General features: G+C 60.7%; 104 protein-coding genes (2 of these 104 running past the window's edge). 46 read left to right on the top strand and 58 right to left on the bottom strand.

What is annotated here, in order from left to right; translation table 11 throughout:
• Positions 1-1,208: the 5' portion of a benzoate/H(+) symporter BenE family transporter gene (locus ACFFP0_RS01445; protein WP_377255021.1), read on the bottom strand. It extends 19 nt beyond the left edge of the window; 1,208 of the gene's 1,227 nt are visible here — the first part of the coding sequence; its start codon is at positions 1,206-1,208; its stop codon lies off the left edge, out of view.
• Between the two features lie 110 nt (positions 1,209-1,318).
• Between ACFFP0_RS01445 and pdxR the strand changes: the two genes are divergently transcribed.
• Both pdxR and ACFFP0_RS01455 read left to right on the top strand, forming a co-directional pair.
• Complete coding sequence (gene pdxR / locus ACFFP0_RS01450; RefSeq protein WP_377255024.1) at positions 1,319-2,809, top strand: MocR-like pyridoxine biosynthesis transcription factor PdxR; 1,491 nt, start codon at positions 1,319-1,321, stop codon at positions 2,807-2,809.
• Positions 2,810-2,937: 128 nt separating this feature from the next.
• Entirely contained in the window at positions 2,938-3,123 is a 186-nt protein-coding gene (locus ACFFP0_RS01455) for a diguanylate cyclase domain-containing protein (RefSeq protein ID WP_377255432.1), read from the top strand.
• Between the two features lie 143 nt (positions 3,124-3,266).
• On the opposite strand, the gene ACFFP0_RS01460 is transcribed toward ACFFP0_RS01455, so the two are convergent.
• The 9 genes from ACFFP0_RS01460 to ACFFP0_RS01500 form a co-directional block, all read right to left on the bottom strand.
• Positions 3,267-4,730 (bottom strand): methyl-accepting chemotaxis protein, encoded by a 1,464-nt coding sequence (locus ACFFP0_RS01460; protein ID WP_377255027.1) that lies wholly within the window; start codon positions 4,728-4,730, stop codon positions 3,267-3,269.
• A gap of 385 nt (positions 4,731-5,115) precedes the next feature.
• A complete protein-coding gene (locus ACFFP0_RS01465) occupies positions 5,116-6,579 on the bottom strand; it encodes an amidohydrolase (protein ID WP_377255029.1) in 1,464 nt (487 codons plus the stop codon).
• A gap of 21 nt (positions 6,580-6,600) precedes the next feature.
• Complete coding sequence (locus ACFFP0_RS01470; protein ID WP_377255032.1) at positions 6,601-7,842, bottom strand: M20/M25/M40 family metallo-hydrolase; 1,242 nt, start codon at positions 7,840-7,842, stop codon at positions 6,601-6,603.
• Positions 7,843-7,844: 2 nt separating this feature from the next.
• Positions 7,845-8,861, bottom strand: a complete 1,017-nt coding sequence (locus ACFFP0_RS01475) for an ABC transporter ATP-binding protein (RefSeq protein ID WP_377255035.1) — start codon at positions 8,859-8,861, stop codon at positions 7,845-7,847.
• An 8-nt stretch (positions 8,862-8,869) separates the two neighbouring features.
• Positions 8,870-9,874 (bottom strand): ABC transporter ATP-binding protein, encoded by a 1,005-nt coding sequence (locus ACFFP0_RS01480; protein WP_377255040.1) that lies wholly within the window; start codon positions 9,872-9,874, stop codon positions 8,870-8,872.
• Positions 9,871-10,773 carry an ABC transporter permease gene (locus ACFFP0_RS01485; protein ID WP_377255043.1) on the bottom strand — a complete coding sequence of 301 codons (903 nt, stop codon included), beginning with the start codon at positions 10,771-10,773 and terminating at the stop codon, positions 9,871-9,873. Before ACFFP0_RS01485 ends, ACFFP0_RS01480 begins: the two co-directional genes overlap by 4 nt.
• A gap of 11 nt (positions 10,774-10,784) precedes the next feature.
• On the bottom strand, positions 10,785-11,759 hold the full coding sequence (locus ACFFP0_RS01490; RefSeq protein ID WP_377255046.1) for an ABC transporter permease: 975 nt from the start codon (positions 11,757-11,759) through the stop codon (positions 10,785-10,787).
• A 63-nt stretch (positions 11,760-11,822) separates the two neighbouring features.
• Complete coding sequence (locus ACFFP0_RS01495; protein WP_377255049.1) at positions 11,823-13,403, bottom strand: ABC transporter substrate-binding protein; 1,581 nt, start codon at positions 13,401-13,403, stop codon at positions 11,823-11,825.
• Positions 13,400-14,896, bottom strand: coding sequence for an MmgE/PrpD family protein (locus tag ACFFP0_RS01500; protein ID WP_377255052.1), 1,497 nt, complete (start codon positions 14,894-14,896; stop codon positions 13,400-13,402). The genes ACFFP0_RS01495 and ACFFP0_RS01500 overlap by 4 nt, the downstream gene beginning before the upstream one ends.
• A gap of 231 nt (positions 14,897-15,127) precedes the next feature.
• Between ACFFP0_RS01500 and ACFFP0_RS01505 the strand changes: the two genes are divergently transcribed.
• Positions 15,128-16,039 (top strand): LysR family transcriptional regulator, encoded by a 912-nt coding sequence (locus ACFFP0_RS01505; RefSeq protein ID WP_377255055.1) that lies wholly within the window; start codon positions 15,128-15,130, stop codon positions 16,037-16,039.
• A 128-nt stretch (positions 16,040-16,167) separates the two neighbouring features.
• On the opposite strand, the gene ACFFP0_RS01510 is transcribed toward ACFFP0_RS01505, so the two are convergent.
• The 7 genes from ACFFP0_RS01510 to ACFFP0_RS01540 form a co-directional block, all read right to left on the bottom strand.
• Positions 16,168-16,917: a GntR family transcriptional regulator gene (locus ACFFP0_RS01510; protein WP_377255057.1), complete on the bottom strand. Its 750-nt coding sequence runs from the start codon at positions 16,915-16,917 to the stop codon at positions 16,168-16,170.
• 151 nt (positions 16,918-17,068) lie between these two features.
• A complete protein-coding gene (locus ACFFP0_RS01515) occupies positions 17,069-17,233 on the bottom strand; it encodes a hypothetical protein (protein WP_377255060.1) in 165 nt (54 codons plus the stop codon).
• A gap of 3 nt (positions 17,234-17,236) precedes the next feature.
• Positions 17,237-17,359, bottom strand: coding sequence for a hypothetical protein (locus ACFFP0_RS01520; RefSeq protein ID WP_377255064.1), 123 nt, complete (start codon positions 17,357-17,359; stop codon positions 17,237-17,239).
• Positions 17,360-17,408: 49 nt separating this feature from the next.
• Positions 17,409-18,155, bottom strand: coding sequence for a transporter substrate-binding domain-containing protein (locus ACFFP0_RS01525; protein WP_377255068.1), 747 nt, complete (start codon positions 18,153-18,155; stop codon positions 17,409-17,411).
• 11 nt (positions 18,156-18,166) lie between these two features.
• The gene (locus ACFFP0_RS01530; protein ID WP_377255071.1) at positions 18,167-18,961 is read right to left on the bottom strand and encodes an aldolase/citrate lyase family protein; all 795 of its coding nucleotides are present in this window, start codon (positions 18,959-18,961) and stop codon (positions 18,167-18,169) included.
• 2 nt (positions 18,962-18,963) lie between these two features.
• The gene (gene hpaH, locus ACFFP0_RS01535) at positions 18,964-19,746 is read right to left on the bottom strand and encodes a 2-oxo-hept-4-ene-1,7-dioate hydratase (RefSeq protein ID WP_377255074.1); all 783 of its coding nucleotides are present in this window, start codon (positions 19,744-19,746) and stop codon (positions 18,964-18,966) included.
• 43 nt (positions 19,747-19,789) lie between these two features.
• Positions 19,790-20,683 (bottom strand): dioxygenase family protein, encoded by an 894-nt coding sequence (locus ACFFP0_RS01540; RefSeq protein WP_377255077.1) that lies wholly within the window; start codon positions 20,681-20,683, stop codon positions 19,790-19,792.
• 495 nt (positions 20,684-21,178) lie between these two features.
• On the opposite strand from ACFFP0_RS01540, the gene ACFFP0_RS01545 reads away from it, so the two are divergent.
• The 6 genes from ACFFP0_RS01545 (at position 21,179) to ACFFP0_RS01570 (ending at position 27,366) form a co-directional block, all read left to right on the top strand.
• Positions 21,179-22,354 (top strand): ABC transporter substrate-binding protein, encoded by a 1,176-nt coding sequence (locus tag ACFFP0_RS01545; RefSeq protein WP_377255080.1) that lies wholly within the window; start codon positions 21,179-21,181, stop codon positions 22,352-22,354.
• 53 nt (positions 22,355-22,407) lie between these two features.
• A complete protein-coding gene (locus ACFFP0_RS01550; protein ID WP_377255083.1) occupies positions 22,408-23,259 on the top strand; it encodes a branched-chain amino acid ABC transporter permease in 852 nt (283 codons plus the stop codon).
• A 79-nt stretch (positions 23,260-23,338) separates the two neighbouring features.
• Entirely contained in the window at positions 23,339-24,388 is a 1,050-nt protein-coding gene (locus ACFFP0_RS01555) for a branched-chain amino acid ABC transporter permease (RefSeq protein WP_377255086.1), read from the top strand.
• Between the two features lies 1 nt (position 24,389).
• Complete coding sequence (locus ACFFP0_RS01560) at positions 24,390-25,142, top strand: ABC transporter ATP-binding protein (protein WP_377255089.1); 753 nt, start codon at positions 24,390-24,392, stop codon at positions 25,140-25,142.
• On the top strand, positions 25,135-25,905 hold the full coding sequence (locus tag ACFFP0_RS01565) for an ABC transporter ATP-binding protein (protein WP_377255092.1): 771 nt from the start codon (positions 25,135-25,137) through the stop codon (positions 25,903-25,905). The genes ACFFP0_RS01560 and ACFFP0_RS01565 overlap by 8 nt, the downstream gene beginning before the upstream one ends.
• 54 nt (positions 25,906-25,959) lie before the next feature.
• The gene (locus tag ACFFP0_RS01570) at positions 25,960-27,366 is read left to right on the top strand and encodes an aminomethyl transferase family protein (RefSeq protein WP_377255096.1); all 1,407 of its coding nucleotides are present in this window, start codon (positions 25,960-25,962) and stop codon (positions 27,364-27,366) included.
• 1,190 nt (positions 27,367-28,556) lie between these two features.
• Here ACFFP0_RS01570 and ACFFP0_RS01575 read toward each other — a convergent pair.
• The 9 genes from ACFFP0_RS01575 to phnF all read right to left on the bottom strand — a co-directional run bounded on the left by ACFFP0_RS01575 (position 28,557) and on the right by phnF (position 37,766).
• A complete protein-coding gene (locus tag ACFFP0_RS01575; protein ID WP_377255099.1) occupies positions 28,557-29,426 on the bottom strand; it encodes an endonuclease/exonuclease/phosphatase family protein in 870 nt (289 codons plus the stop codon).
• Between the two features lie 76 nt (positions 29,427-29,502).
• Positions 29,503-29,985 carry an HIT family protein gene (locus ACFFP0_RS01580; protein ID WP_377255102.1) on the bottom strand — a complete coding sequence of 161 codons (483 nt, stop codon included), beginning with the start codon at positions 29,983-29,985 and terminating at the stop codon, positions 29,503-29,505.
• 77 nt (positions 29,986-30,062) lie between these two features.
• A complete protein-coding gene (locus ACFFP0_RS01585; RefSeq protein ID WP_377255106.1) occupies positions 30,063-31,328 on the bottom strand; it encodes an extracellular solute-binding protein in 1,266 nt (421 codons plus the stop codon).
• A 44-nt stretch (positions 31,329-31,372) separates the two neighbouring features.
• Positions 31,373-32,620, bottom strand: a complete 1,248-nt coding sequence (locus ACFFP0_RS01590; protein ID WP_377255109.1) for an extracellular solute-binding protein — start codon at positions 32,618-32,620, stop codon at positions 31,373-31,375.
• Between the two features lie 138 nt (positions 32,621-32,758).
• The gene (locus tag ACFFP0_RS01595; RefSeq protein WP_377255113.1) at positions 32,759-33,757 is read right to left on the bottom strand and encodes a succinylglutamate desuccinylase/aspartoacylase family protein; all 999 of its coding nucleotides are present in this window, start codon (positions 33,755-33,757) and stop codon (positions 32,759-32,761) included.
• A complete protein-coding gene (locus ACFFP0_RS01600) occupies positions 33,754-34,623 on the bottom strand; it encodes a carbohydrate ABC transporter permease (protein WP_377255116.1) in 870 nt (289 codons plus the stop codon). Before ACFFP0_RS01600 ends, ACFFP0_RS01595 begins: the two co-directional genes overlap by 4 nt.
• Positions 34,620-35,576: a carbohydrate ABC transporter permease gene (locus tag ACFFP0_RS01605; RefSeq protein WP_377255119.1), complete on the bottom strand. Its 957-nt coding sequence runs from the start codon at positions 35,574-35,576 to the stop codon at positions 34,620-34,622. Before ACFFP0_RS01605 ends, ACFFP0_RS01600 begins: the two co-directional genes overlap by 4 nt.
• A complete protein-coding gene (locus ACFFP0_RS01610) occupies positions 35,576-36,751 on the bottom strand; it encodes an ABC transporter ATP-binding protein (RefSeq protein WP_377255122.1) in 1,176 nt (391 codons plus the stop codon). The genes ACFFP0_RS01605 and ACFFP0_RS01610 overlap by 1 nt, the downstream gene beginning before the upstream one ends.
• A gap of 262 nt (positions 36,752-37,013) precedes the next feature.
• Complete coding sequence (gene phnF / locus ACFFP0_RS01615) at positions 37,014-37,766, bottom strand: phosphonate metabolism transcriptional regulator PhnF (RefSeq protein WP_377255125.1); 753 nt, start codon at positions 37,764-37,766, stop codon at positions 37,014-37,016.
• 270 nt (positions 37,767-38,036) lie between these two features.
• Between phnF and ACFFP0_RS01620 the strand changes: the two genes are divergently transcribed.
• The 10 genes from ACFFP0_RS01620 to ACFFP0_RS01665 all read left to right on the top strand — a co-directional run bounded on the left by ACFFP0_RS01620 (position 38,037) and on the right by ACFFP0_RS01665 (position 46,322).
• On the top strand, positions 38,037-39,155 hold the full coding sequence (locus tag ACFFP0_RS01620) for an alpha-D-ribose 1-methylphosphonate 5-triphosphate diphosphatase (protein ID WP_377255128.1): 1,119 nt from the start codon (positions 38,037-38,039) through the stop codon (positions 39,153-39,155).
• On the top strand, positions 39,155-39,625 hold the full coding sequence (gene phnG / locus ACFFP0_RS01625; RefSeq protein ID WP_377255131.1) for a phosphonate C-P lyase system protein PhnG: 471 nt from the start codon (positions 39,155-39,157) through the stop codon (positions 39,623-39,625). The genes ACFFP0_RS01620 and phnG overlap by 1 nt, the downstream gene beginning before the upstream one ends.
• A complete protein-coding gene (phnH, locus tag ACFFP0_RS01630) occupies positions 39,622-40,215 on the top strand; it encodes a phosphonate C-P lyase system protein PhnH (RefSeq protein WP_377255134.1) in 594 nt (197 codons plus the stop codon). Before phnG ends, phnH begins: the two co-directional genes overlap by 4 nt.
• Positions 40,215-41,330: a carbon-phosphorus lyase complex subunit gene (locus tag ACFFP0_RS01635; protein ID WP_377255137.1), complete on the top strand. Its 1,116-nt coding sequence runs from the start codon at positions 40,215-40,217 to the stop codon at positions 41,328-41,330. The genes phnH and ACFFP0_RS01635 overlap by 1 nt, the downstream gene beginning before the upstream one ends.
• Positions 41,323-42,192: an alpha-D-ribose 1-methylphosphonate 5-phosphate C-P-lyase PhnJ gene (locus ACFFP0_RS01640; protein WP_377255140.1), complete on the top strand. Its 870-nt coding sequence runs from the start codon at positions 41,323-41,325 to the stop codon at positions 42,190-42,192. Before ACFFP0_RS01635 ends, ACFFP0_RS01640 begins: the two co-directional genes overlap by 8 nt.
• The gene (gene phnK, locus ACFFP0_RS01645; RefSeq protein WP_377255143.1) at positions 42,189-42,971 is read left to right on the top strand and encodes a phosphonate C-P lyase system protein PhnK; all 783 of its coding nucleotides are present in this window, start codon (positions 42,189-42,191) and stop codon (positions 42,969-42,971) included. The genes ACFFP0_RS01640 and phnK overlap by 4 nt, the downstream gene beginning before the upstream one ends.
• A 5-nt stretch (positions 42,972-42,976) precedes the next feature.
• The gene (gene phnL, locus ACFFP0_RS01650) at positions 42,977-43,696 is read left to right on the top strand and encodes a phosphonate C-P lyase system protein PhnL (protein ID WP_377255145.1); all 720 of its coding nucleotides are present in this window, start codon (positions 42,977-42,979) and stop codon (positions 43,694-43,696) included.
• Between the two features lie 15 nt (positions 43,697-43,711).
• Positions 43,712-44,452, top strand: coding sequence for a glycerophosphodiester phosphodiesterase (locus ACFFP0_RS01655; RefSeq protein WP_377255149.1), 741 nt, complete (start codon positions 43,712-43,714; stop codon positions 44,450-44,452).
• 45 nt (positions 44,453-44,497) lie between these two features.
• Positions 44,498-45,403: a metallophosphoesterase family protein gene (locus ACFFP0_RS01660; protein WP_377255151.1), complete on the top strand. Its 906-nt coding sequence runs from the start codon at positions 44,498-44,500 to the stop codon at positions 45,401-45,403.
• Between the two features lie 145 nt (positions 45,404-45,548).
• Entirely contained in the window at positions 45,549-46,322 is a 774-nt protein-coding gene (locus ACFFP0_RS01665) for an alpha/beta fold hydrolase (RefSeq protein WP_377255435.1), read from the top strand.
• A gap of 114 nt (positions 46,323-46,436) precedes the next feature.
• On the opposite strand, the gene ACFFP0_RS01670 is transcribed toward ACFFP0_RS01665, so the two are convergent.
• Positions 46,437-47,642, bottom strand: a complete 1,206-nt coding sequence (locus ACFFP0_RS01670; protein ID WP_377255154.1) for an ROK family transcriptional regulator — start codon at positions 47,640-47,642, stop codon at positions 46,437-46,439.
• 116 nt (positions 47,643-47,758) lie between these two features.
• On the opposite strand from ACFFP0_RS01670, the gene ACFFP0_RS01675 reads away from it, so the two are divergent.
• From ACFFP0_RS01675 to ACFFP0_RS01715, 9 genes are all read left to right on the top strand, one after another.
• Positions 47,759-48,796 carry an SIS domain-containing protein gene (locus ACFFP0_RS01675; RefSeq protein ID WP_377255157.1) on the top strand — a complete coding sequence of 346 codons (1,038 nt, stop codon included), beginning with the start codon at positions 47,759-47,761 and terminating at the stop codon, positions 48,794-48,796.
• Positions 48,796-49,752 (top strand): N-acetylglucosamine kinase, encoded by a 957-nt coding sequence (locus ACFFP0_RS01680; RefSeq protein WP_377255161.1) that lies wholly within the window; start codon positions 48,796-48,798, stop codon positions 49,750-49,752. Before ACFFP0_RS01675 ends, ACFFP0_RS01680 begins: the two co-directional genes overlap by 1 nt.
• Before the next feature lie 14 nt (positions 49,753-49,766).
• Entirely contained in the window at positions 49,767-51,368 is a 1,602-nt protein-coding gene (locus ACFFP0_RS01685) for an ABC transporter substrate-binding protein (RefSeq protein ID WP_377255163.1), read from the top strand.
• Between the two features lie 15 nt (positions 51,369-51,383).
• Positions 51,384-52,412, top strand: coding sequence for an ABC transporter permease (locus ACFFP0_RS01690; protein WP_377255166.1), 1,029 nt, complete (start codon positions 51,384-51,386; stop codon positions 52,410-52,412).
• The gene (locus ACFFP0_RS01695; RefSeq protein ID WP_377255169.1) at positions 52,409-53,308 is read left to right on the top strand and encodes an ABC transporter permease; all 900 of its coding nucleotides are present in this window, start codon (positions 52,409-52,411) and stop codon (positions 53,306-53,308) included. Before ACFFP0_RS01690 ends, ACFFP0_RS01695 begins: the two co-directional genes overlap by 4 nt.
• On the top strand, positions 53,295-54,143 hold the full coding sequence (locus ACFFP0_RS01700) for an ABC transporter ATP-binding protein (RefSeq protein WP_377255171.1): 849 nt from the start codon (positions 53,295-53,297) through the stop codon (positions 54,141-54,143). Before ACFFP0_RS01695 ends, ACFFP0_RS01700 begins: the two co-directional genes overlap by 14 nt.
• Entirely contained in the window at positions 54,140-54,877 is a 738-nt protein-coding gene (locus ACFFP0_RS01705) for an ABC transporter ATP-binding protein (RefSeq protein WP_377255174.1), read from the top strand. Before ACFFP0_RS01700 ends, ACFFP0_RS01705 begins: the two co-directional genes overlap by 4 nt.
• A 58-nt stretch (positions 54,878-54,935) precedes the next feature.
• Positions 54,936-55,916, top strand: a complete 981-nt coding sequence (locus tag ACFFP0_RS01710) for a mannonate dehydratase (protein WP_377255177.1) — start codon at positions 54,936-54,938, stop codon at positions 55,914-55,916.
• Positions 55,917-55,982: 66 nt separating this feature from the next.
• Positions 55,983-56,738, top strand: a complete 756-nt coding sequence (locus ACFFP0_RS01715; RefSeq protein ID WP_377255180.1) for a glucosamine-6-phosphate deaminase — start codon at positions 55,983-55,985, stop codon at positions 56,736-56,738.
• Positions 56,739-56,969: 231 nt separating this feature from the next.
• Here ACFFP0_RS01715 and ACFFP0_RS01720 read toward each other — a convergent pair whose 3' ends face one another.
• The 14 genes from ACFFP0_RS01720 to ACFFP0_RS01785 form a co-directional block, all read right to left on the bottom strand.
• Positions 56,970-57,812, bottom strand: a complete 843-nt coding sequence (locus ACFFP0_RS01720) for a MurR/RpiR family transcriptional regulator (protein ID WP_377255183.1) — start codon at positions 57,810-57,812, stop codon at positions 56,970-56,972.
• Positions 57,813-57,978: 166 nt separating this feature from the next.
• A complete protein-coding gene (gene iolB / locus ACFFP0_RS01725; protein ID WP_377255186.1) occupies positions 57,979-58,788 on the bottom strand; it encodes a 5-deoxy-glucuronate isomerase in 810 nt (269 codons plus the stop codon).
• Between the two features lie 60 nt (positions 58,789-58,848).
• On the bottom strand, positions 58,849-59,754 hold the full coding sequence (iolE, locus tag ACFFP0_RS01730) for a myo-inosose-2 dehydratase (RefSeq protein WP_377255190.1): 906 nt from the start codon (positions 59,752-59,754) through the stop codon (positions 58,849-58,851).
• A gap of 31 nt (positions 59,755-59,785) precedes the next feature.
• Positions 59,786-61,621, bottom strand: a complete 1,836-nt coding sequence (gene iolD, locus ACFFP0_RS01735; protein WP_377255194.1) for a 3D-(3,5/4)-trihydroxycyclohexane-1,2-dione acylhydrolase (decyclizing) — start codon at positions 61,619-61,621, stop codon at positions 59,786-59,788.
• Between the two features lies 1 nt (position 61,622).
• Positions 61,623-63,560: a bifunctional 5-dehydro-2-deoxygluconokinase/5-dehydro-2-deoxyphosphogluconate aldolase gene (locus ACFFP0_RS01740; protein ID WP_377255197.1), complete on the bottom strand. Its 1,938-nt coding sequence runs from the start codon at positions 63,558-63,560 to the stop codon at positions 61,623-61,625.
• A 72-nt stretch (positions 63,561-63,632) separates the two neighbouring features.
• Entirely contained in the window at positions 63,633-64,418 is a 786-nt protein-coding gene (locus ACFFP0_RS01745; protein WP_377255201.1) for a TIM barrel protein, read from the bottom strand.
• A gap of 8 nt (positions 64,419-64,426) precedes the next feature.
• The gene (locus tag ACFFP0_RS01750) at positions 64,427-65,437 is read right to left on the bottom strand and encodes a Gfo/Idh/MocA family protein (RefSeq protein ID WP_377255204.1); all 1,011 of its coding nucleotides are present in this window, start codon (positions 65,435-65,437) and stop codon (positions 64,427-64,429) included.
• 10 nt (positions 65,438-65,447) lie between these two features.
• The gene (locus tag ACFFP0_RS01755; protein ID WP_377255208.1) at positions 65,448-66,347 is read right to left on the bottom strand and encodes a sugar phosphate isomerase/epimerase family protein; all 900 of its coding nucleotides are present in this window, start codon (positions 66,345-66,347) and stop codon (positions 65,448-65,450) included.
• A 310-nt stretch (positions 66,348-66,657) separates the two neighbouring features.
• The gene (locus tag ACFFP0_RS01760) at positions 66,658-67,680 is read right to left on the bottom strand and encodes an ABC transporter permease (protein WP_377255212.1); all 1,023 of its coding nucleotides are present in this window, start codon (positions 67,678-67,680) and stop codon (positions 66,658-66,660) included.
• Positions 67,681-67,704: 24 nt separating this feature from the next.
• On the bottom strand, positions 67,705-69,243 hold the full coding sequence (locus tag ACFFP0_RS01765) for a sugar ABC transporter ATP-binding protein (protein ID WP_377255215.1): 1,539 nt from the start codon (positions 69,241-69,243) through the stop codon (positions 67,705-67,707).
• 67 nt (positions 69,244-69,310) lie between these two features.
• Positions 69,311-70,255, bottom strand: a complete 945-nt coding sequence (locus ACFFP0_RS01770; RefSeq protein ID WP_377255218.1) for a sugar ABC transporter substrate-binding protein — start codon at positions 70,253-70,255, stop codon at positions 69,311-69,313.
• Between the two features lie 271 nt (positions 70,256-70,526).
• Positions 70,527-71,555, bottom strand: a complete 1,029-nt coding sequence (locus ACFFP0_RS01775) for a LacI family DNA-binding transcriptional regulator (protein WP_377255221.1) — start codon at positions 71,553-71,555, stop codon at positions 70,527-70,529.
• A gap of 473 nt (positions 71,556-72,028) precedes the next feature.
• On the bottom strand, positions 72,029-72,850 hold the full coding sequence (locus tag ACFFP0_RS01780) for a phosphodiesterase (protein WP_377255224.1): 822 nt from the start codon (positions 72,848-72,850) through the stop codon (positions 72,029-72,031).
• Between the two features lie 31 nt (positions 72,851-72,881).
• Complete coding sequence (locus ACFFP0_RS01785) at positions 72,882-74,018, bottom strand: cobalamin-independent methionine synthase II family protein (RefSeq protein ID WP_377255227.1); 1,137 nt, start codon at positions 74,016-74,018, stop codon at positions 72,882-72,884.
• 150 nt (positions 74,019-74,168) lie between these two features.
• On the opposite strand from ACFFP0_RS01785, the gene ACFFP0_RS01790 reads away from it, so the two are divergent.
• Positions 74,169-75,065, top strand: coding sequence for a LysR family transcriptional regulator (locus ACFFP0_RS01790; protein WP_377255230.1), 897 nt, complete (start codon positions 74,169-74,171; stop codon positions 75,063-75,065).
• A gap of 118 nt (positions 75,066-75,183) precedes the next feature.
• Here ACFFP0_RS01790 and ACFFP0_RS01795 read toward each other — a convergent pair whose 3' ends face one another.
• From ACFFP0_RS01795 to ACFFP0_RS01835, 9 genes are all read right to left on the bottom strand, one after another.
• A complete protein-coding gene (locus ACFFP0_RS01795; protein WP_377255233.1) occupies positions 75,184-76,434 on the bottom strand; it encodes an ABC transporter substrate-binding protein in 1,251 nt (416 codons plus the stop codon).
• A gap of 25 nt (positions 76,435-76,459) precedes the next feature.
• Positions 76,460-77,284, bottom strand: coding sequence for a carbohydrate ABC transporter permease (locus ACFFP0_RS01800; RefSeq protein ID WP_377255235.1), 825 nt, complete (start codon positions 77,282-77,284; stop codon positions 76,460-76,462).
• On the bottom strand, positions 77,281-78,162 hold the full coding sequence (locus ACFFP0_RS01805) for a carbohydrate ABC transporter permease (RefSeq protein ID WP_377255238.1): 882 nt from the start codon (positions 78,160-78,162) through the stop codon (positions 77,281-77,283). Before ACFFP0_RS01805 ends, ACFFP0_RS01800 begins: the two co-directional genes overlap by 4 nt.
• A complete protein-coding gene (locus tag ACFFP0_RS01810; protein WP_377255241.1) occupies positions 78,159-79,289 on the bottom strand; it encodes an ABC transporter ATP-binding protein in 1,131 nt (376 codons plus the stop codon). Before ACFFP0_RS01810 ends, ACFFP0_RS01805 begins: the two co-directional genes overlap by 4 nt.
• A gap of 319 nt (positions 79,290-79,608) precedes the next feature.
• Positions 79,609-80,223 (bottom strand): GNAT family N-acetyltransferase, encoded by a 615-nt coding sequence (locus ACFFP0_RS01815; protein WP_377255244.1) that lies wholly within the window; start codon positions 80,221-80,223, stop codon positions 79,609-79,611.
• 6 nt (positions 80,224-80,229) lie between these two features.
• The gene (locus ACFFP0_RS01820; protein ID WP_377255248.1) at positions 80,230-81,468 is read right to left on the bottom strand and encodes an MFS transporter; all 1,239 of its coding nucleotides are present in this window, start codon (positions 81,466-81,468) and stop codon (positions 80,230-80,232) included.
• Positions 81,458-81,733 (bottom strand): tautomerase family protein, encoded by a 276-nt coding sequence (locus ACFFP0_RS01825; protein ID WP_377255252.1) that lies wholly within the window; start codon positions 81,731-81,733, stop codon positions 81,458-81,460. The genes ACFFP0_RS01820 and ACFFP0_RS01825 overlap by 11 nt, the downstream gene beginning before the upstream one ends.
• A 4-nt stretch (positions 81,734-81,737) precedes the next feature.
• Positions 81,738-85,667: a non-ribosomal peptide synthetase family protein gene (locus tag ACFFP0_RS01830; RefSeq protein WP_377255255.1), complete on the bottom strand. Its 3,930-nt coding sequence runs from the start codon at positions 85,665-85,667 to the stop codon at positions 81,738-81,740.
• Positions 85,668-85,815: 148 nt separating this feature from the next.
• On the bottom strand, positions 85,816-86,730 hold the full coding sequence (locus ACFFP0_RS01835; protein WP_377255259.1) for a maleate cis-trans isomerase family protein: 915 nt from the start codon (positions 86,728-86,730) through the stop codon (positions 85,816-85,818).
• A gap of 510 nt (positions 86,731-87,240) precedes the next feature.
• Between ACFFP0_RS01835 and ACFFP0_RS01840 the strand changes: the two genes are divergently transcribed.
• The 12 genes from ACFFP0_RS01840 (at position 87,241) to ACFFP0_RS01895 (ending at position 98,502) form a co-directional block, all read left to right on the top strand.
• Positions 87,241-87,852: a TetR/AcrR family transcriptional regulator gene (locus tag ACFFP0_RS01840; RefSeq protein WP_377255262.1), complete on the top strand. Its 612-nt coding sequence runs from the start codon at positions 87,241-87,243 to the stop codon at positions 87,850-87,852.
• 58 nt (positions 87,853-87,910) lie between these two features.
• Positions 87,911-88,783 (top strand): NAD(P)-dependent oxidoreductase, encoded by an 873-nt coding sequence (locus ACFFP0_RS01845; protein WP_377255266.1) that lies wholly within the window; start codon positions 87,911-87,913, stop codon positions 88,781-88,783.
• Between the two features lie 11 nt (positions 88,784-88,794).
• Positions 88,795-90,009, top strand: coding sequence for an MFS transporter (locus tag ACFFP0_RS01850; protein WP_377255269.1), 1,215 nt, complete (start codon positions 88,795-88,797; stop codon positions 90,007-90,009).
• Between the two features lie 576 nt (positions 90,010-90,585).
• Positions 90,586-91,752 carry an ABC transporter substrate-binding protein gene (locus ACFFP0_RS01855; protein WP_377255271.1) on the top strand — a complete coding sequence of 389 codons (1,167 nt, stop codon included), beginning with the start codon at positions 90,586-90,588 and terminating at the stop codon, positions 91,750-91,752.
• Between the two features lie 107 nt (positions 91,753-91,859).
• Positions 91,860-92,720 carry a branched-chain amino acid ABC transporter permease gene (locus ACFFP0_RS01860; protein ID WP_377255274.1) on the top strand — a complete coding sequence of 287 codons (861 nt, stop codon included), beginning with the start codon at positions 91,860-91,862 and terminating at the stop codon, positions 92,718-92,720.
• A 1-nt stretch (position 92,721) separates the two neighbouring features.
• On the top strand, positions 92,722-93,723 hold the full coding sequence (locus tag ACFFP0_RS01865; RefSeq protein ID WP_377255277.1) for a branched-chain amino acid ABC transporter permease: 1,002 nt from the start codon (positions 92,722-92,724) through the stop codon (positions 93,721-93,723).
• Entirely contained in the window at positions 93,710-94,456 is a 747-nt protein-coding gene (locus ACFFP0_RS01870; RefSeq protein WP_377255281.1) for an ABC transporter ATP-binding protein, read from the top strand. Before ACFFP0_RS01865 ends, ACFFP0_RS01870 begins: the two co-directional genes overlap by 14 nt.
• On the top strand, positions 94,449-95,156 hold the full coding sequence (locus ACFFP0_RS01875) for an ABC transporter ATP-binding protein (protein WP_377255284.1): 708 nt from the start codon (positions 94,449-94,451) through the stop codon (positions 95,154-95,156). The genes ACFFP0_RS01870 and ACFFP0_RS01875 overlap by 8 nt, the downstream gene beginning before the upstream one ends.
• A gap of 27 nt (positions 95,157-95,183) precedes the next feature.
• Complete coding sequence (locus tag ACFFP0_RS01880; protein ID WP_377255439.1) at positions 95,184-96,401, top strand: cytochrome P450; 1,218 nt, start codon at positions 95,184-95,186, stop codon at positions 96,399-96,401.
• A 9-nt stretch (positions 96,402-96,410) separates the two neighbouring features.
• Positions 96,411-96,734, top strand: coding sequence for a 2Fe-2S iron-sulfur cluster-binding protein (locus ACFFP0_RS01885; RefSeq protein WP_377255288.1), 324 nt, complete (start codon positions 96,411-96,413; stop codon positions 96,732-96,734).
• Complete coding sequence (locus tag ACFFP0_RS01890; RefSeq protein WP_377255292.1) at positions 96,731-97,966, top strand: NAD(P)/FAD-dependent oxidoreductase; 1,236 nt, start codon at positions 96,731-96,733, stop codon at positions 97,964-97,966. The genes ACFFP0_RS01885 and ACFFP0_RS01890 overlap by 4 nt, the downstream gene beginning before the upstream one ends.
• Positions 97,966-98,502, top strand: coding sequence for a MarR family winged helix-turn-helix transcriptional regulator (locus ACFFP0_RS01895; RefSeq protein WP_377255295.1), 537 nt, complete (start codon positions 97,966-97,968; stop codon positions 98,500-98,502). The genes ACFFP0_RS01890 and ACFFP0_RS01895 overlap by 1 nt, the downstream gene beginning before the upstream one ends.
• Before the next feature lie 279 nt (positions 98,503-98,781).
• Here ACFFP0_RS01895 and ACFFP0_RS01900 read toward each other — a convergent pair whose 3' ends face one another.
• From ACFFP0_RS01900 to ACFFP0_RS01930, 7 genes are all read right to left on the bottom strand, one after another.
• On the bottom strand, positions 98,782-100,107 hold the full coding sequence (locus ACFFP0_RS01900) for an NtaA/DmoA family FMN-dependent monooxygenase (RefSeq protein ID WP_377255298.1): 1,326 nt from the start codon (positions 100,105-100,107) through the stop codon (positions 98,782-98,784).
• A 61-nt stretch (positions 100,108-100,168) separates the two neighbouring features.
• Entirely contained in the window at positions 100,169-101,833 is a 1,665-nt protein-coding gene (locus ACFFP0_RS01905; protein WP_377255301.1) for a dipeptide ABC transporter ATP-binding protein, read from the bottom strand.
• Positions 101,830-102,702 carry an ABC transporter permease gene (locus ACFFP0_RS01910; protein WP_377255304.1) on the bottom strand — a complete coding sequence of 291 codons (873 nt, stop codon included), beginning with the start codon at positions 102,700-102,702 and terminating at the stop codon, positions 101,830-101,832. Before ACFFP0_RS01910 ends, ACFFP0_RS01905 begins: the two co-directional genes overlap by 4 nt.
• Positions 102,699-103,715 (bottom strand): ABC transporter permease, encoded by a 1,017-nt coding sequence (locus ACFFP0_RS01915; RefSeq protein ID WP_377255308.1) that lies wholly within the window; start codon positions 103,713-103,715, stop codon positions 102,699-102,701. The genes ACFFP0_RS01910 and ACFFP0_RS01915 overlap by 4 nt, the downstream gene beginning before the upstream one ends.
• Positions 103,716-103,769: 54 nt before the next feature.
• On the bottom strand, positions 103,770-105,392 hold the full coding sequence (locus ACFFP0_RS01920; RefSeq protein ID WP_377255310.1) for an ABC transporter substrate-binding protein: 1,623 nt from the start codon (positions 105,390-105,392) through the stop codon (positions 103,770-103,772).
• A 39-nt stretch (positions 105,393-105,431) separates the two neighbouring features.
• Positions 105,432-107,069 carry an ABC transporter substrate-binding protein gene (locus ACFFP0_RS01925; RefSeq protein WP_377255313.1) on the bottom strand — a complete coding sequence of 546 codons (1,638 nt, stop codon included), beginning with the start codon at positions 107,067-107,069 and terminating at the stop codon, positions 105,432-105,434.
• A gap of 27 nt (positions 107,070-107,096) precedes the next feature.
• Positions 107,097-108,098, bottom strand: a complete 1,002-nt coding sequence (locus ACFFP0_RS01930) for an MsnO8 family LLM class oxidoreductase (protein ID WP_377255317.1) — start codon at positions 108,096-108,098, stop codon at positions 107,097-107,099.
• 217 nt (positions 108,099-108,315) lie between these two features.
• On the opposite strand from ACFFP0_RS01930, the gene ACFFP0_RS01935 reads away from it, so the two are divergent.
• From ACFFP0_RS01935 to ACFFP0_RS01955, 5 genes are read left to right on the top strand one after another with little or no spacing between them, the layout of a single operon-like run.
• Positions 108,316-108,942 carry a GNAT family N-acetyltransferase gene (locus ACFFP0_RS01935; protein WP_377255320.1) on the top strand — a complete coding sequence of 209 codons (627 nt, stop codon included), beginning with the start codon at positions 108,316-108,318 and terminating at the stop codon, positions 108,940-108,942.
• A gap of 44 nt (positions 108,943-108,986) precedes the next feature.
• Positions 108,987-110,009, top strand: coding sequence for an LLM class flavin-dependent oxidoreductase (locus tag ACFFP0_RS01940; RefSeq protein WP_377255323.1), 1,023 nt, complete (start codon positions 108,987-108,989; stop codon positions 110,007-110,009).
• Between the two features lie 41 nt (positions 110,010-110,050).
• Complete coding sequence (locus tag ACFFP0_RS01945; RefSeq protein ID WP_377255327.1) at positions 110,051-111,040, top strand: LLM class flavin-dependent oxidoreductase; 990 nt, start codon at positions 110,051-110,053, stop codon at positions 111,038-111,040.
• A gap of 23 nt (positions 111,041-111,063) precedes the next feature.
• Positions 111,064-112,335: an LLM class flavin-dependent oxidoreductase gene (locus ACFFP0_RS01950; RefSeq protein ID WP_377255329.1), complete on the top strand. Its 1,272-nt coding sequence runs from the start codon at positions 111,064-111,066 to the stop codon at positions 112,333-112,335.
• Positions 112,336-112,344: 9 nt separating this feature from the next.
• Positions 112,345-113,412 (top strand): LLM class flavin-dependent oxidoreductase, encoded by a 1,068-nt coding sequence (locus ACFFP0_RS01955; RefSeq protein WP_377255331.1) that lies wholly within the window; start codon positions 112,345-112,347, stop codon positions 113,410-113,412.
• A gap of 201 nt (positions 113,413-113,613) precedes the next feature.
• Here the strand turns inward: ACFFP0_RS01955 and ACFFP0_RS01960 are convergent, their stop codons facing one another.
• A protein-coding gene (locus tag ACFFP0_RS01960; RefSeq protein ID WP_377255334.1) for a CopD family protein crosses the window boundary here: on the bottom strand, positions 113,614-115,343 show its 3' portion. The gene runs 142 nt beyond the window's last position; only the last 1,730 of its 1,872 coding nucleotides appear in the window; the start codon falls outside the window, past its right edge — the gene reads right to left on this strand; the stop codon is at positions 113,614-113,616.

Below are 115,343 nucleotides of genomic sequence, written 5' to 3' on the forward strand. Positions count from 1 at the left end.
CTGCCGGCCAATCCGGAACGCCGGGGCCGGTGCACCGGACCGTTCAGCACGCAATAGGCAACAAGACCAATCACCAGTCCCCAGTAGGCACCGCCAATACCGAGCAGGTTGATATTCGCCGCGGAAGCCAGGAAGGTGATGAGCGAGGCTTCACGGGAGGAAGGGTCGGCCATCGCGCCCGCAAGGCTGCCACCGATCGTACCGAGCAGGGCAAGGCCGGCGAGCGTGGTGATGAAGGTCGCGGGGAAAGCCATGAAGACCGCCGCAAGGGTGACGCCGAATACACCGACAAGTACATAGAAGCAGCCCGCCGCAATCCCGGCGATCCAGCGCTTGCGCCGATCTTCGTGGGCTTCCCGCCCGGTGGCGATCGCAGCCGTGATCGCAGCAAGATTGAAGGCATGGGAGCCGAAGGGCGCCATGACGAGCGAGCCGAGGCCCGTCACGGTGAGGATCGGGTTGGCGCTGGTCCTGAAGCCATCGTTTCGCAATACCAGCATTCCGGGCATGTATTGGCCCGTCAGCGTGATGAGAAACAGCGGCAGCGCGACCGAGAGCAGCGCATTCAGCGAAAATTCCGGAACGGTGAAGACGGGAATGGCAAATTCCAGCCTCAGCTCCGATAGCTCAACCCTGCCCTGTAGAAGCAGGAAGACCAGCCCGAGCAGGAGGATGCCCACCACGGCGTAGCGAGCCGACAACCGTTTCAGCACGACATAGGCAATGACGAGCAGGCCGACCAGCAGAGGATCGGCGCTTGCGCCGCCGAACGCGCCAATGCCGAACTGCAACAGAATACCTGCGAGCAGGCCGGACGCGATACCCGGCGGGATCAGCCGGATGACCTTCTCGAAATAGCCCGAAAGCCCGAGAATGACGAAGGCGACCGCCGAGATCATGTAGGCACCGACCGCCTCCGCATAGGGCGTTGTGGCGAGCGCGGTGACAAGGAAAGCAGCCGCTGGCGTCGACCAGGCGGTGATGATCGGCTCGCGATAGCGCCAGCTCAGAAAAAGCCCCGTCACGCCTACGCCAATGGAAACAGACCAGACCCAAGATGCCGTCAATTCCGGACTGAGGCCGGCAACCTTGGCAGCCTGGAAGACGAGAATGAATGTGCCACCGTAATTGACGATGACGGAGATCAAACCAGCGATAGTCGGATGCGTCAGGTCGCTGAGGCGGATGGGGGATATGACGGGCGGCATGTCTTGAAAAGGCTCCTGAAATTTACGGCATATGACCGGTGAGGGCCTTGACATCTAGCTGATGATTGGCCGGATTATCCCATCCATTTTTTCGAGAAGGCCCAGACCAATTGTTCAAGCATTCCCAATTGGAAACCGTGAAGGCATGGCTTGCCCAACCCGCCCATGCGGCGATGCCGCTTCACGCCCGGATACAGCGGGCGATCCGGCAGCTGATCCTCGACGGCGCGCTGGACAGGGGCAAGCCACTGCCCGCCTCGCGGGCGCTCGCCAGATCGCTTGGCGTCTCGCGCGATACCGTCGAGACGGCCTATGCCCAACTGCACGCCGAAGGCTTCATCGACCGCCGGATCGGCAGCGGCAGCTTCGTGGCGCAGATGACGGAATTTTCCCCCATGCGCCACCCCACGCCGCGCAATATGGCCCAGCGCAGGCAGGCCTCAGATCTCAGCAATCGCGGCAGTGCCGTGTTCGGCAGCGGTGGTGTTCGGGAGCTGCTTTCGCCACGACCATTCGCACATGGCATACCGGAGACGCGTAGCTTTCCGCTTCATCTGTGGGAACGGCTGGAGCGACAGATACTGAAGGAGACCGGCACCAGCGTGCTTCTTCACGGCGATCCGCAGGGAACCGAACCACTGCGACGCGCCATTGCCGACTATGTCAACCTTGAGCGGGGTGCCCGTGCCACGGCCGACCGAGTCCTGGTGCTCACCAGTTCGCAACAGGCATTGACGTTATGCGCAACCATGCTGCTCGATCCCGGCGACCGCATCTTCATCGAGGACCCTGCCTATTACGGGGCACGCAAGGCGTTCAACGCGGCTGGACTGGAATGCGTGCCTGTCTGCCTTGACCGGCAGGGATTGTCGGTTGGACAGATCATGGATGAGCCGCAGCGTGCCAAAGCTGTCTTCCTCACCCCATCCCACCAGTTTCCGACCGGCGCAACGCTGGCGCTGGATCGTCGCCTGGCTTTGATCGAATGGGCTGCGCGATATGAGACCTGGATCATCGAAGACGACTACGACAGCGAATTCCGCTATGCAGGCAAGCCCACGGCCTGCGTGCAGGGCCTCGATCCGCATGAGCGGACTATCTATATCGGCACCTTCACCAAATCGCTCTTTCCAGGCCTCAGGATCGGTTATGCGGTGCTGCCGCCCCAACTGGTGCAGCCGATGACCGTCGCGCGCACACTGCTCGACGGTCATTCCGCCCCGCTTGCACAATTGACACTCGCCCGGTTCATGGAAGGTGGGCATTTCGGCGCGCATATCCGCGCCATGCGTGCGATCTATGCTGAGCGTCTGGATGCCCTGGTCGGCCTTGTACGAAAGCATCTTTCGGATTTTGTCGAACCCCGCGTTCCCATCGGCGGACTGCAGATGCCCTGCCTGCTGACAGGCGAGCTATCCGAGCGCGTAGCCATCGACGCCGGGCGGCGTGTCGGGATCGAGTTGCTCGGCTTGTCGGCGCTTCATGCCGATGGAAACGGCAAGGCCGGCTTCCTGATGGGCTTCGCCGCGTACACTCCGGCCGAGATCGAGATTGCAATCAGGAAGCTGGCTCATGCGCTTCGCGCGGCAGCGAAGCCGTAACCGGATGATCCCCTCGCCCAACGGTCCAACCGGCCTCCGGAAAATGGAGGAGAACGGCAGCCGCTCTCATGAATGACGCCTCAATGGCCGGTGCGTAAAATTGTATTCGCGGACGCCCAAGTCTCGTCATCCCTCACGAACGCTCCCTGGCCGCCAGTTTTGTAACGATCAGCGCGGGTGGAACAGTCGTGAATGGCGATGCCGCGAAATTGCCGGAACGTCTGCTGCGGGAGGCGGATAGCGCCCTCTATTATGCCAAGCATGGCGGACGCAACCGGATACATACCACCAATGAGGAAGGACGCTCCGACTGACGGCCCAAGGAAAGGATAGAGCCGAAAGCAACGCCGGCTGACGCCCGTTTGGTGTGTCGGATATCAAAAGTCCGTACAAACGATCGGATACGATCCGGACGAACCCTTCAAGGCCAGCACTCGGCGAATGGCTGCCTTCTCGCCTAGGCGTTAGCCCATCTCTTCGTCTGAGGAACGACGACGTTCCGGTCGGTGGATTGAACGAATGCCTCCGGTTGGTCGACATTGAATTGACGGATCAGATCATGCAGGGTTCGCATGTTGGCTCTGATTGAGGATGTGGCGGCGCTGGTTTCCTCGACCATGCTCGCATTCTGTTGCGTTGCGTGATCCATTCGAGAGACCGCCTCATTGATCTCCGAGATTCCCACGGACTGCTCCTTGGAAGATCCCGCAAGATCGCTGGCGTAGCGCGCTATTTCGCGGATGTTCGTCGCAATCGTCTGAAGTGCCTCTCCCGTTTTCCCCACGAGCGTCACACCTGTTTCAACCTGGGAGGACGAGGTGGAAATCAGGGTTTTGATTTCTTTTGCGGCTGTGGCCGAGCGTTGAGCAAGTTCGCGAACCTCCTGCGCGACGACAGCGAAACCCTTGCCGGCTTCGCCTGCCCGCGCCGCCTCGACCCCTGCATTCAGGGCGAGCAGATTGGTCTGAAAGGCGATTTCGTCAATCACCCCGATAATCTGACTGACCTGGTTGGACGACCCCTTGATTTCCGCCATGGCGTGGATGGCGGCCTCCACGATATTGCGGGACTCCTCGGCAGATTCTCGTGTTTGCTGGGTAATGGTTGCAACGCTCGCAGCGTTATCCGCCGCGTTGTTCACGGTCGACGTCAATTCTTCCAAAGCGGCAGCGGTTTCCTCAAGCGACGCGGCCTGCTGCTCTGTCCGGCGCGAAAGGTCGTTCGCAGCTCCCTCGACCTGCCCGAGATCCGTGTGAACCGTTGAGGACAGTCTCGTGATATCCAGCATTATGGCTTGCAACCTCTCGGCCGCACCGTTGAAATCAGTTTTCAGGCGCACGGAATCTTCTGGAAAAGCAGCCGTGATGCGGTGCGTCAGATTACCGCCGGACAATTGAGACAGAGCATGCCCAAGCATCTCTATGGTGCGCTCAGCCTCCTCGGCCGTACGTTCCGACTGCTGTTTGAGAGTGACCTGTTCGTGCACATCATTCAAAGATCCGCAACACAGAACGGTCTGCCCGTCCGGGTCGAAGACCGCACCGCCCGTGGCCCTGAACCAGCGATAGCTGCCGTCGCTGACTTTCAGACGATAGGTCACGTCGTAACGGGTATCTCCGCTTCGATCGGTGACGGTTTTTCCAAACGCTGCAAACGTTGCCGCGACATCGTCAGGGTGAAGACGTTCGGACCAGGATTGAACGACGTTGGGAAAACTCTTTTCGTCATTGTAACCGATCAAACGTCGAAATTCGGCGGACCAGGTCCATCGACTTTCAACATGCATCGCATCGCCTTTGTGAAGGACCGCGTCCCAAAGACCGATGCCGCTCGCCTCGTCCAATATGCGTGAACGCAGGCTGACGCGACGCAACTCTTCCTGGACCGATGTCAGCAGTTTCTTGCTTCGATTTAGGAACATTGGGAGCCTCCTCAAAAGGTCTCCTACCAATATTACGGAAAACGGTTAATCAATTGCGCAAAAGCTTGTTGAAATACGAAGCGGCACATTCCTGAAAGGCCCCAAACCTTCCGGCCGTCCGGCAGGCGATCCTAAACGCGCTCGAAATCGAGATGAATCGTTGCGTCGCCTTTCACTTACGCGACATGCCTTGCTCCTGATGTCAAATGCATCAACAAAGAGTCGGTTTGGGATGACTGTTATGGAGCAGCGCCGGATAAGCAAAGGATGCGCCTCTTCTACCGGTATGATGCTGTGCGGAGGCCGCGCGTGGCATCGGCCAAGGACATTTCTCTGTCTCTGGCACGATATATCCTGCTGCCATCAATGCTCCGGTCGTCGTGGATTAAGATCGGGCAGCCCCGGTTGGAGGTTCGATGCCCTCCGGAAGAGGCGTCTGATATGCCTCCCCGTTGCGGCGGATGCCGAGTTCCTGCTTTGCCCGGGACAGCAGATCAGGGTCTCTTACCACCTTCGCCCCGGTGGCTGCCATGACCTTGGCGGCTTTGATCATAGCCTTGTGCGCGGCGGGCAGCTTGGCCTGCGTCACCGCCTGCCAGGCATGAAATGGCGTGCCGATCGCAGCCGTCGCCGTCAGGCACTGCGCCGTGGGGACGACCCAGCTGACATCGCCCACGTCGGTGGAACCGAAAAGCAGGCCGGGTGAAGAGGGTAGCGGCAGAAGTCCGTCGTGCAGGGATTTCGGATAGTCCTCCGGTCCCCCGAAGGCTTCCGCACTGGCGCGAACGTCGTCGTCCGTAAGCGCCGCGGCACGCAGCCGATCGGCGAAATCGAAATCCGCCGCATCGAAATCGGGAGCGCCGAGCTGGGCGAACTCACGGTGCATCGCCTCCTCCAGCGTCCGGTTGGGCAGTATGTTGGACGTCGCACGGTCGAAGATCATCTCCACCTTGGTTTCCGTCATCAAGGCTGCGCCCTCGGCGATCTTGCGCACCCGCTCGAACAGGCCGCGGACATCGCTCAGTTTCGGCGCGCGGATGAGATAGAGGCCCTCTGCCGAGGCCTGCACGACATTTGGTGAAATGCCGCCTGTCTGGGTGATCGCGTAATGCACGCGGGCGTCGGACGGCATATGCTCGCGCATGTAGTTGATGCCGACATTCATCAATTCGACAGCGTCCAGAGCACTGCGGCCGACCTGCGGGCTCATCGCGGCGTGCGCCGCACGGCCGCTGAAGCGGAAATAGGCCTGGATGTTGGCGAGCGTCGAGGACGACATCACGGCATTGTAGACGCAAGGGTGCCAGCAGAAGGCGGCATTAAGATCGTCGAAGGCGCCGGCCCGCGCCATGTAGGTCTTGCCCGAGCCGCCCTCCTCGGCCGGACATCCGTAATAGCGGACGCGCGCCTTGACGCCGGCTTCGGCAAGCGCGTCCCGCAGGGCGACCGCCGCAAGCAGCGAGGCAGCGCCCAGAAGATTGTGATGGCAGCCGTGGCCGTTCGCGCCGGGCTCGGCTTCACGCTGCCCGGTAACGCCCGGCACCTGCGAAAGACCGGCCAGCGCATCGAACTCGCCGAGAAAGCCGATGGTGACATCCCCCTCGCCCGCTTCCGCCATAAAGGCCGTCTTGATGCCGGCAATATCGCGGATGACCCGAAAACCCTCCGCTTCCACGGCCGCAATGTGCTCCTCGACCGAGCGAAACTCCTCGAAACGCAGTTCCGGCATGCCCCATATGCGATCGCTGAGATCGATGAAGGCCTGCGCCTTGGCGTCGGCGCAGCGTGAGATATGGTAGGCGTCGAGAACATCGTTGCGCCCGGCCACGGCGGCCTTTTCTTCCTGCATGTCGCTCATTCCTCGATCAGTTCAGATATTGGCGCCCGCGCAGGCGAGCAGTACGGCGAGCCCGACGGACATGCCGGGAAACGTCTTGTCCGGGTCGACGTCCGTCCACTCGCTCAGCGAATGCGCGTCACCGCCTTCACCGCCCCATGACAGGGTCACCGCCGGAATGGCGAGGCTCATGGCCATGTTGGCATCCGTCGAAAACGAACCGAACACCGGCGCCTCGCCGGTCGCCTCGATGACCGCGGCGGCACATTCGGTCAGTTCGCCATCCGCGGTGACCCCGGCAGGCCGGTCACCGATCAAGACGATCTCGACGGCAATTGCCCCTTTCTCGATCGAGCGGCTGTCGTTCTCGACATGGCATGATTGCAGCACGATCTCGCGGAACCGCATATCGAGGGCGGCCAGTTCGAGGGTGGAGTTGGAACGCAGATCCACCATCAGAGAGACTTCCGCCGGGATGGCGTTGACCGAGTTGCCGCCCTTGATGACAGTGGAACTGCATGTCGTCTTCGGATCGTCGGGCAAGGACAGGCGTCCCAGCTCGACCACCGCCCGCGCTGCGGCGATCATCGGGTTGACGATGCCGTGGTCGGCGAAACTATGGCCGCCCGGCCCGCGGAACGTGACGCGATAACGCTTCGACCCTGTGCCACCGGAAACGATGGCATTTGCCGGCGTCGGTCCATCCAGGCAGATCAGGGCGGCGATGCGACCCCGATAGGCGCTTTCGGCAAAGAAATGCCGCATGCCGCGCAGGTCGCCCTCGCCTTCCTCGCCGACGCTTGCGAGCACGAGGATGTCGTCGCGCGTCTGTATCCCCGCCGCATCGAGCGCCCGCAGATAGGCGAGAATGGTCGCAAGGCCGCGGGTATTGTCGCCGACGCCCGGCGCCGCAAGCCGGTATCCGTCACGTCGGACCGTCACGTCCGTACCCTCGGGAAAAACGGTATCGAGATGCGCCGAGATGGCGATCAACCGCTTGCCGTTTCCATTGCCGCGGCGAATTCCGGTGACGTTGCCGATAGCGTCGGTTGCCACGTCCGAAAGACCGGCCGCCTCCAGCATCTGCCGATAGGCCTGGCCACGGCGCTCCTCCTTGAAAGGGGGCGCAGGAATTTCGGTGAGTGCGATCAGTTCATCGATGAAACGGTCATGGGTCTGCGCCATCGTATCGGTTGCAGCCTTGAAGGGCGCGCTTGCCAGAAGCGCCCGGACTGCGGTTTCTCCGGCCGGCACGAGAGTTTTCAGTTTTGACATGTTCAGGCTGCTTCGTTGAGATGACAGGCCGAAAGGCGGCCTGCGCCAATCGGTTTCAGTTCGGGAATATCCCGCCTGCAACGATCCGTCGCGCTCGGGCAGCGCGGGTGGAACGGGCAGCCGGGCGGCGGGTCGAGCGGTGATGGAAGTTCGCCCCGGATCGGCTTGTAATCCCTCTCGCCGGCCTCCAGCACCGGCAGCTGCTCCAGAAGCAGGCGCGTATAGGGGTGGTTCGGGCTGGAGAACAGTTCGATTGTCGGAGCGATTTCCACGACTCGGCCGAGATACATGATCACCACTCGGTCGGAGATATGCTCCACGACGCCGAGATTGTGCGAGATGAACAGGTAGGTGAGGTCCAGTTCATCGCGCAGATCCATGAACAGGTTCAGCACCTGCGCCTGGATGGAGACATCGAGGGCCGCCACCGCTTCGTCGCAGATAATCAGCGACGGCTTGACGGCAAGGGCGCGGGCAATGCCGATGCGCTGCCGCTGGCCGCCGGAGAACTGGTGCGGGTAACGGTTGACGTAGGCGCCGGAAAGACCAACTTTTTCCATCAGGTCAACGACGTAGGCGCGCTGCCCGGCCTTGCTGATCAGCCCGTGGGCGACCGGCGCTTCGCCGATGATATCCAGCACGCGCATGCGCGGATTGAGCGAGGCAAACGGGTCCTGGAAAATCATCTGGACGCTGAGCGAGAAATCCCGCCTTTGGTGCGGCGTCATCGTCGAGGTCGGAACACCCCTGTAGCTGATGCTGCCTGCCGTGATGCCGCTGATGCCGGCGATCATCCGCGCGACAGTGGACTTGCCGCAACCGGATTCGCCAACGATGCCGACGACCTCACCCTTGCCTACGGCAAGATCGATGCCGGCGACGGCTCGCACCTCGATCTTGCGGACCTTGGCGCCGAAGAGATTGGCGATATGGCCCGCCACGCCGACCGGCTTGATGAAGGTCTTGGCAAGGGAGCGCAGTTCCAGCATCGGCGCTTCAGCGTTCTTGTCTGTGATCATGTCCTGTCTCATAGGGCCGGATTCCAGCAACGCACCGACCGTCCGCCCGAGAGAAGCGTCGGCTCCGGGGCGACCAGACATTCCGGCGTCGCCTTTTCGCACCGCTCACGGAAGGCGCAGCCCTGCGGCAGGTTGAGCAGGGACGGCGTCATGCCCTTGATCTGGTGAAGCCTGCGACCGCGCGTGGCAGGGGAGGGAACGGAATCGATCAGGCCCTTGGTATAGGGGTGCAAGGGCCTCTCGATGACATCGGAAGTCCTGCCCGTCTCGACGATGCGGCCGGCATACATGACCGCGATCCTGTCGGCGAGACCGGCAACCACGGCGAGGTCATGGGTGATCCAGATGAGCGCCGTGCCGGTCTGGCGGCAGAGCTTCTTCACCTCGTGGATGATCTGTCCCTGGATCGAAACGTCGAGCGCGGTCGTCGGCTCGTCAGCGATGATGAGCTTCGGCCTGTTGATGAGCGCAATCGCGATGGCGATACGCTGCCGCATGCCGCCGGAAAGCTCGTACGGATAGGCCCTCAGGCGTTCATCCGCAGACGGGATACCGACCTGAACCAGCGCGCCCCTCGCCCGCTGCCGGGCCTCGTTGGTGCCGACGTTTTCATGCGCCTGGACGGTCTCGATCATCTGCGTATCGATGCGCAGCACCGGATTGAGCGTCATCGACGGGTCCTGGAAGATCATCGCGATGTCGTTGCCGCGTAGCTGACGGCGCGCTTCCTCGCCCATCGACACGAGATCGCGGCCGTCATAGGTAATGCTGCCGTCCGCGATGCGGCCGGGCGGATCGATGAGGCCGAGGATCGAAAAGCCAGTGATCGACTTGCCGGAACCGGACTCGCCGACGAGGCCAAGAATTTCGCCGCGGCCGAGTTCGATGTCGACGCCGTCCACTGCCTTGACGATGCCGGCGCGTGTCGCAAAATGTGTCTTCAGACCCTTGATCGACAGCAGAGGCTCACGCTCCGCCGCGGTCGCTGCTTTCGAGGTGCCGATATCCATCATTGGGCGTTCCTCGGGTTCAGGACGTCGCGAAGATGATCGCCGACGAGGTTGATGCCGATGATGGCGAGCGCCAGCGCAATGCCGGGGAAGACCGAAATCCAGTAATGGCCGGACAGCATGAACTCGAAGCCGTTGGCGATCAGCATGCCGAGCGACGGCTGGGTGACCGGAACGCCGACGCCGAGGAAGGAAAGCGTTGCTTCCAGCGCAATCGCGTGAGCAAGATCGATGGTCGCGATGACGATCAGCGGCGGCAGACAGTTCGGCAGGAGATGGCAGAAGATGATCCGCCGCCAGCCGAGGGAAAGACAGCGGGCCGCGAGTATGTATTCGCGATTGCGCTCCACAAGCGCCGTGCCCCTCGCCGTGCGGGCAAAATACGCCCATTGCACGATGATCAGCGCGATAATGACCTTGTCCAGCCCTTGGCCCAGGATGGAGAGCATGATGAGCGCCACGAGGATGGCCGGAAACGATAGCTGGATATCGACGATGCGCATCAGCAGTGCGTCGAGCCAGCCGCCGAAATAGGCGGCGCAGAGGCCGACCGTCGCGCCGATCAGCAGCGAGACCGAGACAGACACGAAGGCGACAAGCAGGCTCGTGCGCATGCCGTAGAGCACTGCGGACAGGACGTCGCGCGCCTGGCTGTCGGTGCCGAGCCAGTAGGTCATACCGCTCGTTTCCGCGACGCTGCCGGGCGGCAACTGGGAATCCAGGATATCGAGGGCGCCGATGTCGTAAGGGTTCTGCGGCGCGATCCACGGCGCCGTGATGGCCGGAATGGCGAGGAGAAGCATGAGGACGAGACCGGCGAGCGCCAGCCGGTTTTCGGCGAACTGCGCCAGGAAACGGCGGAAGGGAGATTCTTCCGCGGGAATCGTCTGAGAAACTGTCATGGGCGTGCTCATCAGTGGCGCACCTTTTCCCGGGCGCTCGGATCAATGGCCATGTAGAGGATGTCGATCACGAGGTTCAGGATCACGAGGAAGAAGACCATCATGATGAGGTAGGCGACGACGACCGGACGATCGAGAGTGATGATCGAGTCGATCAGGAGCTTGCCCATGCCCGGCCAGGAGAAGACACTTTCCGTCACCACCGCAAAGGCAATCGCCTGCCCGAATTCGAGGCCTGCAACGGTGACGATCGGGATCAGGATGTTCTTGAGAAGGTGGACCTTCAATATCCGCGACGGGCGCAGGCCCTTGGCGCGGGCGAACTTGATATAGTCCATCGGAAGGACTTCACGCGTGGCGGCGCGGGTGACGCGGATGATCAGCGCTGCCTTGGCCATGCCGAGCGTCAGCGCCGGCAGGGCGAGATGCTGCCATCCATCGAGCGTGAAGATGCTGAGAGAGATGCCGCCGATATTGACCGTCTCGCCGCGTGCCGATGCCGGCAGGATGCCGAGATAAACGGCAAACAGCATGATCAGCATCAGGCCGATCCAGAAGTTCGGCAGGCTGAAACCAAGGATGGAGCCGGTCATGATCGCCTTGCTGGACGGCGCCTTGGGGCGAAGCCCGGCCAGGATTCCCAACGGAACACCGACGACCAGAGCGAAGGTCATGGCGACGACTACGAGTTCGACGGTCGCGGGCATGCGCTCGACGATCAGCTGCAGTGCCGGCTGCCCGGTCAGGAAGCTGCGGCCGAAATCGCCATGCGCGGCATTGCCGAGGAAGGTCAGGTACTGGACCCAGATGGATTGATCGAGACCCAGCGCCTCGCGCAATGCCTGGCGTTCGACCTCGGTCGCCTCGGGGCTGACGAGCATCGAGGTGGGATCGCCGATGAGATAGAGCCCGACGAAAACAAGCACCGACATGACAAGGATCACGCCAATCGCCTGAAACAGCCGGTTGATGATGAAAACGGGCACCTGCCTGTCCTTCTTATCTGGCACCCGGCCCGCTGGCTTCACGCTGGCGGGCCGGAAATCGCGTCACTTCGCGGACGTCACGTCCTGCGGCAGCGTATATTGATCGGCGCGAGCGGCGTAGGTCAGTCCCTTGCGCAGCGCCCAGACCGGCACTTCGAAGTGAACCGGAATGATACCGTAATCGGACAGCACCATGTCGTCGGCCTTCTGGAGAAGCTGCTCACGGGTCTTGTCGTCCATCGTCGCGGATGCCTTGTCGAGCAGCGCGTCAAGTTCAGGATTCGAGTAACGTCCACCGTTCGAGGTACCGGAGCCTTTCGACGGTTCGCGGGTGCCGACCAGCGACCGCAGGGTCGTAGACATCTCACCCGTGGAATTGCCCCAGGCGGCGAGATAGGCGCTGTATTCGAAGTTGTCGCGGCTCTTGAAGAAGACCGGCGATGCGGCGGCGGCGACCTCGGCCTTGACGCCGGCGCGCGTCCACATCGCGGCAATCGTCTGTGTCACGCGCACGTCGTTGACATAACGGCCGTTCGGTGTGCCGATGGTGATCTGGAAGCCGTTGGGATAACCGGCTTCGGCGAGCAGGGCCTTGGCCTTGGCCGTATCGACCGCGGGGGCGGCCTGACGTGCCTTGACCGCACCGAACATCGGCTCCGGCAGGAGGTCGCCGGTGGCAACCGCAACGCCGCCCATGACACGCTCGGCGATTGCCTTGCGATCGATCGCCAGCGAGAGCGCCTGACGCACACGCCTGTCCATCAGCGGATTCTTGTTGCCCTGGCCGGGAATGCCGGGGCTCGGCTCGCCCTTCTGGTCAAGAGCGATGTAGACGATGCGCGTGCCCGGCGCTTCGGCCACCGAAAGCTTGGAATTCGTCTTGAACTGCTCAAGGTCCGTGGTCGGCGGATCTTCCATCATGTCGATGTCACCCGACAGCAGAGCCGCGGCGCGGGCGGCGGGATTGGTCATCGGACGGTAGATCACCTTGTCCCATTCGGCCGGCTTGCCCCAATAGTTCGGGTTGCGCTCCAGAACGAGATCGGCGCCCTTCTGCCAGGATACGAACTTGAACGGACCAGTGCCGACAAGACCTTCACCGCGGTTGAGTTCGACCGTGGTCTTGCCTTCCGGAGCCGAACCGGACGCGGCGGCCTTCGACATGATCGGCAGGTTTGCAAGGTCGGTGATCAACAGCGGATAGGGCTGCCTGGTGGTGATGCGTACGGTATGGGCATCGGCAGCCTCGACCTTGGCGATCTGGCGGGTGAACAGCGTGAAAGCCGTGGGGCTGTTCGGAACTTTCGGGATGCGGTCGAAGGTGAACACGACATCGTCGGCGGTCAGCGGCGAGCCGTCCGAGAACTTGGCGTCCCTGCGCAGCGCGAATTCCCAGACCGTGTCGCTCATGGCCTTCCAGCTTTCCGCCAGGGCGGGCTGCGGCATCAGCTTCGAATCCATCATCACGAGCGGATCGAACATCGCGAACGTGACCTGCATGTTCGGCACGAGAACGTGGAACTGCGGGTCGAGCGAGGACGGTTCCGACTTGACGCCGACCTTGAGGTCGGCCGCCGAAAGCGGCGACACGCCGAGCAGGATCAGGGTAGCCGAAGCGGCCAGCCGGGTTTTGACGAAATTCATAAGTTCACTCCATTTTTGTCTTCGCTTATATGCTTTTTCGAAGACGTTCCCTTTTTGACCGATTGGTCCGAACGGACCGGTTCGTGGATGCGAAGGTTCCTTTCGATCGACGCCATGACCCCGCCGACGTCGTCTGTCGTTCCAAGCGACCGGGCGAACTGGAAAAGCGGTTCGGCAACGGCCTCATGGCCGCTCCAGGCGCAGCAGGTCCGGAACTTCGCGAGCAGATCGTCATAGCTCAGCGGATTTTCCGGCGATCCTTTCGGATGGCTCACCGAAGCTTCCATGACCAAGCCGTCCTTCAGGTAAATTCTTGTGGTGGCTTCAAAATTCGCGCCGTCGACCATCAGGGCGTTGTCGTAGGCGATCAGCCGGATGCGGGGCAGCCAGGCCGCAATCCGCTCATCACGGACGCTTCCCGAAGTGAAGTGCCCAAGTTCTACGCTGCCGTCGAGAAGCATTCGCGCCAGGCAGTAGGTGCCGCTGAAACGGGCTTCCATCTCGTCGGCGGGACAATCGAAGCGCAGGTTGCGCCTTGCCATTTCCGGCAACGACGCCTCGATCCTGTCGATCGCCTCCAGCGAGAGGTCTGTTTCCTTGAGCAGGATTTCCAGGGCATCGATGCTGCGATGCGCCGCGCCGCAGCAGGGAAACCGCTTTGCGAGCAGGCCGCTCGTTTCGATTTCGAGCGTCTCCCCCAGTCCCTCGGTCATGATCTGGGGATCGGCATCGCCCGCGCCGGTCAGCGATGCGAACCCCCAGTCACCGGAGAACGGATCGTCATTGGCGCCGACGCCCGCCAGGGCGAAACGTGCTGCGAGAACGGCATTCTTGGCGGCAAGCCCGGCATGGACCGGCTTCATCATCGAGCCGAATTGCAGCTTGGAGCCGCCGGCCATGCTGGTTGCCGCACTCATGGCGGACAATATCTGACCGGGAGAAGCGCCAAGCAGCCGGGCGCAGGCGCCGGCGGTTCCGATTGTGCCGATGGTCGAGGTGGAATGCCAGCCGCGCTGATAGTGTGCGGGCTGCATGAGATGACCGATGCGGCCCTGCAGCTCCAGCCCGACGACGAAGGCATCAACAAGCGCGGCTCCATCGACCTTCCGGTCATTCGCCAGCGCCAGGAGCGCGGGAGCAAGAACTGCCGTCGCATGGGTAAAGGCGGGGGCAAAATTGTCGTCGAAATCCAGCGCATGCGCCGCAGTGCCATTGATCAGCGCGGCCCAGGGAGCGGCAAACCCGTGCGGTGCGCCGAACGCAAGCGACGCACCTTCGCCGCATCCAGCCAAAGATTTCACGACGGAAGCGGTCGAGGCATCGTGCATGCCGGCGATCATTGTCGCAAGGATATCCGTCAGCGCATCTCCGGCGCGTCCGCGAGAAATCGGGCCGAAGCCAGACGCGGTAGCGGCCCATTCGCACAGGGTACGAAATGCCGGAATGGGTTCACGGCCCGGGTCATGGGCCCTGTGTGAGGTAGCTGCGTTCATCGTCGTTCCCGTCCGGCATTGTTGCCGTGTTGTTGGGCGTGATGATGGGCAAAGGCAGGGAGGCGGGCAAGAAACTAACTGGCCTTTTATGATGAATAATAGTTATAATAAGAGATTGCCGCTTGGCAGAAACCTTGCAAATTGCATACCATTGTCGTCGATTGACATCACGTCCATAACAAAAAGGCATTTTGTTGCCGTGAGTTGCCGGCACGCCGGACTGGAGCGATCGTGGATCTGAGACAGTTGAGAAATCTGGTGCTGGTGGCACGCTATTCCAGTTTTGGCGTTGCGGCCGAAAAACTGAATGTGACGCAGCCTGCACTGAGCAAGAGCATCCGCGCGCTGGAACAATCGCTAGGCGTACGTCTCCTTGACCGGGGGCAATGGGGCGTCAGGCCAACCGACTACGGCCAGCGACTGATCGAATATGGGGAACTCGTGCTGTCCCTCACGGACGAGGCCCGCAATGAACTCGATGCCATGCGGGGGGCGCGGCGCGGCCGGCTGCGCATCGGCGCGATCACCACTGCGATGCGCGAGATCGTACCGACCGCCATCAAGCGCTTCCTGAGTTCCCAGCCGGACGTCGACGTCTCCCTCAACGAGGAGTTGAGTTCGGCGCTCTATACCGCCTTGCTCAATGGTGCGATTGACATCGCCATCATGGCCCGTCCAAGGGAAATTTCAGAGGAGATTGAATTCCTTAATCTTCTCGAAATCCCTGTCGACATCGTCGCGGACCGTGATCACGAACTGGTGAAGATGCAGAAGGTCAGCCTTTCGGATCTCAACGATTATCGCTGGATCATTCCGGCGCGACCCGAGCCGGACCGGCTGGCGCTCGACGCCATGTTCGCGGCCGCTCAGCTTCCCCGCCCATTGGCCATCTGCGAAACCACGTCTTCAACTTTCCAAATGTCCATGATTGCCGGTTCAAAATGGCTGAGCTACCTGACACGCACCAGCGTCTACGTGCAGGGTAGCGATGCTCAGTTTGTGGCATTGAAGCTCGACAGCCGCACCTGGACCCGCAACATCGGAATCGCTTACCGGCGGCGCAGCGTGCTGCGGCCGGTGGTGACGTCTTTTGTCAAAGAGATGGAAGCTCTCTGTCTCAGCAGATCGCCTCAGTACTCATGACATTTTGCACCTGAACCATAGGCTCGCGTCGGAAACATCTTGTGGGCGTCAAACATGTCCTCGGGCGGCAATCCCGTCGGGTTGGTATCATCCGGCCACCACAAGGCCGACTGCCACTGTGTCCGCGACTAGAAACTGCTTCTTTCGGAAAGGTGCCGCAGCAAATTGCCACCGGTCCTGGCAATATGAAGGCGAAGCTTTTCGCAGGCGTAATCGACATCTCGGGCAACGGCGCCCTGGGCGATTTCGCTGTGCTCGTGGTTGACGTTGCGGTCGCCGGACGTTTGCTCCAGAAAGATTCGCCTGTAACGGTCATTCAGATTGAGCAACATCGTGCAGAAATTGATCAGAAGAGGTTTTCTGCAGCCCGAAATAAGGGTCAGGTGAAACTCCTGATGCAGAGCTTCCCAGATCTCGAAGGTCTTGGGTCTTGCCGCGTCACGTTCCGCCCGATTGAGCCGGTGCAGCGCCCGCATGACATTGCCTTCCCATTCGGCCGTTCCTACCCGGATCGACTCGCGAAGGGCATAGGTTTCCATCTCCTCGCGCAGGCTTGTAATCTCGGCGAGGTTTTCCAGCGAAACCGCTGAAACCCTGTAGCCGCGATTGTCCTCAAATTCGACAAGCCCGTCCGGGATCAGACGGGCAAGCGCCTCACGAAGCGGGCTGAGGCTGACGCTGAACATCTCCCTGGTTCTGTCGAGGTTGATCTTGCTGCCGGCGGGCAGTTCTCCCGAGACGATCGCCTCGCGAAGGCGGGCGGCAAGCTGGCTTCCGATCGTGATCTTACCATTGTCCACGAAAGGCGCGCTTGCGTCGTCTGCCGGTGCGTCCGAGCGGTCTGCATTGTTCTCGTTTGCATTGATCGATATCTTCATATCGTCTTTTCCCGATGAATGCCCTTGCATCCCAAGCAGCGTTGCCGAAGCAACTCCCGAAGCGCAAAAGCAGATCTGGTTCCTGTGCTCGAACTGCCATTCAGGTTAGCCGTCCGTATCCCCTCCGGCCCGGAAGCCGCGTCGACTTCCATCAACCGGCAAGCCTCGTCGTCCACTCTATAGTCTCGCGCAGCAAACCACCAAACGGGTAGAAACGCAGATAGACGTTTCCGCAAGCGGAAGGTTCCAGCCACACCGCCAACCCGGTCACAATCATGTCCGGATCGGCATCTGAAAGCAGCCGTGTAATCGACATGCCCTATTCTGTCACCACCTTCACATTCGCACCGACCACCGGATATCCATAGAAGCCTATCCGGGAGTTGCAGAGCAATTCCACCGGATTGCCACAGGCATTCAGAACATCTTGCAGACTTTTCATGGCCATTCCCTCCCTTTCGATAGTGTAAATCGCCGGCCTGCGCGCCACGTCAGAACCCCTTTCCTTCTGGGATGGAGACCTTGACGCCGGACATTCCGTTCCTGTTCAGCATTTCCCTGATCCGGCCGGAAACTTGCATCTCCCGCAAGATAACGTGCAGGCGGCCTGCATCCGCCTGCCGTCCGGGCGGCACCGCAATAGCCTGGGGGATTTCCATGAAGGCATCGGGCAACACGTAGAATCCGGAATGCCTTTCGGCGAACGCCTCCAGCGACTGCCGGACACCCGCCACCGCATCCAGCGCACCTGCCGTGAACGCTTCCAGCACCGCGCCGGGCGTCGGAAACCTGACCAGTTCGGCCGTTGCCAGGCTGCGCGTGAGGAACAGATCGTAGGCGGCGTTCAGTGCCACACCTATCCGCACTCCCGGCCTGTCGAGATCGGCAAGGCATGCGAAGGGCGCTGCATCGCGGGTCACGAAAGTGCCTTCGATAACCAGGTAGGGAGGAGAAAAAATCGCCTTGCCGGTCCGCTCCGGTTCGATTGCCAGAAAGGCCAGATCCCATTCGTCGCATTCAAGCGCGGCGAAGACTTGTCCCGCACTCACGTAAGGGATCAGATCGATGCGGCGCCCGAGACGCTTGCCGAACGCATGGGCGATCTCGACCGACGCACCCTCAAGACAACCCGCCGCATTTCTGCGCGCCAGCACCGGATTGGCGGTGTTGATCGCGACACGAAGGACACCGGTCTCGGGCGGTTCGGACGCTATGGGATCGGCAGCATCGGAAGACATACGCAGGCTCCTCACGACAAGGGGCCGCCCGATGTTTCGGGCCTGAAGCGTTCCAGTATCTTCTCGGAGGTCCGCGCCAATATGCCGACATCGATAGCGACGGCCGTGAAGGTGCTGCCGAGCGCAATGCATCGCCCGGCGAAGTCCGGATCGGCGGTGAGGATGCCCGCCGGCTTGCCGCAGCGCCTTATGCGCAGGATCGCATTCTCCACGGCTTCGACGACATCGGGATGGTTCAATTCTCCCGCATGGCCAAGACTCGCCGCAAGATCGCCCGGTCCGACGAAGATTCCGTCGACCCCCTCGACTGCGGCGATCTCTTCGATCCGCTCGATCGCCTCGCCAGTCTCGACCTGGACCAGCAGGCAGATTTCCTCGGACGCACGCGCCGCATAGCCCTTCACTCTTCCGAAGCGGGTGGCCCGCGTCAGTCCCGAAACACCGCGGATGCCGACGGGCGGATAACGGGTCGCCGCGACGGCCTGGCGGGCCTCCTCCGCGCTCTGCACATAGGGGATCAGAAGCGTCTGCGCGCCGATATCAAGAAAACGCTTGATCAGCACGGCATCGTTGCTCGCCGGCCGCACGACGGCCGATGTCGGGTAAGGCGCGACGGCCTGCAACTGCCCGAGCACCGTTAGGGGATCGCCCGGCGAATGCTCGGTATCGAACAGCAGCCAGTCGTAGCCCGAACCGGCGACGGCCTCCGCGACATATCCTCCGGGAAGGCTGCACCACAGGCCGATCTGCTGCCGGCCTTCCTGAAGCGCGCGCTTGAACGCATTTTTCGGCATCATCACGGCCATCCTCAAACGAACGAAACACCGATTGCGCCCAACGGACCATAGTCCGCGTGGATGACGTCACCCCTGGCGATATCGACCGGACGGGTGAATGAGCCCCCAAGGACGATCTGCCCCCGTTTCAGCTTCGCTCCCACGGCATGCAGCTTGTTGACCAGCCAGGCGATGCCGGCCGCCGGGTGCCCCATGACGGCGGCGGACACGCCCGATTCCTCGATAGTGCCGTTCTTGGAGAGGGTTGCGCCGATCCACCGGAGGTCGGCATCCATGGGGCGGATCGTGCGTCCGCCGACGACGATGGCGCCGAAAGCGGCATTGTCCGCGATCGTGTCGACGATCGCGCGCGGCACCTCCGTCCGATAATCGATGATCTCCAGCGCAGGCTGCACGAACTCCGTCGCACGCAGGACGTCGTAGACGCGAACGCCCGGGCCTTCGAGATCCTCTCCCATGATGAAGGCGATCTCCACCTCAAGACGCGGCTTCAGGAACAGGTCCGACTGTATCCTCGCACCATCATTATACAGGGCGTCGTCCAGGATGCGGCCGTAATCCGGCTCGGTCATCTTCGACGCCATCTGCATCGCCCGCGACGTCAGGCCGATCTTGTGACCGATCATCCGGGCGCCCTTCGCGATACGCGCCTCCGCCCACAGATCCTGAACACGGTAGGCATCCTCGATTTCCATATGCGGAAACGTCACGCTGAGCTGGGGGATTGGAACCCTTTCGCTCTCAGCCTTCAGAATGTCCCCGGCCGCCCGGCCGCACTCTTCCTCGGTCAACATCTTTGTCTCCCCTTCCCGAATGAATCTGCTGCAAGCAGTATCGCTATTTGATGGGCGGACGCGGCAGAACCGCTTCGCCGGGTTCCATGACATACGTGTAATCGAGCGAATGCCACGGCACTGTCGCATCGGTTTCCGCGGGGTGCGGCTCGTCATGACGGACGAAATCGACAAGCAGCGCTCTCGTGACGCCGAACTGCACATCGGTGTCGATATGTGGATCGGATGAGTCATACACCTGCGAAATCAGAACCTTGAAGCCTGGCTTGAAGATCAGGGCGTGCAGGTGAGCCGGCCGGAAAGGATGGCGGTCCTGCGCCCGAAGGAGCCGTCCCACGACCGTATCGGTGGGAATGGGATAACCGATCATTTTCACACTACGGAACCAGAACCGGCCATCGTCATCGGTGATGAACTTGCCGCGCAGGTTCATCTCCGCCTGCTCGGGGTCCTGGTTTTCGTAGAGGCCAACCGGTGAGGCATGCCACACATCGACCTCGGCGCTGGCGACCGGATTGCCGCCTCCATCGACGACCCGGGCGTTGACGAACAAGGATTCGCCCGGCGTTTCCGATCGGACAATCGAGCCGCCATTGGCCACACGCGGTGAATTAAGCCGCCAGAACGGACCGAGAAGGGATTGCGATGTTTCGGTATTGCCGTGATCGCCGTTGTTGAGAAGGCACACCAGCGAGGAGGCTCCGAGCGAGCCGGCCATCAGCACCATCTCGTTATGGGTGTCGCTCGTGAGTTTGCCCATTTCATTCAGGATCGCCGTCGCGTCGCGAAACTCCGCCTCCGTCAGCCTCACATCGCAGATGAAACCGTGAAGATGCCTGATCAGCGATACCATGATTTCGCGAAGCCGCACGTCGCGCGTCTGTTCCATGACTTTCAGGGCAGCGGGCGTTATGTCCCGATAACTGCTGATGACCATACAAACCTCCCTGATCGATCGCGACTGGTCTGAATTATAATCGATTATTTGTCAACGAGGCATTGAAGTAATTTGGAATGCCCGGTCGGCGATCTCCCCTAAAGCACATCGAAAAACGATAAAAATGGCGAATTTTGAGCAGGAATTGCCAGAAATATGATAATCTCAACTAGATTCGCTTATATGGCGCCACCATAACACACACGCATCTTGACATTAATAATCGTTTATTTTAGATCAGGCATCATTCCTGCCATCGCCCATCCAGGGCTTGCGACGGGTAGCTGATTTGCATGCCGCCTCAGGCGGGCTTCTCTCGTGCCAGGAATTACGCAGCAGCGGAGGAGGCTGCGGATCGAGCGCCCGGGAAAGGATGAGATCACATAGCCGCTAAACGAACCTTTCCATGCCGCCCGCCGATCGGAGCGGATGCGTGGAATGGCGCGGTTTCGATACGACGATATTTTCTGGCTTGATTTGCTTGGGAGGAGCGAAATGAAGCGTCGAATTTTCCTGCAGCTGGGTCTGGTTACACTCGCCTGCGCCAGCGTTGGCATGCCCGCATGGGCTCAAGACGAAATCAAGATCGGCTTGATCCTGCCGATGACGGGGACTTACACGACAACCGGACGGCAGATCGAGGCCGCCGTCAAGCTCTATATGGCGGAGCACGGCGATGTCGTGGCAGGTAAAAAGATCGAGCTTATCGTCAAGGATGACACGGGGGTTGCCGATGTCGCCAAGCGTGTCGCGCAGGAGCTCATCGTCAACGACAAGATCACCGTCATGGCCGGTTTCGGCACGACGCCATTGCCTCTCGCGGTAGCGCCGCTTGCGACGCGGGCGAAGATTCCGGCCGTGGTGATGGGCGCGGCGACGTCAAGCGTTACGGAAGCGTCCCCCTTTATCGCGCGAACCAGCACCACGCTTCCGCAGAGCGCCGTTGCGATGGCGGAATGGTCCGCGAAGAACGGCTTAAAGAAGATCGTAACGCTCGTGTCGGATTTCGCCCCGGGGGTCGACGCGGAGAAGGCCTTTTCCGGCGCCTTCGTCGCGCAGGGCGGCACAGTCGAGAACCTGCGGGTGCCGGCTGCCAATCCCGATTACTCGCCCTTCCTTCAGAAAGTGGCCGACATCAAGCCCGATGCGCTTTTCGTGTTCGTGCCGTCCGGCATCGGCGCGCAGTTCATGAAGCAGTTCGTCGAACGCGGCCTCGACAAGAGCGGCATCCAGCTCATCGGCACCGGCGATGTGACGGACGACGATCTGCTCAACGGCATGGGTGATGTCGCACTCAACGTCGTCACGGCACATTACTACTCGGCGGATCACGACAGCCCGGAAAACAAGGCCTTCGTGGCTGCCTTCAAGAAGGCCAACGGAGGCCGGAGGCCGAACTTCATGGCCGTGGGCGGCTATGACGGCATGCATCTTGTCTATGAGGCTCTCAAGAAAACCAATGGCGAAGGGGGCGAAGCGCTGATCGAGGCCATGAAGGGCATGAATTGGGTCAGTCCACGCGGTCCGATGTCAATCGACGCGGAGACGCGGGACGTCATACACAACATCTACATCCGCAAGGTGGAGAGGAAGGATGGCGAGCTTTACAACGTCGAGTTCGACACCATCCCGAACGTCAAGGACCCGGTGAAGGCGGCCAAGTCGAAGTAACAGGTCGATCCTGCAGGCCGTCATTTTGTGCGTGCAACAGCTTCGGAGGTAAAATGCTTACGATAGTCTTCGACGGCATCGCATACGGCATGCTCTTGTTCGTGCTGGCGTGCGGCCTCTCCGTCACCCTGGGCCTGATGAATCTCATCAATCTGGCTCATGGGGCCTTCGCCATGGCCGGCGGATATGTGACGGCTATTCTGATGAACTCCTATGGCCTGCCGTTCATGGCGACGCTGCCGTTCGCGTTCGTCTTGCCGGCTGTTGTCGGCCTTGCCCTTGAGCGTAGCCTCTACAAGCGCCTCTATAACCGCAGTCATTTGGATCAGGTCCTGTTCTCGATCGGTCTGGTTTTCATGGCGATCGCCGCGGTCGACTACACCATGGGCTCCCAGCAGCAGATCATTCACCTGCCCGACTGGCTTCAGGGGCGCGTGAATGTTCTGGGCGTCCATGTCGGCCTCTATCGCAGCTTCATCGTTGTGGTCTGCGGTGTTCTCGTCATTGCCCTTCAACTGATCCTCGCCAGGACCCGTTTCGGCAGCAGATTGCGCGCCGCCGTGGACGATCCGAGGGTGGCCCAGGGGCTGGGTATCAATGTCGGCGTGATTTTCGCAACGACCTTCGCCATCGGATCGGGACTTGCCGGGCTCGGCGGGGCGCTCGGAACGGAGATCCTCGGGCTCGACCCGACATTTCCCCTGAAGTTCATGATCTACTTCCTGATCGTCGTCAGCGTCGGTGGAGCCAAAAGCATTTCCGGTCCCTTTGTCGCGTCGATCATCCTGGGCGTGGCGGACGTGGCGGCGAAATACTACGTCCCCGATGTCGGTGCCTTCGTCATCTACACCGTGATGATCGTCATGCTCGTTCTGCGTCCACAGGGACTGTTTTCCCGTGCCTGAAGCAATTCCGGCAGGAGCACGCCGGTTTTGCACTCAGACTTGCATAAAAACAAAGAGATAGAAGACCGAAAGGAAGGACATGTCATCAGACATCGTCAGCTCCGTACAGACGAAACTGGCCAGCAAGAGCCGTTGGCGCATCCCGGAAATCGCTTTCTGGCTGATTGCCGCAGGCGCCTTGATCCTGCTGCCCGAACGGCATCTCATTTTGAACGAGATTGCCATCCTGGGTCTGTTCGCCCTCTCCCTCGATCTCATTCTCGGTTACGCCGGGATCGTGTCGCTCGGACATGCCGCGTTTTTCGGGCTCGGAGCCTATATGGCTGGTCTGCTCACCATATACGGTTTCACCGATCCGCTGATCGGACTGGCGGCCTCCGCCGGAGCCGCGGCTCTCCTCGGTTTCGCGACGAGTTTCCTGATGCTTCGCGGCACCGACCTCACGAAACTGATGGTCAGCCTCGGCGTTGCGCTGGTCCTTTTCGAGATCGCCAACCAGACTGCATGGCTGACGGGGGGCGCGGACGGCCTTCAGGGTGTCAATCCCGGTCCGCTCTTCGGCGTTTTCGACTTCGATATCTTCGGCACGACAGCCTGTGTCTACAGCTTTTGCGTGACCTTCCTTCTTTTCCTGCTCGCACGCCGGATCGTGGTGTCGCCCTATGGGCTTTCCATCCGCTCCATTCGCGAAAATCCGCTTCGGGCACGCGCGATCGGCATTCCTGTCAATCACAGGCTTGTGGCAGCCTACACATTATCAGCCGCCTACGCCGGGGTCGCCGGAGCCCTGCTGGCGCAGACGACGCAGTTCGTGTCGCTCGACGTGCTGAGCTTCAACCGCTCGGCGGAGGCCCTGCTCGTGCTCGTCATCGGCGGGGCGGGTTATCTCTATGGCGGGCTGGCGGGAGCCGTCGTCCTCAAGGTTCTACAGGAAATATTCTCGGCCTGGACGCCGCAATACTGGCAATTCTGGATCGGGCTGATTCTGGTCATCATCGTCCTGATCAGGCGGGAGCGTATCAACGACGCCGCCGCGACCATGCTGTCGCGATGGAAAAGAACGGCCATCGGCAATGCATCCGACCGCGCATCCCCTTCCCGGCCGCAGACGGCCAGACCGGAGGTGTGACATGGCGACGATACTCGAAACCCGCGGCCTGTCGAAACGCTTCGGCGGCCTGATTGCCACGGATAACATCTCCTTTCGCCTGGAAGACGGCGCCCGCCACGCGCTGATCGGCCCGAACGGAGCCGGGAAAACGACCTTCATAAACCTTCTGACCGGCATACTTGCTCCCACTGCCGGCGAGATCTTGCTCGATGGAAACGCCATTACCGGCATGAGCGCCGAACGGCGGGTGCGCGCGGGCCTGGTCAGGACCTTCCAGATCAACCAGCTTTTCCCGGCCATGACCCCGCTCGAAACGCTCGGCCTTGCGGTATCGGAACGCATGGGGGGAGGACGCGACTGGTGGCGGGCGACGGGCAGCAAGACCGAAATCGTCCGCGAGATGATCGAGGTCGCGGAGCGTTTCCGCCTGATCGACGTGCTGGAGGAACCCACCTCGAAACTGCCCTATGGCAAGCAGCGCCTGCTGGAGATGGCGGTCGCCTTTGCATGCCGGCCGCGCGTGCTGCTGCTGGACGAACCGGCCGCCGGCGTGCCGGAGGCGGAACGGCACGAGCTGCTGGCAACGCTGGCCGACCTTCCGGGCGATGTTTCGGTCCTGCTGATCGAGCACGACATGGATCTCGTCTTCAGTTTCGCCGACCGGATTTCCGTTCTGGTGAATGGCGCCCTGTTCCGCGAGGGAAGCGTCGCCGAAATATCCGGCGATCCGAACGTCCGGGCCGTCTACCTTGGGGACGCGATCGATGGATGAACTTCTGCGCCTCGAACAGGTTTCGGCGGGCTACGGCGAAGCGATCGTCATCTCCGGCATCGATCTCAGCCTGCGCACCGGGTCGTCTCTGGCGGTCCTCGGGCGCAATGGCACCGGCAAGACGACCTTGCTGAACACCATTATCGGGGTCACCCGGCACAGGGGCGGCCGGATCGAACTTGCCGGACGGGACATTACCCGCATGCGTCCCGACATCCGCGCCCTCGCCGGCATCGGTTGGGTTCCGCAGGAGCGGAACATCTTCAGGTCACTGACGGTGGAGGAGAATTTGACAGCCGTGGCGCGTCCCGGACGGTGGGATGTATCGAGCGTCTACAGGCTGTTTCCCAGACTTCGCGAGCGGCGCGCGAACATGGGCAACCAACTTTCGGGCGGGGAGCAGCAAATGCTGTCGATAGCGCGCGCCCTGATGCTCAATCCGAAGCTTGTCCTGCTCGATGAGCCAACGGAGGGTCTCGCACCGATCATCGTGAACGAGGTTCTGGCCGCGATGAAGCATCTCGTGCGTAACGAAGGTATGTCGGCCATCGTGGTGGAACAACATGCACAGAAGATCCTGGGCTTCACCGACGACGCGGTCATTCTCGATCGGGGAAGCATCGTGCATTCGGCGTCTAGCCGGTCACTTGTCGAGGACCCTTCGCCGCTGGAGCATTATCTCGGCGTCGATAGCACGGCAAAGGCAAGAACCTCTGCGAACCTGTTCAAGCTGCGCCGCGTTTCAGGCGGAGAAGCGGACTGACCGTTCAGCGCCCATCGACGTAAATCCCAAAATCAAGAATCGGAGGCTTTGATCATGAACAGTACGGAGCGGCTTATGACCTTGCAGAACCTGATGGATTCGAAGGAAAATATTGCGGATTATTTCTATCACGAAACCCTGGCGCCGCACGTCAAGGACAGGGGAGGACTGACGCCCGTCCCGACCGAGTTCACGAACTGGTTCGAAGAGCAGCGCGCATGGCGGGAGAGCGCCATCCTCTTTGACCAGTCGCATCATATGCCGGAATTGTTCCTGAAAGGTCCCGATGCGTTTAGCCTGCTCAATTATATCGGCATCAACAGCTTCGAAAACTTCAGGCCCGGCAAGGCGAAGCAGTTCGTCGGATGCAATCACCAGGGTCAGATTATCGGCGAATGCGTCGTCTATTACCACGAGGATGAGAGCTTCGAGCTGATCAGCGGCATGCACCTGCTCAACTGGGTGCAATACAATATCGAAACGGGCGGATATGACGTCACCTTCGAGCGGGATCAACCGACATACATGAACCCGAACGGGAGGCGGAAATTCCGCTTCGGGATGGACGGACCGAACGCCGAGAAGATTTTCAGGGAGGTCATAGAGGAGGATGTTCCTGAAATTCCCTTCTTCAACTTCGCCAGGGCAAAAATCGCAGGCATCGACGTGCATGCGTTGCGGCATGGAATGGCGGGACACAAGGGGGTGGAACTTTCAGGACCGTACGAGCACATGGAAACCGTGCGGGCGGCCATCCTGAAGGCCGGCGAGAAATACGCGCTGCGGCGAGGCGGTACCGCCACCTATTTCAGCGCCATCGCCGAATCCGGCTGGATGCCCTATCCCTTGCCGGCCATTTACACCAGCGAGGAGCTGAGCCGCTATCGCGAGTGGCTGCCTGCCAGTTCGTGGGAGGCAAACTCGCAGCTCGGCGGAAGCTTTTATTCCGACAACCTCGAAGATTATTACGTGACGCCCTACGACATGGGCTACGACCGGATCATCAAATTCGATCACGATTTCATCGGCCGCGCAGCCCTTGAGCGGCTGAGCGGAAACCCGTCGCGCCGGACCAATGTCACACTCGTCTGGAACAAGGACGACGTGGCCACGATTTTCGCAAGCCTTGTCGGGACCGGGCCGGTCTTCAAGCATCTGAAATTGCCCATGGCCTCCTACAGCTTTCAGCAGAACGACGAAGTGCGCAATCTGAAGGGAGAACTGGTGGGACTGTCCAATTTTTGCGGATATTCCGCCAACGAAAAGGAAGTGCTGTCACTCGCCATCATCGACATCGAACATGCGCCCCCCGGGACGGAGGTGAGCGTCCTGTGGGGGGAATCGAATGGCGGGTCGCGCAAGCCGCAAGTCGAGCCCCATACCCAGATGCATGTTCGAGCAATCGTCGCGCCTGCCCCCTATGCAAAGTCGGTGCAGGCCATGAAGCGATCATCGCTTTGAAGGAGACCTTTGAATAAGAAGCCGCGTCCTGACGGTGTCGGGCAAGACGATGCCCGGGATTGTCGCAACGATATCCGGCTTTCTCGTAGCATCCACGAAACGCTAAAGACATCGCCAGAACCGGCGCTTTCCGCCTTCATAAGGGAGGAAGCAGGATATCGACGCCGCGAGCCTCCAGAGCTGCCCGGCGTTCCGGCGTCGTCGTCGTCGACGGCCAGTACCGATACGGCCTTGAACGGCAGGACGATGTAAGCGTCCGTCCTGTCGAACTTTGCGCGATGCATGGCGACAGCCATGGTATTGGAGCGCTCCGCCAAGGTCTGCGACAAATCCACCATCGCCCGTGTCGTGCCGAAAAACCCGAATTTGAAGTTGAGCGCGCTCGAGCCGATGACAGAAAGATCGAAAACCCGGTCGGAAAGCGAGCGTATCGTCTCCGTTCTCCCAGCGCGCGAGACTGTCCATTCAAGACGCCGCCCGTGACGGTAACGGAGAAGCGCGGCGAAGCGGATAAGGTCGTGGCGACATCCATCCTATTGGTGGTCACGTGCGTTGAGCGCGCTGTTGCGAGCCGTGCTCGCCTGTTCCAGATCCTGCCTGGAAACAGCCGAAGTATAGAAGCCGCCGGGACCGTTTGGGTGGCGACTTTGGTGTTTGAAGCGAAAGCGACTTGAGCGTTTCGAAGAGTTTTCGATCGTTTTCGGGCATCATGTTCATACCGCCAGTATGGGGAAGATCCCGGATGGCGCGACCGAAAACACGATCTAGGGAGTACTCAATCCTGAAATCGGACCTACTGCCGAGCGTTTCTCGCTGTGAGTTCATGCTGAATCGCGTAACTTTACACGCAACGCCGTCTCCGGCGAACGGCAGGACCGATAGCGTCTTGCGGTCGGCCGCAATGATCTGGCAGGCCCACCGCTCCGAGAGCCCATGATGGCCTTTAGATGCACGACAATGTCACGTTTGGCGGCAGGCCTAGCATTTCTCGAAGGAAGCTCGTGAAGTGTGGCCGTATCCAGGATCGTCAGCTTCCCAAATCCACCTTGACGAACTCGCCATGCTTCATTGACCGGCGTGCCGCGTCGGCCAACAGCACGGCATTGCGCCCACTGCGGAAATCGGATTCGATTTTCAGCCCTTTCGACATGGCATCGACGAAATAGTTGAATTCGTTCGTGTATATTGGGTCAGGCCGGCGCGAACTCCACGAAGACCGGCTGATGGTCCGATCCGATGGCCTCGTGCGAAACCCATGCCTTCTTCAACGAGGAACGCAGACAGGGCGTGACGAGACAATAGTCGATACGCTTCTTGTAATCCGCCAGGACTGTGGCTCCGACGGTTGGGCGATCATCGCGCGCCACATCCGGATTGCAATGAACCCATGCATCCAGGAAGCCGTCCCTGCGGGTAAGGTTTCCATATCGGGTGGAGTAATCACCGACGAGTATCTCGTAAGCGCGTGTCGTCTCGGGGTAGTTGAGATCACCCATCACGATGGCACTCACCGGCATCGGAGGAAGGGCGTCTTCGGAGGTCCAGCTGGGATCGGCATGGGCGCCTGCCAGAACCGGGCCACGCCCGGGCGCCTCATGGTGGTGCCTCAACAGCCATTCCGATTGTATCTGCGACTGGCCTGGTGACGTACTGCAGAAATGGGTCGAATAGACTCGGATCGGCCCGAGCGGCGTCGTGACCAGCGCCTCCAGCACACCCTTCTGCTGATCGAGATAGTCGAGAGATCCATATTTGGGCAGGAGGAAATTCCTGATCGACAAGATAGGATAGCGCGAAACGATCGCATTGCCGTGCTGGCGACGTTCCGTCACTCCACCCGAGGACATGGTGTCGATGTTCGGCCCCCAGGCAACGACATAGCCCGGAAACCGCTGTTTGACCATCGCGACCTGATCGTCGAAATCGGTTCGTGACCAACCCACATCGACTTCCTGAAGCGCGATGATATCCGCCTGGGAAACTTCGTCCAACGCGCGGGCGAGATCGTAGCGATCGTCCCGGCCGATGCCGTAACGGATGTTGTAGGTCGCGAGCAGCATAGTCATGTCCTGAATGTTTCGCCAATTTCGCTCGATCGGGAGCGTATGGCGATGAATGAACGTTCCGTTGAGGGGATCAAGCGAGGGTGACAGTGACCCGGTCGCGCTCGCAGAGCTGCGACAACGTCCGTCGCAGTTTCGTCCGCACGATCTCGAGTTCTTCGTCGGTGAGGAAATGCGATTCGATCAGCTTGCGATCGAGCGTCCAGATCGAATCTTCGGGAAGCGGGTCGGTGCCGTAACGCGGTATGATGTTCCAATGGACATGTGCCCAGAGATTGCCGAAGAAAGCGACATTCATCTTCTTCGGATTGAAGGCAAGCTGCACCGCTTCCGTCACAAGGGACATTTCCATCAAATGCCTGCTGCGAAGCTCCGCCGGCATTTCGTGAAGCTCGCGGGCCTGCTGCCTGGCGGCAAAAAAACAGTAGCCCCTGAAATATTGCCGGTTGCGGCTGAGCCAGAGGTAGCCGGTTTCGAGTTCGGCCACGAAGTGCCTGTCATCGGCACCATCAACATGCGCCATGGACGCTTCGCGGGAATGAATTTCTGCGGACATTCGGGATACTTTCTTGTTCCGAAGGGGAAGCCCTTCTCGGCTCGGCCAGCCGAGCCGAGAAGGCAGAGGCGCAACGGTCAGTGCCTGGGCAGAAGCTTTTCGACGTTGGCCACCATTTCCGGCAGAACCTCGGCGGGGGTCTGCTTCAGGGTGATGACGTTTTGCAGATGATCGCGGATGACCGTCGTGATGCGCGGGCCGTTATCGCCGGGATAGAGGTTCTGAATCCTGATCCTCGGCAGTTGCGCGATGGCCGGCAATGCATTCGGGTTGGCCTTGTAGTAGTCCCCGAGATAGGCGGCATCTTTGACGGCGAGCGTATTGACCGGGGTGAATCCCGTCGCCTTGACGATCATCGTCTGCGCTTCCGGACCTGAGGCGAATTTCAGGAATTTCCAGGCCGCTGCGATCTTCCCCGGATCTTTGGTGGTGATCGCCATGCCGCCGCCTCCGGAAGCCAGCTTCCCGCCCACCGCAGATTGCGGAAAAGGCCCGGTCTGGATATCGAGCGAAGGCCCTGCATTGGCGGTCAGCGTCTTCAAGCGCGAGTTCGAAGCGAAATAGATGCCAATCTTGCCGGAGGCGAAAGCCTGTCGCGCTTGCTCGGCCGTCATGTCGACCATTCCCGCCTGTCCGAAACGCTGCATCAAGTCCAGTGCATCGCGCCCTGCCTTCGAATTGAAGCCGATCTTCCCATCCTCGGTGAAAACGCTTCCGCCATGGCTGAGCATCAGCGAGTTGAACGACCAGTTGTAGCTGTCCGCGTAATATTCGAAGAAGAGCGGCATGACGTCGGGAGTGGATTTTTTGAGATCATCCGCAATCGACAGGATATCGCTCCAGGAAAGCTCAAGATTTCTCAGGTCCGGCCGGACTTCCCGGATCAGGCTCATATTGTAGTAGGCAATGCTTGCCGACACCGATTGCGGGATCGCCACGACATGTCCCTCAACGGTTGTCGTGCCGAGCACGCCCGGTTCGACACCGACGTTTTTCCATTCGTCATCATCCGCGATAAGCTTGTCCAAAGGCGTAAGCATGCCACGCTCCGCCAGCGTCGGCATGTCGGTGTAGCAGATGCCCGATACCATATCTGGAAGCGAACCCGTCACGCCGTCTCGAAGCAACTGTTGCAGAAGCGCCGGGCAATCGGTCGCATTTCCTTCCAGTTCAATCCTGATATCGGGATTTTGCTGCGTGAATTTTTCGGCGATCGGCTTCAGGAAGAGGCTGTCACGGCTCGGAAAGGCATGGGTCAAGTGGAGCGTGATCTGCTCGGCCTGCGCATTAGCCGCGCAGGCACACAGACCGAATGCGCCGAGGATCGACAAAAGACGTCTCATGATCGTTGTCCCGGTTAATTGAAGGATATCGGTCTGCACGAGGCTCAACCCAGCAGTTTCCGGGCCTGCGAAGCCATGCGGGCCAGCGCCTCATCGGCCTTTGCGCGATGCGTGATCACATCATGCATCTGGTCCGCCATCATCTGAACGATCTTGACGGTGTTGTCGCTCGGGAAAGAGAACTGGTCGCCCGTGATCGCCAATCTTTCAACGATGCCGCGGTGATAGGGGTTGATCCTGAAATAGGCCTCCAGGAAGGCCGGGTCCTTCAGGGCGAGGATATTGATCGGCATGTATCCTGAGTTCTTTGCCAGGATCATCTGGCCCTTCTGGCTCGTCGCGAACTTCATGAACTCCCACAGAACCTTCTGCTTCGCAGCGTCCCTGGTGAACATAAAGAAGCCGTGTCCGGCGCCGGCCAGACGACCATTGGCGCTCTCAATCGGGAATTGGGCGACGGCAAGCTCGAAATGCCCTGCTACCGCCTTGGCCGTCGAGGTCGTACCGCTGGCGGACTGAACGTGCATTGCGGTAGAGCCGGCCTTGAAGGCCTGGCGCGACTGCTCCTGGGTCATGTCGGTTTTGAGGATATCGCCGAACTTGTAGAGCGTCTCCAGCGCCTTTTGTCCGGCCGGGCCATCGAATGCGATCGCGGTACCCGCATCGTTCATCATCTTCCCGCCGAACGAACTGAGCAAGTTCTGGAACATCCAGGCATTGGTGGACGTATATTCGAGATAGCCGCCATTGATGCCGCCGCCGAGCGCCGCAACCTTGGCGCCGATCTCGAAGATCTCCTCCCAGGTCGCCGGAGGCTGCGGCTTGGAATAGCCGGCCTTGCGCAAAAGATCCATATTGCAATAGACGACCGGAACGGTCGTGCCATAGGCGATGCAATAGACCTGACCTGCTACACTGGTCGCCTCCACCATCGGCTTGGACAGGCCAAGGGCCTCGAGATTTTTCAGGTCGCCGCCGAAAAGCGGATTGAGCGGCTGGGCAATCTTCCGGTTTGCCAGTATCCCCGCATAGGTCAGGGACTGCCAGGTGCCATCCGGAAGCGCATTCACCATCGCGGCCCGGATCGTGTTGTTCAGGAGCGGGTCCCAATTCTCACCATCAGCGACGAACTTCACCGCCATGGCGGGATTTGCCGCCTCGAATTCCGCACTGAGTTCGGCGAGCAAAGCCTGATAGGTGGGAACACCCTGCGTCAGGGTGATCGTGGTTTTCTCGGCGGCTCTCAGGACCGCCGGCATGGCGAGCGCGACGGACGAGGCAGCGCCGGTCATCAAAAGGTTTCTGCGGGTGAAATGCATCGGGATCGCTCCATGGGTTGGTTTGGAGAAGGCATGATGACACCGGCCGCCGCATGTGCGGCGCACCGGGAATTGGCAAAGGAAAGTCGGCCTGCGAGGACGACGGGGAGCTCAGACCTCCATGGGAACGGCCAGTTTGAAGAGCCCGTCGCCCGCTTCGACCATCACGGCCAATCGCCGGCAAAGAACAAAACCGGAGTCCGTGAAGCGAACCTCGGCCGGCGGTTTCCATGGCGCTCCCACATCGTGCAGATAACCGGCCAGTTCGCCCGCCTCGACTGTATCGCCCAGTTCGACCTTGGGTTCGAAAAGGCCGTCTTGCGGCGCAAGAACCGTCGCGCTAACCGGCAGTCGCCGCATGAACGAGACCTTCTCGACATCGGCCGGATGCGGCGGTGCAAGCAAGCCTACATGCGCCAGCACCCGCAGGACGCCCGCAAGACCACGGTCGAGATCGCGCCGTTCCACGGAACCACCCCCGCCAATCTCGGCTGAGATGTTGAGAACGCCAGCCTTGTCGCACGCGCCGAGAATGCTGGACGGTGTCTGGTCTTCTTCGTCGACGAAAAACGCCACCGGCAGACCAAACGACTTCGCCAGGGTAACAAGTTCGTCACGACGCGTGCCTTCGACTGCACCTGAGAGCATGGCGGACGGGAAATAGTCGATAGGTTTGCCGCCCGAGTGAATATCGATGACGAGATCGGCGCGCGGCAGCAGAACGGTTTCCATGAAATGCGCGATACGTTGCGTCGCCGTCCCGTCGACCTTGCCAGGGAATGCCGTGTTGAGATTGCCGTTGTCGGCCGGCGCATAACGACGGCCGGCTCTGACCGCCGCGGGATTGGCGGCAGGCAGAACGATGATCTGACCGTCGACGGCCTCCGGTGTGATCCGGGCCAGCAACGATCTCACGATCAGTTGCCCCTCGTACTCATCGCCGTGGCAACCGCCGATCACGATGACACATGGCCCGGCACCGCGCCGGATCGACGTAATCGGGACCATGGAAATGCCGAAAGGAGAATGTTCGCTTGAGGACTTTACACGCAGGTAACCATCGTGGCGCCCTTCGCCGTCCAGATCGATATCGAGCCTGAAGCCTTTCACTTGACAGCCCCTCCAGTCAGCCCTTCGACGAACCATTTCTGTGCGGAGAGGAATGCGATGATGAGGGGGGCAACGACGATGGTGGATGCGGCCATGAGGGGTCCGTAGTCGTTGCCGGCCTCTTCGTTCTTGAAGGCCATGATGCCGAGCGGCGGCGGCATGAGGGCCTGGTCGCGCACGGCGATCAGCGGCCAGAACAGGCTGTTCCAGTGGGAGACGACGGAGAAGATGCCGAAGGCGACGATGGCGGGCAGCGCCATCGGAACCATGATCCGCCAGACGATGGCGAGTTCCGACAGGCCGTCGAGGCGGGCGGCATGCACGACGTCGTCGGGAATGGTCTTGAAGAACTGCCGGAACAGGAAGATGCCGAAGGGCGAGACGACATAGGGGAAGATCAGCGCCGCATAGGTGTTGAGGATGCCGACCTGGTAACCGAGGATGAAGAGGGGCAGCGACAGGACCTCATGCGGCAGGATGAGCGCGATCAGCACCAGCGCGAAGAGCAGGTTCCTGCCGGGAAAGTCGAGCTTGGCGAGCGCATAGGCTGCCGGCGCGCAGACCAGCACCTGAAGGCAAACAATCGAGGCGCAGACGAAGACGCCGTTCAGCATGTATTGCGGCAGCGGGGCGTCGGTCAGCGCCTTCGTGTAGTTCTCGAACCCAAAGAATTGCTGCGGCCAGAAAGAGAAGGAAGCGCGAAAAATCTCGCCGGGCGGCTTGATCGACAGCGACACCATCCAGACGAAAGGAATGAGGATCAGCGCACCGGTGATCATCAGCGCGGCATGGCGCAGGATGGCGGATGGGACGGCCAGTCCCCGGGTGCCGTGACGGGTGCTGCGATGAGTGCCGTGCGTGCTCATTGGTAGTGAACCCTTTTGTCCATGACGCGCGCTTGGATCAGCGTCAGCGCCACGACGATGACGAGGAAGACGACGGCGACAGAGGCGCCGTAACCGGTGCGCAGATACTGGAAGCTCTCGCGATAGAGCGTGAAGAGCAGCATCTCGGAGGAATGGCCCGGCCCGCCCTGGGTGAGAACCTGCACCGTATCGAAGGTCTCGAAGGCCTTCAGCGCCACGACGATGAAGACGAACATGGTGACCGGGCCGAGCATCGGCAGGGTGACAGTTCCGAGCCGGTCGAACCACAGGTCGGCGCCGTCGATGTCGGCGGCGTCATAGAGATCCTGCGGGATCGATTTGAGCCCGGCGAGAAACAGCACCATGGCATAACCGAGGTTCTGCCAGATGCCGATCGCAGCCAGCACCGGCAGGACGGTACCTTCGTCGCGCAGCCAGTTGGCGGTCGGCAGACCGAGGCCGGCGAGCGTCTGGTTGACGAGGCCGATGGTCGGATGCAGCAACGCCTCCCAGGCGATCGCCATCGCCGTCAGCGTCGCCATGAACGGCAGGAAGTGGATGGCGCGGTAGAAGGCGCGGGCCGATTTGCCGCTTTCGATCAAAAGCGCGATCGCAAGACCGAGCACGATCGTGCCGGGCACGACGATCACCACATAGAGGAGCGTGTTGACGAAGGATGCGCGAAACCCTTCGTCGCCCATCACTTCCTCAAAGTTGGCCAGGCCGACAAAGGTGAGCGAGCTTGCGCCGAACTGCCAGTCGGTCAGCGCGATGGCGAAGACGGCGAAGACCGGCAGGAAGAACAGCACGGTCAACAACAGGAGCGCGGGACCGGCCAGCGACCATGCCGTGAAGGTCTCGGCCAGACGATGGCGACGCAGTGCCTTGCGGGCAACAGCGCCTGAAGCCACAGAAACAGCTTGCTGCGCCGAAACGGAGGATACAAGGGTCATCAAACGCGCTCCCTGATCGGCAGCACATTGCCGTTCGCGTGGCCCTCGTGCGGGCGGATGCGTTTGCCGTCGGCTGCAAACAGCAGCACCCGCTCCGGTTTGACCCCGAGATGCAGCGTCTGGCCCTCGTTGACATGGGGCGCGCGTTCGGCCAGGAGGCGGGCAATCACCGGCTGGTCATGCCCGGGCACGTTGAGATGAACGAAGAGGTCCGAGCCCATGTGTTCCACGAGCCGCACCGAGCCGGTCAGCACGTTTGGACCATGACTGTCGGTGAGGAAGAAGGCCTCCGGGCGAATGCCGAGCGCAAGGCTGCCGCCCGCCGCGACGTCGGCGGCAATCGAAAAGATCGTGCCGGCGGCATCGGCCGAGCCGGTTTCCATGACCCTGGCTTCCAGCATGTTGATCTTCGGCGAGCCGATGAACTCGGCGACGCGGCGTTCCTCGGGATCGGCATAGATCTCCTGCGGCGGGGCGACCTGCAGCAGGTTGCCGTCGAGCATGACCGCCACCCGGTCCGACATGGTCATCGCCTCCGACTGGTCGTGCGTCACATAAACGAAGGTGACGCCGAGCCTTCTGTGCAGTTCCTTGATCTCGGCGCGCATCTGCACGCGCAGCTTGGCATCGAGGTTCGACAAGGGCTCGTCCATCAGGAAGACGGCCGGCTGGCGCACCATGGCGCGTCCGACCGCCACGCGCTGGCGCTGGCCACCCGACAGCTGTCCCGGCTTGCGATCGAGAAGGTGGCCGATGCTCAGGGCCGCGGCGGTCCGCCGAACATCCTCCTCGATCCCCGTTACCACCGTCTTCGTGCCCGGCCAGAACCGGCCCGCCACCGGCAGCCGCTGCAGCGACGACAGCCGGCGCATCCGCAAGGGAAGCGCCATGTTCTCGGCCACCGTCATATGCGGATAAAGCGCATATGACTGGAACACCATCGCCACGTCGCGCTTCTTAGGCCGCACCCCGTCGACCACCCGATCGCCGATCGACAACGAGCCCGACGTCTGCACGTCGAGACCAGCCAAGATCCGCAAAAGCGTCGACTTCCCGCAGCCCGACGGCCCCAACAACGTCAGAAACTCGCCATCCGCGATATCCAGCGACACATCGCGCAGCACCAACGTCGAGCCAAAAGACTTCCCGATACCGTCGATCTTGATTCCACTCATCTTCGTAACTCTATTTATGACTCGGCCTGCCCGAACGCGGGCGACCGGGACCAGACTCGTAAGCGTCAGGAAAACAGCTTCAGCGCGACAGATCGACGTCAGTTGGATGACCGGACGGCGACAGATGTTGTACGAATTGCTTATTCATACCCGGCCTGCACGGAATGAGAGAGGTCCCGGCCCGCCGAGGGCGAGCAGTTCCCGGTCAGATTGCGGCTTGGCCTCGGGGCGGATTGTCCGGATCGGTTGAGCCTGTGGCTTCTCAATCGAAGCGGACGACGAGCTGCATGTGTTGAGGCGCGATGCGGGTATGCGAGACGACGATCGGCACGTCGTCCAGATCGACATTGATGTTGGTGATGAAAATGGCTGGCTGCCCCCGGGACATGCAAAGGGTTTCGGCATCTTCCCGAGACAGGGCAATGGCGGAAATGCGAGATTCCCAGCGATGATAATCCGCGACACCAAGACGCCGCCAGGACTCGCTGAAGCTTCCGGTTTGCTCGATCAACGTTTCGATCGTCTCGAAACGCGGCAGCGGAAAATAGCTCGAAGCCGCGGCGGCAACGATGTTGTCCACGACCGTCAGCGTATCGACACGCCGAACAAAGCGATTGCGCGGGATGCGCAGGTCCCGTGCGAGGTCGTTGGTGACCCTGATCCGCTGGCTGCCGACAAACCTCCGCTCGCCAACCCGTTCGATATCCCGCAATGCCGCCGTCAGGCGGGTTTTCGGACCGAGATGGTGGCGGACCATTCGCTCTTTGACGAAGGTGCCGCGCCCCTGCTCGATGCGCAGCAGATCTCGCTCGCGAAGAACGGTCATCGCGCGTCGTATCGTGTTGCGGTGCACACTGAACTTCTCTGCCAGCTCGAATTCGGTGGGAAGTCTCTCGCCGGGTTTGTATCGAGAAGCCTTGATGTCCTGCTCGATCGCCTCCGCAACGACGCGCCACAGCGTGGACGCGCCACGCCGATCATGCAGTGTGACTTCGTTCGATGGGAGATTAGCCATCAAGCGCCTCACAGACGTTCGATCCGTTGCAATTCAGGCCATCTGAGCGCCGGCAACCGGCGACCTGTCAAGCAAGAACTGCGTTGGATTGCCTGGAGCGAAAGGAACGAATTAGGTAGACGTCCCTATTTCGTTATCAGATCGTCATGGAACTGTCGCCCAACGATCATCTCAGCTCCTTAGCCCTGCCTCGACTGACGCAAGACAGCCACCAGCAAGATCTGAAAATCGAGGAGCGGGCGTCTCACGACGCCGACGCAGTGTGGAAACGTGGAAACCATTATCACAAACGCCCGGATCGTCACGGGCACCGAGGTCATCAACGGCACGATGAAGGTGACGGACGGCAAGATCGCCGAGATCACCAGAGCGAATGTGAATACCTCAGGTGCAGTGGACTTTGCCGGCGATTACCTTTTGCCGGGACTTATCGACGTGCACACCGACCATCTCGAAAAACAGATCATGCCGCGGGCCGGCGTGTTCTGGAACAAAGTCAATGCGGTTCGCACCCATGACGCGGTCCTGGCAGCCGGCGGCACGACGACCGTCTTCGACTCTCTCATCGTCGGCGCCGTCGGCAATCCCGATCGCCGCAAACTTCTGCCGCTGATGATCGAAGGCCTCGAAGATGGACGCAAGGCCGGCCTCCTCAGGATCGATCACTTTCTGCATCTCCGTTGCGACACCCGCGAGGCCGACCTGATCGACCTGCTTACGACGTATCTCGACGAGCCGACATTGCGTTACGTCACGATCATGGACGACGGTCCGCTGCGCGACGCCGACCGCTTCCGCAAGTTGGAAAGACGCAAGGGTGTCGCCGACGATGTCATCGAGGCCCAGGTCGCGGCTGCTCCGCATGCGCCGGACCATGCGGCGGACAATCGAAAAAAGATCGTCGCGCTTTGCAGGCAGCGCGGCATCGAGTTTTCCAGCCACGACGACACGACGGCGGCGCATATCGCCGAGGGCAAGGCCTTCGGCATGACGATCTCGGAATTTCCGATCACGCTCGAATCCGCAAAAGCCGCACGCGCAGCCGACATGACGACCATTATCGGCGGTCCCAATATCGTTGCCGGGCGCTCGCATATCGGCAACGTTTCCGGCAGGCTCCTCGCTGAAGAGGGGCTCATCGACGTCATCTGCTCGGACTACATTCCTTCGAGCATTCTCTATGCCATCTGGTGTCTCGCCGGCGAGCCGAACGGCTCCGATCTTCCGGCAGCGGTTGCGATGGGCAGCAAACGTCCGGCGGAACTCTTCGGTCTTCGCGACCGAGGCGAGCTTGCCGTCGGCCGGCGTGCGGATTTGCTGCGTGTAACCGAAGTGGATGGCGCTCCGATCGTCCGCAACGTCTGGGTCGAAGGAGGTCAGATCCTGTGATGACCCCGACCACTGAAACCAAGGCGGAACACGACCGCGCGGCATGGATGACGCTTCTCGCCGAAGCGCCTGTCCAGGAGCTTGAGGCCCATTGGGCGGAAGTCGTCCATCCGACGTTCGTATGGATTCGCCGGCCCGAGCACGGTTCCGCCATGATCCGCGGCCGTGCCAGCGGCACCGGCATGCAGTTCAATCTCGGCGATGTTACCGTCACAAGGTGCACGTTGCAGCTAGGAACCGGCGAAATCGGCGTCGCCTATGTGATGGGACGCGACAAGCGGCACGCGGCCCTGGCCGCACTTTTCGACGCCATGCTCCAGAATGAAGGCGAGTCCGGCGATCAGGCCACCCGGACATTCATCGCGGCGCTCGATCGATCGCGAACCCGCCGCCGGAAGGCGATCGTCGCCGAGACGCAAAGCAGCAAGGTCGATTTCACCATGCTGGCCCGTGGAGACGTCGAGCTATGAGCATCGATATCATTTCCGCGCCGTTCGAAAATCCGATCCACGACGCCCAACAGACTTTCAGGGCGTTGCTGTCCGCGACGTCAAGGCCGGGCACGGTTGTGCAGCTTCCCCTGCCCCGCGCAACGCCTTCGCCGTTCACATCGGCTCTGTGCTCCATCGCCCTGACATTGTTCGACGACACGACAACTGTCTGGCTGGACGACGCACTCGCGACCAAGGACGTGCTGCGTTACCTGCGGTTCCACACGGGAGCCACCATCGTTGCCGAACAGTCGGACGCCGCCTTCGGCGTGATGGCCGATACCCGGGATCTCTCTGATTTCGGCGCATTTTCAGTCGGCGATGCAACATATCCCGACCGTTCGGCGACATTGATCGTCCAGTTGCCATCACTTACGGGCGGCGCAGAGGTTACCCTCGCCGGTCCGGGCATAGAGCACACGACGACCGTCTCACCCACCGGGCTTCCCGAGGGGTTCTGGCATTGGTGGAACAGGAACGCCAGCCGCTATCCATGCGGAATCGACATGATCTTCACTGACGGTACCGCAGTCATGGGCCTGCCGCGCACGACGAAAGCGAGCTTCTAATGGTTACCTCCATCAAGGGCGGTGAAAAGGCGATCGACGCCTCCCATCGTATCGTCGCCAAGCGCCGGCGGGGAGATCCCAATGTCGCACGGCTTTCCGTCGAACAGATTCGCGAACAGCTTTCGCTGGCCGTCGATCGCGTCATGAACGAAGGATCGCTCTATGACCCGACGCTTGCGGCACTCGCCATCAAGCAGTCGGAAGGCGATCTGATCGAGGCGATCTATCTGCTGCGTGCCTATCGGAGCACGATCCCCCGCTTCGGCTTCACGAAGCCGCTCGACACCGCGGCAATGCTCGTGCGGCGGCGCATCTCGACAACCCACAAGGACATTCCGGGCGGCCAGTTCCTCGGCCCGACCTACGACTATACGCACCGGCTTCTCGATTTCTCGCTGATGCAGGACGAAGAGGACGAGGATGGCCTTCCCGTCCAGGCCGTCGAGCAAGGCGGTTCGCTGACGTTACGACACGACGCGGGTTTCCTGAACCGTACCGATCTCGTGGAAGACGAACTGCCGGCAGACGACCGGCCGGTCGCCGACCTGACCCGGGAGCCGATGAACTTTCCGTCGAGCCGCGACCAGCGGCTTCAAAACCTGGTTCGCGGCGACGAAGGCTTCCTCATGGGTCTTTGTTATTCGACCATGCGCGGCTATGGCCGCAACCATCCCTATGTCGCCGAGATGCGGCACGGCGATGTGTCGGTGACCCTCGATATTCCCGAGATAGGGCTCGAAGTGGGCATCGGCACCATCGGCGTTACGGAGTGCCGCACCATCCATCTGACGGTCGGCAAACCCGATATTCCTCCGCATTACACGCGTGGATACGGTCTGCTGTTCGGCCATTGCGAGCGGAAGGCGCTGTCCGTGGCCGTCGTCGACAGAGCGCTGCGCGGGGCCGAGTTCGGTGAAGAAAAACGCTACCCCTCGCAGGACGAGGAATTCGTCCTGTCCCACTCCGACAGTGTCGCCGCCTCCGGCCTGGTCCAACATCTCAAGCTACCGCATTACGTCGATTTCCAGGCCGAGCAGCAACTGCTGAAACAGCTTCGCGAGGATTACAACAAGCGCGCGAGGCGTGCCGCATCGAAAGAACACGACCATGATTGACGATATCGACGTTGGCCAGGAAGCGGACAGCTACAGCTTTGGCTTCCTGGACGAGCAGACCAAACGGATGATCCGCCGCGCCATCCTGAAAGCCGTTTCCATTCCAGGTTACCAGGTTCCCTTCGGAGATCGTGAAGTGCCCTTGCCGCCGGGCTGGGGCACCGGCGGAATTCAGGTTACGGCCAGCATCATTGGCCTGCCCGATCGTCTGAAGGTGATCGACCAGGGTGCCGACGACACCACGAACGCCGTTTCCATCCGGCGCTTCTTTGCGCATGTGGCGAGTGTCGCGACAACAGAGCATACCGGCGAAGCGACCATCATTCAAAGCCGCCACCGGATACCGGAACGTCCGCTCGCAGACGACCAGATCCTCGTCATGCAAGTTCCTCAACCGGAGCCGCTGAGACGTCTTGTTACGTCGGAGGCACAGACCCGCAAGCTCCATGCTTTTGCCCGCTACGGATTGATGCAGGTCAGGCTTTACGAGGATATTGCACGTTACGGCAATATCGTGATGTCGCACGACTATCCGGTCCGCGTTCACAGCCGATATCTCGCATCGCCCTCGCCGATCCCGAAATTCGACAATCCGAAGCTCGATCGCAGCCACGCGCTGACGATTTTCGGTGCGGGGCGGGAACGCCGGATCTACGCCATCCCGCCGTTTACCGAGGTTCGGAGTCTCGATTTCGAGGATTATCCGTTCGAAATCCAGAAATGGACCGAATGCTGCGCCCTGTGCGGCGCAACCGACAGCTATCTCGACGAAGCCCTCCTCGATGATAGCGGCAATACGCAGTTCGTCTGCTCGGACACGTCCTATTGCAATGACCGTCAATCCGAAGGGGTGCCGCGATGACCGCCGATGTCGAAGAAATCCTCAAGGTCGAAGACGTCGGCAAATTCTTCGGCGGCAGAGCCGCCTGCCGGGACGTTTCCTTTACGCTTCATCGCGGTGAGGTCCTCGGAATCGTCGGTGAAAGCGGATCGGGCAAATCGACCCTGCTGAAATGCCTTGCGGGCATGACAGCTCCGGAAAGGGGCAAGATATCCGTTGCCGTTCCCGGCCAGAACGAACGCGACCTCTGGGCAATGGACGAAGCCGAACGCGAACAATTGTTGCCCTCCATACTGTCCCTGATCCACCAGAATCCCCGCGACGGATTGCGGCTGGACGTCAGCGCTGGCGGCAATATCGCCGAGCCGCTGATGACCGGCGGCCACCGGCACTACGGCTCGCTGAGGGACATCGCGCTGGAATGGCTCAAGAACGTCGAGATCGATCCCGCGCGCATCGACGACCTGCCGCTGACTTTTTCGGGCGGCATGCAGCAGCGACTACAGATCGCCAGGGGGCTTGTCACCCATCCACAGCTTGTCCTGATGGACGAGCCGACAGGCGGTCTGGATGTCTCGGTCCAGGCCAGGCTGCTGGATCTTCTTCGCCGCCTTGTTCGTGAATTCAACCTCGCCGCCGTCATCGTAACCCACGATCTCGGGGTCGCCCGCCTGCTGTCGGACCGGCTGATGGTGATGCAGGGGGGCCGGGCCATCGAAACCGGCCTGACCGACCGGGTCCTGGAGGACCCACGTCAGGCCTATACCCAACTTCTCGTTTCCTCCGTATTGCAGGTCTAGATTCCATGAACGCCCTCAATGTCGCCGGTATCGGCAAACAGTTCGTCATGCATCTGCGCGGCGGCATCCGAATCCCCGTCATCTCCGATCTGTCGTTCTCGGTGGAACGCGGCGAATGCGTCGTGCTCAACGGCCCGTCCGGCGCCGGCAAAAGCTCCGTTCTGAAGATGATCTACGGCACCTACGCCGTGGAAACAGGACAGATTTTCATCGAACATTGCGGCGGCCGGATCGACATTGCCAGCGCCGATCCGCGCCTGATGAAGCAGGTTCGTCAGAAAACGATCGGCTATGTCAGCCAGTTTCTGCGTGTCGTTCCCCGTATTTCGGCAATAGAGCTGGTCGCAGAGCCTCTGGTCTCGGAAGGTGTCGATGCTCAGGTCGCGATTGCCCGAGCCAAACCGCTGCTCGAAAGGCTGAATGTGCCCGAAGCCCTATGGGCGCTTCCACCTGCCACTTTCTCCGGTGGCGAACAGCAGCGCATCAACATCGCACGCGGTTTCATCACCGAACATCCTGTCCTTCTCCTCGATGAGCCGAGCGCATCTCTCGATGCGAAAAACCGCCAGGTGGTGATCGATCTCATCGGCGAGAAGAAGAAAGCCGGTATCGCCATGCTCGGCATCTTTCACGACCCCGATGTTCGCGACGCGGTCGCCGACCGCCTGGTGGATGTCACCTCGGCTGCGGTGCGTCAGATCCAACCCGAACAGGCCGTTGCCTGAAGACGAGGTCATCACATGTCGCTTTGGAATCGAAATCGCCTGGCATCGCTCGGGCGCCCACTCGTCATCGGTCACCGCGGGACGCCGACAATAGCTCTTGAGAACACGCGGGAATCCTTTCGCCGTGCGATTGCCGGTGGCGCGGATGCGGTGGAGACCGATGTCCACGTTACCGCAGACGGGCACGTCGTGTGCCTGCACGACGATAATCTTCTGCGCGTGGCAGGCGTTGCCGCGAGCATCGGGCAGCTGAGATTCGAGGAGGCGCGAGCGCACCTGCCGGCGCTGCTGCGTTTCCCGGACTTTCTCGACATCACCCACGGGTTTCCGGTTATCGTCGACGTGAAACATGCCACCGCGGCCGACCTTGACGCATTCATTCCGCAGGTGATCAGGCGCGATGCGCTTTCCCGCTCGCTTTTCTCCGCCTATACGCCCGAGATCGCAAGTTTCATTCGCCAGCGGTCCTCCGACGCCACGATCGGAACCTTCTTCCCGGAAGGCGGTGTTTGCCTCGACAGCGCCAGGAAAATCGGCGCGAGTTTCATCCGCGTCCTGCCGCACGACTATACCGCCCAGAAGATCGCCAGCATTCGCGACGCCGGGTTCGGTACGATCGCGGTAGCCGCGCCGCTTTCGAGCTTCAAGACGGCGAGCGACAGCGAAGCCTTGCGGCAGATTGCCGAACTTCGAATCGACGCGGTGATCACCGACACGCCCGAACTCGCAGCCGCCGAGTACCGGAATTTCAGCTGATCCTGCAGATCTCGCGAAATCCACGGCACGAAGGACATCGACATCATGAAAGACGCAATCGACATCGTCCTCATCTCGGACATGCACCTGTCACGGGCGCGTCCGTTCTTTCAGTTCAACTGGGAAATGACCGTTGAACGCCTGAACGAGACGCCTCCGGAACTGGTGCTTGTGGTCGGGGACATCGCGCTGGATGGCTCCCATCATCCGGAGGACCTCGCCTTTGCAAAGGCTCAGCTCGACCGGCTGCGCTGCCCCTGGCTGAACGTGCCTGGCAATCACGATGTCGGCAACAACCTTCCCGATGTCCGCGGCGAAGCGACGATCAATGCCGAGAGGCTAAAAATCTACCGCGATATCGTCGGCGCCGACTATTGGCACCACGATATCGGCCAATGGCGCTTCATCGGCCTCAACAGCCTGCTCTGCGGCTCAGGCCTTTCAGAAGAAAACGAACAACGGCAGTTCCTGCAAGTGTCAATCGATAGCGCTGGCAGGCAACGCGTTGCGACACTCTACCACAAGCCCTTCTGCCATGAAGCCTGGGACGAGACGCCGGTCGGCCAGCATTTCTGGTTTCAGGAGGCAAGACGGCTTCTTATCCCGTATCTTGAGGCGGGGCAGATCGATCTGCAGATATCGGGACATCTCCATGAAAGCCGGCTCAAGGTTATCGAAGGGGTTCCCAATCTCTGGGTACCCTCCCTTTCCTTCTCGACAGACATGACTTTTGATTGGCGTCCCAACCTGTTCAACGGGCGCCGGCGGGTCGGGCTGGTCGAGATGCAGATTGCAGGCGCACGATGGTCAGCCAAAACGGTTGAGCCGACAGAGCTTCTCAATACCGACATCAGCGGCTGGATGAAGGGCGGCAACCTCGCGACCTACTCGAGATTTGCCGGTGAGCGCCCCTTCGCGGGGTTTACCGGACTAGAGACCAATAGCGATTAGGCATCGCCTTCTCCTAAACTATCCGAGCGAATGCCAGCGCTCGCTTGCAACCCAGTTCTTCGTAGTAGAGGAAACCGAAATGCTTATCCGGGCTCACGACATCGACCTGTTCGCGTCGGCGGAAGGCGATGAGAACTCGCCGCTGATGATTTGCCTTCATGGCGGGCGCGGCACCGAGAACCATATCGGTGAATTTGAAATATTCAGGCGGCTCTCCGATCGCTTCCGGGTTGTGGCCTATGACCAGCGGGGCTGCGGCAAGTCTCCCATGGGTGGAGAAATCAGCCCGGAGAGAATGGTGGCCGATCTTGAGGAGGTCCGCCTGAAAACGGGCGGCGGACGGCCAGCGGTCATTGTCGGATTTTCATATGGGGGGATGATAGCGATGCTACATGCCCTGCATTATCCCGATGCAGTCTCCCACCTCATTACGATCGGATCTCCGCTCAGCCACGAATTCGAGGAATTGGCGCTCGCCGAATTCGATCGCAGGCACGCGACGGACGCGCCTGCGGCCTCTCGCGCGATGATCGAGAGACAGTTGCGCCATGGCTTCGAAAGCGAGCTTCAATGGCGGATCGTCAAATTTGCCATGCGGGGACTCTACAGGCCGGGAATATCGCCCGATGAGGCATTGGCCTCCGCTCTGGATTCGACGAGCACGATCAACATCGAAGCGCACAAGCGCCTGTGGATGGGAAGCAGCTACGATGTCCGGCCCAGGCTAGGCGGCCTTAGAGCCAAGCTGTTCGCAATATCGGGTGAACTCGACTGGCTCGTCCCGCCGAGCAATGCCGATGAACTTTCGACGATCCTGCCAGGCGCCCGATACCTGGTCGTCCCAGATGTCGGGCATTCCGCCCACTTCGCCGCCAGAGACATTGTTCTCCATGCAATCAGAGATTTTCTTGCTTCGTAACACCGTCGCAGCAAGATCGGATGCCTCGGGACCACGCGAAGAGCGTTTGAAGATTCCGCATTCAAGGTCTTGAACGGGATTGCACCGCCATTCTGAGCTTAGATGCTCATCATCTCAAATTGTTGATGTCTCTGCTTGTCTCGGCATCAGGGTCGGTCGCGCAGACAACGGCTTATAGAAGCGCTCGACAATCTGGCTGATTGCCAGATCGCGGGCGAGCAGGCACGCGCCCAGCACTGTCGCTTCCGAGCCCTTCTTTGAGATGCCGATCCTCGTATCACGGTTACGGCTTTGAAATTCTTCGATAATGATCTGCGCGAACGCCTCGTTGCGAGTGAGGCCTCCACCGAGGACGATGACGCTCGGGTCAAGAATGGTCGTTGCCGCAGCGGCAATGCGACCGAGCGCCACGCCGTATTCGGTCATCAGCGCCGCCGCCTGTTCATTTCCGTCGGCGGCCATCGAAAAAAGCTCCTCGGGCGAGGACGGCTTTTTCGAACCAAAGAAACTGTTCGATGCCGCCTGCATCAAGCCAACCGAACCGTATTTCCGTTCAATGGCATCGACCCCGGATGCAACGGCATTGCTCCAGGAAACGGGGATCTGGGCGAGTTCTCCGCTGCCGCCCTGCCCGCCCCGGATCAATGCGCCATCAGCAAAAAAACCGAGACCGATACCGACACCGATCTGCATATAGGCAGCATCACTATAACCGCGCATCAGGCCGTCCTGATGCTCAGCGACAGCAGCACAGTTGACGTTATTTTCGAGGAGAAACGGTATGGATCGCGGCAGTTTCGATGCAGCTACGAACATTTCGGCGATCTCCAACGCCAGCGGACGCGGCCGATCCGCACGAGCCAGTTGACGCGGCACGACCTGATTGAGCGCCAGAGCGACGACAAGCGGCGGCGTCTTCATCGCCTTCAGAATCGGAGACTGGGCAACGAGTTCACCCGCCATATCTCCAAGCCTGCCAGCGCCCCCCTCATGCTGGCGACTGCCATATGCCAGTACGCGCCCATTCAGCAAGCGGGCGGAGAAACTGACTTGTGTGGAGCCGATATCCACGCCAAGTATCCAGCCTGCATCCTCGCTGATCCCGTAGACGATCGTGGCACGGCCGCGCGCCCCCTGCTCGCGGCGCAACTCGCAGACCATACCTTTTCCGGTCAGTTCCGAGAGCGCGACCGTGACGGTCGGAAAGCTGAGATTAGCGCTTTCGGCGAGCATCTTGCGTGTCGCCTCGCCCGGCTCAAGAAGGTGAGCGAACACCAATTGCGCCACGTCCGTCAAGGCGTTGTCTGCAGCAGCGTTCATTAATTTCTCCATCAAATCACACCCTTGTGTAACCGAGACCGGGATTTCGCAAAAGGCGCTTGACACATTTATTAAAGTCGATAACTTTAATTTATATAACGGAGGAGCAAAAAAGATTGGGCGAGGCAGTTTTTTCCAAACGCGAATGGATTTCGGCGCAGGCGTCCTATGCGACACAGGCCGCCAAGCTGGTCGCGATGGTGGATCGACTGGCAGACCAGCTTCGATGTTTGGCCCCTCAAAAGAACCAGCGCATCGCCGTGGTCGGCATTGGTGCGAGCCATGCGGCTGCCGCCACCGCGGTCTACGAAATGCGTCGTCATGGACTGGATGCTCTTCGTTTCCTCCCAAGTGAGCTTCCAGCAGGACTGTCGGGCTTTCAGGGCCTGACAGTCCTGATTTCCCAAAGTGGCCGAAGTGCAGAAGTGGTCGCCCTCGCGCGCAATGGCGTCGATGCGGGCACGGTCGCCCTCACCAACTATACGCCCTCACCGCTTGGCACGATTTGCAGGCGCGAACTGAATCTCGGCAACCTTCCCGACAGTTCGGTTTCCTTCGTGAGCTTTACCGGCACAATGCTGGCGCTTGCCCTTCTGATCGACCATTTGACGGGTCGTGATCGCACTGCTTACTGGAAACAGCTGATCGCGGAGGCGTTTGAAACGGCGGAACGTCATGACGACGATATCCGCCGGATAGCGGAAATGCTTCTCCATGCCGCAAGCATCGATGTCGTTGCGCCGGCATCGCTGGGGTCGGTTGCGGAAGAGAGCGCCTTGATGTTCCGCGAAGGCCCTCGTCTGTTCGCAACGGCCATGGAGACGCGTCAATATCTGCATGGCCCGATGGATGCCGCCGGTCCGGGAGCGCATCTCCTCTTTGGCGGACGGCGCGAGGCACAACTGGTTTCCCAGCTATCGGAGCGCACGCGGCGCCTCGCCTTGGTGACTGCAGAGGATACGGGCGACTGTGGCGGCTGCACCCATAAGCTTGTCCTGCCGGTAAACCTTGATGATCCGTCCTCTTTTGCAATCGCATCAACCTTCGTCGCTCAGAGGTTGACACTTCACGCCGCCGACATTCGCGGGCTCGACATCAACGAGCCGGCATTTCAACGCATCGACACAAAAACCGATACCTTGACGAATACATGATGAGCGAAATTCAGACCCCTCTTCTCGTCGGCATCGATGCGGGCGGCAGCAAGATGCATATCCAGGTTGCTTCCGCACTTGATGGTTCTCTTCTTGCCGATGAGGTTCATCCAAGCACCGGCTGGGCCAATCTCGGCGACGCCAAGCGTGCGGACATCCTGTTGTCCGTGGTCGAAACCACGACCGCGACGCTCGGCAAGCCCGTGGTCGTCGTCGCCGGCGTCCACGGCAATGATAGCCCTGAGCAGGAAGCCCAATTGCGCGCACCGCTCGCCTCTCGTTATCCGGTCGTCCGCATCCTCAACGATTCCAGTCTGCTTATCCTTGCTTACGGCAAGTCGTCTGGCACCGGCGTGATTGCCGGCACGGGATCATCGGCGACGGCAACCGTCGGCGACCAGACGGTAACCGTTGGCGGCTGGGGCTGGATCTTCGGCGACGAAGGCGGTGCCGTCGGCATCGTCAGGGATGCCGCCAAGCAGGTTCTGGAAGCCTATGACCTGAATGAGCAGGACCTGCTGACCGAAGATCTGCTTCATCATTTCGGCATCGATCATCCGCACGGTTTGACCCACATGTTCTCGACCATCGAGCCGCACGTCTGGGCAAGGGCCGCGCAACTCGTGTTCAAATCCGCAGAGCGAGGCTCCGTACGTGCTCAAAAAGTCATCGATGCACACGCTGTCGCCCTGGCGGAACTCATCGCCCTGCTGAAGCGCAGAGGCGGCGATGTCGAAACGATTGTCTGCGCCGGCGGCGTCATCACCGGTCAGCCCGTGCTTTTCAACGCGTTCACCCGAGAGGTCCACCGCCTGGTCGATCCTTCGACGGAAACCGCGCTTCTGCTCGATCCACCGGTTAGAGGCGCGCTTAATCTCGCCAATCACATCCACATAACATCGCAATCGGGAACTACGAGATCCGATCGGCCCGTGGCAGATCGCATTTCCATCTAAATGGAGGGAATTTCATGACATACTTCAGTTCGAAACTGATGACGGGCGTCGCTATCGCCATCACGCTCTCGACAGCGTCGATCGCGACGGCCGAGACCCCAAAAAACCAGCTGGTCATCGGTACCTCGCTGGCGCAGGTCCTGTCGGTCGACCCGCAGCAGGGCACGGAAAGCAAGACCCAGGAAATCCTGGCCGCCACCTATGACCGTCTCGTCTATTCCGACGATGCGGATGGCAATACCGTCAAGCCGCAGCTTGCGGAGCGTTGGGAAATCGATGCCACGGGCGTAACGTTCCATCTGCGCGACGCGAAGTTCGCCTCCGGCAATCCGGTTACGGCAAACGACGTCGTCTTCTCGCTGGTGCGCCTCCTGAAACTGAACCAGTCCGCGTCGCAATACTTCAAGAGCGCCGGCTACACCGCCGACAACATCGAAACGCTGGCCAAGGCCATCGATGGGAAAACTTTTCGCATCGAACTGACCGACCGCGTCATTGCCGAGGATCTGCTTTATCGCCTGGCTATGGGCGTTTCGAGCGTCGTCGACAGCGTGGAAGTCCAGAAACATGTCGCCAACAACGACTATGGCAACGAGTGGCTGCGCACCAACACCGCCGGCTCCGGCCCGTTCGTCTTGCGTCGCTGGGTTCCGAACGAAACGGTTATCCTGGAAGCCAACAAGTCTTATTGGGGCAAGGCGCCGGCAATGACCCGCGTCATCATGCGCCATGTGCCGGAAAGCCAGACAGCACGACTGATGCTCGAACGCGGTGACGTCGATATCGCCAATGCGATGAGTGCGCCGGACGTGAAGTCGTTCATGACCAACACGAAGTTCAATATCCAGCAGGTCAAGATCGGTGGCTTCTTCGTTCTCGCCATGAATGCCGGCAAGGAGCCGCTGTCCAACCCGCAGGTTCGCGAAGCGATCGCCTACGGCATCGATTACAAGGGCATTGCCGACACCATTCTCGGACCGTATGGCCGCCCACGCAACGTTCCGGTTCCGGAAGACTGGAAGGGCGCGATCGCCAACCCCGATTGGTCGCTCCAGCCGGAAAAGGCCAAGGCATTGTTGGCCAAGGCCGGTTATCCGGATGGTTTCTCGCTGACGCTGAAGACTATCGCCCAGCCGCCGCGGGTCGATATCGCGACCGCGCTTCAGGCCAATCTTGCCCAGATCGGCATCAAGGTCGAGATCAAGCAGGGCAATGGCGCCGATATCGTCGCCGCGCACCGCGCGCGCGATTTCGATCTTCTCCTGCCGCAGGCGACTGCCATCATGCCGAACGCGCTCGGCTCGATGAATGACTTCGTCACCAACCCGGACAACCGACTGGAAGCCAAGAACGCGGGCAACTTCGTCTGGCGCTCGGCCTGGGACATCCCGGAACTGAACGACCTGCGCAACAAGGCCAACAGCGAACGCGACGAAGCCAAGCGCGCCGAGATGGTCAAGCAGTTGCAGGAGATGTTCATCGCCCAGAAGCCTGCGGTCCTGCCGATGTTCGAATCCTTCGTGCCGATCGTTTTGAACGCTGGCGTGCAGGGCTATAACACGAACCTCTGGTCGCTCAACCGACTTGAGAACGTGACGAAGACTGACGCGAAGTAAGCGAGACGGCCGGTCATGAAGGAATTTACCTTTCTGGAAGTCACGCGGCGGCTCGGGCAGCTGATAGTCAGTCTGTTCGCCCTGCTCGTCGTGACCTTCGTGATCGGCCGGATTCTCCCGACCGATCCGGTCGGTGCGATCGTCGGTGAGCTGGCGGACCCTGCCGCATTCGCAGCGATGCGGCAGAAGCTTGGCCTCGATCTGCCGGTCTATCAACAATTCTGGATCTACCTGACGTCCCTGCTGCAGGGCGACCTCGGCACGGCGATCCTGACCGGCAATCCGGTCACCAAGGATCTGGCCCAGGCTTTTCCGGCGACGTTCGAACTGGCGACGCTTGCGGTCATCATATCGACCATTATCGGCGTGCCGCTCGGCATGGTCGCCGCCTTCTATCGCGATACCTGGATCGACCAGTTCGCCCGCATCATCTCGCTGGTCGGGCATTCGATCCCGGTCTTCTGGTTCGGCGTCGTTGGGCTCGTCATCTTCTATGCCAGCCTCGCCTGGGTCGGCGGGCCGGGGCGTGTCGATACCTATCTCGACGGCCTCATCGAACCACAAACCGGCCTGCTTCTGGTCGACAGCCTGCTGGTCGGCGACACGGAAACCTTCTGGAATGCCGTTCACCACATCATTCTGCCGGCCTGTATCCTCGCCTATTCGGCAATGGCCTACATCACCCGCATGACCCGCAGCTTCACGCTCGAACAGCTGAACCAGGACTATGTGACCGCCGCCCGCGCCAAGGGAGCGTCGAGCGCCCGTATCGTCGTCGGCCACCTTCTGCCGAACATTGCCGTGCAGCTCGTCACCGTGCTTGCCATTTCCTACGGAAATCTGCTGGAAGGCGCAGTGGTGACGGAAATCGTCTTCTCCTGGCCCGGCATCGGGCAGTACATGACCAATGCCCTGATGATCGGCGACATGAACGCCATACTCGCCGGCACACTCATCATCGGCGTCATCTTCATGGCTTTGAACTTCATCTCGGATCTTGCCTATCTGGCTCTCGATCCCCGCACCCGTGAGGTGACGCAATGAGCGTGCAACATCTCTCCTCCGAAACCACGACCGCCCACCCGCGTTCGGCCATTCTCTCAGGCCTTGCGCCGATTTGGGAAAAGCTCTCGCGCGAACCCGTCGGCCTTTGCGGTTTCTTCGTCCTGTTCGTACTGGTCGTATGCGCGGTTTTTGCGCCGCTGATCGCGCCTTACGATCCGGCCGTACAGAACCTGCAGGCAGCATTCCTGCCGCCGAGCCTGTCACATCTGGCCGGCACCGACGAATTCGGCCGCGATATCTTTTCGCGCCTCGTCCATGGTGCCCGCATCACCATCTCGACCATCCTGTCAGTCACATTGATCGTCGGTCCGATCGGCCTCGTCGTCGGTGTCGTCTCCGGTTTTGTCGGCGGCCGCACCGATGCGATCCTGATGCGGTTCACCGATATCGTCCTGTCCTTCCCGTCGCTCATCCTGGCGCTAGCCTTCGCGGCAGCCCTCGGCGCCGGCCTCGGTACGGCCATCGTCGCGATCTCGCTCACCAGCTGGCCCGCGATCGCGCGTCTTGCACGCGCCGAAGCGCTGATCGTGCGCAATACCGACTATGTTGCAGCGGCCCGCCTTTACGGAGCCTCGCCGATGCGCCTGCTGTTCCTCTATATCGCTCCGATGTGCATTCCCTCGGTGGTCGTGCGCCTGACGCTGAACATGGCCGGCATCATCCTGACGGCGGCGTCACTCGGCTTTCTCGGTCTTGGCGCCCAGCCGCCGGCACCGGAATGGGGCGCGATGATCTCGAGCGGCCGCAAGTTCATGCTGGATCACTGGTGGGTCGCGGTCATGCCCGGCCTCGCCATCCTGATCACCAGCCTTGCCTTCAACCTTGTCGGCGATACGCTTCGCGACTTGCTGGACCCACGCCATGCCCGCTCCTGACCTCGATACAATACTCTCGGTCAAAAACCTGTCGGTGCGTTTCGGCCGCCATGCAAAACCCGCCGTCGACAATGTCAGCTTCGACCTGAAGGCCGAACGGCTCGGCATCGTCGGAGAATCCGGCTCCGGCAAGTCCACGCTGGGCCGCGCCCTCATGCGGCTTCTCCCACCGATCGGCCGCGTCAGCGCCGACACCCTGACCTTCGACGGCACGTCGCTGCTCGAAGCCAAGGAAAAGCATATGCGGACCTTGCGCGGCAACCGCATGGCGCTGATCATGCAAGATCCGCGTTATTCGCTGAACCCGGTCCTGCCGATCGGCAAACAGGTTGCCGAGGCGGCGATCCTGCATCTGAAGGTCCGCAAGGCCGAAGCCCACCAAATGGCCGCTGCCATGCTGGAACGGGTGCGCATTGCCGACATCGAACGCACGATGAAGCTCTATCCGCACCAGATTTCCGGCGGCATGGGTCAGCGCGTGATGATCGCCATGATGCTGCTTGCCAAGCCGCGCATGGTGATTGCCGACGAGCCGACATCGGCGCTCGACGTGTCGGTGCGCGGCGATGTCTTGAAACTGCTCGACGAACTCGTGCGCGAAAACAATGCCGGTCTCATGCTGATCAGCCATGACATCCGCATGGTCGCCGCTTTCTGCGAGCGTATCATGGTCATGTACAAGGGCAGGGTCGTGGAGACGTTGACCAGCCTTGAGGATGCCCGGCATCCCTATACCCGCGGCCTTATCGCGGCGATGCCGGACCTGCATACGCCCGTACGGCGTCTCAAAACCCTCGACAGAAACGCTATCGATGCTGTGGAGGCGCGGCCATGATCAATGTTCAGAAACTTTCGGTTTCCTTTGGACGCGGCACGTTTGCCAAGCAAGTCGTGAAGGACGTGTCCTTTTCGGCCGCCAGGGGCGAAACGCTCGGCATCGTCGGCGAATCCGGCTGTGGCAAATCGACGGTTCTGCGCTCGCTCGCCGGTCTCGACCGGCATTGGACAGGCGAAATCAATCTGGCTGGCACCGATGTCGATAAGAACCGCACCAAGGAGCAGATGCTGCTGACCCAGATGGTGTTTCAGGACCCCTACAGCTCCATCCATCCACGCCACCGCATCCGCCGCATCCTGGCCGAACCGATCCGCGCCATGGATCGCGGCAAGGGATGGGATCGGGTCGCCGCAGCGCTGGAACAGGTCGGCCTGCCGGCGGCCTTTGCCGATCGTTTCCCGCATCAGCTTTCCGGCGGCCAGCGCCAACGCGTCGCGATCGCCCGCGCCCTGATGCTGGAGCCGGAAATCATTCTGCTCGACGAACCCACCTCGGCGCTTGACGTTTCGGTGCAGGCGGAGGTGCTCAATCTTCTGGCCGACCTCAAGGACGCACGCCGGCTGACCTATGTGCTCGTCAGCCACGACCTTGGCGTGATCGCTCACATGTGCGACCGCGTTCTGGTGATGAAAGGGGGCGTCTTTGTCGACGAACTGACCAAGGACGACCTCTATCAGGGCCGCACCCACGACGACTATTCGCGCATGCTGTTCGAAGCGAGTGCTCTTTAAAATCACCGGCTCCGCCGTCGGCGGCTGTCCTCCACATCGATAAACACATGAGGCCAAAATGTATGTCGGAACACAGGTTGACGCCCGCGACGACGATGATTTCCGCGTCTGGGCGCAGCTCGGCATCAAGAATGTCTGCGCTGATCCGCCGGGAAAGCCGGCAAGCTGGACCCTGGACGATATCCGGCGTCATCGTGAGAAGGTCGAAAGCTTCGGCCTGACCCTGGACATGATCCAGTTGCCGATGTCGTCGCGGCCGATCGAAGAGGCTCCGTATCAGGACATCCTGCTCGCCGGTCCCGACCGTGATCGACAGATCGATGCCGTCTGCACGATGATCGAGAACATCGCCAAGGCCGGCATTCCGGCAGCGAAATACAATCTCAACATCATCGGCATTCCGCGCACCGAAATGGAGCGCGGCCGCGGCGGCTCGCTGAATGAAGCCTGGCGTTGGGACAAAGCCGACCACAATGCGCCTCCCGGCCTTGCCGGCGTGCTCTCGGAAGACGAAAACTGGGAGCGCATCGACTATTTCCTCGAACGCGTCGTACCGGTCGCCGAAAGCAACAAGGTCCGCCTTGCCTGCCATCCGCACGACCCGTACACGCCGCCAGGCTACCGGGGCGTCACCCGTGTGCTCGGCACCGTCGAGGGCCTGAAGAAATTCGTGCTGATGCGTGAAAATCCCTATCACGGCCTGAACTTCTGCCAGGGTTCGGTGGGCGAGATGCTCGACAATCCACGCGAGGAAATCGACGACATCATCCGCTGGTTCGGCAGCCGCGGCAAGCTCTTCAACGTCCACTATCGCAATATCCGCGGTGGCAAGCTTTCGTTCATGGAGACCTTTCCCGACGAAGGCGACATGGACATGGTCCGTTCGCTGAAGATCTACAAGGAAGTCGGCTACAAATACATGATCATGCCCGATCATGTGCCGACAATTTCCGGCCGAGATCCGGTCGGCGTCGCATTCGCCTTCTGCTACGGCTATATCGCAGCGCTTCTCGAAGCGATGGATCGCGGGCATATCTGATTATTTCCTGGCGGCCGGCACAAAGCCGTCCTCAATTTCACGAACAGATCTAAAGGTATCAATCTGATGGAGCATCATCGGATCGCGTCCGACCGCGCCCCCAACGTCACGATCATGCCCACGACGGAAGACGCCAGCCAAACCGTTGCAGACATGTTCCTCGCCACCGTCAGGACCAATCCAGCCTGCCGCCTCGGGCTTGCGACCGGACAAACGCCGCGCCGCATCTACGCCAAACTGGTGGATGCAGTACGTGCGGGACGGATCTCCTTTGCCGATGTCGAAACCATCAATCTCGACGAATATTGCGGCCTCCCGGCTGCCCATCCGGATTCCTTCGCCGCCTACATGCATCGGGAGCTTTTCTCTTCTGCAGGATTTGATGCCGCAAAGATCAATCTGATCGACGGCGCAGCGACCGATGAAGCTGCGGAAGCGGTGCGGTATGCCAACCTCGTCAGGTCACGCCCCGTCGACCTGCAATTGCTCGGCATCGGCACCAATGGTCATATTGGCTTCAATGAGCCGGGTTCTTCCGCTTCAAGCCGCGTGCGGGTGGTCGAACTGTCGAAGGAAACCTTGGCTGCGAACCAGCCGACCCTGATCGAACTCCATGAGGTGCCGGCGCGGGCCATCACCATGGGCATCGCCGACATTCTCGATGCACGCAAGATCGTCATTCTGGCGACGGGCGAGGCAAAGGCCGAAGCCGTGCGCCGAAGTCTGATGGAACATCCCGACGATAACTGCCCGGCGTCGCATCTCGCTCTTCATGCCGACGTGCACTGGGTATTGGATCAGGCTGCGGCAGGGTTACTTTAGCGCCTCGGATTTGACGCGATCTATTTTTGTCCTTGACGCGATCTGAACTGCCCCCGGGTCGGAAACAATTTGTTCCTGAGGCAAGGCGAGCTTTATCTGAAGCAACCTTTGCAATGGTACCGTGAGATCGCCATTCCGCCGCGATCAACAATTTTCGATCATGTGAATATTGATCGGCGTTATCAGGGACGGCGGGCCTGATCGAGTGAGAACAGACAGAAAGGAGTGGAGCTAGACCCCGTTCATCATGTTTTCTCGTGTCTGTCTCGTACAGATGGCCAGGGCCTCGCTGAGAGCTATCGCGGCGGCGGACAACAAAAGCCCGTCATGCCCCGCCCCAATCACCCTGAAACGGACCGACGCAAGTTCCGACAGTGGCGAAAAGTTGGAATCGGTCAGAGCGATAACGGGGACTCCCCGCCTGGCGAGATCGATTGCCTGCACCGTTGTATCCTCTGCATAGGGTGCGCAACTGATGATGACGGCGGCATCGTCCGGTGTCGCAAAGGCAAGAAGGTCTTCGCCGCCGGCAATATCCGTCAGCAGTGTCGCACGGATTTTCAACCGGGTCAGCGAATGTTGAAGCAGGGTCGCCATCGGAAAGGCACCTTGCCTTGCGACGATAAACACGCAGCCGGCCGACGAAAGAATATCCGCCGCAATCTTTATATCCGCGACCGGTATTGCCCTGGATAGAGCTTCCAGCGAGCGATGGCAGGCCTCTATGGTTTCATAAAATGCGTGCGCCTCACGAGCGATATCCTTGCTCCGCCCCGGTCGATGTCCACCGCTTCCGCTCCCGGAAATCTTTGCACGGATAGCCTGCCGAAAGATCTCCTGGAGCGTGCTGAAGCCGTCATAGCCGAGAAACTGGGCGAAGCGTATCAGCGTCGACGGCGTCACTTGCGCCGCATTCGCGATCGAGGCTACCGAACCCAGCGCGACCTCGTCCGGATTGTCGAGAACATGGCGTGCGACCTGAGCAAGCCGCTTGGGAAACCGAGCGTGCCTGGCACTGATCACCGCTTGCAGGGCTTCGAAGTCTTCTGGCGGATGGGCTTGTTCGCTGCTCATTCGCACCTCTCAAGGTTCCTCCTCGTCGATGAGGCGGCCGAAAGCACGCCCACTCCTGAACCCTCAACAAATCTCACAGCCGGCCGACGACGAACTGCGCCACACCCGCACCAAACGACCAATCCCTCTACGAACGACACAACCGTGCACCCGGCGAAGCTTCGATCTACCGAACATCGCGATCCATGATCCATTGGACGGCTGGATCGGCAATGAAGCGCCATTTGCGCAATGGACCGGCCATGACGTTGAGATAATACATCTCGAAGCCGTAGGGCGCTCCGCATGGATGATGGCCCCGGGGCACGAGGACAACGTCGCCGTCCGCCACGGCGACCGTCTCGTCCAACCTCCGGTCGTCGGTGTAGACGCGCTGGATGCCAAATCCCTGCGCCGGGTTCAGCCGGTGGTAATAGGTCTCTTCGAGATAGGTTATGCGAGGGAAGTCGTCCTCGTCGTGACGATGTGAAGGGTAGCTCGACCAATGACCGGCAGGCGTGAAAACCTCGGTAACGAGAAGCGAGTCGCAAAAATCCTCGTTTTCCATGGCGATATTGTTGATGTAGCGGGTGTTCGTGCCCTTTCCTCTTTCCGTCAAAGCGATGCCGTCCGGTCCGATCCTGCGGGCCGGATGCCTCCCCCTGCCGGGAGCACGACATACGGCGATCGTGCAATCCGTTGCGGCGCGGGCTTCCCAAGCTTGCCCGTTCGGAACATAGAGGGAATGGGGGGGCGTTTTTTCGAAGACGTTCATCCTCTCTCCGAGCTCACCCCAGTCTTTTCCGGCGGCGACAAGATTTGCCTTGCCTTCCACCATCACGATGATGGCCTCGTTTTCGCCCGTCAGTTCCCCGACTGCTTCTGACTGGCGCAGGCGATAGAGGTTAAATCCGACATATCGCCATCCCGCCGATTGAGGCGTGATCTCGTGGACCTTGCCGTGAGATCCGAAGGGACGGCGCAGCAAATGACTCATGATTCTTCTCCCTTGAGGCAAGGTAGTGGCGATCTCGCGCCGTCAGGCACGAAGCCGCGTCTATGCGACCATCTTGTCCAGCCCGGCCTCATGTGCGGCCCGTTTCAGCGCGATCAGACCCATGTTCTGGTAATGGAAAGGTTCGCGAACCGCGCTGTCCTGCTCGGCTTCGATCACCAGCCAGCCACTATAATCATGTTCGGCCGCGATCTTCAGCACAGGAGCGAAATCGACACAGCCTTCCGGATCGCCCGGAACAGTGAACACGCCACGGCGCACGCCTTCAAGGAAGGACAGGTTCTCGGAGCGAACCTGCTTCATGATCCCGGGGCGGATGTTCTTGGCATGGATATGCGTCACGCGGCCCATGTACTTGCTTGCCACGTCCTCGGGGTTCGCACCGCCAAAGGTACAATGGCCTGTATCGAGTAGCAGGCACGTATGAGGCCCGGCCATCGCCATGAAGCGGTCGATGTCAGCAGCGCTCTCGATGATCGTTCCCATGTGATGGTGATAACCCATTTTCACGCCCTGTTCGGCAGCAAAGCGCGACAATTCCTCATAGCCCTCGGAAAAACGTTTCCACTCATCGTCGTTCATGATCGGGCGATTGTTGACGGGCGTGCCGTCACTGCCGTGAACGGTGTTGGAGCATTCGCAGGCATTGATGTGATCGCCGCCGGCTGCGCGGGTCATGTCGATGAATTTCCGTAGCGCCGATTTCTCGGTGGCGATATCGTTCACCAGCAGGTTGGTCGAGTGCCAGCCGCCGACGAAGCGCAGGCCGAATTCGCCGAGCTTGGCCTTCAGTGCGCTGCCCTCGTCGGGCATCTTGTGCCCCCTTTCGATGCCGTCGAATCCGATCTTGCGGCAATCCGAAAGGCAGTCTTCCAGCGTCAGATGCGCACCGATCGTCTGGTCGTCGTCATTGGACCACGCGATGGGATTTGTTCCGTAAAGTATCATGGTTTCGGTCCTTCAGGCATTGTCGAAAGCGTCAGTTAACGCGTTGGCGGGCTACGTTCGCTTCGTAGTGCGCGCGGGCCTTTTTGAGTTTTTCGGTGTTGCCGACTTCGGGTACGGCGACATCCCACCAGGCACCGCCGATGCCGGCTCCGGTTTCCGCTTCCGTGTCGATGACGATCACAGTAGGGATGTTGCGGTCGCGCGCCGAGACGATCTCGGCTTCGAGCTGCGCGATGTCGGCAGCCTTGATCGCATGCGCGCCCATCGCGGCCGCATGCGCGACGAAGTCGATCTCGGACTGCACCGCGATATTGCTGTCCTTGTACATGTTGTTGAATTCGGCGCCGCCGCACTCCCGCTGCAGGCGGTTGATGCAGCCATAGCCGCGGTTGTCGGTCAGCACGATGGTGAAAGGCACGCGCATCATCACGGCAGTCGCCAATTCGGAATTGGCCATCATGTAGCTGCCGTCGCCGATAAAGCAGACGACTTCCTTTTCCGGCGCCGCGAGCTTAATGCCGAAAGCGCCAGCCACTTCATAACCCATGCATGAATAGCCGTATTCCATATGATAGCCGCCGACGGCTGCGCGCCACAGCACCTGAAGCGCGCCGGGCATCGTGCCGGCAGCGCACATCGCGATAGTGTTGTCCTGGGCTTGGCGCAGAACCGCCCCGATGACATGCGCGTCGGAGGGCAGGAAATTGGCGCCTTGCCGCTCCGGTGCCGTGAGTGCGTTGTCAGACAGACTGAACCAGGTATCGCGCGCCGCGAAATCCGGATCGCTGAAGCGGTGCCCCCCGAGACCGGCGGAGACCCGCGCCAGCGCCACCTTGGCGTCGGCCACCAGCGGGATCGCACCGTGTTTGGCGGCGTCGTAGCCGGCGAGGTTGATCGAGACGAGCTTGCGCTCCGGATTGGCGAAGATCGCCCAGCTGCCGGTGGTGAAATCCTGAAAGCGGGTCCCGACGCCGAAGATCAGGTCGGCCTTGGCGGCGATCTTGTTGCCGCAATCAGTACCGGTGACACCCGGTGAACCGAAATTGAGCCTTTCCCGCCAGTCTATCGCACCCTTGCCCGCCTGCGTCTCGACGATCGGGATATTGTGCCTCTTGGCGAAAGCGAGCAGATCGCCTTCCGCGCCGGAGTAAAGCACGCCGCCGCCGGCGACAATGACTGGGGTGGCAGAGGCCTTCAGCGCGGCGACCACGTCGTCAACCTCGCGCGGGTCCGGCTCCGGGCGGCGGATGCGCCAGCTCTTCGGTTCGAAAAAGCTCTCCGGATAATCATAGGCTTCGGCCTGCACGTCCTGGCAGAAGGCAAGCGTCACCGGGCCGCAATTGGCGGGGTCCGTCATCACCTGCAGGGCGCGCGGAAGGGCGGTCAGAATATGTTCGGGCCGGGTTATGCGGTCGAAATAACGGCTGACCGGACGGAAGCAGTCGGTCACCGTCATTGTGCCATCGTCGAAATCCTCGATCTGCTGCAGGACCGGGTCCGGCCGACGGTTGGCGAACACGTCGCCGGGAATGAATAACACCGGCAGCCGGTTCACATGAGCGAGCGCGGCGGCGGTGACCATGTTCGTGGCGCCGGGACCGATGGAGGAGGTGATCGCCATCGCCTTGCGGCGGCGCTTGGTTTTTGCGTAGGCGATAGCCGCATGGGCCATGGTCTGCTCGTTCTGGCCACGCCAGGTGGGCAGCTTGTCGCCCATTCCATGCAGCGCCTCACCGATGCCGGCGACGTTGCCGTGGCCGAAGATCGCCCAGACGCCCTCGATGAATCTCTCTCCATCCTCGGTCATCTGCACGGCCAGCCAGCGGAACATGGCCTGCGCCGCAGTAAGCCGAATGGTTCCCGTCATGTCATACTCTCCTCAGCGACGGTTCCGCCGCATTATTGTCCTGTGCCGCGCTGCGTGCATTGTCCCAGACCGCGCAAAGCCGCTGGTAGCGGTCGCCGATTTCGATGACGGCTTCTTCGTCGGTGGTCTTTCCCGCAAACCAGTCGCGTGCGGCTTGAGCGAAAATGGTGCGGCCGACCGCAAAGCCCTTCACCAGCGGAAAGCTTGCCGCGACCTTGAAGCTGGCGGCCAGTTCCATTTCCGGCGCGTCGAGCCCGAGCACGACGATGCCGCGGGTATGCGGATCGTTGTCGCGAATGGCGGCACAGGCCTTTTCCCAGGCAGCAGGGCTCGCCATGGGTTCGAGCTTCCACCAGTCCGGATAGATGCCGATCTCGTAGAAGCGGCGGATCAGCGTGGAGGTCGTCTCGTCATCAACCGGGCCAACCTTGGACGGGATGATTTCGAGCAGGAATTCCAGTCGATAGCGCCGGGCGGCGGCGAACAGCCGCTTGATTGTCTCCCTCTGCGAAGCCCATATTTCGGCGTCGTCGTCGGGATGGCAGAAGCAAAGCACTTTGACGACGTTCTCCACCGCCCATTCATCCAGGCCGCCAAAATCGGGGCCGAGTTCCGGTTCCAGCGTCAGCGGTCGCGAGGCCGGCCATTCCACCGGCCGGCCGATCCAGAGACCGGTGCCGGAGGCGGCATGCAAGGCGCGACGGCCGAGGCGGTGGTCGCACAGGATGCCGTAGCCGGGACGACCATCTTGAACCTTGAGCGCGGCCTGTAGGCAGAGTTCCTTGAAACGGCCGATCCTGTCCAGCGTCGCACCCGCCATCGCTTCGAGCTGCATGCGGTGGTCGAAGGCGAAGACGCGCATGGTCGACCAGTCATCGTGGCGGTTGGTTGCCCAATGGATCTGTTCGAGCTCAGCGTCCTTGCGAAGCGCCTTTTCCTTGACGCCGCGCTTCAGAAAGAATTCGAGTTCTTCCAGCGAGGGGTAAGCAGGCGCGCAGCCGTGGCGGCTGACGGCAAAGGCGCCGCAGGCATTGGCGTATTCCAGCGCCCTCGGCCAGGGTGCATCCTCAAGCCAGCCCTTGATCAGTCCCGACATGAAACCGTCGCCGGCACCGAGTACGTTGAAGACCTCGATCGGAAAGCCTGGGCCGCTTTCGCCGTCGTCCAGGCTATCGGGTATCGCATCTATGAAAGCAACGGCGCCGACGGCACCGCGTTTGCAGACGAGTGTGGCGGACGAGACCCTGCGCACCGCGCGCAGTGCCATGATCGTATCGATCGCGCCGCCGGCGATATGGAATTCCTCTTCGGTACCGACGATCAGGTCGAACAGATGCAGATGGCTCTGCAGCTTGGCTGTGACGCGCCCGCTTTCGATGAAGCGGCTCTCGCCGTCGCCGTGCCCCGCCAGGCCCCACAGATTGGGGCGATAGTCGATGTCGAGACCGATGCGGGCGCCATGCTTGCGGGCAAGATCGATGGCCTTGAGAACCGCACTTTCGGTTTTTGGATGGCTTAGGTGAGTGCCGGTCACGACGAGCGCGCGACTCTCGGCAATGAAGCTCTCGTCGATATCGTCTTCGCAAAGCGCCATGTCGGCGCAGTTCTCGCGGTAGAAGATCAGCGGAAATCGCTCTTCGTCACGGATGCCGAGCAGGACCAGCGCCGTCAACCGCTCGGCATCGGTCTTGACCCCGCGCACATCGACGCCTTCCTTCTGCAGTTCCTCGCGAATGAACCGCCCCATATGCTCGTCGCCGACCCGCGTGATCAGGCCACTTTTCAAGCCAAGCCGGGCGGTTCCGGCCGCCATGTTGGTGGGCGAACCGCCAATATACTTCTGGAACGATCGCATATCCTCCAGCCGACCGCCGATCTGGGCGCCGTAAAGATCCACCGAAGAGCGGCCGACCGTTATCACATCCAAAGTTTTTGCCATTTCACTCCTCCGGCGTCCCGGGAAACACTCGCGCCAGTCGGTCGCCCGCGGCCGAGCCGCGGGCAACCAAGGTCAGATTGCCTTGTTGAGGTGGCCGATACTGTCCTTGACGGCGGCAACCGGGTCATTCAACTCATGCACTTCAGCTGCGAAAGGCTCGAAGCTGTAGGGGCCGGCATAGCCAGCGGCATTCAGGGCCCTGATCTGCGCGATATTATCAAGACGGTCGGCGCCGTCGACGAGAACGCGGTGCGCGTCGAGCATGTCGGCAACCGAAACGGTCGGATCGACGACACCCGAGATATGTACGAGACCGGTCCTCTCAGGGAAGAACTCCGTCTCGCCCGCCAGGTGATGGTGGAATGTATCGTGTACGAGCCTGTAGACGCTTTCGCCACCGGCGGCCGCGATGGCCTTCAGTGCTTCCTTCTTCGTGCGCAGCGACGAGATCGGGAAGCCGAGCGGCTCGACCAGACCGGTCAGTCCCCGCTCTTCGAGGACCGGCTTTATCGCCTTCAGTGCTGCGACCAGATCGTCGAAGGAAACCTTCGTCCCGTCGTTGAGCGGGCACATGACCAGTGCGGTTGCGCCGCTCGCCGCGGCATAGTTGGCCAATGCCACGGCTCGTTCCGGCAGATCGCCGGACCAGACGTTGAACGGATAGAGGGCGTTGATCGAGATGATCGTCACGCCCGCCCTGGCGGCCGCTTCCTTGACCGCAGCGGGCGATATGGTGCCGACGATGTCGGGAAGATCGTTACGGATCTCGACCTCGGTCAGGCCGAGGCTCCTGGCCGCGGCGAAGAACTGCTCAAGCGAGAGCTTTGGTGCGGTGATGTGGTTGATCGCAAAACGCATGACGAACCTCAGTTGTAAAGCGCCGGGCGGGTCGGCAGGTTGATGGCGACGGCCTGGCCTTCCTTCTCCTGCGCGGTGACGCAGGCGTCGGACGTGATGGCTGCCACGTAGCCGTCCCATGAGGTCGGGCCGGATGCGGTGCCTTTTGCGGCGGCGTGGATGAAGTCCTGCAGCTCGACGTCGTAGCTTGCGATGAAGCGATCCTTCCAGTCAGTCAGGATGTCGTTCTGCAGCTTGGCACCGAGGCGCATCTGGATGGCCATGGGCTCCGGCAGCCTGGCGATACCGTCTTCGCCGACGACTTCGCACTGGATGTCATAACCGTAGTGGCAGTTCACGAAGACCTCGACATTGATGATCGTGCCCCTGGCAGTCTCCAGAATGACGATCTGCGGGTCTTTCAGCTTGGCGTGGCTGCGGGCGGCCGAGCGCGGGAAGAGAACGCGGGCCGAGATATAGTCGTCGTCGAGCAGCCAGCGGAATACGTCGATCTCGTGGATCAGGGTGTCATGGATTGCCATCGGCGTCACATACTGCTCCGGAACAGCCGGGTTGCGATGGGCGGCATGAACGATGATCGGCGCGCCGATCCTGGTGTCGACGGCCTGCTTCAGGGCGACGTAACCGCTGTCGTAGCGGCGCATGAAGCCGACCTGGACGAGACGCTTGCCGTGCTCGACTTCGGCATCGACGATGCGCCTGGCGCCTTCCGCGGTCGTTGCCAGCGGTTTCTCGCAGAAGCAGGGCTTGCCGGCGGCGATCGCCGCCAGCACGTACTGTTCATGGGTCGCCCCCCAGGAGGTGACGAGAACCGCATCGACGTCGGAGGCCGCGATCAGGGCTTCGCCCGTGTCGTAGATGACCGCATCCGGCGCGATATCCTTTTTCACGGCTTCCGCGGACGCCTTGTTGACGTCGCTCAGCGCCACGATCTTCGCGCCGCCGAGAACGTGGTTGATGCGGCGCGCGTGGTCGCGGCCGATAGCGCCGGTGCCGATGACGCCAATTCTCAAAGTCATGGGGAGAGCCTCACTTCTGGTATTTGTCGATATATCTGTTGATCTCTGAGCACATGAAGCGCCCGGATTCGTCCGCCTTGTCTTCCCAGGCGAACACGCAGGACGTCACGATGCCGTCGAAGCCGATCTCGGCAAGCGTACCGAAGAAATCCTCCCACGGAACCTCGCCCTGGCCGATGTTGAGATGCTGGTGCACGCGGGCCTGGGTGCCGGGCGGATTGAGGATGTAGCGCAGTCCCGAGCTTGCCTTGTGATTGAAGGTGTCGCCGACATGGACATGGGCGAGGACATCTTTCGCCTCGCGCAGCATCGCCCTGGTATCGTCCCCGAAATAAAACGTATGGGGCGCGCAGTAGAGGAACCTGACGTTCCTCGAGTTGACCGTGCGGATGATGTCGAGTGCCGGCTGCAGCGTCTCGCACCAGTCCTCCGGATGCGGCTCGATATTGAGCTGGATGCCTTCGCGCTCGAAGATCGGCACCAGCTCTTCCATCGAGCGCCACCAGGCGTCTTCGCAGGCCTCGATCATCGAACCCGTGTGGCAGCAGTAGCAGGAGCCCTTGTCAGGATGCGGCCCGCGGCCGAATTCCGAATTCATCGTATCGACTTCGAGCTCGACGGCGATCTCGATCGCGCGCTTCCAGTGCTTGACGGCCGCCGTGCGTTCGGCCTCGTCGTTGGACGCCCAGCGATACATCGGGAGCAGCGACGCGATGCCGACCTCGGCCTCCTTCAGCGCCTTCTTCAGCATTCTGACACGCTCGGGAAACACGCGCGGCGCCTTGAACCATTCGAGGAAGTCTGCGCGCGGGCTAAGCTCGATCCAGTCGAAGCCAAGTTCCTTCACCTTGCGAGGAAGCTCTTCCAGGCTCAGATGTCGATGCATGAACGGGTCGATGGCGATCTTCATGGATGCCTCCTTTTCGTCTTGTACCTTGTCGTCCAGGGACAGTTGTTTGCGGGGCGCGGTCGCGAGAGGAGCCGGCCGCGCCCCTCGGGCAGCTACTTGGCGTAGCCGGCCATTTTCACCGCCGTCTGTACCGGGACTCGAAGGATGCCATGGTGACCGCGACACGCGTCTGGGCCAGCGCCGGGACGGCAAGAAGGCAAAACGCGGCTGTTGTGAGTAATTTTTTCAAGACAGGTTCTCCGTCGGCATATCAGCCGGTATTTCGATGTCATGGGAAAGAGTGCAAACGAGCGGCGGACCGCCCGTCTGTTCAGCTTTTCTTGACGCGCTTTCTCTGGCGATAGACGTCGGCGACAACGGCGGCGACAATGATCACGCCCTTGAGCATTTCCTGGTAATAGGCATCGAGGCGAAGGAAGGTGAAGCCGGAGATGATGACACCGAAGATCACCATGCCGATCATTGTGCCGATGACGGAGCCGCGACCGCCGGACAACGACACGCCTCCGATAACGGCCATGGCTATGGCGTCGAGTTCGTAGCTCATGCCCATGCCTGCCTGGGCGGTGAGACCACGGGAGGCAACGACGATCCCGGCGAGCGCCGACAGCAGGCCGGCAACAGCGTAGACCTTCACGGTGTGGCGCTCGACGTCGATTCCGGAAACGCGGGCGGCCTGTTTGTTCGCGCCGATGGCATAGGTGAATTTGCCATAGCGCGTATAGCGCAGGATGATATGCATGACTGAGGCCACAAGGACGAAGATCAAGATTGGCGCGAGCCCCTTGCCGATCGCCGCGAAACTGTCGGTCGGGAAGCTGATCGGCTGGCCCTTCGTATACCACTTGGCAAATCCACGCGCCGTGACCATCATGCCGAGCGTGGCAATAAACGGTGGAATCTTGCTGTACGCGATCAGGAGGCCGTTGATGGCGCCGCAGACCACGCCAACGAGAAGCCCGGCGAAAACCGGCACGACCACCGGAAGATCCGTCAGGCCCGGATAGAGAGCACGTTCGAAGGTGCCGACCTGCGCGAGACTCATCGAGATCATGGCAGTCGCACCAACGATCGAACCGGAACTGAGGTCAATTCCGTCGGAGATGATGACCTGCGTGACGCCGATGGCAATGATCCCGATGACCGAGACCTGCAGGATCATGATCGAAAGACGTTGGGTGTTTGCGAGGAAGCTCTGCCCTTGCAGTATCCAACCGAGTATCTCGAACGTCAGCGAAATCCCCACGAGAACCAGAAGAATGTTCAATTCCGCCGGGACACGGCGCCTTGCGCGGGTGACAGGAAGAGCGGATTGCGATGTCGCATTTGTCATGGAAATTTCCTTCCGCAATGAACGCTAGCGCGCAGCCAGGTTCATTATCTTGACCTGGCTTGCCTCGGCGCGATCAAGGAAGCCTGAAACGTGCCCTTCATGCATCACCATGATCCGGTCGCTCATTCCGAGGACCTCAGGCAATTCGGAGGAGATCATCAGGACCGCGACCCCCTGGGCGGCGAGCCCGGTGATCAACCGATGGATTTCCGACTTGGCCCCAACGTCGATCCCGCGCGTCGGCTCGTCGAGGATGAGGATGCGTGGTTTTGTCAAAAGCCAACGCGCGATCAAAAGCTTCTGTTGATTGCCGCCCGAGAGGTTCTCGACGGTCTCCTGAAGGTTCGGCGTCTTGACGCGGAGCTTGGCCGCCATCTCCTCCGATAGTCTTGTGACCGTCGGCTGATCAACAAAACCGGCCTTGACGTGGGAGCGCGTGATCAATGCGGATTGGATGTTCTCGAGGCAATTCAGCGTCAGGAAACAGCCCGTCTCCTTCCGATCCTCGGTGAGAAAGGCCAGTCCGTGAGCCATCGCGGCGCTGGGGCTGTCGATTTTCGCCGGGTCACCATCGATCACGATTTCTCCCGAAGTTGCCGGTCGAACTCCAAACAGCGCTTCTGCGACATTTGAGCGTTTTGAGCCCACCAGCCCGGCGAGCCCCAGGATCTCCCCTCGCCGGATCGTAAAGGAGATGTCATGAAAGACACCCGGGATTGTCAGGTTCTTGACCTCAAGAACGATGTCGCCGATCGGGCAGTCGATCTTGGGGAACATGTCCGTGATCTCGCGCCCTACCATCATGCGAATAATGTCGTCCCGCGTGACGTCTTTGGAGGAGTGCGTGCCGACATACTTGCCGTCACGGAAAACCGTGAACTCGTCGGCGATCTCGAAGAGTTCATTCATCTTATGGGTGATGTAAACGATGCCAATTCCGCGCGAGCGAAGATCGCGGATGATTGCAAAGAGGTGTTCGACTTCGCGGTCAGTCAGCGCAGAAGTCGGTTCATCCATGATCAGCACAGAAGACTCGTAGCTAACCGCACGCGCGATCTCGACCATCTGCTTTTGTGCGACTGTCAGCTCGGACACTTGCGCTCTGGGATCGAGAACGATGTTCAGGCGAGCGAAGAGCTCCTCGGTGATTGTGACCATCTTGGCATGGTCGATGAGGCCGAAACGGTTCTTCGGTTCACGCCGTATCCAGATATTCTCCGCCACGGTCATCCAGTTCATCAACTGGAGTTCCTGGTGGATCATCGCGATCCCCTGCTCCAACGCGTCCAGTGGCGACTTCAGCACCGTGGAGACACCACGGAGGCGTATTTCACCAGCATCTGGCTGATAAATCCCGGCGATGATTTTCATGAGCGTCGATTTGCCGGCGCCGTTTTCGCCCATCAGAGCATGCACGGTTCCGGGCTTGACGCGAAGCTGCACATTGTCGAGCGCCAGCACACCTGGAAATTCCTTTCGGATTCCTTCGATTGCAAGCAGGCCATCGACTTCCGTCGCCTCAAGCACCCGTTTGATTGCCGCAGCTGTTGTAGGACTGACCATGGCTTCTCCTCTCTCGCCTGTGAATTGAAAGAGGCGGCCATCCGCCTCTCTCGATGCTGCGAGCCGATTAGTTCTTGGCCTGGTAGTCCTTGAGGTTTGCCGGCGTGACGAGTTCGAAAGGGACGTAGACTTTCTTCTCGATCTTCTCGCCGCGGGCAATCTTGAGTGCGGCATCCACGGCGCCCTTGCCCTGCCCCGCCGCATTCTGAAACACGGTCACGTCGAGATCACCGGCAGCCATTGCAGCCAGCGCATCCTGCGTGGCATCCACGCCGGAGACGATAACGTCTTTCATGTTCTTGCCGGCAGCCTTCAACGACTGGATCGCGCCGATCGCCATTTCGTCATTGTTGGCGATGACCGCGTCGAATTGAACGCCGGCGGAGAGCCAGTTGGTCATCAGGTCGGCGCCCTGAGTGCGCGACCAGTTGGCGGTCTGCTCCTCGACGATCTTGATGAAACCGCAATCCGGTGTCGCGATCACATCCTTGATGTCTTGCGTGCGCATGCGGGCAGCCTGATTGGAGAGCTCGCCCATCATGACGACGGCCTTCGCTTCCTTTTTCCCGGCCGCCTTCAAGAGCCGGCACACTTCCTTGGTTTCGAGGGTCCCGGATTCTTTTTCGTCGGATGCGACGAATGCCTGCTTTTCGGGGAGCCGATCCACGTTTACCGGCATTCGGTTGACGTAAACCAGCGGAATTCCCGCAGCCTCGGCGGCTTGCGACAACGCAACGGTTGCGTCCGTATCGACCGGATTGACGATAATAGCATCAACGCCGGAAGCAACAAAGTTCTGGACCTGGCTGAGCTGCCTGCCGACGTCGTTTTGCGCATCCTCGACTTGCAGCGTAACGCCCTTTTGTGTCTTGGCGTAATCAGCCATGCCGTTTCGAAGGACGGTGAGAAAATTGTCGTCGAACAGCGCCATCGAGACACCAATCGTCTCGGCCGACGCCGTCGTCGCCAGCATGCTGGCGAAAGCTGCGATAATCAGGTGCTTCTTCTTCATTCCCATTCTCCTCCACAGATTATGAAACGTCCGGCCGCACGGGTCCCACGGCCTCGGCCAGTCATTGGGCAACAAGGCTCTCTGGCGAAGATCAAGATCTTCGCCACGGGCCAGCCAGGATTTAAAATAGGGGCGGCGGTGTGCCTCCTGTCTCCACCACCCGGCAGGACAATTTCCTAATGGAGGACCCTCGTCAACGCATCTTGACGGCCAGCCGCTATCAGCGCTGATAGAAACTAAGCATTAAAGCATGATGGAATCCATCAAACCATCATAGACTCTCAGGCACCCAAAGCTGCGCAGGAAGAAAACGCTGTCCGGGCGTTTCCGCCATGCCGTTTTCGATCGTATGAACCATGGTGGCGATCAGGTCGGTGCAAAGCTCCCGTAACGGTGTCTGAAAAACACCCGTAATTCGCCGCTCAAGCAGGGCCTGTCTGGATTCAGGGGTGAGTTCGTTGACGAGGCAGCCGATCTTTTCGCCCTTGTCCGTTTCCTGAAGAGCTTCGATCGCGCCTTCCATTCCGCCCCCGATACAATAGACGCCGACGAGGTCGTTATGGCGAGAAATCGCATCCATCAGCAATTCATAGGTCAGACGGCGCGTCTCAAGATTGATCAGGGCGTCCAGCACCTCGAACTCCGGCGCGTATTCCCGCATGTAACTGCGAAATCCGGTCTCGCGAAGCGAATGGCCGTGAAATCGATGTCCGCCCAGAAGCAGAAGCATTTTACCGGGAGAACACGACAGCTTGGACAGCACCCATGCCGCGGTCCGGCCCACTTTCATATTATTCGTGCCGAGATAGGCCTCGCGCACGCCTTGAGCGAAATCGGAAAGGAGGGAGAAGGTCGGAATACCCTTGGATTTTAGCGCGCTCACGGCTGATGTAACGTCATGATGGTCCGGTCCGATGGCGCCAATTGCCTGCACCTTGCCCTTCATGCCAAGCAGCAGGTCCGAAAGCTCGGCCGGTTCCCCTGATTTTGCAAATTGAACATGTATCTGGAGACGTCGATCCTTGACCGAAAGCGCTGCCGCCTCCAGCTCCTTGGCGAACGACTGATAGAAGGCATGGCGTTCCTTGCGTAGGATGAAGCCGAGATTATACGAGGGCAAGTCCGCCAGCATTCTCTGGCGAATGATATTCGTGGCGTGAAATCCGATCTTCTCCGCGGCGGAGAACACGCGTTTCGACGTCTCTTCGCGCACAGGCAAGCGCGCATTCAGCACACGATCGACCGTTGCAACGCTGACGCCGGCCGCTTCCGCGACGTCCGCAATTGTGGGACGCTTCATCGAATTCACCTCAGAGTCAGATGGAGTTTCATCACTATGTGACATAGATTGTCACGATAAATGAAAGAAGCCAATCAGGATCGCAAGATATCTGCGTTTGCTCTCGCGGCATGGTGAAGAACGATGAAGGCCTCTGCGACCTCGGATTTGATGAAAGGAAATCGATCCATTATTCCGACAACCACGCGGCATGGGCCTCGTGGGGATTGTTGAAATGCGATCAGGAAACGAGCTTCCCGGGACCGCATCCGCCGGCCGGACGCGTCGTCAATCCATCTCATACCGCGCTTGCGCGCATTCCTTTTCCTGTTCTGGCTGCAGTCGGATTGCAGAAGGTGAACCTCATCAAAGCGGCAATTCCGGCCAAGCTCCGCCGCGCCCTGATCACCGATGAAAACACGGCAGGCGTCCTTTTGCAGACCCGATAAGACAGTGGATGCCCTGACACATTTCCTGTCGGGGCATCCAGGCGATCAGGTGAGCGCGACAACCTGCCGATCCACCGGGAGATCGGGATCGTAGTGGTACTTCGCACTGTCATCGAGGAAATCATGCGAGTGAACAACCACTGAGCCGCCCTCAATGAAAACAATGGCATAAGCCGGCGGCTCCATGCTGCATGGGATGCCTCGTTCCAGCGCGAAGTCGAGCCAGGTCTGGTGGTTCAAGCCGCGCAGGGTCGAGAACGGGATGCCGTTCCAGCTCCCGCAAATCGGTCGATGGACATGGCCGAAGAAAATGTGACGGACATCATGCCCCTCCAGGAGCCGCCCCAAAACAAGGCCATCCTCCAGGATCAACTCGTCGACGGGGCGAAAATGCACGGGCAGCGGATGGTGGTGCATAAAGAGATAGACCGGACGGCCGGCGGCTTCCTTCAGCCGCGCGTCCAACCATGCCAGCCTGTCCGCGCAATATCGTCCCGCATGGCTATCGGCCCGATTGGTATCGAGGAACAGGAAGCACCCTTCCTCATTGTCAAGGACGGATTGGACGAAGCCGTGTTCATCGACCTCAATATCCGGAAACACACGGCGGAACTGCGTCCGATCGTCATGGTTGCCGATCAGCAGCCGGACAGGGACAGGAAAGCCCTCCAGCGCTTGCCGAAGCCTGACATAGGATTGCTCCTGACCGTGATGAGCAAGATCGCCGGTGATGACGCAAAGATCGGCATCCGGGTGATTCCTGCGGATGTCCGACAGGCAAGCCGCCAGACGCGCGCCCGGGTCATTGTCAAAAAGGGTTTCGTCCGCGGGCATCAGGTGGATGTCCGTTATCTGTATTATCTTCATTGGCAGTCCTATTGTCATATCAGTTGGGCGATTAGGCCCAGAGCCGCCGCGATGCGATCTCGGCTCCATGCACCAGGGATTCCAGCTTTTTCCAGGCAATATCCGGGTCGACGGTGTGAAAAGTCGCGAAGCTTGCGAACCCGCAATCCGTGCCAGCGATCACCCGCTCGCGGCCAACGAGGTTGGCGTATTGCTCAATGCGCTGCGCAACGACTTCGGGGTGCTCGATGTAATTCGTGCAGGTATCGATGACGCCTGGCACAATGATCTTGTCTTCAGGCAGAGCGGTTTCCTTGAACAGGCTCCATTCATGCGAATGCCTGGGATTGGCCGCTTCGAGCAACAGAGCCATGGGCTTGGCGGTGATGGCGATGTCGAAAATCTCGTGAAGGTCGATGTCGTGGTGGTGTGGAGATTCGTAATTGCCCCAGCAAAGGTGCATTCGCAGCCGGTCGGCGGGAATGTTGCGAAGCGCATGATTGAGCACGGCAACATGCAAAACGATCTCCTTGCGGAATTCGTCGACTTCCATCGGCTTTTCGCGGAAATGCCGCCCGAGGGCCAGGTCCGGGCAGTCGATCTGAAGCAGAAGGCCCGATGCGACGATAGCCTCGTATTCGTGCCTCATAGCCTCACCCAAGGCGTAGAGATACTCTTCCTGCGAAGGATAGAAGGTGTTCGGCATATAGTGCGCCATGATGCCCGGGGATGAGGCATTCATGAAAGCTTCCTCGGCAGAAGCCCCGGCCAGCGCCGCTTTCAGGTTGGAAAGATCCGCCTGAAGGATATCTCCTCCGATGTATTCGATCGGCCCCACACAGGCCGGGGTCTTTATATCCAGCACGATTTTTTTGGCGAAGTCTGGAAATTCAGCGAGTTCGGAAAGCGCCAACGGCTGATCGACGCCAGTCAAGCCGGTCAGGCGCTCTCGCGCATAAGTGGCATAGGCGTATTTGCTCATCTCGCCATCATCCACAACCGATATCCCCGCCGCCGCCTGCTTCAGCACGATGTCCATGACAGCTTCTGAAATCTCGTCGGGGAGAGACGCACGCCCTTCAGCGTCAAGCTCGTTTTTCTCCTTCGCGGCAATCTTCGCTTCAAGGGCCGCGGGGCGCGGCAGGCTGCCGACATGCGTTGTAAGGATACGATCCGTGCTGATCTGCATGACGTTTCTCCTGAAACTGGACCAATGATACTCGGCGCATCAGACCGCGGATGGCGAGGCGCTGACGGTGCGACCATAGTAAGTTCGATTGACGTCCCTGTGTCGTCGTATTAGTTGAACTTATATAATCGGCAGCAAAGGGCATTCTTCGTGAAGGTGAGCTCTCAACAGATCGCAGCGTTTACGGAAGTCTTCCGCCAGCGAAGCGTCTCCGATGCGGCATCGGTTCTGGGGATAACGCAGTCGGCGGTCACACAGCATCTTGCAAAGCTTGAGCAGCGGGTCGGGTCCACATTATTCATCCGCTATAGAACAGGTCTTGAACCGACGAAGGCCGCCCAGGAGCTTTTCCTCCTGACCGACCGCATCGATGTTCTGGAGAAGCTCGTTGCCGAGAAGGTCAATGCGTATAGCTCACTGTTCGACGGCAATTTAAGCATAATCGCAAATGCTCCTCGACCCGCCATGCCGCTGATCGCCCGGTTCAAGCAAAACCATCCTGGCGTGAAGGTGACCTTCGCGCTCCTCAGCTGGACAAAGACAATGGAAAGGCTGGCGGCACGCGACGTCGACATAGCCATCATCACCGAGCCTGATGAAATTCCCGGCATGTTTCAGCAGGAACTGACGCGAAATCCTTTTGTCGCGATGTTGCGATGCGAGCATCCGCTGGCGGCGCAACAGTCCGTAACGATGGCAGAACTCGCGAACGAGGTGATGATCCTTCCTGAAGATGGCTCGCTGACCCAGCGGGAACTGACGCGAGCCAGTTTGGCCAGTGGTATCCGCTTTGCCAATGCCATCCAGATGACCACATATGCAGTCATGAAGGAAGCCGTCCTGCACGGATTGGGCGTCGGCATTTTTCTCGAGGACAGCGTATTTCCTTCTCGCGAATTCGTTTTCCGACCGGTCCGAGAGCTTGAAAAAACCTTCGGAACCTATGTCGTGACGACGAAAGACAAGACGGATCTCAAGCTTGTCCGGGCTTTTCTCGACGAATGCGATGACAGCGTGCGCGCAATGGTTCCTGACCTGCAGAAATGAGGCAGCCAGCTGGTTGCCTCATTTCAGGATTGACCGATACTTTATCGGATAGGCAGGAGACGGCATCGGATAGGCAGGAGACGGCCGCGCCCCTGAAATCGGACGCGCCCGATGATCCTCACTTGCGCGGCAGCAGCGCCTGGACGTCCGAAGCCATGTCGGCCAGCACGGCCTGCGGCTCTTTCGCGCGGCTTCCATCCATGATCGACTGAAGACGGTCCTTGATGACGTCGGTAATCTTCAGACCGTTGTCGCCGGGGAAGGCATACCAGCCCGTCAGGTAGGCAAGCTGCGAAAGCGCGACCGCCTGATTGGGATTCTTTTCATAGAAGTCCTTCAACAGGTCGGCGGCCTTGTTGTTGGGGGCCATATATCCCGTCGTCTTGACCATGATTGCTCCGCCTTCGGGACCGGTCGCGAACTTCAGAAACTCCCAGGCAGCTTTCTGCTTTTCCTTGTCTTTGGAAGTGATGATGGCAACATTGCCGCCCGCCGGAAGGCGCGAGACGCCCGGCTTCAGATCCGGATAGGTTCCGGTCTTGAATTCGAACTTTGTACCGATCTGCCTGGAGATCGCGTTGACGCGCGCCGTCGAGGTAACCAGTATACCGAGCTTTCCGGCCGAAAATGCTGCAAACATATCGTTGGAAGACATGTTGGGCGACTTGGCTTCGGTCGCCAGCCGGCCAAGCGTGTCGATCGCTTTCTTTCCAGCCTCGTCGGTGAATGCCACCTTGGTTTCGTCGTCGTTGAGCATCGAACCGCCATAGCCGAAGTCGAGTGACTGCCACAGCCAGTTGCCGGTGATCGTCCACTCGACCTCCACCCCGTCGGCCTCGCCCTGCGACTGGATCTTCTTGCCAAGTTCGATGATCTCGTTCCAGGTCTTCGGCAGGTTATTTTCCTCGAGTCCTGCTTTTCTGACGAGATCCATATTGTAGTAGACGATCGGCAGCGAGATGGCGAAGGGAAGACCGTAGACCTTGCCGTTTGATGCTCCGGCCGCTCGCATGCCTTCATGATAGCCGGCCGCGTCGAAGTCCTTTTCGTTGGCGATGAAATCATCGAGCGCCACGGCCATGCCCTTGTCCGCAAGAACGCGAACGCGGTTCAGGCCCTGGAATGTCACATCCGGCGTGTTGCCGGTAATGCCTTCACGAAGAACACGCTGGGCGGCATCCTCATATTCCTTGTAAGCCGGGCGGAACTCTACGGTGATGTCCGGATGCGCTCTGGTGAACGCAGCGGCGATTTCCTTCTGGGTTCCTTCGAACAACTCCGCATAGGGATATTGAACGGTGATGGTGGTCTGGGCTGCAGCCATCGTTGCCGCCAGCGAAAACGCTGCGGCCAATACGGTCACTTTCATTCTGCTTTCTCCGATGCTCGGTGGGTTATTTGATGCCGGTGAAGGTCATGCCTTCGATGAACCGGCGTTGTGCGAGAAGAAACAAGGCCAAAAGCGGGGCGACAACGATTGTCGCTGCTGCCATCAGCGGACCGTAATTGTTGCCGGCCTCGGCATTTCGGAACGCCATGATGCCGAGAGGCGGCGTCATGTACCGGTCGCTGGAAATGACGATCAAAGGCCAGAAATAGTCGTTCCAATGCGCAACGACCGAAAAGATACCGAAGGCGGTGAGCGCCGGAACTGCGGCGGGCAGCATGACCCGCCAGACGATGGAGAGTTCCGACATCCCATCCATGCGCGCCGCGTCCACCAGATCGTCGGGGACACCCATGAAGAACTGCCGCAACAGGAATATTCCGAAAACGGAGATCGTAAACGGCAGGATCATCGCGCTGTAACTGTCAAGCAGACCGACGCCATAGAACAGGATGAAGAGCGGCACGGCGATGACATGGTATGGAATGAGCAGGCAGAACAGGACCATGCCGAAGGCGACTCTACGGCCGACGAAGCGCAGCTTGGCCAAGGCATAGGCTGCGGGAAGCGCGACGAGGGCCTGCAGAAGAAAGATCGCCGCCGTCACGAGCGCGCCATTGAGAAGATAGTATGCAAGCGGCGCCGCCGAGAAAGCTTCGGAATAGTTCTCGATGACGGCAAGCTGCCGGGGCCACCAATTGATCGTGCCGGAGAAAATCTCATCGGCCGACTTCAGCGATGTCGACAGCATGACGGCGAACGGAAGCAGCGAAAAGATGCCAAGCAGCAAAAGCAGAATGTGGCGCAGGGCTGCGACGAGGATATTGCTCATGCGGCTTCTCCCTGTCGGCCGGGATAAAGAAAGCGGAGAAGACCGATTGCAAGTATCAGGACAAGAAACACGACCGTGAGCGCAGCGGCCCTGCCGCTTCTGAGAAACTCGAACCCCTCCGCATAAACCGTGTAGAGAAGGACTTCGGTAGCCTTGTTCGGTCCTCCCTGGGTCAGCGACTGTACGGTGTCGAAAACCTGGAAGGACCGGATGCCCGAGGTGATGGCGACGAAGATTGTCACGGCCCCTAGCTGCGGCCAGGTGACAAGTGTGAAACGCGTCCAGGCGTTCGGTGCGCCATCGATATTTGCCGCGTCGTAGAGTTCGCGCGGAATAGTCGAAAGCCCGGCCATGAACAGAACCATGTTGAAGCCGAAACTCTGCCAGATGCCGATCACGGCGAGCACATAGAGAGCGAGACCGCTCTCCTTCAGCCAATTGTGCGGGGCAAGTCCCAGCAGTTTCATCACGGCGTTGGCGATGCCGAAGCTCGGCTGAAGCATGAATTCCCAAACTACGGCCATGGCAAGCAGACTTGCCATGACAGGCAGGAAAAATACCGTGCGGTAAAACGATTTGAACGAAGCGCTCGAGTTGACGAGCAGGGCGCTGGCAAGCCCCAGGCCCACTGAGCCGGGAACGACGATGGCGGAGTAGATCAGGGTATTCGAAAGTGACCGCCAGAAAGCATGGTCTTCAGCCAGATCTCGGAAATTGCCGAGGCCGATGAACCGAAGGCTCCGATCGCCGAGCTGATAATCAGTGAACGCAAGGACAATGATGGCCAGCAAGGGAAGCAGGAGAAACACTGTCGCCAGGATCGCCGCCGGCGCCAACAATGCGAGGCCGGCACGGTTCTGGCGTGCGGAAGCGCTCATCGGTCCGCCCCCAGTTTGAAGGCGCCGGCCACGCGGCGATTGTCGCACCCGAAGACATGAAGACGGCCCTCGTCGATAGCGATACCCAGACGGTCGCCGATCGCGGGGCGTTGATCCGCAGGATCTACTCTTACGACAATGGCCAGGCCATTCATGTCATCCGCACGGACCTGGACGAAGATGTCGGCTCCAAGGTTCTCGATGTGACAGACGACGCCGGAGATGACGCCCTCGCCCCTCCCCACCAGGCGCGCGGCCTCGGGCCGAAAGGCTGCATGAATGCCATTGGGATGCAGACCGGCGGCGCCAGCGCCGATCGAGAGCCTTCCTCCATCGCCAAGCAAGGCAGCCACGACATTGATCTTGGGGCTCCCGATGAATTCCGCGACCCTGAGATCCTCGGGCATTTGATAGATCCGATCGGGGGTGTCGACCTGCAGGACTTCTCCGCCCATCATGACTGCGATCCGGTCGGACATCGTCATCGCTTCAGCCTGGTCGTGGGTGACGTAGATGAACGTTGCCCCGAGTTGGCGGTGAAGGGCGGCTATTTCCCCACGCGCCTGAACGCGCATCTTGGCATCCAGATTGGACAGCGGCTCGTCCATGAGAAAGGCGCTCGGTTTACGCACCATGGCCCGCGCCAATGCGACGCGCTGGCGTTGCCCGCCTGAAAGAGCCGAAGGCTTGCGATCGCGCAGACCGGCGATAGACAGCGCATCGCACACGGCTTCGACCTCTTTGGCGATGTCGCGGCTTTTCGTCCTGCTCCCGGGCAGGAAGGAACCAAGGACCGAGCGCTCCAGCGTCGACATCCGGCGCATCTTCAGGGGCACCGCGATGTTTTCTGCCACCGTGAGATGCGGGTAGAGAGCATAGGACTGGAATACCATGGCGAGATCGCGGTCACGCGGGCGCACCTTGTCCACCGGCCGGCCATCCAGCAATATGTGGCCTTCGCTCTGCTCCTCCAAACCCGCGACGATCCGAAGCAAAGTCGATTTGCCACAACCCGATGGCCCAACCAGCGAGATGAATTCGCCGTCGCGAATATCGAGGTCGATCCGCTTTAAAATAGTGGCATCGCCAAATGCCTTGGCGACGGATTTGATTGCGAGCCCAGCCATGGAAATGAACCGTCCTGAATTCGTGACGGTCGGCGTATAGGGCGTTTTACTCACATGGAAATGACCGAATATTATCTGCAGTTATCGCGCCATTAGCGAAGACGACTTCTACACCGTTCACTTGCCGAAAATGCGCTGGGTCGAGGAGTGGCTTGCTGTAATCGGTGGCTCCGTGCGAAGGCAAGGTTGCATCTGCACCCCGGCTGTAAAGCGGCATAGGTAAACTGGGTACGAGATGTCTCGTATTGCCCTTGAACGGATGCGAACCGTCAACTGTACCTTCGCGTTGTCAATTGGCCGGACCGGAAATCGCTTCCCTTCAGGTCATGCATTGCAACCGCCTCATGATCTTCAGATCCTGTGCATCTTTCAAAGCTTTTATTCGCGCCGTCGCTTCATCGAACGACGCGGCTGGCGGACAGACAGGCGTGGTGTATGGTTTACCCACACTTTTACCGATGTATTTTTCAAACGACAGCGACCGATAAAGCGTTGGATCGGCAGAGGGATCGAACAGAGGCCGATACCCCAGGCTCAAATAGAGCCCAACCGCCTCAGGCTGGCGGAAACCTGTCGAAAGGTAGACCCTGACGTAACCTTGATCAACCGCGCTGTCCTCAAGAGCGAGGACAATCCGGCGCGCCAAGCCCTGCCGCCTCAAGATCGGGTCCGCCCATATGCGCTTGAGCTCAACCGTCTCGTCGTCATGGCTCACGAAAGCGCCTCCTGCGATAGTCCGGCCATCGCGTTGCAAGAGGAGGAAATCACCGAGTGGCGGAGCATATAGGGCTTCGGGATATTGTAAGATTTGCGAACGATTTCCATCCGGATGCTCAATCTCGCCATAGCGTTGATCATGCTCCTGCATGAGCCCGTCAATGAGCGGTCGAGCAGCCGGATGGCGCAAAGACGATCGAATTAAAAGGTCAGCCATCAGATACTAACGGGTCGCCTCCGCCGCGCTGAACGTCGATGTCACGCGCAAGGATGCGGAGAAACGCCTGTAGCTTTCTGGGGAGTATCGTACCGCCAGCACGATCATCGCCAACGAGCCTATCGTCATCACCAGCCAGACACGGCTGAGGTCCGCGAGAGAATCCCGCACCGCTCCGGCAAAGAGAGGAACGAAGCTCGCCAGGATGTAACCTCCCCCTTGAACGAAAGAGGTGAAGTTCCCGGCAGTGGTCGGGTCATCGACATGATCGATCGCCACGATGATCGACAGCGGAAACAGAATGCCGATACCAATGCCGAGCAAAGCCATCGCCACATAAGCCAGTTCTACGGGCCACTCATAAAGAACAATAAAACCGAGCGCCGTCACCAGAAGCGAAAACACCAGCGGTCCACGGCGATCCGGGAAACGATGAATGAAGGCGGCGACCCCGAGAGCCGTGACCGCTTCGACGACGGTGAGTACCGAAAGCAGCAGACCGGCATTGCTTCGTTCCACGCCCCGTTCGAGATAAAATGGCGGAATCCAGGCCATGGCGAGCATGAAGGCCCCTGTGCCGACGCCGAAGAAGACCATAAGGGACCAGCAACGGGCACTACGCCAGAAGGACGGTGCGCGTATACCTGCCGCCGGTGCGTTGACGGCGCTTTCGCTGGTGGCGTGGCGGGAGGAAACGCCCCATAGGAGGGCGGCGACCAAGGCCGGAGCACTCCATGCGGCGAGCGTTCCGAACCAGCCTATGGCGTCGCTGATTCCGGCCGCCGTGCCGGCAGCGATCGATGCGCCGACAACGATGCCGGTTGAATAAAGCCCAATGATCCGGCTCGTAGAACCACCAAAATTACGCTTGGCAAATCCCGGCATGAGCGATTGAACCAGAGTGATGCCGACGCCCGCTCCCACGGCGGTGACCAGCAGGCCCGCTCCAGAAGGCAGCCAGTATCGTGCCAAGCAGGAGAGGGCAATAATCAGGACACCGATGGCGATGCCCCCGCGCTCGCCGAGCGCCGCCCGTATCTGCCTCACATAGATGGCGCCAACCCCCATCAGAAAGACAGGGATTGTGGTCAGCAGCCCGACGACCGTGGAGTTGATGCCCGTATTTCCAATGATCTGTGCGACCAAAGGCCCGATGGCAGCGACGGCCGGGCGCAGATTGATCGAGACCAGGAAGATCGCGATCGCCAGCAATATCGGCGAAGCCTTTTCTGACCTATCGGACATGACGCGTTTCCTTTGCTTCTTCGCTTGCGGTTGACGCCGCCGCGTAATCGGGGATCTTGATAAGCTCGGCGCTACGGCGGTCGATGTCCGGAATAAACACGGTCTCGTTCCAATCCGCCGGTGCCACCGGCCGCAAGGCGATCGACACGGCGCCGGAAGCACAGCCGAGCGTTTCGACCAGGGTTCGGGTAACGACATCGGCCAACGACGCCTTGTTCGCATCCGTTAAGACCGTGTCGAAATACTTGATGATGACATGTGGCATGGGCCTAGACCCTTTCCGCTTCACGTTGTTCCGAACGAGGAGGCTGCCACGCGGGGGCATGACGCCGGATCGCCTGAACGAGTTCCTCGACCCCACCCTGTTTCAACAATTCGTAATGGTCCGGCGAAAGCGGAACGACGCTTGCTGGTTGCCTGAGCATCCCGACCGCTTGCTCCAGGAAGGAGAAATTGTCGCCTCGGGCCTTGAATAGTCGAACAGGCGCAAGCAACTCCCGCTCCTCCATCTGCAACCCGTATTCCGGTGTATAGGTCTGGGCGACAAGCCTCGTGATCCTCGCAATCACGCCGATGTCGAGATCCGGTTTTTCGGCCGCGACAAAGTCGACAAACGCCTTTTCATCTCGGACGGTCGCAACTACCGAAGCCACCCGCTCCGGTGCTATCGTCTGGAAAAAGACCGAATAGAGAATGGTGAGGAAGGATGCACCGCGGAACAGAGTTGCTATGTCGCCGCGAACGGGGTCGCCACCCGGTAGCTGTGGAGAGCCGGGAGCAATGAGGATCAGCTCGGCCACCTCTTCGCCCGCCTGTTCAAGATGCCAGGCCGTCTCGTAAGCGACGCGGGCACCAAATGAATAACCCCAGAGCGTATAAGGCCCTTCCGGTTGGATGTCGCGGATCAACAAGGTATCGCGCAACGACATCTCGTGGATTGAATGGCAGATATTTTCGCCGGTGTTGACGCCAAGGGCCTGTACGCCGAGGAAGGGACGCGGCGTCCCGAGTGCGTTCACCAGGTGGCGCAGATTCATCGGGTAACCGCCGAGGCCGGGCCAGCAGAAAATAGGTTTGCCGCTGCCTTTCTTCAGGGTGACGGCGCGCGAAACGGCGTTGCGCGCTCCATCCGCGTCCAGCCGCCGGGCGAGATGTGCGATCGTCGAGTCCTCGAACAACACCTGGACTGGCAGATCAACGCCGAGCGTTTTGTTGATGCCGAGCACCAGTTGTACCGCCATCAGCGAGTCACCGCCGATCTCGAAGAAATCGTCATGCACCGAAATATCGTCGATACCGATTTCCTTGCTCCAGATATCAGCCAGTTGTTCCTCAGTCTGGTTACGTGGCGCGACGATTTCCCTCTCGCTGTCGCTATCCTGGAACTCCGGCAAGGCTTTCAGAGCGTTGACATCGACCTTGCCGGAGGCGCTGTGCGGCATCCTGGCAATCAGGGTGATTTTGCTAGGCACCATATAGTCCGGCAAGGTCGCCTGGAGGTCTTTTCGGATCAGCTCGGCCGGACCTTCCATGTGGACGCTGTCCTCGTGCATGCCCTGATGGGCCTGCTGCTCCGCGCTGATCTTGCCGAAAACGGCCGTGTAGCAGGCGTCTGCTTTTACGCCGCGTTCGGCCAGGATATCGCGAAGTCGCACCACGGCTGCGAGATCGTTGCCTGACTTCGAGCTGTAGCCGGAGGACATGGCGCCGATACCGCAGTCATTGTGCTGTACTCTCTGCAACGCCCGCCCAAGATCGATATAGGCATGCCAGCTGTCGGGGTTGCGGCTAACCATCGAGATCATCCCGCTGGCGCGTTCATAAACACGTTGGTTGATGGCGATCACATGCCGCGGTTCGAGAATATGTCGGGAGAACGGTACGAGAGCGCCGTCACGATGGATATACTGCCCCTGTGCAAGTCCCGCGATGCGGTCGCCATGGGTCTGCAGATAGAAGTCCAGCGGGATCTGCGTCTGCCGCTCGTCGTGGGCAACGATATCGTAGGCGGCGAGATAGGTGTGGCCTTCCGCGCAATCGAAATGTTTCATGGCGTCGGGTTCGGCATGCCCGGCGCCGACACCGAGACCGTATTCGGGCAAGACATGATCGAGCAGGCCGAGAATGTGACCGGTTTCGAACTCGAGCACCTCACGAATGTTGTTCTTGTAGACCGGCTCGATCGCCTTGGTCTTGCCGACGAAATGCAGCCGCAGTCGCGGTTCTGCGACCACAGCCGGAGAACCGGTTCGGATAAGTTCATGTCGGGCGGGATGGTAATAATAGAAGCCGGCATCCAGCCCGGCGACGCCTGACACTTCCAGATAGATTTGAGTGGCGTAGAGAGCGCCGGGTGATGCATAGGCCAGTTTGGGCAGCAACCGTTCAGGACTGGTGAACTGGCCGAGATTACGCAACAGGGAACCAAGCGTCTCGGCTGTCAGATTGTTCAGCCCCTTTGTTTCGACCGGCTTCCGCTCCGGCAAGGCAAGAAGGTCAAGAAGGTTGTCAACGGTGGTCTCGCCTCCTTCGAAGAAGCGATAAGTCTTGCGGGCGAAGGCCAGCTGTCGCTGGGCGGGCGTGGCCTCGGCGCCTGCAAGCTTGATCGTCACACGTCCCCTCAGTTCATCGGGAGTACGCAAGCCGCCATCCGAGAGCTGGGCGCGGACCTGCAACCGGCTCTTCTTGCTGCGATGATGGGATTCGGCATTGCCCTGATCCATCAACTGCGCCTCACGCGGATTAAGCTCGATGCCGGCGGCAAGCATCGGTTGTTGCGTGCGGGGATGCGGTTTCACGAAAACACCGGCGGACTTGACCCAATCATGGTTTTCGATCGCGACCCTGATTTCGTCGAGTTCGATGCGATAGCCACGAAACTTCACCTGATTGTCGGCACGTCCCTGGAATATGAGGACACCATCCCTGCTCCTGTGCACGAGATCACCAGTCTTATAGAGACGGGTCGGAATGCCTTTCGCGCGATCGAACCAATGAATGAAACGTTGGTCGGTGAGATCTTCGCGCTTATGATACCCTTGGGCAAGTTGCGGCCCGCCGATGTAAAGTTCACCGGGCTCGTCATCGCCCGCTTCCTCGAGCGTATCGTTCAGGACATGGCAGGTCGTGTTGGCGACCGGCAGACCGATAGGGATGATGTCGGCTGCGGTTTCGAGTGTCGCCGGATCGACGGTGAAAGACGTGGCGTTGATCGTGCATTCTGTTGGACCGTAAAGATTGACCAGCCGGCATCCTGGCCGCGCCTCGAAAATGCGGGCGGAGAGCTTACGGGTAAGAGCCTCGCCACCACTGAACACCTGGGTCAGTGTCGTGCATTGAGCGAACTCCGGAACATCGACCAGCGCCTGAAGCAACGTCGGAACACCCTGCAGCATGGTGACGCGATGTTTGCGGATCTGCTCTATGATCGCCGGAGGGTCACGGTAGACTCCCGACCGCCCCATGACGACCTGCGCTCCACATGCTGCCGCCAGCAGTTCCCATTGTGCTGCATCGAAGCTTGCCGGCGTCTTTTGGAGAATGATCTCACCGGCACCGAGTTGCTGCTCGCTTTGCAGCCACGCGAGCTGGTTGAGGATCGCAGTTTGCGAGATGCCGACGCCTTTCGGCGCGCCGGTTGTTCCCGAAGTGTAGATCATGTAGGCCAGATCGGAGCCGCGCACCTCAGGCGCGACAATTTCGTCCAAGCTGTCGACAGGGTGGATACTATCGGACAAGCTGTCGATTGCGACGACCTGGACGCCGGGCAGGATCATCGCCGTCAACTTGTCGCGGAGCTTTTCCTGGGTAACGATCACGTTGATCCCGGCGTCGCGGATCATGTAGGTCAGCCGATCGACCGGATAGTCCGTTCCGAGCGGCAGGTATGCCCCACCGGAAAAGAGAATGCCCCACAGGCCGACCATCATGTCGGCCGAGGATTCGACGAAGAGACCGACGGGCGCTCCGGCATCCACGCCCGCTCGTTTCAACTCATTTCCGATCCTCGCGGCGGCTTGTGCCAGATCGCGGTAACGCAAGGCGCTTGTGTCGTCAGATACGGCAATCTCATCGCCGCGGCACCTCACCTGATGCAACAGAAGCTCCACGAGCGATCTGGGCGGTTCCACGGAAAATGAGTGTAAAGGATCGAAATCCCGGGTCTGTACCGAGATTGGAAGGCTCGATGAAGTGGTCATTGACGGCTCCTGACAATAGTTATGGAACGATTGTTACACAATTCATGAGGCAGTAGCGGGCGATCGCGTTGGGGTCGCGCGTGAATGGTCAATGTGAGCAGCAAGGTTGTCTTCGAGAGAACGACAAGGCCAACCCTAGTCGAAGGGCTTAGCAGTGTTCGTAAAGCACTCCTCGGTTTGGGATTGGATCGGTGATGCCGCAACTGCGCAACGCGTGCCAATAAAGCACGGCATTATTGGCAATGACGGGCTTATCAACCCATTTCTCCGCCACATGAGCGAAAGCGGCCATGGGCACGTTTGTGCCAACCTGAACGATTGCCTGGACGTCAGGGCGGTCGACAGTCAGCACCGCATCCCTCAGGTCCGCCACCGTGACGTGGGAGATATTTGATGGAGTACGGCCGCCCAATCCGTGGGTGGCGATGACTTCGATCCCGCTATCGGTGAAAAAACGAGTAACCGGCTCATCACCAAGTTCCAGATAAGGTGATATCAACCCGATGCGTCGTAAGCCACCGAGAGCATCGAGCGCGGCGGTGATGGCGTCCGCGCTCATGACGATCCTGGCCCCGCCCCCGACTGCGGACAATTCCTGCTGCAGAGCTTCGTGGGCCTGTTGTCCCTCCCAGTAGCCGTCCGGGGATACGGCCGCGATGATTGCACCCAGACCGCAATGACGAAGACTGCGGACCGCATCGGGCGTGGAGCGGCGAATGTCTTCTATGACTTTGTTGAAGCCCGTTTGATCGGCAAGCGAGTCATCATCGATCCCGATGCGGGCAATGTGGTTCGTCACCTCGAACGGGCGCATGTCGTCCATCTCGGGCTGCGCCGATGTATTCGTTGACGGGATCGCTATTCCAATCCGAAGACGCCTTCCTAAAAAGTTGCTCACACATCCCTCCTGAATACCGTCCGGAGCCAGTCGAAGAGAGGCGACCGCGCAGACGCAAAATCTCGAGAACCTTCCGTCATTGAGATGGACGGAAGGCCTTTGCAGGGTTTCGTGGCGCGATGGTGCAGGGTCACAACCGGCGCTACGCTGGTCGACGCAAGACACCTTACACCCGAATGCTATCTACCGATCAATTACTCGCATTGGTTGATTTTCATAAGCGGATCAATTCAATGCTGCATTGCAGTTATGGAACGGACATTCCTTAACAGTCAAGACGATTTATTCGAATCTAGAGAAATTTTCTCCTCCCCCGGCCGTGCCCGCAGCCGAAAATCCAATACTTTACGTATATATTGTCAGAATTTTGTAATAAATTTCCGTTTTCATCCCGTAATTCGGGACATGCATTTTACCCATAAGCGTTGGCCCGGAAATTAGTTTCCACCGCGAGAATACCATATTTCTAAGTTAATGTTCTCTCAAGTTTATCCGGATGCGGCCGGTATAAACATATCTTAGCCGGCGGAAAAGAATCGTATCGCCCTGCAGCATGACAGCTCTCTGATGTGCGGCAATGGATTGACACTAATTCAATCAAGGGTCGCTTTCTTCATCTTTGGATATTCGCGGAGAGCGCGTAGGCATTGACAGTCAGGGGCACAATGTTATGGTATGATCGTTCCAGAAGGAGATGGCACTTTGGCTCGCCCACGAGAGTTCGACGAGGATCAGGTTCTGGACGCCGTAATGGAGACCTTCTGGCGGCACGGCTACGAAGGAACCTCGGCACAAAATCTGGTCGACGCCACCGGTCTCGGGCGCGGCAGTCTTTACGCAGCATACACCAACAAGGATGGCCTGTTTGAACAGGCACTGCTGCGCTACCGGAAGCGTGCCGAAGGACATGCCGATCAGCTCCGGCAAAAAGGGTCGCCCAAGGAGCGCTTGCGTGCCCTGATGACGGATATCGTCGATGCCGACTTGAAGGCAGCGGAACGGCGCGGTTGCCTCGCGACCAATAGTGCAATCGAAATGGCGGGACGGGACCCGCGCGTGGCCGAACTCGTTCGCCAGAACTTCGCCATTTTAACCCGCGGGATCGAGGAGACGATTCGGCGCGGCCAGGTAACTGGAGAAATGCGTCCGGAAGCGGATGCGTCCGCCCTGGCGCTGTTTGTGTTGAACGCGGTTCAAGGACTGCGGGTGCTTGCCAAAACCACGCGGCAGCAAGATCGCAAGAAGCTCATCGCCATCATTGACCACACACTGGCGGCTATAGCCTGATCCACCTCTTTTTTGTTCAATTATGGAACGAACGTTAAATAAATCCAAGGAGCAGACCATGACAGACCACCCATCCGCTCGAACTTCCCGTGTCGCCGTACTCGGGACTGGCCTTATCGGCGCCGCGGTCGCCCGCAATCTTGCTCGAAAGAGCTTTGACGTTCGCGCCTGGAACCGCACCTCGGATAAAGCGAAAGTATTGTTGGCGGATGGGGTCAGCGTCCATGACACTGCGTCCGAAGCGGTCCGCGATGCCGACATCATCGTCACGGTGCTGAAGGATGGGGCGGCCGTGAGCGAAGCCATTGGAGCGGCGCAACCAGGTATCGCCAAGGGAACTGTCTGGCTCCAGCTCAGCACAGTTGGCGTCGGGTCGATCGGCACGCTCTCTGCGTTCGCCGAAGAGAACGGTCTCGTTTTCTACGATGCACCGGTTCAGGGAACGCGTCAGCCAGCCGAACAAGGCAAGCTCGTCATTCTCGCCTCCGGGCCGGAAAACGAACGACCTCTCGCACAATCCGTTTTCGACGCTATCGGGCAGCGCACCCTTTGGATATCGGAAAAGCCGGGCGCCAGCAGTCGCCTGAAGCTCGCTCTCAATGCTTATGTCTTTGCGCTCACCCACGGTACGGCAGAGACGCTGGCAATCGCCAAAGCGCTCGGCATCGACCCCGCCTTGGTGATCGAGGCGGTGACAGGCGGTCCGCTCGACAGCGGCTACTTCCAGGGCAAGGCTGCCGCCATCCTCAGGAGCGACTACACCACCAGTTTCTCGGTTGACAACGGGCTGAAGGATGCTCGCCTGGTGGTGGATGCACTTGCTGGAACCGCCATTCATATCGATCTCGCCGCGGCCAGTCTTGCACGTTTCCAGCGTGCGGCTGATGCCGGCCATGGCGGCAAAGACATTGCTGCGTCGTTCCTTGCCTGATCGGTGCTCCCATGACAGTCTCAGACACTATTCAAAGGGCGTCGCCAGAGACCATTGTCCTGCCAGACCGATTACCCGTCGGCCAATTGCTCGCCTTTACCGTTGCCGGTTTCCTCGCCATCATGACCGAAAACATGCCTGCCGGGCTGCTGCCGCAGATTGGTGCTGGCCTGGGAGTGTCCGAAGCGGTGGCCGGGCAGACCGTGACGCTCTATGCACTCGGCTCGGTCGTCGCGGCCATTCCCGTCATTGCCGCGACCCGCAGCTGGAACCGCCGCCCGCTGTTCCTGCTGGCGATCGTCGGCCTCTTGATATTCAACACGACAACGGCCGTCTCGGCACATTTCGGGCTGACGCTTGTCGCGCGCTTCATTGCTGGCATGGCGGCCGGTGTCGTCTGGGGGCTGGTTGCAGGATACGCCAGGCGTCTGGCGCCGCCACATCTGCAGGGCCGGGCGTTGGCAATCGTCGGCGTCGGCCAGCCGATCGCACTTTCGCTTGGAGTTCCGCTCGGCGCATGGCTGGGCAGCCTATCCGATTGGCAGTTCGTCTTCTGGATCATGTCCGCGGTTGCGATGCTTCTCATCGTCTGGGTGCGTCTCGCAGTGCCGGATTTCCCGGGTCAAGCACGGGACCAACGCCTGCCCGTGCGAAAAGTCCTCATGATCCCGGGCGTCCGGCCGGTATTACTGACGCTGTTCGCCTGGATTCTCGCGCACAACATCCTCTACACCTACGTCGCTCCCTTCCTCGCAACGACAGCGACGGACTTGCGGATTGACGTCATTCTGCTCACCTTTGGCATCTCGTCCGTCATCGGTATCTGGGGGACCGGCCTGCTGGTCGACCGATACCTGCGCGGCCTGTCGCTGCTCAGCCTCCTGGCGTTCGTCGCCGCCGCACTTCTGCTGGCAGTGGCGGCGGGATCTCCGATCCTCGTGCTTATCGGCGTGGCAATCTGGGGCCTTACATTTGGGGGCGCCCCGACATTGCTGCAAACGGCCCTTGCCGACTCTGCCGGAGAACAGGCGGATGTCGCGCAATCCATTCTCGTTACCGTGTTCAATTTCGCAGTCGCGGGCGGCGGCCTGGTCGGCGGGATCATCATTGGCGATGTCGGCGCCGCCACGCTGCCGTTGGCATTGTTGCCTCTCGTGATCATCGCATTGCTGACAGCATGGCGCGCCAAAGCACACGGCTTCCGCCCTGGCAAACGGAGCGCATGATCCCCGACCATGCTCGCGACAACAGAGCGGAATATATCCGAACATGTTGCCTGAGACTCGTTTGCGCGGAATGCCCGCCTCGCCAATGCCGACATAGCCGTTGTCGGTCCCGACTTTGGGAAAGAGATACGGCCCTGCGGCTTTGGTTCGAATACTTGAGATAATTCATGCGCTCTCCTTGATCCATTCCTCAAGGAGCGGCTTACTTCTGCGTCAAATGATCATTCAAGAAGTGATGTTCGACATGCTTCAGGAGCCGCCATATGCCTGATGTACCGTCATAACATGCGTCATCACGCATGAGCGCGAAAGCGAAGCGTTGACGACGCCAGGGACTGGCGTCGCCAGGAGCCGGTTGTATCAGCGACTTCGAAAGGCTCATCGCATCTCGCCCGGAACGGAGGGCTGCCCTCATGTAATTTAAGGCCGATCGATTGCGGCCCAGGCAGTGGTGTTTTTGAGTTGACATCGCAACTACTTTGAAGATTAATGATCATCGAGTTGTGAACACAACTCGTTATGCGATGACGCCGGAGGAGCGGCGTGCACGCATGGAAGTGGTTTGGGAGGATCACGATGAACATCTTCAAGCGCGCCGCCCTCACGGCGGCGATGGCGACGCTTTGTGCCGGCGCCTGTTGGGCGGACACCATCAAGGTCGGCGTAATCGCCGAGTTTTCCGGCCCGTTCGCCATGTACGGCAAGCAATACCGTGAGGCGATCGAGGCCTATGTCGCAAAGCATGGGAAGCAGGCGGGCGACCACACCATCGAATTCATCTACAAGGACGTCGGCGGCTCCAATCCGGATGTCGCCAAGACGCTCGCCCAGGAATTGCTGATCCGCGAGGAGGTGGATTATCTGGCGGGCTTCACGTTCACGCCGAACGCCCTTGCCGTGGCACCGCTGATCGACCAGTCCGAAACGCCGACAGTCATCTTCAACGCAGCCACCTCTTCGATCAACAAGGGGTCGCCGTATTTCCTGCGCTCCAGCTACACGCTCTGGCAGGTCACTGCGCCGCTGGCCGATTGGGCCTACGATCAGGGTCTCAAGACCGTGGTGACGGCCGTCTCCGACTACGGTCCCGGCATCGATGCGGAAAAAGCTTTCAAGGCCGCCTTCGAGAAGAAGGGCGGCAAGGTCATCGACGCGATCCGCATGCCGGTCGCGACCACCGATTTCACTCCGTTCATCCAACGGGTGCGTGGCCAATCGCCAAACGCCGTGTTCGCATTCCTGCCGGGCGGCCCGCCAACCTTCGGCTTTACCAAGACTTATAACGAAAACGGTCTCGCCGCGGCGGGCATCCGTTTTCTCGGAACGGCGGAAACCGAGGAGTCCAACCTTCAGGCGCTGGGCGATGCCGCTATCGGCCTCACCACGGCCTTTCACTACTCCGCCGCTCACGGCAGCAATCTCGCCCGCGAATTCAATGAGACGCTCAGGGACAGGTTTTCCGGTGCGATCGCAAATTGGGCATCCGTCGGCGCCTATGACGGCACGCATCTGATCTACGAGATGGCAAAGGCTGCGGGAAGCGACGGACCGAAGGCCCTGGAGGCCGTGAAAGCGCTCAAGTGGGAAAGCCCGCGCGGGCCGCTGGAGATGGACCCGGAAACCCGCACCGTCAGACAGAACGTCTACATTCGCGATGTCGAACGGGACAAGGATAGCGGCCTGCTCGTCAATCGTGAAAAGGGTGTGATCGCCACCGTCGGCGATCTCGGCTGGAGCCAGTAAGGTCGCCTTACCGGCCGTCGATGCCGGATGCCGATCCAACACCAAACAGCAGGGAGTTCACGCCGTCAGGGCGCGAACGATACCCCGCTGTCTTCAAGGATGGGATAATGCCGCTTCTCCTCAACATCGCCGTCGACGGGATAGCCTATGGGATGATCCTGTTCATGATTTCCGTCGGACTTTCCGTCACCATGGGCCTCATGCGGGTGATCAACCTTGCGCATGGTGCGTTCGCGCTGATCGGCGGCGCGCTGGCGCACGCGTTCACCCTGAAGGCGGGCCTCGGTTATCTCGCCGCCGTCCCGTTGGCGATTGTCCTCGTGGTGCTGATGGCACTGGCCTGCGAACGCTTGCTCTTCCGTCGCATCTATAGGCTCGGCGAATTGCAGCAAGTCCTTGCGACGATTGGCTTGACGTTCATGGTGATCGCCGTGGTCAGCCGGCTGCTCGGGTCCAGCCTGCTCGCCATCCCGCTACCCGGCATTCTGCAACAGTCCATCGACCTCGGCTTTCGTGTGCTTCCGCTCCATCGTCTCCTCGTGATCCTTTTGGGGGTGGCCGTGATCACCGCACTCTACCTCGCCATCGAACGCAGCCGTTTCGGCGCCCGGCTGCGCGCGGCTGTCGACAACCGGAACATCGCAAGCGCGCTCGGCATCAATACGGATGCGACCTACGCCGCGACCTTCTGTCTTGGCGCAGGGCTTGCCGCGCTCGGCGGCATTCTCGGCGCCGAGCTTCTGCCGATCGATGCCTACTACCCCCTGCGGTATATGGTGCTCTTCCTGATCGTCGTCTCGGTCGGCGGCCTGGGTTCCATTTCCGGCTCCTTCGCGGCCGCAATTGCGCTCGGCATCCTGGAGACGGCGTCGCGGTATTTGATCACCGATGTCGGGACCATCGTCTTTTTCGCCATCGTCATGGCGCTGCTCGCCGTGCGCCCTGCCGGCCTTCTGGGAAAGGCGTAAGATGAGCACTCAGGACCTCGCACTCCCCAGATCCCGCTTGCGCTCAGCCCGTTTCCCGCTGCTGCCGGAAGCCGCGATTCTGGCGTTGGCCGTCAGCGCCTATTACGTCTTCCCATACGATCTGGCGCTGATCACGCGCTTTCTGGTCATGATGCTGTTCGTGCTATCGCTGGATCTGGTGCTCGGTTATGCCGGCATCGCGACGCTCGGGCATGCCGCGCTTTATGGAACAGGCGCTTATGCCGCCGGCTTGTTTGCCGTGCATGTATCCGGCAATCCCGTCATCGGGCTTGCCGTCGGCGCGGCAGCCGGCGGCCTTCTTGCCTTCGTCTCCGGCCTGCTGCTGATGCGCGCCCACGGTCTGACGCTGCTCATGCTTTCGATCGCCGTCACGCTCATTTGCCAGGAGATCGCCAACAAGGCGCGCGACCTGACCGGCGGCGCCGACGGCCTGCGCGGCATCCGCATGGAACCGCTGATCGGCCTGTTCAAATTCGATTTTGTCGGGCGTACCGGCTACTGGTATGCGCTGGCGGTCCTCTGTCTCTGTTATGCCCTGCTCAAGATCGTCACGTCATCCCCGCTCGGCCTCTCCATCCGGGGGATCAAGGACAGCGCCGCGCGCATGGTGGCGATCGGCAGCCCCGTCTACTGGCGCCTCGTCACAGTCTATACGATCGGCGGCGCCATCGCCGGAGTGGCCGGAGCGCTGGCGGCGCAGGTGACGCAGCTCGTCAGCCTGGAAGTCTATGCCTTCAACCTCTCCGCCGAGGCGCTGATCATGCTGATCCTCGGCGGCGCCGGCCGTCTCCATGGCGCAATCGTCGGCGTCGTCATCTTCATGACCGTCCACCACGTCGCTGCGGCGGTCGACCCCTTCAACTGGTTGTTCATCATCGGCGCGCTGATCCTCGGGATCGTTTTCTTCGTGCCCGCCGGCATCCTTGGCCTTCCGAAGGCCCTCACCGATCTCGTTCGGAGGAACCACGATGCAAGGCCTTGAAGTTCGCAGCCTGAGAAAAGCGTTCGGCGGCCTGACGGTAGCGGAAGGGATTGACTTCGATCTGCCGCCGGGAGCGAGAAAGGCGCTGATCGGCCCCAACGGCGCCGGCAAGACCACCTTTGCCAACCTCGTGACGGGCAAGCTTACCCCGAGCGGCGGCACCATCCGCTTTGACGGCGCCGACCTGGGCGCGCTCGGCGAGGCGGCAAGGGTCAAGCGCGGCATCGCCAAGACCTTCCAGATCACCACGCTGTTCCGCACGCTTACGGTGCGCGAGAATATCCGCCTGCCGATCCTGGAGCGGCTTGGACGGGGTGGAAGGCTCTTCGGCCGCGCCGCCTGCAACGCCGCGGTCGAGGACGAGATCGAGATGCTGCTTGATCAGCTTGCGCTGATATCCCTGGCCGACAAGCCCGTTCATTCCTTGGCTTACGGACAGCAGCGACTGGTGGAACTCGCCCTGACGCTTGCTCTCAAGCCGCGCGTGATCATTCTCGATGAACCCGCTGCCGGCGTGCCCTCCAGCGAAAGCCACCTCATCGTGCAGGCGATCGAACGGCTGCCCGGCGACCTGGCCGTGCTGATCATCGAGCATGACATGGACCTCGTCTTCCGCGTCGCACATTCCATCGTCGTACTCGTCAACGGCCGTATCCTGACAGAAGGCACGCCGGACGAGATCAGCCGCGATCCGCGGGTCCGCCAGCTTTACCTCGGAGGCGCCCATGACTGACGTGGTGCTTTCGCTTCAGAACGTGACGGCCGGCTACGGCCAGACCCACATCCTGCGCAGCCTGTCCCTCCGGATCGAGCGGAGCGAACGGGTTGCCGTGATCGGCCGCAACGGCGCCGGCAAGACGACGATGCTCTCCACCGTGATGGGGCTGACCCGCCTGCACGGCGGGAAGATCGGCCTCGGCGGCGACGACATATCGCATCTGGCTCCCCATCAGCGTTCGATGCGCGGGCTGGGGCTCGTGCCGCAGACCCGCGATATATTCCCCTCGCTGACCGTGGAGGAGAACCTGACCGCCGTCATACGCGGCAACGCCAGTCTGGACGAAGCCTACGCGCTTTTCCCGCGCCTCAAGGAGCGACGCAGGAACGGCGGCACGCAGCTTTCCGGGGGCGAGCAGCAGATGCTGGCGATCGCACGCACGCTGATGACGGAACCGAGCATCGTCATGCTCGATGAGCCATTGGAGGGATTGGCGCCCGTTATATGCGAGCAGCTGATGAGTGCGTTCGAACAACTGGCCGCCGATGGAAGGCGAACCGTCATCCTGGTGGAGCAGCGTGCTTCGGCGGCGCTGGCCTTCGCCACCCGCGCCATTGTCATCACCAACGGATCGATCGTTTACGACGGCAGCACGGACGCCCTGAAGCAACAACCGGAACTCTTGGAGCGCCATATCGGCGTTGCACAGACCTGAAAGCCGGAGGAGGTAGAAACCGTGAACATGATCGAAGGCCATATAGCATTCAAGCCAGCCGATGGCATTCCGGTTTGGGACATCGATCCCTATGCCGAGGAGGTATTGCTTCATCCGAACGAATATTATGCGGAGCTTCGCGCGCGGGGTCCCCTTGTCTATATCCCCAAATGGTCCGTACTTGCGTCGGGGCGCTACGAGGAGACGCGAGAGATCTTTTCCGATCACGCCCGCTTCGCCTCGTCCCGCGGCGTCGGCCTCAACGACTTCAAATACGGAAAACCCTGGCGGCCGCCGTCGATCATTCTGGAGGTCGATCCGCCGGATCACACCAAGACTCGCAAGGTCATGGCGCGCGCTCTTTCGCCCAAAGCGATCGCCGGCCTGAAGGAAGGCTTTCTTCAGACTGCCGAAGCCATCATCGGACGGCTGATCCGGCAGGGATCGTTCGAAGCGGTCACGGAACTTGCCGAAGCGTTTCCGGTCGCTGTGTTTCCAAAAGCCGTCGGCATGGTCGACAGCGATCGCCGCCGCCTCGTGGACTATGGCGCTATGGTGTTCAACGCGCTCGGCCCAGATAACAAGTTCCGGCGCGCCGCAATGTCACAGGCACCTGACATCGTGCCGTGGATCACGGCAGCCTGCGCACGAGAGCGCCTGACCAAGGACGGGCTCGGCGCGCTGATATACGGCGCCGCGGACGATGGCGAAGTGACCGAGGAAGAAGCAGCGATGCTCGTGCGTTCATTTCTGTCCGCGGGCGTCGACACCACCGTCACCGGAATTGGAAGCGCCCTTTGGTGCCTCGCGTCCAACCCGCAGGAATACCAAAAGCTGAAGACCGATGCGTCGCTTGCCCGCCCCTGCTTCGAGGAAGTTCTACGCTACACCTCACCGGTTCACACCTTTGCCCGAACGGCAAATCAGGACACCAAAGTGGCCGGACTGCGGATCGCTGAAGGCACCAAGATCCTGTGCGCGCTCGCATCCGCGAATCTCGATCCCGCCAAGTGGGGCGACCCCGATATATTCCGTATCGATCGCAAGCCCGTCGGGCACATGGCGTTCGGCGCCGGGATACATGGCTGCGTTGGCCAGAACCTTGCCCGGCTTGAATTGGAAGCCGTGCTGACAGTGCTCGCCGACAAGGTCGACCGCATCGAATTTGACGGCGAACCGGAATGGCGGCCGAACAATGCCATCCACGCGCTCGACCGGATGCCATTGCGGTTCATCGGCAGATAGGAGAGCTCCATGACGAGAATAACCTTTGTCTCTCATGACGGGGCCGAAAGGACCGTCGATGCGACCGACGGCGACAATGTCATGCGCACAGCCCTTGCCAACGATATCGATGGCATCGTGGCGGAATGCGGCGGCTCGATGATGTGCGCCACCTGCCACTGCTACGTCGATGACGAATGGGCGGACAAGGTTGGCTCGCGAATGGACGGAGAAGACGACATGCTGGAAAGCGCGGCCAGCAAGGTCATCCCGACAAGCCGCCTCTCCTGCCAGATCCGCATCACGCCCGAACTGGACGGTCTCATCGTTCACCTGCCGGAGAGCCAGACATGAAGAACGGAGTGGTGATCGTCGGAACCGGCCAGGGAGGGTTTCAGCTGGCGGCGAGCCTGCGGCAGGAAGGGTTTCAGGATGCGATCACCATGATCGGGGACGAGCCCGGCCTTCCCTACCAGCGCCCTCCCCTATCCAAGACCTATCTGAAAGAAGGTCGCGTCGAAGCGATCCAGCTTAGGCCCGAAAGCTATTATGAGCGTAACGGCATACGATTGATCTCTCCGGAGCGTGCAATCCGCATCGACAGGGCTGCAAAAACGGTCGAAACGCTGACGGGCGGTTCGATCGGGTATGACCACCTTGTACTCGCGACCGGAGCTCGCAACGTCATTCCGCCAATCCCTGGCCTGGAAGCCTGCAACGTCCATCAATTGCGCACGGCGGCCGATGCGGACAATCTGCGCAGCGCTCTGGTGAGCACCCGCAACGCGATCGTCATCGGCGGCGGCTTCATCGGCCTTGAATTCGCTGCGGTTGCCGCATCCTCGGGTCACAGGGTTACCGTGGTCGAGGCCGCCCCTCGCCTGATGTCACGCGCGATTTCCCCCGATATGTCGGAAGCCTTTCGCATCTTTCACGGGGAGCTAGGCACGAACCTCTATCTTGGCTGCAGCGTGGCCGAAGTGTTGCGTGGCGATACCGGCCGTGCCCATGGCGTGAGGCTCTCTGACGGCCGGACGATCGAAGGCGACCTTATCCTGCTTGCCGCCGGAATCAGACCGAATACCGAGTTGGCCGAAGTTGCGGGTCTCGCTGTCTCCAACGGTATCGTTGTCGATGCCGGCCTCGTCTCGCAGGACCCGGACATTTCATCTCTGGGCGACTGCGCTGCTTTTCACGACCTGGAAAGGAACTGCCAGCTTCGTCTCGAATCCGTCCAGGCTGCCACCGATCACGCGCGTACCATCGCCCGGCGGCTGACGGGCAAGGCCGCGCAGTATGATGCCTTGCCCTGGTTCTGGAGCGACCAGGCGAACTGGAAACTGCAGATTGCCGGACTCGGCCATGATGCTGACGACGACGTGGCAATTACGCGACCCGACGGACGCAAGCTTGTATTTCGCTTTAAAGTGGGCAAGTTATTGGCGGTTGAAACGGTCAATGCCGCTGGCGAGCACATGGCCGCCAGACAACTGCTTCGCTATCCCGGTGGGGTTACGGCCGAAGCGCTGGCGGCGCGCGATTTCGACATAAGCGGTTTGGCGAAGGCACTGAAAGAGTTGAGTTGATGAGCCCGACCGAAAGGCGGAAGAAATCTGTACACGTCGCTTTGGACGAAGTCTGCCCGCAGGGACGGATTTCCAGCTCGACCACCGGGAGGGACGGCGTCGAGATCCTCGACATCACCAATTACATCCCGTTCTTTCTCTCCAGCATCAACAATGCCCTGTCGCGAGGGGCATCGGCGATCTACCGCGACCAATTCGGTATCGGCATCACGGAATGGCGGGCAATTTCCATGCTGGCCATCGAGCCTGAGATCACCGCCGCACGGATCTGCGAGGTGGTCAACCTCGACAAGGCAGCAGCCAGCAGGGCGCTCGCGACGCTCGATGAAATGGGCTACCTCGGCTCGGTCATCTCGGAAAAGGACCCGCGAAAGCGTCGCTGGTGGCTCAACGATAAAGGCTATGAACTTCATGCCAGGATCATCAGGATTGCTCTTGCCCGCGAGGAAAAGTTGATAGCTGGAGTCCATCCCGACGACCTGGAGGCAGGAATCCGCGCCATGCGCGTCATGATGAAAAACGTGATGAAGATGTAAGCTCCGGCTGAGGGGTTGGTCTTGAAGGGAATCGAACCAAAGACCACGAGCCGGTAGACCGAAAAGCCTGCTTTTACAGACTTTTCCATTCGCGAGAACCCTCTCGCCGCGCACCCCTAAGCAGTTGCTCAGATGGCTGACCGTCCAATTCCTCCGGTCAGCCCCATTGTACAAGCTGGCGAGTGTCGAATATGCCGCTTGAACCGTCGCATTGAAAGCCTGATGACCGCGGAGGATAGCGCGGGGCAGGATATTGCCTGTGGCGTATTCCCGTCGGCTTCAAGCCGATTTCCGATTGGGAAGAACATGGCCGGATGGGACATAAGGCGGCAGTTCGAGATTCGACCGGAAATCGCCACCGACATAATCCGTATCAAGGAGCGACCGGCGCCGGAGTTCCGGCAGCAGTCCATTGACCAGGAGGTCCTCCTGTTCGGGATTGCCGAAACCATGCAGCGAAAGCACGTCGAGAATGCCGTGGCGGTAGCGCTCCTCGATCGCGTCGGCCAGCTGTTCCGGCGTGCCGGCCACCGACCAGTGGCCGGTCTCCTGCGCCTGGATGATCAATTCGCGAAGCGTCAGGCCCTGTTGCGCATAGCGGCGGAAGACCTCGACGCGACCGCGCCGGCGATTGATACTGGTGACTTCGGGTAGAAGCGTTTCGGGCAGCGGCTTGTCGAGCGGTAGTTCCGACAGGTCGAGCTCACCGCCGAGCATGTCGGCGAGCTTCAGGCGGCCCTGTTCGTAGTCGATGCGTTCGTGCTTTTCCTTCAGCCTGCGGGCAACGTCCGCATCGCTCTCGCCGATCACCGAATGGAAGGAATTCATGATGAAAGGCAGGCCATCCGCGCGACCGAAAGCCGTCGCCCGCCGGCGAAGCTCGGTCGCGAAGACGATCGCATCCTCAAGCTTCGGCTGCGAAGTATACACGACCTCCGCGTAACGCGCGCCGACCGTGACGCCCACATCGGACTGACCGGCCTGGAACTGCACCGGGCGTCCCTGCGGCAATGGAGCCACGTTCAGAGGGCCCTGAATGTCGAAATGCTTGCCCCGGTAATCGACGCGATGAAATTTATGGTGATCGATGGCGATGGCGCCCGATGGCCGGCGCTGCGCAGCATCCCGCTCGTTGGCATCGTAGAGGGCATTGATGACCTCGATGAATTCGGCCGCACGCTCGTAACGCTTTTCGGGGCTTGGCAGTTGCTCACCAAAATTCTCCTCGCCGACCGACGAGGTCACTGCGTTCCAGCCGGCTCGTCCACCGCTTGCGTGGTCGAGGGTGCCGATCTGTCTGGCCAGATTGTATGGGTGATGGAAGGTCGTGGAAACGGTGACGATCAGTCCGATCTGCGACGTCACCTGGCTTAGCGCCGACAGGACGACGATAGGCTCCTGAATGCCGGCCGTGCCGACGAGGCCCGCCGGATCGATATGCAGCACATCGGCCGTGAAAAGGCCGGTGATCTTTTCGGCTTCGGCCTTGCGCGCAAGCTGGACAGCCCGGGCGATACCGGCCGTCGGTGTTGGATCGTTCGAGGCCGAGATCACGCTGCTTGCGCCGGTGAGGGTCTTCAGACGCCGGGGACGGTTGGAAGCCATGATGAAATCCTCCGAAGGAATGAATTGCGATATTGTTTCCGATACGCCGCTCGTCCCGGCGTCAGGCCAAAGCCGGGACCGCTTCAAGCAGCGCCTGGGTGTAGGTGTGACGAGGTGAGGAAAACACTTGCCCTACCTCTCCGGTTTCGACGACGCGGCCGTCCTTCATCACCAGGACACGGTCGGTCAGGTGATGCACGATTCCGAGATCGTGGGAGATGAACAGCAGTGACGTGCCGGAGACCGCCTGCAACTCCGCGAGAAGATCGAGGACCTGCGCCTGAACCGAGACGTCGAGAGCACTGACCGGTTCATCCGCCACCAAGAGCTTCGGCCGCGGAGCAAACGCCCTTGCAATCGCCACTCGCTGCCTCTGCCCACCGGAAAGTTCGCGCGGGAAGCGTTTCAGAAAAGCAGGTCCGAGCCTTACTGCATCGAGAACATCGAGCACGCGCTCCCTGCGCTCGGCCCCGTAGACGCCGACGGAATCGAGGCTTTCACCCACGATCTTTTCGATCGTGTAGCGGGGATCGAAGGAGCTGAAAGCATCCTGGGCGATCAGTTGCATGCTGGCACGCTGCGGGCGCCGTGCTGTTTCCGGCACGTTGCTCCACTGCCGCCCGTCGATCAGCACTGTTCCCTCGTCCGGCTCCAGCAGGCCAAGCACGATCTTGGCCACCGTGGTCTTGCCCGATCCGGACTCGCCGACAATGCCGAGCGCCTCACCGGCGGCGAGCGAGAAGGAGACATCGTTGACGACGGTCGAACCGCCGTTGCCGCCATAACGCTTGACCAGATTGTGGGCCGCCAGAACATGGGTATCGTGGTCGATCCGCTTTTGCGGCAGCGGAATTCGATGACGCAAGGAGATATCGGCTTCGATGACAGGCGATGTTTCGGGGCGAACGGGCTCGGCAGGTGCAGAGAGGCGGAACCCCTTGGAGGCGACCGATGGCACGGCGTCCAGAAGCTGCCGCGTATAGGGATGTTCGGGCTGCCGCAAAAGCTTATCGGTCGGCCCCTCTTCGACGATCCGGCCGTCATTCATCACCAGAACCCGGTCGGCCAACCGGGACACCACGGCAAGGTCGTGGCTTATGAGCAGTAACGTGTGTCCGGCCTTGCGACGCTCGGCAAGCAGGTCGAGGATCTGCTTCTGAACGGTGGCGTCGAGCGCCGTCGTGGGCTCGTCGGCGATCAGCAGCGACGGGCCCCGCGCGATCGCGGTGGCGATCAGCGCACGCTGGCGCAGGCCACCGGACAGCTGATGCGGATATTGCCGCAGACGACGCTCCGGATCTGGAATGCCGACCGATTTCAACAGGTGCTGACTTTCGCTGCCTGCGCTCTTACGGGCAAACAATCTCCGCCTTCCGAAAGCGTCGGAAAGCTGCTGCTCGATCCGCCGCAGCGGATCGAGCGAGACAAGCGCGTCCTGAAGAACGAAACCGATCCTTTCGCCGCGCAGCCGCCGCCAGTCTTTCTCGCGATGGCCCAGCACGCTTTCACCCGCGATATCGAACCGGTCGGCCCTGACCTTTGCCCCCGCACCGGCGAGCCCGATCAGTGACCGCGCGGTCACCGATTTCCCGGAGCCGGATTCCCCGACCAGAGCGACGGCCTCACCTTCGCGGATTGCAAGATCGATGCCGCGCACGACGACATTCTCTTCGCCGTCGCGCGCGAAGGCGATCGACAGGTTGCAGATATCGATCAGCGGACTCATGCCGACCTCCTGCCCTCGAAGGCGAGCTGCCAGCGCTTGCCGAGGAATGTGATGGCGATGACGGTGAGTGTGATGGCAAGGCCGGGCCAGACGCCGATCCACCAGGCAACGCGCAGGTAATTGCGCGCCTCCGCAAGCATCGCGCCCCATTCCGGCGCCGGCGGCTGCGGTCCCATGCCGAGAAAGCTCAAGCCCGCCGCCTGGATGATCGTTGAGCCGAGCCCGATCGTTGCGAGGATCGGCACCTGCGCGATCGCATGCGGGAGGATGTGCCGGACGACCAGTAGGCTCCGGCTCAAGCCGAAGGTCTTCGCCTGTTCCACATAACCGCTTTTGGCGATGACGAATGTCTGCGCCCGGACCACCCGGGCGAAGCGGGGGATGGACGCGACGCCGAGGGCAAAGACGAGATTGACGGTGCCGGGTCCGGTGAATGAGATCAGCACCAGGGCGAGAAGCAGATCCGGAAATGACGAGATCACGTCGAGGAAACGCGAGATGACTTCGTCGATGATGCCGCGTGCCAGCCCGCAGAACAGGCCGAGAAACGAGCCGACGATCGCGGAGATGGCGACTGCGCTGACCCCGATCAGGATCGAATACCGCGCACCATAGATCACCCGCGACAGCACGTCCCGCCCCAGATGATCGGTGCCGAGCAGATGTGTCAGCGAAGGCGGCAATTGCGCCCGCAGAGGATCGGCGACGATGGGATCGGCCGTGGTCAGCGCCTGCGGCCAGATCGTCGCAATCGCCACCAGTGCAAGGAAAAGTGCAGACAAAAAGGTGCCGGGACTGAGCTTGAAGGGTCGGATGCCCTCGCGGGAGCCCTTCCTCTCGCTTTGGTCGATCGCGCCAAGAAGGGTCATGCCGCCCTCCCCTGGCTGTCGTTGCGCAGTCGCGGATCGAGGATGAGGTAGAGAACGTCGACCAGCGTGCTCATTGCCACGTAGATCAGCGACGAGAGGATGGCGACCGCCAGCACGACCGGCAGGTCGTGGGAAAGCACGGCATCGACAGTGATGCGCCCGAGCCCCGGCCGCCCAAAGACGGCCTCGGTGATCACCGCACCGGAAAGCAGGTTTCCGACCAGCCATCCCGCAAGCGTCACGGCCGGCAGAGCCGCATGCCTGAGGCCATGACGCAGCTTCAGTACGAAGCTGCTCGCACCCCAGCTGCGCACGGTCAGGGCGAACGGCTCTTCAAGTGCACGCTCCAACCCTTCGCGCAGAACCTGGCCCAGAACCGCGCCGAGCGGCAGGCCAAGTGCAAAGGCAGGCAGGACGAGCGCGGACAGGTTCCGATCGCCGGAAACCGGAAACAACTTCAGCGTGAAGGAAAAGACGAAGAGCAACAGAATGCCCAGCCAGAAGGAAGGGGTGGAAATCAGCGTCAACTCCAACCCGCTGGCGATGGCGCGCGGCAACCGCCTGCCCGCAGTGAGGATCGCGCTCGCCACCGCAAACAGGATGGCGACGACAAGGGCTGCGGCCGTGAGTTTCAGCGTCGGCAGCATCTGCGTGGCGACAAGGCCGGATATGTCCGTCTGCAGGATGTAGGAGCGGCCGAAATCGCCGTGCAGCACCCGCTCCAGATAGGTGAGGTATTGGGTGATCAGCGGTTGATCGAGACCCCATTCGGCACGGATTGCCGCTTCCACCTCAGGCGTCCGGAGCTGCTCCCCGATCAACAGGCTGACGATATCGCCTGGTGCGAGCTGGACGGCGATGAAGCTCAGCGTCACTGCGGCCCACAGCACCAACAGGCCGGAGCCGATCCGCACCAGGATCTGGGAGGTGAGCGCGCCGCGCCGCCAGAGCCGGTAGCGGCTGAGGCGAGCGGCAGGCGCCTGTTCGAAAACGCTCGTGTTGTCGGCAGCCATGTCATCCACTCCTTCCCGCGGCAAACCGCGCGCGATTGTCTCCACTCGGACGGATTATTCGGTGCGCCAGATATCGTAGGCGCCTTCCGGCAATTGCTTGAAGGGACGGAAGGAAATGCCCTTCACATAGGTCGCGGCCGCGATCTGGTCCTCCGGCTCGTAGAGCGGCAGGGCATAGGCCTGGTCGACGATCGCGAAACGCTGCAGCCTAGCGTAAAGCTCGAAACGCTTCTTGACATCGAGTGTCGCGGCGGCCTCGTTCAGCCATTGCGACAGTTCCGGTGCGGCCGCCCGGCTGTAGTTGATCGTGCCGCCCTTATCGAGGGGCAGGTAATGATATTCGATATCGATCGCGTCGGTCGGCGTGTTGGAATTGGCAATCGAGCCAAACTGGCCGGTCTTGCGGCGGTCGGTGTAGGTTCCGGCATCGACGAAGATGATGGCCAGATCGATGCCCGCCACCTGCCGAGCCTGCGCCTGCAGCGCCTGCAACAGCACGTCACGCTGGTCTCGCACCGTGGCCTGCGCCTGGATCACCTCGATCGTCAGCCGCTTGCCGTCCTTGGCGCGGAAACCATCCGCGTCCCGCGCCGTCCAGCCGGCTTCGTCCAGAAGCGCATTCGCGACCTTCGGGTCGGCGCCATAGGCCTTCTCGATGCTCCTGTCGTAAAATTGCGGATCGATGGGCGAAGTAATACCCCAGGCGCGTGTCCTCTCCCCGCGATAGACGGCCTTCAGGACCGCATCGACGTCGATCGCCGCGACCAATGCCTTGCGCACCTTCACGTCCTGCGTCGGCCCCCATGTGACATTCAGGAAGAGCGAATAGGGCGTGCCTGTATTGAGCGCCGTCTGGTAGGTGAAATCGGCATTTTCCTTGAACAGCGCAGCATCGTTGCCCGAAACGCCTTCGATAACGTCCACCTGTCCCGATGTCAGCGCCCCGACGCGAACCGAGGATTCCGGCAGGAAACGATAGACGACCTCTTCCAGATAGGCCTTGCCCCGATGCGCGGCGGTCTTCGGCGCCCAGTCGTAGGCGTCATTCCTGACGAACTGGATTTCCTGGCCTTTCACATAGCGCTTCAGGATGAAGGGGCCGGTTCCGGCAATCTCCGGCCCGCCAGACTTCAGTTGCGCCGAGGCAAAGGCGGCCGGCGACAGGATTTCAAGGCTCGCGACATAATCGAGGAACGGCGCATAGACATCCTTCAGGGTGAACGAGACGGTCGACGCATCAACCGCCTTCAACTCCGCGATCCGCGAAACGGGACCGGCGCTGACACTGCCCGAATAGGCCGCGTCCTTCAGGCGGGTGAAATTGGCGACGACAGCCTGAGCGTCGAATTTTTGGCCATCGGAGAAGGTAATGCCGTCGCGCAGCTTGAACGTATAGGTCTTGCCGTCCTCGGAGATCGTGTAACCGGCCGCAAGCCACGGCGTGTAACCGCCGTCCGACGTTCGGGCCAGAAGCGATTCATAAGCGTTGCGCAGCAGAAGCTTGGTCTTGTCCTGGCCGTTGAGCTGCGGATTGAGCGTCGCCGGCTCCGTCTCGACACCCCAGGTCAGCTTCCCACCGCTTACCGGCTTGCCGTCGTCTGCCCGCGAAAGATCCGGAAGGGCCGATGCGGCGAGAATCCCCATGCCCAGAGCAATCACCTGTCTGCGGTTCAGCATTTACATTCTCCATTGTTGGTAGGGTTCGGACGATAGGGATCAGGCCTCCTGCTGAAGCCAGATGTCGTAGGCGTTTTCCGGCAAGCGCTTGAACGGGCGGAAGCCGGCGCCCTTCACCTGGATGGATGCGGCGATCTGGTCGTCGGGCACGTAGAGCGGCAGGCCCAGCGCCTGTTCGATCAGCGCATAACGCTGCAGCCTGGCGTAGATGTCGAAGCGCTTGCCGGCATCGAGCGTCGAGGCCGCTTCGTCCAGCCAGGCAGACACTTCCGGCGCCTCGGTGCGGCTGTAGTTGATCGATCCGCCTTTGCTGCGCGGCAAGTAGTGGAAGTAGATCGTGACGGCGTTTTCCTGGGTGGTCGTGGAGTTCGGAATGATACCGTACTGGCCATCCTTCTGGCGGATGGCATAGGTTCCGGCATCGACATATTGCAGGGCGAGATCGATGCCGGCGTTCTGGCGGGCCTGGGCCTGAGCCGCCTGCAGCACGATGTCGCGCTGGTCCCGGACCGTCACCTGCGACTGCACGACCTCGATCGTCAGGCGCTTGCCGTCCTTGGTGCGGAAACCGTCGGCGTCCCTCGCCGTCCAACCCGCCTCGTCCAGCAACTGATTGGCCACCTTGGGATCGAAACCGTAGCTGGCCTCGATGCTTTTGTCGTAGAAATCGGTATCGGCGGGCGTCAGGATGCCCCAGGCACGCTTGCGTTCTCCCCGGTAGACCGCCTGCAGGACGCCTTCAACATCGATTGCGGCCAGCACCGCCTTGCGCACCCTGACGTCGGCCGTCGGGCCGTTGGTGATATTGAGGAACAGCGTGTAGGGCGTGCCGGTATTGATCGCCGTCTGGTAGGTGAAATCCGGATTATCCTTGAACAAGCCCGCATCGTTGCCCGATATGCCTTCGATCACATGCACCTGGCCGGAGGTCAGCGCGCCGGTGCGGACAGCGGATTCGGGCAGGAAGCGATAGACGACTTCATCCAGGTAGGCCGGCCCCTGGTGTCTCGCGTTGGCGGGCGGCCAGTTGTATTTCGGGTTCTTGACGAAGCGGATTTCCTGGCCCTTGACGTAACGGTCGAGGATGAAGGGACCGGTCCCGGCGATCTCCGGCCCTCCGGCCTTGAGTTGCGACGACGCGAATGCCTTCGGCGACAGGATCTCGATGCCGGCGGCTCCATCCAGGAAAGGCGAGTAGACCCTGTTCAGCTTGAGGACCAGCGTGTACTCGGCGGCGGCGACCGCCTCCTTCACATGCGAGACATAACCGGCGCTGATGCTTCCCGAATAGGTCGGCTCCTTCAGCTTGGTGAAGTTGAGCGCCACCGCCGCCGCGTTGAATTTCTCGCCATCCGTGAAGGTCACGTCGTCGCGCAGAATGAAGGTATATTCGGTACCATCAGGCGATACCGAATAGCTCTTGGCGAGCCACGGCACATAATCGCCATCGGGGCTGCGCGCCAGAAGCGACTCGTAGGCATTGCGGATGATCAGCTTCGCCTTGGCCTGGCCGTTCAGATGCGGGTTCAGCGTGTTCGGTTCGGTCTCCACGCCCCAGGTCAGCGATCCACCGCTCCTCGGCTGATCCGCTGCAAGTACGTCGCCGGGTTTCGTTCCCGCAGCCGCGAGGATGGCTGCCATGCCGGTTCCCGTCAGAAAGGTACGTCTCTTGATCATGTCTGGTTTCCTCAAAACGGATCGCGCTTAAGCGGCGATCGCCTTTCCCTGCGGGGCGAGATGTTCGATGGCCTTCAGGCGATGGGCGGCATCGGCGACAGGGCAATCGATGACGAACTCGTCGATGCCGAAACGCTGGTGCAGCCGTTGCAGCTCGGTGCGTACGCGCGCCGGCCCGCCCCTGATGACGAGCGGCGAACGCTCCTCGATCCGGTAGTTGGTAGCCCCAGCCTGGCGTGCATATTCAGCGGCCTGTTCCTGGCTGCCGACATTGACGCCCTGCCCGTTTTCGACTTCGACGCGGAACCGCCGGTCGTTGGCCTTCAGGCTTTCGGCAGCCTGGTCGGTATCGGCAACCACGACAGCAACCGCCAGCAGCGCATAAGTCCCGCCGGCGTCGCGATAGGCAGAAAACGCGCTGGAAATGGCTGTGTCGTCACCATGGATATGCCCGGCATACACGAAGCCCCAGCCGAGGCCGGCGGCAAGCCGGGCGCTTTCGGTGCTGGCACCCAGCAGGAAGCGATTCGGGGTAACATCGGGCACCGGATAAGCGAGAAGCCTGTCGGCACCGATCTCCTCTGTTCCGCCATGCTTCAGGAAACCGTCGAGCTCCGCCAGCTGCGCATCGAAGCTCGGCTTGCGGGCGGGATCATAGGCACCCTGCAGGGCACGCGTCGAAAGCGGCAGCCCGCCGGGCGCCTTGCCGACTCCGAGATCGACCCGCCCCGGCGCAAGCGCCGACAGGAGATTGAAGTTCTCCGCCACTTTGTAGGCGCTGTAATGCTGCAGCATCACCCCACCGGAGCCGATATGGATGCTCTTGGTATGGGCGAGCAGAAAGCCGATCAGGACTTCCGGCGAGGAGCTGGCAAGGCCCGGCGAATTATGGTGTTCGGCAACCCAGAAGCGCCGGAAGCCAAGCACCTCCGCCTTGCGGGCGAGAGCAAGGGTCCGTTGCAGTGCATGCGAAGCGGGCTCATCTCCGTCGATCGGACTCTTGTCCAGAAAACTCAGCGCGTAACCCATGAGATCTCCCTGCGAATGCGTAGCGAGAGAAATCTATTGTTTTTATATATAATGAATCGAGCAACGATGTTTCTTTATTCAGTTGCACAATAAAAGATCATGCCGAGCCAACCAATCGCTCGTTACGCCATGCTTACGGGCGCAGTGAGGACACATCGGATCGGCTGAACAAAGTCTGGAATCCGGGTCGCTCGCGGCGCTCTACTGGAGACCGGCCATGGCGGACGCCATCATTCGATCGTCACTTCTGCATCCCGACACGGAGCCCCTGATCGACGGGCTGATCCTTGAATATGACGGACGTTACGGCACCGACAGCCGGCCAGGTGGCGCGCACGGTGAGATCTACCGCTACCCGGAAGGGCTTTATGCGCCACCGCTCGGCGATTTCCTGCTCCTCCAGCGCGACGGGCGCACGATCGCTGGCGGCGCCTTCATGAGCCATGATGACGAGACGGCGGAACTGAAGCGGATATGGACGGACCCTTCGTTGCGCAGGCAAGGGCTTGCCCGGCGCATCGTCCTTGCGCTGGAAGAAAGCGCCGCGGAGCTGGGTTACACCCGCTCTTACCTTTCGACCGGCTTCCGCCAGCCGGAGGCCGTGGCGCTCTACCTGAAGCTCGGATACCGGCCGCTCTTTGATCCGGCCGCCGATCCGTTGCTCTACCGGTCCCTGCCCTTCGAAAAACATATCGGCGCCAAGGCCGGCGAGACAGGCAGCCGGCCGATCTACCCGCCGGCGGCTTCGTTCGACGATGCGACGGCCAGGGTCAGGGCGCTGAAGGCGGAGCAGGAAGCACGCATTCTCGACCGCTTCCACGGACACACTGCCTCTGCTGCCTGATCATTCGACCACGCGTCTCTCACTGCATCGAATTGCGAGTTTCCATGCCCCTCTCCCACGTCACCAATTTCTCCTTTCTCGTTCCCGGCAATTACGACGACGAAGACCCGTTCAAGGGCCTGGAAGAAACGCTACAACTGATCGAACATGGCGAACGGCTCGGGTATTCGAGCGCCTTTGTCCGCCAGCGACATCTGGAGCGTGGCATATCTTCCGCCGCGACCTTTCTTGCCGCTGCCTCGCAGCGTACAAAGACAATCGGGCTTGGCACCGCTGTGATCCAGCTCGGTTACGAAAACCCCTTCCGGCTGGCGGAAGACCTGGCAACGGTCGACATCCTGTCGCGTGGACGCCTGCATGTCGGTGTCTCGGTCGGCCCGCCGCCTTTCGCGCATCTGATCGATGACTATGTCGATAGCGCTCCCGATGCCGACTACAGCCACCGCCGGGCGGAGAAACTTGCCCGCGCGCTGCAATCGCCGCCGCTTTCCGACAGCCTGGAATCCGGCAATGCGGCAGGCGCTCAGGTGCCGCGGCTGCGACCTGTCTCAAAGGGCCTGACCGACCGGCTCTGGTACGGCGGCGGCTCGCAGAACTCCGCCCGCTGGGCCGGCCAGGCCGGTTTCAATCTCCTCTCGGGCAATATCGTCAGCGGCGAAGGCACGGACGATTTCCTGACCGCGCAGGCAGCCCTGATCGCCCGGTTCCGGCAGGAATGGGTGCATGCCCGGCAACCACGCGCGGCGCTTGGCCGTGTCATCCTGCCGACCGACAGCGCAAGCCCCGCGACCCGGCGCCGTTACACCGAATTCGTCGCCTCGCGCACCGAGCGGACCAAGTCCGCCCATGGACCGCGCCGCACGCTCTTCCTGCCGGACATCCTCGGCAGCGGCGATGAGATCCTGGAGCACCTGTCGCGCGATCCCGTGCTGCCACTCGTATCGGAGTTCCGCCTGGAACTGCCCTACGAGTTCCAGGCCGAGGATTACAGCCAGATCATCGAGGATTTCAGCCGGCTGCTTCCGAAAGCGGGAAAGGCGGAACCGCTGCTGCGCAGCGCCGGCTGACGACAGCCATATCACCGACAATCCTATCCACGGAGTACAACATGACGTCCAAGACAGGTCTTCTTCTCGGCATCGGCCTGACGGCCGGCGACTACGGGGTCTTCAAGGTGGCCGACGCCTCTCCCCCGCTGCTGGACCGGCTGGACCGAAGCGCCGACCTGATCACGCTCGAGGATGGTTATGCGCGAGCGAAGGGAGACGGGCCTGACGCCATCCTGCTGGCCAACTGGCTCGGTTCCCGCACCCGCACCGTCGGCGTGATCGCCGGCGCACCGCTGAATTTCCTGGAGCCTTTCCACGTTTCCACGGCCATCGCCACGCTGGACTATGTGACGGAAGGCCGCGCCGGCCTTCTCCTGCAGTCGTTGAAGGGAGAGCGTGCCACGGAGGCCCGGTTGGCTACGGGATCGCTCAACGGCTTTCCCGATATCAACGAACAGACGCTCGACCAGGATCTTGCAGAAGCAATCGATGTCGTCCGGCAGCTCTGGGACAGCTGGGAGGACGATGCGGTGATCCGCGACAAGGAAAGCCAGCGATTCATCGACGGTGCGAAACTGCGCTACATCGACTTCAAGGGTGGCAATTTCAGTGTGCTCGGGCCGTCGATCACACCGCGGCCGCCGCAGGGACAGCCGATCGTCGCCTCCTCCGTCGGGCCGCAGGATGATCCCGCATCGGCAGCATCCTCCGACCTCATTTTCCTCAGCGGCAAGGCAGATCAGATCCTTGCCCTTTCACGGGAAATCTCCGCGCGATTTCCGGAGGCGCTGCGCTTTGCCGACATCGAGATCGCCACGGCGATCGAACCCGACGGTCTGCTTGGTCGAGCGCGGCAACTGAATGGGGCGGGGTTCGCCGGAATACGTCTTGTCGTGACCGACGCGAAACGCGACCTGGGGCCGTTGCTCGACCAAGTGATCCCGGCGCTACGGGATGCAGGCATTGCTGCGGCGACCAGCGGCACGACGCTGCGGCAGCGCCTTGGCCTGCCCGCTGCCCGCAACCGCCACGTCGCCGCCGCGGCCTGATCTCTACAATCGGATTTCACAGCATGTCGAAAAAACAAGTCATCATTGGAGCCCAGTTCCCCGGCGTCAACAATTTCACCGTCTGGAGCGACCCCAAGGCCGGCAGCCAGATCGCCTTCTCCTCGTTCCGGCATTTCGCCGAAACGGTCGAGCGGGGGAAACTGGACTTCATCTTCCTGGCGGAAGGGCTGCGAGTACGTGAGCAGAAAGGGCGTTTCCACGAGCTCGACGTGGTCGGCCGCCCGAATACGCTCGCCATCCTGACGGCGCTGTCGGGCATCACCAGCAAGGTGGGGCTGATCGGCACGCTGACGACCACCTTCAACGAACCCTATGCGCTGGCGCGCCAGCTCGCCACATTCGATACGCTGTCGGAAGGCCGCGCTGGCTGGAACGTCGTCACCTCGCCCGGCGCCTTTACCGGCGCGAACTTCCGACGTGGCGACCACCTGCCCTTCGCGGAGCGTTATGAGCGGGCACGCGAATTTATCGATGCGGCGCGGGCGATCTGGGAAGGCGGCGATTTCGCCTATCGCTCGAAGCATTTCGACATCGCCGGACGGACGAACCTCAAACGCTCACCACAAGGGGCGCCGGTAATCGCCCAGGCGGGCGATTCCGATACCGGCCGCGAACTTGCCGCAAGCCATGCCGACCTCATCTATTCGCGCCATGGGACATTGGAGGAAGGGCAGGCCTTCTATCGCGACGTCAAATCGAGGCTTTCGAAATACGGAAGGGATGCCGGCGACCTGAAGATCCTGCCCGGTGCCGCCTTCGTGCTCGGCGACAGCGAAGAGGACGCTCGCGAACGGCTTGCGGCGATCAGGCTGCAGCAGGTCAGTCCAAAGAATGCGATCGTGTTCCTGGAACAGGTCTGGAACCGGGATCTCTCGGCCTACGACCCGGACGGTCCACTGCCGGAGATCGATCCAGACATCGCCTCCGTTGCCCTTTCGCAGGGACGTGCCAACCGGATCGACGACCGGTTTCAGACCGCCCGCACCTGGCGGGAGATCGCCGAACGCGACAAGCTCAGCATCCGCCAACTGGTGATCAAGCTGACAGCCCGCCAGCATTTCGTCGGCACGCCGGAGACGGTCGCAAGCGAGATCAATCGCTATGTCCAGGAAGATGCCGCCGACGGTTTCGTCTTCGCACCGCATCTGACGCCTACCGGCTTCGACGAGTTTGTCGAAAAGGTCATCCCCCACCTTCAGGAAAGAGGCGTCTTCCGCAAGAATTACGAGGAGGATACGCTGCGGGGACATCTCGGGCTGCGGCAGCTGCACTAGGTTCGACGCATGACCAAAACCTCCGAATTTCTCTGGTATATCCCGAACGACATCCAGGCCGGCCATCGCGGGGATGCCGCCGTTGCCGATCACAACAGCCTTGAAACGCTGGTCAGTCACGCCAGGGCACTGGAAGATAATGGCTGGACAGGCGCCCTGATCGGCACCGGCTGGGGAAGGCCGGACACATTCACTGTGGCTACGGCTCTTTGTGCCCGCACCGCCAGCTTCGAGCCGCTGATCGCCGTGAGGCCGGGTTACTGGCGGCCGGCGAATTTCGCTTCGGCTGCGGCAACGCTGGACCACCTCAGCCGTGGGCGGGTGCGCGTCAACGTCGTTTCTGGGCTGGACGATCTGGCCGCCTATGGCGACGAGGAAGGCGATCAGGCCCAGCGCTATGGCCGCACGAAAGAATTCATGCGGCTGATCCGCCGGCTTTGGACTGAAGAGAAGGTCACTTTCGAAGGTGAGCATTTTCGCGTGAGAGCATCGACAGTCGAACCGCGCACGGCGGTACGTGGCAACCGGCGCCATCCGGAGCTTTATTTCGGCGGCGCGTCGGAAGCCGCCGAACGTGTCGCGGCGACGGAAGCGGACGTGCAGCTGTTCTGGGGCGAGCCGTTCGAAGATATCGCGACACGGATCGACCGCCTCAGGAGGCTTAGTATTCGTCTTGATAGAGACCTCCCTCCGCTGCAATTCGGCCTTCGCGTCACCACCCTGGTACGCGATACTGCCGAAGAGGCTTGGAAGGACGCGGAGGCCAAGGTCGCCAGGCTGGCCGCTGGTGCAAGTGGCAGGTGGAGCGATCACCGCCAGTCGATCGCGGTTGGGCAACGGCGACTCTTCGATCTGCAAAACCGTGGCGACGTGCTTGACGACAACCTCTACACGGCTCCGGGCAAGTTCGGTGCAGGCGGTGCCGGCACGACCTGGCTCGTCGGCTCGGCGGAGGACATCGCACGATCCCTGCAAAAATATCGTAACCTTGGCATCACCAAGTTTATACTGTCGGACACGCCGTATCTTTCGGAGATCGTCAGACAGGGGAAGACATTGCTTCCGCTGCTGCGTTGACGACGAGAGCGCGGCAACGAGGTCGCGGCGGCTCGGGTGCACATTTCATTCCGATAAATGACGTGCCGGGTAGAGGCATTGACGAGCCAATAGGAGATGAGTGCCTCGTCGACCATAAGACCGGGCTGTTCATTGGCCTTCGCGCCGGGCAGGCAAGCCCCATCTGAAGGTCGATGGATCAGTGGGTTACGGTTGTCCTGATCAGTGATGGCGGTCGGCGGCAATGATGGGTGTGCGTGCGGCCAAATATGCTTCCAAAAGAACGTCGGCGCGCGCGGCCGGTTCGAGCCACAAACGCCGCAGCCAACCTTGCTCGTCGATCAACACGCCGGCTCTGGCGAGATTCGGAGGTTCGGTTCCGGCCAACACGGCCATCGCCAGAAGCCACTGCGATCCTTGCCCATCGTCGCCGATCGTGCAGGTCCGCAACTTGACTTCTTGCCCCTTGACAGCAGCATCCTGAATTGGGTCGTCGGACGGCCCCCCGTCATGAACACCCGCCTTCAGATAAAGCATAGTGCCGGGGCGAGCGGTATCCGCGGTCACACCGTCCTCCCGGCAAGTCATCACAATGGCAGGGGCGCGTGTCGGCACCTGCCAGCGCCCGTCGAAATCGAGGCTCACCGCACTTGCGCGAGCCCTGATGAAATCGACCAGCATCCATATCTCGTCATCGTCCAGCCTGTCATGGAAGGCCGGCATGGTCGGCGTACCATCCCCGGTCGCCATGCCATGCTTGACGTGCCAGAACAGGTCGCCGTCCCGGGACCTGCCATAAAGCGGCGCGGTGAGATTGGGCGGCCATACCGGTCTGCCCGTCGCCAAAGGACCGCGCCCACGCGCGTCGGATGCGTGGCAGCCGGCACAGTCCGCGGCGAACAATGCGGCCCCCTGTTGCAGGGAGACCGGGCTGCGCACTCGCTCCCATTGCTGGAACGTGGTCGGAAACGCCGGGCGGAAATAGGGTTTGAGCGGAAAGGACGGCGTCCAGAAGGCAGCCACAATGGCCGCTCCCGTAAACAACCATCGCCAGCGCCGCGACAGGAACGCGGCAACCAGGAATCCCGACGCCAGGAGGATCGGCGCCAGCGTCCGCATGATCCTGTCACGCAGGAAGACATCGCTCCACAGGTCCGGCACCGGACGGATCGTAAAAGGCCAGACAGGCTGCTCATGCGCGCCGGGCGGCAGGCTCGCAAGCCCTGCCGCCGCGCCAAGCAATATGAGCCCGGCCACCGCTTCCCCCAAAATGCTTGCCTTGAGCATCTGGGTACCCCTCTCTCCGCCGGCCAGAGCGCGCGGCATCAGGACGAAGCGATTGACGGCGGCAAAGGCGAGCAGCACCGCAAACAGCAGGATCTTGACGCCGGCAACGAAGCCATAGGGCGTGCCGATCAGGCGAGGCAGATCACCGATCAACGGCAATTGCGCGACGGCGGTCGCCGCAATCGTCGCAACGCAGACGATGCCGACGCGGGAAAAGCGCGCTGTCGCCAATGCGCCCGCCAGAGGCGCTGCCCGCAGCGTGAGCCACAGCGGCAGGAGCGCGCCAAGCCAGACGCTCGCTGCGATAACATGGAAGGCTGTCGCAAGCGGGAGAAACAGGTTCTCGGCCGCAGCCCCATGCCCGAGCCAGGGCTGAAGCAGAAGAGCCGGACCAAGGAAAGCCAGCGCCGGCCACGGCACTGCCCGCCGCGCCGATCGCAGCACTGCCACCGACACGATCGCTCCGAACAGGAGCAACGCGAAGCGCAGGCTGAAGATTTCCCCAAACCGGGTTTGCGACAGGACGAGACAGAAGGAGCCCCAGCCAACCGGTCCGTTGCCGGTCATCGCCATTGCCTGAAGCAGAAACCAGAAGAGCGCGCCGGCGACCGAAAGGAAGAGGCTTGTGTTTGCCAGCCGGCCGATCCCGCCAAGCGTGACGCGCA

It is taken from the genome of Neorhizobium puerariae, assembly GCF_042429745.1.
GTDB lineage: Bacteria > Pseudomonadota > Alphaproteobacteria > Rhizobiales > Rhizobiaceae > Neorhizobium > Neorhizobium puerariae.

Coding starts and splice junctions, on each gene's coding strand:
- ACFFP0_RS01460 (WP_377255027.1), bottom strand. CDS start 4,730: ATGTTCCTAAATCGAAGCAAGAAACTGCTGACATCGGTCCAGGAAGAG.
- ACFFP0_RS01465 (WP_377255029.1), bottom strand. CDS start 6,579: ATGCAGGAAGAAAAGGCCGCCGTGGCCGGGCGCAACGATGTTCTCGAC.
- ACFFP0_RS01470 (WP_377255032.1), bottom strand. CDS start 7,842: ATGTCAAAACTGAAAACTCTCGTGCCGGCCGGAGAAACCGCAGTCCGG.
- ACFFP0_RS01475 (WP_377255035.1), bottom strand. CDS start 8,861: ATGATCACAGACAAGAACGCTGAAGCGCCGATGCTGGAACTGCGCTCC.
- ACFFP0_RS01480 (WP_377255040.1), bottom strand. CDS start 9,874: ATGATGGATATCGGCACCTCGAAAGCAGCGACCGCGGCGGAGCGTGAG.
- ACFFP0_RS01485 (WP_377255043.1), bottom strand. CDS start 10,773: ATGACAGTTTCTCAGACGATTCCCGCGGAAGAATCTCCCTTCCGCCGT.
- ACFFP0_RS01495 (WP_377255049.1), bottom strand. CDS start 13,403: ATGAATTTCGTCAAAACCCGGCTGGCCGCTTCGGCTACCCTGATCCTG.
- ACFFP0_RS01500 (WP_377255052.1), bottom strand. CDS start 14,896: ATGAACGCAGCTACCTCACACAGGGCCCATGACCCGGGCCGTGAACCC.
- ACFFP0_RS01510 (WP_377255057.1), bottom strand. CDS start 16,917: ATGAAGATATCGATCAATGCAAACGAGAACAATGCAGACCGCTCGGAC.
- ACFFP0_RS01515 (WP_377255060.1), bottom strand. CDS start 17,233: ATGTCGATTACACGGCTGCTTTCAGATGCCGATCCGGACATGATTGTG.
- ACFFP0_RS01520 (WP_377255064.1), bottom strand. CDS start 17,359: ATGAAAAGTCTGCAAGATGTTCTGAATGCCTGTGGCAATCCGGTGGAA.
- ACFFP0_RS01525 (WP_377255068.1), bottom strand. CDS start 18,155: ATGTCTTCCGATGCTGCCGATCCCATAGCGTCCGAACCGCCCGAGACC.
- ACFFP0_RS01530 (WP_377255071.1), bottom strand. CDS start 18,961: ATGGCCGTGATGATGCCGAAAAATGCGTTCAAGCGCGCGCTTCAGGAA.
- hpaH (WP_377255074.1), bottom strand. CDS start 19,746: ATGTTGACCGAGGAAGAGTGCGGCCGGGCGGCCGGGGACATTCTGAAG.
- ACFFP0_RS01540 (WP_377255077.1), bottom strand. CDS start 20,683: ATGGTCATCAGCAGTTATCGGGACATAACGCCCGCTGCCCTGAAAGTC.
- ACFFP0_RS01545 (WP_377255080.1), top strand. CDS start 21,179: ATGAAGCGTCGAATTTTCCTGCAGCTGGGTCTGGTTACACTCGCCTGC.
- ACFFP0_RS01550 (WP_377255083.1), top strand. CDS start 22,408: ATGCTTACGATAGTCTTCGACGGCATCGCATACGGCATGCTCTTGTTC.
- ACFFP0_RS01555 (WP_377255086.1), top strand. CDS start 23,339: ATGTCATCAGACATCGTCAGCTCCGTACAGACGAAACTGGCCAGCAAG.
- ACFFP0_RS01560 (WP_377255089.1), top strand. CDS start 24,390: ATGGCGACGATACTCGAAACCCGCGGCCTGTCGAAACGCTTCGGCGGC.
- ACFFP0_RS01565 (WP_377255092.1), top strand. CDS start 25,135: ATGGATGAACTTCTGCGCCTCGAACAGGTTTCGGCGGGCTACGGCGAA.
- ACFFP0_RS01570 (WP_377255096.1), top strand. CDS start 25,960: ATGAACAGTACGGAGCGGCTTATGACCTTGCAGAACCTGATGGATTCG.
- ACFFP0_RS01575 (WP_377255099.1), bottom strand. CDS start 29,426: ATGCTGCTCGCGACCTACAACATCCGTTACGGCATCGGCCGGGACGAT.
- ACFFP0_RS01580 (WP_377255102.1), bottom strand. CDS start 29,985: ATGTCCGCAGAAATTCATTCCCGCGAAGCGTCCATGGCGCATGTTGAT.
- ACFFP0_RS01585 (WP_377255106.1), bottom strand. CDS start 31,328: ATGAGACGTCTTTTGTCGATCCTCGGCGCATTCGGTCTGTGTGCCTGC.
- ACFFP0_RS01590 (WP_377255109.1), bottom strand. CDS start 32,620: ATGACCGGCGCTGCCTCGTCCGTCGCGCTCGCCATGCCGGCGGTCCTG.
- ACFFP0_RS01600 (WP_377255116.1), bottom strand. CDS start 34,623: ATGAGCACGCACGGCACTCATCGCAGCACCCGTCACGGCACCCGGGGA.
- ACFFP0_RS01605 (WP_377255119.1), bottom strand. CDS start 35,576: ATGACCCTTGTATCCTCCGTTTCGGCGCAGCAAGCTGTTTCTGTGGCT.
- ACFFP0_RS01610 (WP_377255122.1), bottom strand. CDS start 36,751: ATGAGTGGAATCAAGATCGACGGTATCGGGAAGTCTTTTGGCTCGACG.
- phnF (WP_377255125.1), bottom strand. CDS start 37,766: ATGGCTAATCTCCCATCGAACGAAGTCACACTGCATGATCGGCGTGGC.
- phnG (WP_377255131.1), top strand. CDS start 39,155: ATGACCCCGACCACTGAAACCAAGGCGGAACACGACCGCGCGGCATGG.
- phnH (WP_377255134.1), top strand. CDS start 39,622: ATGAGCATCGATATCATTTCCGCGCCGTTCGAAAATCCGATCCACGAC.
- ACFFP0_RS01635 (WP_377255137.1), top strand. CDS start 40,215: ATGGTTACCTCCATCAAGGGCGGTGAAAAGGCGATCGACGCCTCCCAT.
- ACFFP0_RS01640 (WP_377255140.1), top strand. CDS start 41,323: ATGATTGACGATATCGACGTTGGCCAGGAAGCGGACAGCTACAGCTTT.
- phnK (WP_377255143.1), top strand. CDS start 42,189: ATGACCGCCGATGTCGAAGAAATCCTCAAGGTCGAAGACGTCGGCAAA.
- phnL (WP_377255145.1), top strand. CDS start 42,977: ATGAACGCCCTCAATGTCGCCGGTATCGGCAAACAGTTCGTCATGCAT.
- ACFFP0_RS01655 (WP_377255149.1), top strand. CDS start 43,712: ATGTCGCTTTGGAATCGAAATCGCCTGGCATCGCTCGGGCGCCCACTC.
- ACFFP0_RS01660 (WP_377255151.1), top strand. CDS start 44,498: ATGAAAGACGCAATCGACATCGTCCTCATCTCGGACATGCACCTGTCA.
- ACFFP0_RS01665 (WP_377255435.1), top strand. CDS start 45,549: ATGATTTGCCTTCATGGCGGGCGCGGCACCGAGAACCATATCGGTGAA.
- ACFFP0_RS01670 (WP_377255154.1), bottom strand. CDS start 47,642: ATGAACGCTGCTGCAGACAACGCCTTGACGGACGTGGCGCAATTGGTG.
- ACFFP0_RS01680 (WP_377255161.1), top strand. CDS start 48,796: ATGAGCGAAATTCAGACCCCTCTTCTCGTCGGCATCGATGCGGGCGGC.
- ACFFP0_RS01685 (WP_377255163.1), top strand. CDS start 49,767: ATGACATACTTCAGTTCGAAACTGATGACGGGCGTCGCTATCGCCATC.
- ACFFP0_RS01690 (WP_377255166.1), top strand. CDS start 51,384: ATGAAGGAATTTACCTTTCTGGAAGTCACGCGGCGGCTCGGGCAGCTG.
- ACFFP0_RS01695 (WP_377255169.1), top strand. CDS start 52,409: ATGAGCGTGCAACATCTCTCCTCCGAAACCACGACCGCCCACCCGCGT.
- ACFFP0_RS01700 (WP_377255171.1), top strand. CDS start 53,295: ATGCCCGCTCCTGACCTCGATACAATACTCTCGGTCAAAAACCTGTCG.
- ACFFP0_RS01705 (WP_377255174.1), top strand. CDS start 54,140: ATGATCAATGTTCAGAAACTTTCGGTTTCCTTTGGACGCGGCACGTTT.
- ACFFP0_RS01710 (WP_377255177.1), top strand. CDS start 54,936: ATGTATGTCGGAACACAGGTTGACGCCCGCGACGACGATGATTTCCGC.
- ACFFP0_RS01715 (WP_377255180.1), top strand. CDS start 55,983: ATGGAGCATCATCGGATCGCGTCCGACCGCGCCCCCAACGTCACGATC.
- ACFFP0_RS01720 (WP_377255183.1), bottom strand. CDS start 57,812: ATGAGCAGCGAACAAGCCCATCCGCCAGAAGACTTCGAAGCCCTGCAA.
- iolB (WP_377255186.1), bottom strand. CDS start 58,788: ATGAGTCATTTGCTGCGCCGTCCCTTCGGATCTCACGGCAAGGTCCAC.
- iolE (WP_377255190.1), bottom strand. CDS start 59,754: ATGATACTTTACGGAACAAATCCCATCGCGTGGTCCAATGACGACGAC.
- iolD (WP_377255194.1), bottom strand. CDS start 61,621: ATGACGGGAACCATTCGGCTTACTGCGGCGCAGGCCATGTTCCGCTGG.
- ACFFP0_RS01740 (WP_377255197.1), bottom strand. CDS start 63,560: ATGGCAAAAACTTTGGATGTGATAACGGTCGGCCGCTCTTCGGTGGAT.
- ACFFP0_RS01745 (WP_377255201.1), bottom strand. CDS start 64,418: ATGCGTTTTGCGATCAACCACATCACCGCACCAAAGCTCTCGCTTGAG.
- ACFFP0_RS01750 (WP_377255204.1), bottom strand. CDS start 65,437: ATGACTTTGAGAATTGGCGTCATCGGCACCGGCGCTATCGGCCGCGAC.
- ACFFP0_RS01755 (WP_377255208.1), bottom strand. CDS start 66,347: ATGAAGATCGCCATCGACCCGTTCATGCATCGACATCTGAGCCTGGAA.
- ACFFP0_RS01760 (WP_377255212.1), bottom strand. CDS start 67,680: ATGACAAATGCGACATCGCAATCCGCTCTTCCTGTCACCCGCGCAAGG.
- ACFFP0_RS01765 (WP_377255215.1), bottom strand. CDS start 69,243: ATGGTCAGTCCTACAACAGCTGCGGCAATCAAACGGGTGCTTGAGGCG.
- ACFFP0_RS01770 (WP_377255218.1), bottom strand. CDS start 70,255: ATGAAGAAGAAGCACCTGATTATCGCAGCTTTCGCCAGCATGCTGGCG.
- ACFFP0_RS01775 (WP_377255221.1), bottom strand. CDS start 71,555: ATGAAGCGTCCCACAATTGCGGACGTCGCGGAAGCGGCCGGCGTCAGC.
- ACFFP0_RS01780 (WP_377255224.1), bottom strand. CDS start 72,850: ATGAAGATAATACAGATAACGGACATCCACCTGATGCCCGCGGACGAA.
- ACFFP0_RS01785 (WP_377255227.1), bottom strand. CDS start 74,018: ATGCAGATCAGCACGGATCGTATCCTTACAACGCATGTCGGCAGCCTG.
- ACFFP0_RS01795 (WP_377255233.1), bottom strand. CDS start 76,434: ATGAAAGTGACCGTATTGGCCGCAGCGTTTTCGCTGGCGGCAACGATG.
- ACFFP0_RS01800 (WP_377255235.1), bottom strand. CDS start 77,284: ATGAGCAATATCCTCGTCGCAGCCCTGCGCCACATTCTGCTTTTGCTG.
- ACFFP0_RS01805 (WP_377255238.1), bottom strand. CDS start 78,162: ATGAGCGCTTCCGCACGCCAGAACCGTGCCGGCCTCGCATTGTTGGCG.
- ACFFP0_RS01810 (WP_377255241.1), bottom strand. CDS start 79,289: ATGGCTGGGCTCGCAATCAAATCCGTCGCCAAGGCATTTGGCGATGCC.
- ACFFP0_RS01815 (WP_377255244.1), bottom strand. CDS start 80,223: ATGGCTGACCTTTTAATTCGATCGTCTTTGCGCCATCCGGCTGCTCGA.
- ACFFP0_RS01820 (WP_377255248.1), bottom strand. CDS start 81,468: ATGTCCGATAGGTCAGAAAAGGCTTCGCCGATATTGCTGGCGATCGCG.
- ACFFP0_RS01825 (WP_377255252.1), bottom strand. CDS start 81,733: ATGCCACATGTCATCATCAAGTATTTCGACACGGTCTTAACGGATGCG.
- ACFFP0_RS01830 (WP_377255255.1), bottom strand. CDS start 85,667: ATGACCACTTCATCGAGCCTTCCAATCTCGGTACAGACCCGGGATTTC.
- ACFFP0_RS01840 (WP_377255262.1), top strand. CDS start 87,241: ATGATCGTTCCAGAAGGAGATGGCACTTTGGCTCGCCCACGAGAGTTC.
- ACFFP0_RS01845 (WP_377255266.1), top strand. CDS start 87,911: ATGACAGACCACCCATCCGCTCGAACTTCCCGTGTCGCCGTACTCGGG.
- ACFFP0_RS01850 (WP_377255269.1), top strand. CDS start 88,795: ATGACAGTCTCAGACACTATTCAAAGGGCGTCGCCAGAGACCATTGTC.
- ACFFP0_RS01855 (WP_377255271.1), top strand. CDS start 90,586: ATGAACATCTTCAAGCGCGCCGCCCTCACGGCGGCGATGGCGACGCTT.
- ACFFP0_RS01860 (WP_377255274.1), top strand. CDS start 91,860: ATGCCGCTTCTCCTCAACATCGCCGTCGACGGGATAGCCTATGGGATG.
- ACFFP0_RS01865 (WP_377255277.1), top strand. CDS start 92,722: ATGAGCACTCAGGACCTCGCACTCCCCAGATCCCGCTTGCGCTCAGCC.
- ACFFP0_RS01870 (WP_377255281.1), top strand. CDS start 93,710: ATGCAAGGCCTTGAAGTTCGCAGCCTGAGAAAAGCGTTCGGCGGCCTG.
- ACFFP0_RS01875 (WP_377255284.1), top strand. CDS start 94,449: ATGACTGACGTGGTGCTTTCGCTTCAGAACGTGACGGCCGGCTACGGC.
- ACFFP0_RS01880 (WP_377255439.1), top strand. CDS start 95,184: ATGATCGAAGGCCATATAGCATTCAAGCCAGCCGATGGCATTCCGGTT.
- ACFFP0_RS01885 (WP_377255288.1), top strand. CDS start 96,411: ATGACGAGAATAACCTTTGTCTCTCATGACGGGGCCGAAAGGACCGTC.
- ACFFP0_RS01890 (WP_377255292.1), top strand. CDS start 96,731: ATGAAGAACGGAGTGGTGATCGTCGGAACCGGCCAGGGAGGGTTTCAG.
- ACFFP0_RS01895 (WP_377255295.1), top strand. CDS start 97,966: ATGAGCCCGACCGAAAGGCGGAAGAAATCTGTACACGTCGCTTTGGAC.
- ACFFP0_RS01900 (WP_377255298.1), bottom strand. CDS start 100,107: ATGGCTTCCAACCGTCCCCGGCGTCTGAAGACCCTCACCGGCGCAAGC.
- ACFFP0_RS01905 (WP_377255301.1), bottom strand. CDS start 101,833: ATGAGTCCGCTGATCGATATCTGCAACCTGTCGATCGCCTTCGCGCGC.
- ACFFP0_RS01910 (WP_377255304.1), bottom strand. CDS start 102,702: ATGACCCTTCTTGGCGCGATCGACCAAAGCGAGAGGAAGGGCTCCCGC.
- ACFFP0_RS01915 (WP_377255308.1), bottom strand. CDS start 103,715: ATGGCTGCCGACAACACGAGCGTTTTCGAACAGGCGCCTGCCGCTCGC.
- ACFFP0_RS01920 (WP_377255310.1), bottom strand. CDS start 105,392: ATGCTGAACCGCAGACAGGTGATTGCTCTGGGCATGGGGATTCTCGCC.
- ACFFP0_RS01925 (WP_377255313.1), bottom strand. CDS start 107,069: ATGATCAAGAGACGTACCTTTCTGACGGGAACCGGCATGGCAGCCATC.
- ACFFP0_RS01930 (WP_377255317.1), bottom strand. CDS start 108,098: ATGGGTTACGCGCTGAGTTTTCTGGACAAGAGTCCGATCGACGGAGAT.
- ACFFP0_RS01935 (WP_377255320.1), top strand. CDS start 108,316: ATGGCGGACGCCATCATTCGATCGTCACTTCTGCATCCCGACACGGAG.
- ACFFP0_RS01940 (WP_377255323.1), top strand. CDS start 108,987: ATGCCCCTCTCCCACGTCACCAATTTCTCCTTTCTCGTTCCCGGCAAT.
- ACFFP0_RS01945 (WP_377255327.1), top strand. CDS start 110,051: ATGACGTCCAAGACAGGTCTTCTTCTCGGCATCGGCCTGACGGCCGGC.
- ACFFP0_RS01950 (WP_377255329.1), top strand. CDS start 111,064: ATGTCGAAAAAACAAGTCATCATTGGAGCCCAGTTCCCCGGCGTCAAC.
- ACFFP0_RS01955 (WP_377255331.1), top strand. CDS start 112,345: ATGACCAAAACCTCCGAATTTCTCTGGTATATCCCGAACGACATCCAG.